Raw genomic sequence first — 111865 nt, forward strand, 5'->3', positions numbered from 1 at the left:
GCAGGGCCTGCGTGATCAGGCCTTCCTTGTTGCCGAAGTGCGCGTAGAGCGTGGCCGGCGAGACCCGGGCGCGTTCGAGGATCGCGTCGACGGGGGTGACGCCCACCCCCTGCGTCGCGGCGAGGTCCTCCGCCGCGTCGAGCAGCCGGTCGCGTGCCGTCGGTTGTGGTGTCATGGGACAAGGGTATAACGTCCGTTTCAATGAAACGTTCGTTACAGTCACCGGTCCGGCCCCATCCCCTGCTGTTCGCCACGTCCGGCGTGGCACTCATCGCCGTCACCTACGGTCTGGCCCGCCTCGGCTACGGTCTGTTCCTGCCCGCGTTCTCCGCGGCGTTCCCCCTGACGCCGGCGGTGAGCGGACTGCTGGCGTCGGGCGCCTCGATCCTCTACTGCGTGTCCGCCGGCATCGGTTTCCGCCACGCCTCCCTCCGGCCCCGCGGGGTGGCCGGGCTGGCCGGGCTCTCGGCGGCCCTGGGCAGCCTGGGCGTCGCCGCCGCCCCCAGCACCCCGGTGTTCGTGGGAGGAGTCCTGCTCGCCGGGATGGGAGCGGGGTTCGCGTCTCCCGCCATGGTGGAGCTGGTCCGCCGCAACGCCGACTCCTCGGCCCAGGGGCGGCTCCAGTCGGTGGTCAATTCGGGGACGGGGTTCGGCGTGGTCCTCGCGGGAGCCCTGTCCCTCGTGCTCGGCGAGGCGTGGCGCCTGGCCTGGGTGCTGGTGGCGGTCCTCGCCGCGGCATCGATGCTCGCCGTCCTGCGGCTGGATCGGAGCAGCGACCGGCCCTCCGCCCGTCCTGCCGGGCGATGGGCCGCACCCTCGCTCGTCACGCGGTCGAGTGTCCACGGACTGGCCCGGCCGCTCTGCGGGGCCCTCGTCTTCGGGAGCGGGTCCGCGGCCGTGTGGGTCTACGGCAGGGCGACGCTCGAGCAGGCGGGCGGCATGGGCGTCAGCCTGTCCGCCGGCGCCTGGATAGCCCTGGGGCTGGGTGGCGCCGGCGCCGCCGCAGTGTCCCGCCGGCTCGCAGAGCATTCGATCCGCGTGACGTGGCCGCTGTCGACCCTCGTGACGGCAGCGGCGACCGCGCTCGTCGGGACGGCGCCCGGCTCCCTCCTCCTGGCCTACGCGGCAGCCTTCTCCTTCGGCCTCGCCTACACGGCAGCGACGTCCGTGCTCATCCTGTGGGCCTCCGCCGTGGCGGCCGACAGCGCGGCCGGGACCTCGGTCCTGTTCATCGCCCTCGTGCTCGGGCAGGCGGCCGGGGCATCGCTCACGGGACTCCTGCTCCAGGAAGGCACCGCCGCCGCCTTCCTGGTGGCGGCTCTCGCGTGCGCAACCAGTGCCGTCGTCGCCGTCCCCACGACGGCCGGCGTCGCGCGGGTGCGGTAGGTCGGCGCAAACTCGGGGCTGCCGGCCTCAGAACGCGGACGAGGCCAGATCCCGCTCACCGTCGCGGATCGCGGTGACGATGCGCCCGGCGACGGCCACCGGGTCCTTACCCCGGGGCAGCTTCGGGGCCTCGCCCGCGATCGGCCGGGTGGCCAGGCCGGTCTCGGTGTGCGGCGGACGGACATCCAGGACGCGGACGCCCTGGCGGCGCAGCTCCAGCGTCAGCGCCTTCCCGTACGCGCTGAGGCCGGCCTTCGTGGCCGAGTATGCGGCCATGCCCGCCGTCGGGCTCTCCGCGACGACGGCGCTGATCTGCACCACGAAGGAGTCCTTGCCGAGCCTCGGCCCCACCTCCCGCATGAGCCGCATGTAGCCGAGCAGGTTCACGAGCACGAGTTCGTCGAGGGTGTCGTCGTCGACCTCCATGGCCGGGCCGAAGGCGACGACGCCGGCGGCGAACACCACTCCGTCGAGTTCCCGGCCGTAGACCGCCGCGGCGATGTCGGCGGGCCCCGAGGGCCTGCTGAGATCCGCGGCGACGGTCCCGACGACGGCGTCCCCGAGCTCCTCGGCGAGACCCGCGAGCTTCGTCCCGGAGCGGCCGGACAGCATCAGCCCGGCACCCTGCGCCGCGAGCTGCCGGGACAGTTCCGCCCCGAGGACTCCGGTGGCACCGACGACGAGGACGTGGGAACCGCTCAGCTCAGTCATGGCCAGAGTCTAGCGGCCCGTCACTCCCCCGCCGGGCCGGGGTGCCGCGGGCCGGCCACGGTGGAGTCGACGGCGGGCCGCGGGGTCAGTGCGGCGCGGGCGGGTAGCGCCGCGCGTCCCTCCGCTTGAGGTCCTCGAGTTCCTGCTGCGTCGCGGCCTCGGCCTCGAGCTCCTCGAAGGCCTGCTGGAGGCGCGGGGAGGACGGGTCGGTCCAGGAGAGCTCCTCGCGCGCCTGCGCCTGGGCCTCGAAGCGCCGCACCTCGAGTTCGGCGTTGCGGCGTGCCGCGTCGATCGCAGCCCCCTCACGCGAGGAGGAGGCGAGGGCGTCGTGCACGCCGATGGCGGCCTGCGCGGCAGCACGCCGGGCCAGCATGGCGTCGTACTCCATGGCGTTCTGCTGCACGCGCTGTTCGAGCCGCCGGACGTCCTGCTGCAACCGGCGGGACTGCTCCTCCGCCTCGCGGAGCTGCCGGGTGAGCGTGTCGAGGCGTCGGCGTGCCGTCATCGACTCCCGGATCGCGGCGCGGGCGGCGTCGTCGTCCCCGCGCCGGACGGCGGCCGCCGCGGCCGCTTCGACCCGGTTGAGGTAGGCGGCGGCGTCATTGGCGGCGAGGCCCACGCGGTGGTGGTGCGCCGCGACGTCGGCGGCCCCGCGGCGCGCCTGGTCCAGCAGCGAGTGCTGCGACACCTGGGCGTTCTGCGCCTGGACCCGGGGGTCCTGCTTCGCGTCGGCCGCCGCGTTCCGGTTGGCCTGCACGATGCGCGTGATGCGGCGTTTGATCGACATTGCTCGGACCCCCGGCTGGTTGTGGTGTGGCTACCTGATCAAACCTCTCACCACGTCTGCCGGTTCCCGTAGGTGTCCCGCCATGCCCCCATGGCCGAGATCTCGGTGCGCAGGCGCGTGGTGGCACGCTCCAGCTGGAGGGTGTCGATGGACCGCGACGTCTGCAGGAGGCTCCGGCGCAGATCGGCGGAGAGTTCGTCGAGGGCCTGCGCCTGGGCGGAGAGGTCCGTGGTCCACTCCTGCTTGAGCGCACGGTTCGGTTCCCGGTCCGCGGCCCGCAGCAGGTTCTCCAGGGAAGCGGCCGCCTGGTCGATCTCCGCGGCGGCCCGCGGCAGGTCGCCGACCGGACGGCCCTGGGCCTTCGCCTCCGACAGGGCGAGGTGCGTGGCGCGCGAGGACCGCGCGAGGTTGGCGATCAGCCGTGCGGGTTCCCGGGTCAGCGCGTCCGGCGAGTAGGCGCGGGCGGCCAGCATGCTGCGCTCCCTGGTCCGCTCGATGATGCGCGAGTTCCTGACCTTCCGCACCACCACCCAGCCGGCCACGCCGGTACCGGCGCCGAGGGCGAGGAGCACCCCGAGACCGATCGCGAAGGCTTCGATGAGCTCCTCAAGCATGGTGGTGTCCCGAGATGTGGTTCATCCATCCAGTCTGCCCGCCTCCCCTGACAAATTCCACCCGTCGAAGGGCCTGTCATCCCCGGCGCGTGGGTGCGGGGACGCCGGGAAGACGCCACACCCCGAGTCCCGGGCCGCGGCCGGAGACCACGAGCGCATGCGCCGTCTCCTCCGCCGGGGCCCCCCGCGGGCCCACGTCGATCGGCCGGGCCGCGGCCCACGGGCCGGGCAGCAGGTCGAGCGGCACCCGGACGTCGTCGTGATCCGCCCGGGCCGCCGCGACCACGAGGCATTCCTCCTCGTGCTCCCGCACGAACACGACGACGTCGGGCGTCGCGGCCAGCCAGCGCACCGCGCCGTCCCGCAGGGCCGGCGAATCGCGTCGGAGCGCCGCCAGGTCCGCGATCAGGGCGCGCACGTCGGCGGGCCGGCGGTCCGGGGCGTCCCACGGCATGGGCGTCCGGGCGTCCTCGCCGTTGGTGCCCCGCAGCCCGAACTCGTCGCCGGCGAAGAGCGTGGGCAGGCCGGGCAGCAGGAAGGCGAGCGCGAGCCCGACGGCGGCGCCGCCGTCGACCATCACCGTGGCGGCGCGCGCGGTGTCGTGGGTGTTCAGTGCCGTCATGTTCTGCGAGCGGACCCGCCAGGAGAATCCGGAGGACAGCGCCGTGTGCGTGGCGACGAGGTCGCCGCCGTCGATCCTGGGCACGCCGGGCGCGGGCGTGCCGAAGAAGTTGATGCCCGCCGTCGCCCGGTCCTCGCGGGCCAGCCACTGCCAGAGCGGGCGGGTGAAGTTCGAGTAGGTCATGCCGCCGTCCCAGGTCCCCCCGGAGAGGTCCTCGGTGGCGTCGCCCGTGGATTCGGCGAGCAGCATCAGCCCGGGCCGGACGGCGTCCATGGTGCCGCGGACGAGTGCTGCCACCTCCCGGTTGAGGTCCACGTGCCCGTGCCGACCGGTCATGTTGGCGACGTCGATGCGCCAGCCGTCGAGGTTGAAGGGCGGGAGCAGCCACCGGGCCACCACCGACTCCGGGCCCTCGACGAAGCGCCGCCGCAGTTCCGCCGAGGACCAGTCCAGTTTCGGCAGGCTGGGGACGCCGAACCAGCTGGCGTACTCCGTGCCGTCCTCGCTGAAGTAGTAGAAGCCCGCCTCCTCGCTGGTCGGGTCGGCGGAGGCCTTCCGGAACCAGTCGTGGGCGTCGCCGGTGTGGTTGACGGTGAGGTCCCCGAGGACAGCGATCCCGCGGGCGTGGGCGGCCTCGACGAGCCGGACGAGGGCGGCGTCGCCCCCGAGGAGCGGGTCCACCTCGTCGAAGGTCGAGGCGTCGTACCGGTGGTTGGACCGCGCGGGGAAGAAGGGCGTCAGGTACAGGACCGTCGCGCCCAGCGCCTGGATGTGGTCGAGGCGTCCGGCGATGCCGTCGAGGTCTCCCCCGTACACCTGCCGCGGAGTGAGCTGGCCGCGCGGCTGCACCGGCTCGTCCCAGGAGCAGCCGACGGCCCAGCCCGGGAGGGCGTCGAGGGGCGCCGCGGCGGACGATCTCGCGTACCGGTCGGGGAACACCTGGTAGATGACGGCGTCGCGGGCCCACGGCGCGGGCGCCGGCCGGCAGTCGATCCGGAAGTCGTCGCGGTCGGGGGTGTCCCGGCGGGACGTGCCGACGGCGTTGAGCCACGCGAGCGAGGGCCCGCCGGTGCCCGGCAGCTCGAACAGGAACCGGTAGCGGAGCGTTGGGTTGACGGCGGTGACGCGCGCCTCCCAGCACGCCCAGCCGCCGTCGTCGCCCTCCCCGGCGAGGAGCCGCGCCTCGTCGTAGTGCCCCTCGCCGTCCCGGATCGACCGGACGAACACCCGCCCGGGCGCCCCCCACCGGGCGGGGATCCGCACGCGCACCGCCAGCGTGCCGCCCACGCCCGGCGACTGCTCGGGCACGTACAGGGGCGAGCCGTCGTGGTGCGGTGCGAGGAACGGATCCTGCACGGGTCAGCCCTTGACGGAGCCGGAGACGAGGCCGGTGGTGATGTACTTCTGCAGGAAGAGGAACAGGGCCATGACCGGCACGGCCGCGAGCACCGCGCCCGCCGCGAAGACGCCCCAGTTCTCCGAGCGCTGCTGCGCCACGTAGGAGTACAGGCCCACGGCGAGGGTCTGCGAGTCGGGATCCGTGAGCACCACGCTGGCGATCACGAACTCGCTGCTCAGGCCGATGAACGCGAGGAGCCCCACGACGGCGAGGATGGGCGTGACGAGCGGCAGGATGATGGTGAAGAACACCTGTACGTGGCTGGCGCCGTCGATGCGCGCGGCCTCGTCGAGGGACTTCGGGACGGTGTTGAAGAACCCGTACATGAGGTACGTGTTCACGCCCAGCGCTCCGCCCAGGTAGACCATGATCAGGCCGAGCTGGCTGCCGAGGCCCAGCCACGGGACGACGTCGGTGATGGCGTTCAGGAGGAGGAAGATGGCGACGACGGCGAGCAGCTGGGGGAACATCTGCAGGATCAGCAGCGAGAGCAGGCTCACGCGGCGGCCCTTGAAGCGCATGCGGCTGAACGCGTAGGCGGCGAGGGCGCCGAGGAACACGGTGGCCGCGGAGGTCACCACGCCGATGATCATGGTGTTCATGAACCACCGCCCGAAGGGCCTGCTCGGGTTGGAGAACAGGGCCTCGAAGTTGCCGGTGTCGAACCGGCTGAACAGGACGTTGGAGCCGGCCATCGTGCCGTTGGAGTTCAGGGCCGCGGAGAGCACATAGAGCAGCGGGAACACGGCGAAGAGCGTGGTCACGACGCCGACGACGTGGCGCCAGCCCTTGTGCCTGAACCACTGGCCGAACGTGCGCTTGCGCTGCTCAGGGACACGACCGGACCCGCCTGCGCGCGTCTCGGCGGGGGCGACTGCCTGGGGATCGGTGAACGTGGTCATCAGTTGATGTCCTCCAGTGCCTTGGTCTGCCGGAAGCTGATGGCGGAGATCACGGCGACGATGATGAAGATGATGATGGACAGGGCACTGGCGAGGCCGTAGTCGCGGCCCACACCGGTGCCGAACGCGATCTCGTAGACCATGGTGATGAGGATGTCGGTGTGGCCGATGTTCGCCGTCGTGCCGTCGAAGCGGGGGCCGCCGTCGGTCAGCATGTAGATGACGTTGAAGTTGTTGAAGTTGAACGCGAAGCTCGCGATGAGCAGCGGCGCGACCGAGACCAGCAGCAGGGGCAGCTTGATGGCGGTGAACGTGCGCCACGCGGTCGCGCCGTCCATACGGGCGGCCTCGGTGACCTCCTCGGGCAGGGACTGCAGGGCCCCGGTGCACACCAGGAACATGTACGGGAAGCCGAGCCAGAGGTTCACCACGAGGACGCTGACCTTCGCGAGCAGCGGGTCCGTCAGCCACGGGATGTCCGCGCCGCCGAAGAAGGTGTTGTTGACGAAGCCGAACTCGGGGTTCAGCAGGCCGGACCACACGAGGCCGGCGAGGAAGGCCGGGAAGGCGTAGGGCAGGATCATCAGGATGCGGTAGATCCGCTTGCCGCGGAGGTCCGGGAGGTTGAAGGCGTTCGCGAGGAACAGGCCGAGCGCGAACGTGGACAGCACGGAGACGATCGCGAAGGTGAAGGTCCACAGGACCACCTGCACCAGCGGGCCGCGGATGTTCGGGTCCGTGAACGCCTTCACGAAGTTGTCGAAGCCGACATTGATCTTCCAGCCGGTGCTCAGCTGCTCGCCCTCGGCGGACCGGAAGGAGCCCTCGCCCGTGTCGGCGTAGGTGGTCCCGGTCTCGAGGTCGGTGAAGGTGCTCGTGGTCTCGTCGTAGCTCAGCGACGGGCGGTACACGTAGGCGTTCGATCCGTCGCTGGTCTTGAGGCTGCCGTCCTCCGGGTCGTCGGAGAACGGGACGGTGATCGCGAGGATGTCCGCCTGGTTCGCGAGGACCTCACCGAACTGCAGCGTGCGGTAGCCCTCGAGCTCCACGCCCTTGCCGGTGCCGTCGGTGACGGCGTCGTCGGCCTCCTCGAGCGGTACGCCGGTGGTGCCCACGGACACCCCGCCGTCGGGGTCGGTGGCGAGGAGGTGGAAGTCGCCGTCGGCCTCGAGGACGGAGACGCGGTAGGCGGGCGAGTCCGGGACCCGCTGCTGCGCGGAGAGCTGGATGGCGTTCACGGCGTCGGCCTTGGTGCTGTTGTGGCCGTCGCCGTAGTTGGTGAAGGCCACATAGCCGCTGTAGATCATGACGAACACCTGGAAGACCACCAGGAAGAAGATCCCGGGGGCCAGGTACTTCGCCGGCAGGCCGCCCCTGCGCAGGTAGATCCAGTTGATGAGGACCGTCACGGCCGCGCCGACGAGGAGGATCACCCACTTCTCCTGCAGGAAGAGCGTGATGAGGACGTAGACCGCGAAGGCGTCCACGAGGCCGAGCAGCACGATCTTCGCGAGCAGGCCGAGGGTGGAATCGGAGCGGGCTGCGGTCTTCTGGGGAGGACGCGTTGCGGCCGGGCCGGGAGGGGCCGAAGTGAGCATGGCGGAGGCTTTCGGTGATCGGCGGGGACGGCCGCTGCTGTGGTGCCGCCACCTCGAAGGGGTGGCGATGAGAAGGGTGGCGCCCGTCGCCGGGGCGACGGGCGCCAGTGGTACTGCGGTGCTGCGCTACTGCGGGTACTGCGGGTACTGCGGGTACTGCGGGTACTGCGCTACTACGGGGACTACTGTTCGGCGATCTTCGCCTCGATGTTGCTCACCATGGTGGTCCAGGCTGCGGCGGGATCGCCGCTGCCCTTGATCAGCGCGAGCTCGGTTCCTCCCCAGTCGGCCCAGACGGCCTGCATCTCGGGCAGGGCGGGCATCGGGACGCCGTTGGCGCCGATCTCACCGAATGCCGCGACGATGGGGTCGGACGCCGCCTTGTCGAAGCTGGCCTTGAGGGCCGGCGGGCGGCCTCCGACGTCGTACATCGCATCCTGGGCGGCTTCGGTGCTCAGGTAGTTCACGGCGAACTCGTTCGCGGCGAGGGCGTTGGCGCTCTTCGAGGAGATGAAGAAGCCGTTGACGCCGATGAAGGGCTGGGCGTCCTGGTCGCCGACCGTGGGGAGCTTGTCGACGGCGAGGTTCAGGCCTGCGGCCTGGGCATCGGGGACGTTCCAGGGACCGGTCAGGAAGTAGGGCGACTCGCCGGCGTTGAACTTCTCCTTGGCGATGTCACCCGTGATGTTCGAGTTGATGACCTTCGATCCGGTGTCGCCCCACTCCACGAGCTTCTTGGCGAATTCCACGCCGTTCGGCTCGCCGAGCAGCAGCTCGTCGGCGTTGTAGCTGCCGTCCTCGTTCTGCCCGAACACCGGCACGCCCATCGAGGTCTGCAGCGGGTACAGGTGGTAGGGGTCGCCCTGCTTGGGGTCCATGCCCACCAGGAACGGGTAGGTCGCGTCTCCGGCGGCGACGGCGGCCTCGCCGTTGGCGATGACCTCGTCGAACGTGGCGGCGGCCTCGGGGACGAGGTCCGTGTTGCGCAGGAGGGCGATGTTCTCCAGGGCGTAGGGCACGCCGTAGACGTTGCCGTCGTAGGTCATGGCCTGGACGGCGGACTCCTGGAACTCGGAGGCCTTGTCGCCGAGCTCCACGGGGGCGACGACGCCGTTCTGCACGAACGTGCCCAGCCAGTCGTGGGGGCCCACGATCAGGTCGGGTCCCTTGCCGGTGGGCACCTGGGTGATGAAGTCGTCGCGCACGGCGGCGAAGTCCTTGACCGCGAGCTTGACCTCGATGCCGGTGTCCTCCTTGAAGGACCTGGTGATCTCCTCGAGGGCGGGGGCGCGCTCGGCGTCGACCCACATGGTGAGGGTGGTGGCGCCGCCCTCCGCGAGATTCGGGGCGGCGGAGCTGGAGCCGGCCGAGGGGGACTCGGCGGCTCCTCCGCCGCAGGCCGTGAGGGCCAGGACGGCCACCGACATGACGCCGGTGATCAGAGCGTGCCGACGGGTCGGCTGGTTGGATCGCACCTTCATTGGTGAACCTTTCATGAGCGGCTTCTGTCGATCGCCCGGACGAAGCACGGAGCTTCGCAGGCCGGGAGATGTGCGTGTCGCAGCCGCTCCCTACTCGGAGGCGACGGTGACCCGAGTCACAACTGTAAACGCTTGCATCACGTTTACCCAACGCGTCATATCCGACGCGCCGGTACCCGAGGAAAGACGCAAGATCAAGGCACTTCCTCTTGAAAGCGCTTCCATAATCCGGCCGTCGGCGGTCTAGGATGATTCGCATGTCTGAGATCGCCCCCCTCCTGCACGGCGAGGACCTGTCCTCCCCCGATGCCTTCCATGCACCGCTCCACACCCCGTCCGAGGGCGACCAGTGGTGGCGCTCGTCCGTCATCTACCAGGTGTACCCGCGGTCGTTCCGCGACTCGAACGGTGACGGGATGGGCGACCTCCCGGGCATCACGGCCGAGCTGGGGCACCTCGCCGAGCTCAGCATCGACGCGCTCTGGCTCTCGCCGTTCTTCACCTCGCCCCAGCGCGACGGCGGCTACGACGTCGCGGACTACTGCGACGTCGACCCCCTGTTCGGCACGCTCGCCGACTTCGACGCGCTCGTGGCCCGTGCGGACAGCCTGGACATCCGCGTGATCGTCGACCTCGTACCCAATCACTGCTCCAGTGAGCACGTGCTCTTCCGGGCCGCGCTCGCGGCTCCCGCGGGCTCCGCGGAACGCGCGATGTTCATCTTCCGGGACGGCCGCGGCGCCGACGGCAGCGAGCCGCCCAACAACTGGCAGTCGCACTTCGGCGGGCCGGCCTGGACCCGCGTCGTCGACGCCGACGGCACGCCCGGCCAGTGGTACCTCCACCTGTTCGACTCCTCGCAGCCCGACTTCAACTGGGACAACCCCGCGGTGCGGGCCGAGTTCGAGAGGGTCCTGCGCTTCTGGCTCGACCGCGGCGTCGGCGGCTTCCGCGTGGACGTGGCCCATGCCCTCATCAAGGCCGAGGGGCTGCCGGACTGGGGCGGACGCGCCGACGGCGGATCCTCCGAGGGCTTCCCCGGCTGGGAGGCGCCCATGTTCGGCCAGGAGGAGATCCACGACATCTACCGGCAGTGGCGCGCCATCCTCGCCGAGTACGACGGCGAGCGCATCCTGTGCGCGGAGGCCTCGATCGATCCCCTGCCGCGGCTCACGAACTGGGTCCGTTCCGACCAGATGCACCAGGCCTTCAACTTCGCCTACCTCCACCACCCGTGGAACGCGCACGGCCTCCGGCACGTCATCTCCTCCTCCCTCACCGCGTTCGACGCCGTGGACGCCCCCACCACCTGGGTGCTGAGCAACCACGACGTCGTCCGGCACGCCAGCCGCTTCGGCCTGACGGACGGCCCGCCGCGGGGCGGTGACGGCATCGGCCGTTCGGACGCGCAGCCCGACACCGCGACCGGCCTCGCCCGCGCCCGTGCCGCGTCGCTCGCCATGTTCGCGCTGCCCGGCGGGATCTACCTCTACCAGGGCGAGGAGCTCGGCCTGCCCGACCACACCGCCATGCCCGACGACGCGCGGCAGGACCCGACCTTCGTCCGCACGGCCGGCGAGAGGATCGGCCGCGACGGATGCCGCGTCCCCCTTCCCTGGCAGGCCGAGGCGCCCGCGTTCGGGTTCGGGGACGCCGAGGCGCCCGCGGCACCGTGGCTGCCGCAGCCGGAGGGCTGGGCGGACTACGCCCGCGACGTGCAGTCCGTCGACCCCGAGTCCACCCTCTCGCTGTACCGGACGGCCCTGCAGCTCCGCCGGGACCTGCGCCTCGGCGCCGGATCCCTCAGCTGGTCCCGGAACTTCGAGTGTTCCGACGTCGTGGCGTTCCGCAACGGCGAGGTGCTGGTGGTGCTCAACATGGGCGAGTTCGCCGCTCCCCTGCCGGAGGGCACCGTCATCGCCGCCAGCACGCCGGGCTCGGTCACGGAGGGCATGCTCGCCCCGAACGCCTGCGTCTGGCTGATGGCCGCCGGGTAGGAGATCGGCGGAGGATCGGCAATGATCGGACGGGGACACCCGGGTAGGGTGTCCCCGTCACTGCTGCCACGTGGAAAGGGGACCATGGCCGGCATCAAGGACGTCGCCCAGCTGGCCGGCGTGTCCACCGCGACCGTGTCCCGGGCCCTCAGCGGCAACGGCCGGGTCTCCGAACGGTCGCGCGCCCGCGTCCTGCAGGCGGCGAGGGAGCTGGATTTCGTCGTCAGCTCCACGGCGTCCTCCCTGGCGTCCGGGCGGCACCGCAACATCGGCGTCGTCGTGCCGTCCGTGGCCCGCTGGTACTACTCCCAGATCGTGGACAGCCTCGCGGCGTCGCTCCTCACCGCCGGCTACGACCTCACGCTCTACAACCTGAACGAGGACGCCGGCCTCCGCGACCGCGTCCTGTCCGAGTTCCTGCTGCGCCAGCGCTGCGACGGCGTCATCCCGGTCTCCCTCGAACTGAGCAGGGAGGAACTGGGACAGCTCCTCGCCGTCGGCAAGCCCGTCGTGGGGATCGGCGGTCCGCTGCCCGGCGCCGAGACCTACAGCGTCAACGACCGCGAGATCGCGGAGCTCGCCACCGAGCACCTCATCACCCTGGGGCACCGGCGCATCGCCCACATCGGCGGGTCGGACGCCTTCGAGAACGATTTCCGGATCGCCGGCACGCGCCGCCACGGCTACGAGTCGGCGATGGCCGCGGCGGGGCTGGAGATCCTCGACTCCTGGCGGGTGGACGCCGACTTCACCATCCAGGGCGCGCACAGCCAGGCGAAGCAGCTCCTCGGCTACCCGCGGGACACCCCGACGGCCGTCTTCTGCGCCTCGGACGAGATGGCCATCGGCGCCATCCTGGCCGCCCGCGAGCTGGGTCTGCGCGTCCCCGAGGACGTCTCCGTGATCGGCATCGACGGGCACGAGCTCGGTGAGGCGCTCGGCCTGACCACCGTGGCCCAGTTCCCGCAGCAGCAGGGCCAGCGCGCCGTCGAGCGCCTGCTGCAGATCCTGCAGGACCCCGGCGCCTACCGTCCCGCGCACCACTCCGCCCGGACCGCGCTGATCATCCGGTCGAGCACCGCCGCGCCGTCCACCTGACCCGGTACCGTCCCCGGGGACTTCCGGCCTCGGAGGTGCGTGTCGGGCTGCGACACGCCGTGCACCCTGACGGGGCCGGCGCCGAAGTCCCCGGCTCCGGCCCGGACGCACGAGGGCCCGGCACCCCGAGAGGGATGCCGGGCCCCGGGGACGGACTACCGCGCCTCGAACACCGCCACCGTGCGGGCCGGAACCGTGAAGGTCCCGTCCTGCGTGGCCGCGGACTGGCGGACGACGTCGTCGCTCCCCTCCGCCTGGACGGCGTGCAGCGCGAAGCCCCTGCCGGCGGCGGCCGGGACGCGCTGGGAGGTGGGCTCGTCGGAGGCGTTGAAGACCACCACGATGCCCTTCCGGCCGGGATCGACGTCGGGGCCGACGGTGTCGTCCAGGTGCATCACGATCACGCCGGGCGTCTGGTCGGGGCCGCTGCCCGGGAAGGACAGCTTCTGCTGGACGAGCCCGGCCGTGCCGAGGCTGAACAGCGGGCTGCCCTGCCGGATCCGCAGCAGCTCCTGCGCCTGCCCGCTCGCGGCCTCGATGTCCGCGGGCGAGGGCTTGAGTGCCGGGTCGGCCAGCAGCGGCTGCATGAACCCGTACTTCGCCTCGTTGTCCGCCCGCGGCGGCAGGCCCCGGCCGAAGCCGTTGTCCGTGCCCGTGTGGTCGAGGATGTTGAACCAGTCGCCGGAATCGTAGCTGTTGCGGTCCAGGGACTTGCTGCGCAGCGCCTCGCCACCCGCGTGCCAGAAGGAGACGCCCTGTCCCAGTGCGGTGGTGGAGAGCGCCAGGGTCTGCATCCTGACGCGGTCGGCCATCGGCGTGTCGGCCGGCAGCTTGAACGCGAGCGCGTCGAAGAGCGTCTCGTTGTCGTGCGCCTCGACGTAGGTGATGCTCTCCTGGGGGTCCGCCGCGTACCCGGTCGGCGACCCGTTGTAGTCCACGTCGGCGCCCGTGACCTGCTCACCGTTGCGGTCGGTGAACGTGTAGTCCTTCAGGTTGCCGGTCAGTCCCACCCGGATCTGGTCCTGCGACAGGAGCAGCTCGGCGCGCTGTTCGGCCTCCGTGCCGTTGCCGGCGACGCCGTTCGGGTCGGTCAGCAGCCCGGAGGCGAAGCCCTGGATCCGCGGATCCTCGTCGAAGGGCCCACCGCCGCGCACGGCGTCGCGGAGGCGGTCGTTGAACGTGCCGATGCCGGTGCCGGCCATCGTGGCCTGCGTGGCCTGGACGAACCGGGCGTTGTCCGCGACCTCCCCGAAGTTCCAGCCCTCGCCGTACAGGTAGATGGACCTGCCGTCCACGCCGTCGCGCTTGAGCGTCAGCTTGTCGAGGGCCGCGCGGACGTCGAGGATGTTCTGCTTCGAGTGGTGCCCCATGAGGTCGAACCGGAACCCGTCGAGCTTGTAGGTGCGTGCGAGCGTCACGATCGAGTCGACCATCAGCTTGCCCATCATGGTGTGCTCGGTCGCCGTGTTCGGGCAGCACGTCGAGGTCTCGACGGCGCCCGACTCGGGGTTCAGGCGGTGGTAGTAGCCGGGTACGATCCGGTCGAGGTTGTTGTCCGAGGCCTGACCGGCGCCCGCGGTGTGGTTGTAGACGATGTCCTGGATGACGCGCAGTCCCGACTCGTTGAGCGAGGCGACCATGCCGCGGAACTCGCGGATGCGCGTGGCGTCCTCGGGGTTCGTGGAGTAGGAACCCTCCGGCGTCGTGTAGTGCAGGGGGTCGTACCCCCAGTTGAAGCCGTCCCGGGAGGCGACGTCGGTGACGCACTGCTGCTGTTCGGTGCTGTCGGGCGCGAACGCCTCGAGGTCGCAGGCGGGTTCGGCCTGCTGTGCGCGGTCCTCCTCGATGGTGCCGATGTCGTTCACGGGCAGGAGGTGGATGGCGTTGAGCCCGTTGTCCGCCAGCTCCGAGAGCCGCTGCATGCCGGCGCTGTCCGGCCTGCTGAACGCGGCGTAGGTGCCGCGTTCGGCCTCGGGCACGGTGGTGTCGGTGATCGAGAAGTCGCGCACGTGGAGTTCGTAGACGGACAGCTCCTCGGGGCGATCGAGGGCCGGTTTCGGCAGGCGCGCCCACGACGACGGCATGAGCGACGGGTCCGTGAGGTCCACGAACAGGGACCGCTCCGAGTTCGTGGACAGCCCGACGCTGTAGGGGTCGGTCACGAGGTTGTGTTCCACGGCGCCGGTCTCGGGGACGAAGACCTCGACGTCGTAGAGGTAGTACGCGCCGTCCCAGTCCTTCTCGCCGTCGACGCTCCAGACGCCGTCCTTGCCCGCGCGGAGCGGACGGGTGGCGATCGGGTCCCCACCCGAGCCGTCGCGGAAGACCTGCACGGAGACACTGCGGGCCGTCGGGGCCCAGAGATCCAGGTGGGGCTTCCTGCCCTTCCAGCTGAGGCCGAGCTGCTCGCGGGCGGCCCCTGCGTAGAGGTCGTCGAGCACGCCGGGCACCTGGACGCCCGTGGTGGCCAGGACCGTCCCGTCCGGCCCGACGGCGGCGAGGAGCAGCTGACCCTTGAGCAGGTCCCCGGCCTTCCGGGCGTCCTTCCTGCCGAGCGTCACCGTCGCGAGGTCGGCCAGATGGGGGTACCGCGCGGCGAGACGCGCGGGCAGGGCGTCCCTGCCGCGCTCGAGGTCGATGTAGCTGCCGCCCGTGACGTTCCCGTCGCCGGCGACGAGTCCGCCCTCCGGGGCGGAGTAGAGGCGGAAACGGGCATCGGCCGGCACCTCGGCACCCCAGGCGAGGGTGTCCGCGGTGAGCCAGTGCGCCGCCGTCGACCCGGTGGGTGCCTGGGGCGCGTCGCTCGAGACGACGTGGGTTCGGTGGTTGTAGGTGAAGGTCACGGGGCCGCCCGGAGCCTGCAGCGCCAGGTTCGCGCCACCGGCGGCGCCGTCGACGCCGTAGTTCTCACCCCAGGACCCATTCAGCGCCACCTTGTACTCGTAGGATCCGGCGGGGACGTCGAAGGTCGCCGACCAGGTGTCCGGCGCCCCGTCCACGGGGACGAGCCCCGTGGCTGCGCACTCCGGCTGCCAGTCGTCGGGGCAGCCGAGTTCTGCCTGGAGGGAACCCACGAGGGCCACCGTGCCCGGCGGGGTGGTGTGGTCGGCGAGCGCCGGCGCCGGCATGAGGGTCGCCAGGAGCGGCGCGGTCAGGACGACGGCGGCCAGCCGGGACCGGCGCCGAAGGGCCGGCCTCCCGCTGGTCCGGGGTGTGTCCGTGGTGTTCGGGGTCATGGTGGTCCTTCCCCGACCCTGCGTCACTGCAGGCCGGACTGAGGAGGGGTGAATACCCTGATCCTAGGGACGCGGCGCGGCGAGCAGAAGAGCTTTGCAAAAGTTTCACGCAATCTTTCGGGTCGAACGAAGGCCTGCGCTAGATTGGGGCCATGACTCCCGGCAAGCGTACCGAGCGGCCGCGCCTGGACGACGTCGCCCGCACCGCCGGCGTCAGCGTGCCCACCGTGTCGCGCGTCCTGAACGGCAAGGGTGGGGCGTCCCAGGAGACCCGGCAGGCCGTCCTCGCGGCGATGGACAGCCTGGGCTACGAGCGGCCCTCCCGCACGGCAGGGCGCTCCAAGGGACAGATCGGCGTCGTCGTGCCGGACCTCGTGAATCCGATCTTCCCGGCGTTCGCCGGCGCCATCGCGGCCCTGCTGGCACCCAACGACTACATCCCCGCCCTGTGCACCCTGCCCGGCGGGGGCATCACCGAGGACGAGTACGTCGCCCTCCTGCTGGACCAGGGCGTCAGCGGGATCATCTTCGTCTGCGCCGCGCACTCCGACGGCCGGGCGAACCTGGAACGCTACCGGCGCCTGCGCGGGCGGGTGCCGTTCGTCCTCGTCAACGGCGCCAGGCCCGAGATCGACGCACCGTCCGTCTCCAACGACGACGCCACGGCCATCCGCACGGCTGTCCGGCACGTCGTGGCGCAGGGCCATCAGCGTGTCGGCTTCGCGACCGGTCCCGACCGCTTCATCCCGAGCCGCCGCAAGCTGGAGGGCTTCCGCTCCGGGCTGGTCCAGTTCCTCGGCGAGGACGACGCCGGGCCGCACATCGCGACGAGCATGTTCACCATCGAGGGCGGGCAGAGCGCGGCGAACGAGCTCATCGACTCGGGACACACGGCGATCATCTGCGCTTCGGACGTCATGGCCCTCGGTGCCGTCCGCGCCGCGCAGACCCGGGGCCTCAGGGTGCCGGAGGACATCTCTGTGGTCGGCTTCGACGACTCCCCACTCATGGCCTTCACCGATCCGCCACTGACGACCCTGCGGCAGAACGTGGCGGCGATGGCGGAGGCTGCCGTCCACGCCCTGGTCACGGAGCTGGACGGGGATCGGGTCACGCGGAACGAGATCCTGTTCCAGTCGGACCTGGTGGTCCGCGGTTCCACCGGGGCGGGACCCGCGGTGCGGACAGGCCCCGGGGTGTCCGGAGGCTAGCTGCGCCTGGTCGGGCGCCTAGCTGCGCGACTGGTTGGCGGTCCGCGCCGACTCCGGGCGCCACACCATGAGCGCCTGGGTGCGGGCGCGGGGACGCTGCCCGCGGACGAGGGTGACGACGTCCCCCGCGAGACCCGCGGCGAACACCCGGCTCGACTCGGCCTGGACGCGACGGGCCGCCAGTTCGGAGGACAGCTCCGCGACGCGCGCCTGCAGGGCCGCGACCTGGTTCTCGAGGTCGAGGATCCGCCGGATGCCTTCCAGCGACACGCCTTCCTGCGACAGCCGCTGGACCTCGCGCAGGGTGCTGACGTCCTTCTGTGAGTAGCGCCGCGCCCGGCCCGGCGCACGGCTCGGCGTCACGAGCCCCAGCCGGTCGTACTGGCGGAGCGTCTGCGGGTGCATGTCGGCGAGCTCGGCGGCCACCGAGATGACATAGATGGGCAGGGTGTGGTCCATGACGGACCTCCTTCCGATGCCGATGTTCCCGGGTGCTGCTCGGATGTGCCGTTCGGACGTGCTGTTACAGGCGCGCCTTCGCGGCCAGGCCTGCCCGCGGATCCGCGTCCTTCGTGGCGGCGCGGAACGTCTCCACGGCGGCTTCCGCCTCCTTCGAGAGGTTCTGCGGAACGACGACGTCGACGATGACCAGCAGGTCGCCGGTCGTCTTCGACGTCTTCACCCCCCGGCCCTTGAGCCGGAGCGTCCTGCCCGACGGCGTGCCGGCTGGTACCCGCATGGTGACCATCTCGCCGGTGAGCGTCGGCACCTTGATCTCGGCACCGAGCGCCGCCTCGGGGAATGTGACGGGCACGTGGACGCGGATGTTGTCGCCGTCGCGCTTGAAGAGCGGATGCTCCTTCACGTTCACGCTGACCATGAGGTCGCCGGGGCCGGCCTGGCCCGGCTGCCCCTTGCCCTTGACCCGGACCTTCTGGCCGTCGCGGATGCCGGCCGGGATGCGGACGTCGATCTGCTCCCCGGAGGGTTCGCGCAGCCCGATCGTCGTGCCGTTGATGGCACCGCCGAAGGAGATGGACGTGCTCGCCGTACGGTCCGCGCCCTTCTGCGGGCGGGTGGACTGGAACCCGCCGGGAAATCCGCCGCCGCCGCCCATGCCCCCGCCACCGAACAGGTCGGCGAATTCGGGGGGCAGGTTGCCGTTCGAGAACCCGGTGCGCTGGCGGGTGCCCGCGCCCTGGCCGAAGAGGTTGCCGAAGACGTCCTCGAAGCCGGCGTTGCCGCCGGCGCCGCCGCCCGCTCCGCCTGCGGAGAAGCGCGCGCCGCCCCCCATCGCGCGGATGGCGTCGTACTGCTGGCGCTCCTCGGCGTCGGACAGGACGGAGTAGGCCTCCGAGACGTCCTTGAAGGTGCGCTCCGACGCCGCGGCCCCCTGGTTCTGGTCGGGGTGGTGCTTGCGCGCGAGCTTCCGGTACGCCTTCTTGATCTCGTCACCGGACGCATCTTTGGAGACACCCAGGATCTTGTAGAAATCCTTGTCGACCCAATCCTGACTAGCCAATTGGCGTCTCCTTCCGTTGTTCTTCCGAATAAAAAGGTGAGTAAGCGGCGCAAGCCGGGGCAGCCCTCGAGGAAGGCGGCTTCAATATCTCCCGGCGAGCTCTGCGAGCAGGGAGATTTCGTTGCCGCCGTTCGAGGGCTGCTCCGGCGTTCACGGTGCTGATTACTCGGGCACTGCCACGATCACCTGGGCGGCGCGCAGGACGCGCTCCCCCTTGCGGTAGCCCGCGCGGAGGATCTGGCTGACGCTGTCCGCCTGGACATCCGCGCTCGGCTGCTGCATGAGCGCCTCGTGGATGTTCGGGTCGAACGCGACACCCACCTCGTCGATCCGGGTCAGCTCGTACGTCTTCAGGACGTTCTCGAGCTTTCCCGCGATCGCCGCGAACGGGCCCTCCGCGAGATCGCCGTGCTGGCGTGCGGCGTCGATGTCGTCGAGGACGGGCATCAGCGAGTTGAGGACGCCGATGACCGCCTGGTCGCGGGCGACGTCCCGGTCGCGCTCGACGCGGCGCCGGTAGTTGACGTACTCCGCCTGCAGGCGGAGCAGATCGTTGCGGAGCTCCGCGACGACGTCCACTGCCGGGTTGCTCTCGCCCTCGGCACCTGCCTCGTTCAGGATCGCCTCGGCCTGGGCCAGGGCATCCCCTTCGGAAGGGTCGGCCGCGGGCGTGGCCTGTGCTCCGGCCGCGGATTCCTCCGCGGCCGGCTCGCCGGCGTCCTGCTGCTGCCCACGGACTTCGCCCGTGTCCGGGTCGATCTCCCGGTTGTCGGATGAGTTCACCGGCTCTGACTGGTGCTCTTCTTCATTTCCGTGGTGCGGCATGACTACTTCTTCTCGTTGGTGTCTTCGTCAACCACTTCGGCGTCGACGATGTCCTCGTCGGTGCCTGCGGAGGCTGGCTGGTCGTCGGCGGGCGCTGCGCCGGCCTGGCCGGCGTCCTGCTGGGCCGAGGCGTAGATCGCTTCGCCGAGCTTGGACTGCGAGGCCTGCAGCTTCTCGAACGCCGCCTTGACCTCGTCGTCGTTGTCCTGCGTCTCGAGGGCCTTCTTGAGGGCGTCCACGTCGGCCTGGACCTCGGTCCTGACCTCCTCCGGCAGCTTGTCCGCGTTGTCGGCGATGAGCTTGTCCACGGAGTAGGCGAGCTGCTCGGCGCCGTTGCGGACATCGGCGGCCTCGCGGCGCTTCTTGTCCTCGGCGGCGTGCTCCTCGGCCTCGCGCACCATGCGGTCGATGTCCTCCTTGGAGAGCGAGGAACCACCGGTGATGGTCATCGACTGCTCGGTCCCGGTGCCCTTGTCCTTGGCGGACACGTGCACGATGCCGTTGGCGTCGATGTCGAAGGTGACCTCGACCTGCGGGACGCCGCGCGGGGCCGGCGCGATGCCGGTCAGCTCGAACGTACCCAGCGGCTTGTTGTCGCGGGTGAACTCACGCTCGCCCTGGAACACCTGGATGGCCACCGACGGCTGGTTGTCGTCCGCCGTGGTGAAGGTTTCGCTGCGCTTGGTGGGGATGGCCGTGTTGCGCTCGATGAGCTTGGTCATCATGCCGCCCTTGGTCTCGATGCCCAGGGACAGCGGAGTGACGTCGATGAGGAGGACGTCCTTGCGCTCACCCTTCAGGACACCGGCCTGCAGTGCGGCACCGACGGCCACGACCTCGTCCGGGTTGACGCCCTTGTTGGGCTCCTTGCCACCGGCGAGCTCCTTGACGAGCTCTCCGACGGCGGGCATGCGGGTGGAGCCGCCGACGAGGACGATGTGGTCGATGTCGGCCACCTTGATGCCGGCTTCGGTGATGACGTCGTGGAACGGCTTCTTCGTGCGGTCCAGGAGGTCCTTGGTGAGGTCCTGGAACTTGGCGCGGGAGAGGTGCTCGTCGAGGTGGACGGGCCCGTCGGGCGTCACCGAGAGGTACTGCAGGGAGATGTTGGTGGACGTCGCCGAGGACAGCTCCTTCTTGGCCTGCTCGGCGGCTTCCTTCAGCCTCTGCAGGGCGATCTTGTCCTTGGAGAGGTCGGCGCCCTTGGCCTTGGCCTGCGAGAGCAGGTAGTCCACGACGCGCTGGTCCCAGTCGTCGCCGCCGAGGCGGTTGTCGCCGGCGGTCGAGCGGACCTGGATGGTGGAGAAGGCGTCCTCGTCCTTGCCGACCTCGAGCAGGGAGACGTCGAACGTTCCGCCGCCGAGGTCGAACACGAGGATCAGCTCGTCTTCCTTGCCCTTGTCGAGGCCGTAGGCGAGGGCCGCGGCGGTGGGCTCGTTGACGATGCGCAGCACCTTCAGGCCTGCGACCTCGCCGGCCTCCTTGGTGGCCTGGCGCTCGGCGTCGTTGAAGTACGCCGGCACGGTGATCACGGCGTCGGTGACCTTCTCGCCGAGGTAGCTCTCGGCGTCGGTCTTGAGCTTCTGGAGGATACGCGCCGAGATCTCCTGCGGCGTGTACTTCTTGTCGTCGACGGCGATGTTCCAGTCGGTGCCCATGTGGCGCTTGACCGACGCGATGGTGCGGTCGATGTTGTTGACGGCCTGGCGCTTGGCGATCTCGCCGACCAGGACCTCGCCGGACTTGGAGAATGCGACGATCGACGGCGTGGTGCGGGCGCCCTCGGCGTTCGCGATGACGGTGGGCTCGCCGCCTTCGAGAACCGAGACGACCGAGTTGGTGGTTCCGAGGTCAATACCTACTGCACGTGACATGCAAATTCCTTTCGACTGCCCGGGGTTTGCGAGGCGCTCATCCGCCGGGCGCGTAGATTGAGCGTTCTGCACTCAACTATACGGGCGCACCGGGTCAGGTCAAAACGAAGTTGAGTCCCACCGACTCAACTCCGGCTTCCTAGGCCGCCGGCACGGCGGTGATGAGCCCTTCCCGGAAGGCGTCGACGAAGAGCGCGTGGTCCTCGCGCACCGTCGCGGCGTAGGCCTCCCCGAACCCGACGATGTCCTCGACGAAGTCCTCGCGCGAGCGGTCCACGGCGGCCAGGATGGCGGTCTCCGTGCGGAACGGCACGAGGTCGTGGTCGCTGTCCTCGTCGGTCGAGCAGTGGATCTTCGCCGTCGCCTGTCCGAGCGCCTCGAGCACCGGCACCATCTGCTCGGGTTCCGTGAGGTCCTCCCACGAGAGGTCCCGCTTGTAGGGCGAGAGCTCCGACACCACGAAGGAGACCCCGCGGATGGTCGTGTAGCCGAGGAACGGGTCGGTGTGGGTCTGCAGGGACCGCTGGCTGATGACGGCGCGGTGCCCGTCGTCCACGAAGTAGCCGCGGACCCGCTCGTCGTCGACGATCCGGCTGGGCGCGGCGATGTTCGACTGCTTCATCGTGAGGATGATGTCGTTCTCCTGGGCCTCGTCGAAGCCCTCGATCAGCACGTTGTAGGTGGGGAGGCCGGCGCTGCCGATCCCGAACCCCTTCTTGCCCACGATGCCCTTCACCCGGTAGAACACCCGCCGCCGGGAGCGGTCGCTGTCCGGGATGGTGGAGAGGTAGCGGTCGAAGGCGTCCGCGACCTCCCGGCGCTCGTCGTCGTCGAGCACCCGGATCGAGCCGTCGTCGCGGAACTGGCGTTCGTAGTCCTCGATGAGCGTGAGCGCGTCGAGCAGCCGCGTCCTGCGGGCCGCCCGGGCCTGCTGCAGCACCCGGTAGACGGGGCCGTCCGTGTTGTCGAGCCCGAAGGCGAAGGCGGACTGCTCGTCGTCCACGTAGTCCCCGACCCGGCCGAGGTAGGCCTCCAGATAGATGCGCGAGAGGTCGCGCACCGACTGCGACGGCAGCGCCTTCTGCCAGCACAGCAGCGTCAGCGACGCGACGAAGCGTCGGAGGTCCCACGAGAAGTGGCCCACGTACGCCTCGTCGAAGTCGTTGACGTCGAAGGTGAGCCGGCCCTCGTTGCTCATGTAGGTGCCGAAGTTCTCCGCGTGCAGGTCGCCGTGGATCCACACGCGGCTGGTGCGCTCGTCCGCCCAGGCGTCGTCGAGCCGTGCCATGTCGGTGTAGAACAGGGCCGCGCTGCCCCGGTAGAAGGCATACGGGTCCGCGGCCATCTTCCGGAACCTCGCCCGGAAGGCGAGGGGGTCCACGCCCATGAGGTCCTGGTGGGCCTCCACGAGGGTGCTGACGATGTGCTGCTGACGGGACTCGGTGGCTGCCATCACGCCACCGTACGCGCGTTCCCTGTGGACCGCCGGGGATCAGGGGTGCGTGGGAACCGGTTGCAGGGCGGGCGCACCCGCCCGCCGCGCCTTCAGGAACCCGTCCACCACATCCCAGGCGACGAACAGGACCAGCACTCCCGTGACGATGGAGGCGATGGTCCAGCCGCCGCCGGTCGGGGCGGCCGGATCCCAGCCGACGGCGTCGGTGAACTCCGGGTTGAGCAGCCGCCCCTCGGACCACAGGAGGATCACGGGCACCGCGAAGGCGAGATCGAGCGCGAGATTCACGACGGCGGCCGCCCAGGACCAGTCCCGCAGGTACAGCCAGAGGGCGAACGCGGCCTCCGCGATGATCAGCCCGAGGAACCACGGGAGCCAGAAGGACCACAGGGCGGGATCGAGGAACGGGATGGCACGTCCGTCCGGGTCCCGGACGACGGAGGACACCTGCTGCCAGAGGACAGCCACCGCCAGGGCGGCGAGGAAGACGAGGGAGGCGATGAAGTCCGGCAGCCGGCTGCGGCGGGAGTGGTCGGGCACTGCAGGGAGGCGGTCGGGCGACCACTCCGTCCCGGTGTCGGTGGTGCCCGAACGCTCGAGGACGGCGAACACCAGCGTGGTCCAGAAGCCCACGTGCACCGTGACGCCCAGCGCGGTCGCCGCCGCACTGCCGATGGCCGCACCGAGGTCACCCTGGCTCAGGAACTGCACCAGGAAGACCACCGTGGTGCTGATCGGCACCACGATGGACAGGAGGGTCTTCAGGAGCCGCAGCCAGTCGAGGTAGTACCGGGGCCCGATCAGCAGCAGCGGGCGCTGCACGTAGTCGGCCGCGAGGCGTTCCGGGTCCCCCAGTTCCGCGAGGGCCGAGCGTTCGGCCGCACCGGGCTCCTCCCCTGCGGTGCGGTGCGCGTCGACGGCGTCGCCGATCATCACCCGGATCTCGGGTTCGATCTCGGCGCGCTGGGCGTCGGGTACGGTGCGGACGGCCGCCCAGACGTACCGGTCGGTCAGCGTGGTCATGGCAGTTCCCCTTCGGCGAGGCGGTGCAGCGATGCGGTCAGCCGATCCCAGTCGGCCGTGAGGGTGGCGGCGAGGTCGTCGCCGGCCGGGCTCGTCCGGTAGAACTTCCGCGGACGGGATTCGGCGGTGTTCCACTCGCTGGTCAGCAGGCCCTGCTTCTCGAGGCGCCGAAGGAGTGGGTAGAGCGTGTTCGCGTCGACCTGGAGGTCCAGGGCGTCGAGCGAGCCGAGGAGTGCGTACCCGTAGTCGGGGGTGCGCAGCCGGGTGAGGCATGCCAGGACCACCGTCCCGCGCCGCAGTTCCTGCAGGTGCCCGGCAACCAGGCCCTCATTGATGTCCATGCCGACACCATAGTGTGCGACACACAGTGCAGGAAGAGGCGACGGTCCGGTGGTCCGACGATCACCCGGCGTGGGTGAGACCCGCGGGTGCCATACTGTCGGCCATGGATCTCGACCAATGGTGGAACAGCGTCACGCCGCACACCCGGGAGTGGCTGATCGCCCACAACGGGGAGGCACTCACTCCCGAGGTGGTCGCCGACATCGGTAGCGCCGGCGGCCTGGTGGCCTCGGAGTCGTGGTGGATGGGCGGGCGTGGCCCCGACGGCATCTTCCTCTCGGACGCGGCGACGGACTGGATCGAGGAGCGCGCCAACCAGGAGTAGCCCCGGGGTGCGCCACACCGCGCGGACGGCGTTCACCACGCGTCCCGCCCGTCGTCGCACTGCCCTGTCGCGGTGGGGCGGACCTGCGAGCCGCCGCCCTCGGACTCCAGGAATCAGGGGACGCGCCTGATCGTCTCCCATGACCAGTTCGAGACGAGTTCGGTCACCCCGAGTTCCCGCAGTCGTCGGTTCCCGAGCTGGGTGTCATCGAATCGGGCACCGCCGCACCACGCACCCACTCGGGGCGCGCGGCCGGCGATGCGGGTGAGCCGGTGCACCACGTCGGTCACCTCGGAGGTCACCGTCGCGGGCGTGATCTCGTCCGCCAGTCGATGGGTGAGCGTGTGGAAGCCCAGTGCGTGCTTGCGAGCCAGCTCGATCAGTTCGTCGTCGGTCAGGGTGCCGGCACGGTCGTCCGCGACCTCGAGGGCGATGGGCAGGATCAGGACGCGGAGTCCGAGCCTCTCGCAGATCGGGACGACCATCTCCGCCGCATCCCTGTACCCGTCGAACAGGAGGACGCCCACCTGCGGGTGGGTCTCCTCGTTCGTACGGCCTTCCAGGAGATCCCGGACCCGTGCCAGCCCGGTCAACCGTCTGTCGGCGATCTCGAGGTGTTCCGGTGAGACATCGTGGAAGTTCAGCGTCAGTCGCGGGATCGCCGAGAGCTCTTCACGGGACCACCCTGCACCTCCACTCTCGAGCAGGAGCTCGCCGAGGACGCTCTGCAGGACGTAGGCCTCGTACGTGAACGGGGCGGGTCGTCGCAGTGCTGCCGGGAGTGGGCCGAGGGTGTCCGGGATCAAGGTGGACGGGTCGGCTCCCGCCGCTACGGCGGCATCGTCGAGCAGGACCACGGGGACTCCCCCGGGTCGCTCACCCTGATCGAGGATGTACGTCTCGAGCTCATCGGCACCCTGTTCGCCCGTCATCGCGAGCGTCGCGTCCGTCGTGGATGCGGGGGCACTAACGCTCACCGAGGACGAGTCGGGCGGTATGCCGGCCGGGTTCCCGGTACAGCGGCAGCAGCCCGGTCGCGACGGCGTCGACAGCGTCGCGCTCCAGCCAGGCGGGCCCGCCGAGCCGCTCCTGGGCCTCGGCCGTCAGGATCACCTCTCGCCATCCGTCGCCCTCGGGCCGGCCGCCCACGCGCGCCAGATCGTCCCGACCGGCGTCGACCAGTCTCTGCACCCCCGCCTCGCCGATCCGACCATAGGCGACCGTCTCCACCTCGGTCCCGGGCACGACGACCTTGACCGCCCGCGCCCCGCCGTCGTCGGTCGATCCGGGTGGCGTCAGGTCGGCGACGAGGATCCCGAGACCGTGTTCGGCCATGACCGCCAGCGGATCGGCGGTCGCGCTGGTCGGCAGATCGCCGAACCGGACGGCGGACCGGCGGGAGAACACCGTCGCGGCCAGGCGCGTTCGCACGGCGGTGTCCTGCTCCCCGTCCGCGGTCAGCCAGGCCACGGTCGCGTCGAGGACGCGCGGTTCCTCGGCGCCGGGATCGACGATCGTCAGCGCGTCGTCCAGATAGTCCTGCGGTGCGATACGTCGGACCGCTGCCAGGGGTCCGTGCATGAACGCCTTGCGGGCCCGGGCCGAAGCGAACTCGAGCACGGCCTTGCGCAGTGCCACGTCCCGGTCGGGATGCGCCGCCTCCCCGCAGGCCGTGGCGACGACGAGATCGTCGCCCGGGGCGTGGCCGACGACGTAGAGGTTCGGCACCCCGCGCTCGATCGAGCCGACCTTCACCATCACGTCCACTCCGGCTCCGCGGAGGGCGTCGAGCGCCCGGCGGGTCTCGGCGTCCCCGTCGTCGGGGCCCAGCTCGACGACGGCGCCCCGGTCGAGCGCCCGGAAGTTGAGACCGTTGCCGTCCCGCTGGAGGATCTCGAGGACGCCGTGGATGACGGCGTGCCGCAGGTTCGTCCCCGCGCCCATCCCGTTCGCCACAGGCATCAGGAGCCGCCCGACCATGTCACGATCCTTCAGCTCCGACGGGCTGCTCGCGACGAGATCGACCGGAACGAGCACGGACTCCCCGTCGAGGTCGAGGCCCGGTACGCCTTTCCGGCCGGCGCTGTCCGCGCCCTGGGTTGCGAGGGCACGACGCATGGGCAGCCAGGTGAGAACCATGTCGTCGTGATAGGGAGAGCCCGCCGGCAGACCCAGGGTGCGCGGGTCGGCGACTCCCGCTGCGCCGCGTCGACGTCGGAGTTCGTTGTACGACGCCGTCGTCCGCTCGAGGCGCGCGAACGCCAGGAGCGAGAATGCGTTCTCGACCGTCTCGCCGAGGGCGCCGACGCGTGCCTGCGCTGCTGACGGGCCGTACCCGACGCCGCCCAGAGCCGCACCCGAGTCCCGCCACCACGTCGCCCACGTCGGGACGCCGGTCCGGTCGAGGCCGTCGATGGCGAACTGCGCGCGTAACCCCGGTAGCGCGGCTTCGTAGGCTTCCGCGGCAGCCGCAAGCACCCCGTCCGCCGGCAGCGACGTCCCGCGTCCATGCATCATGCCCCCAGTAGAGCACACGACCTCCCGATCCCATCCGGGCCGATTCCGGCCCCGGTCGCTGCTCTCCTCGGCGGACGGTCGCTGCGCCGAACAGTCTGCCCGGGCCCCGCCCGAGTGTCGGTGCAGCGTTGTATGTTGTGATCACCCTCACTCGGAAGGCATGACGATGACCATTTCCAGACGGCAGATCCTTGGCGGAGCAGGTTTCCTCGCGGCGGCGGCAGCGCTGAACGGATGCGCGGGGTTCTCGGGCGGCACGAACACCGGTGGCGGTGACAGCGGGGAGAACACCCTGACGTTCACGACCTGGGGCAGCCCTGCCGAGGAGGAGGGTTTCCGCCGCGGGATCGAGGCCTTCAAAGCAGCCAACTCCGGTGTGGATGTGCAACTCGATCTCGTGCCGTACGAACAGATCTTCCAGAACATCGACGCCCAGTTGCAGGCGGGGACGGCGCCGGATCTCTTCCGCGTCGACTACGGCACCATCGGCGCCTACAGCAGTCAGGACCAGCTCCTGGACCTCAGCAGCTATTTCGATACGGCTGCCGGCGAGGAATTCCTGCCCGCCATGTGGCAGGCCGTCCAGTTCGACGGCAGACCGTACGGCGTTCCGCACCAGACCGACACCTCGGCCCTCGTGTACCGCACCGATCTCTTCGAGCAGGCCGGGATCACCGGTGTCCCCGACAGCCTCGACTCCGCGTGGACGTGGGAGGAGTTCCGGCAGGTCGCGGAGCAGCTCCGCGGCTCGCTCCCCGACGATCTCTACCCCTTCGTCTACAACTGGCAGCTCGGGGGTTCCACCCGCTGGCTGAGCTGGCTCTTCCAGGCCGGGGGCCGGCTCTTCAACGACGATCTCACCGGCTCGGCCATCCAGTCCGACGCCGGGACGAAGGCCCTGGCCTTCACCCAGGGCTTCTTCACCGACAACCTCGTACCTCCCAGCAGCTCCGTGAAATCCTCCACCTACGCGGACACCGCCTTCTCCGCCGGGACCACCGCCATGGCCTTCGTGGGCAACTTCGTGCTCCCGAGCCTGGATGAGGCCATCACCGACTTCGAGTGGAGCGCCACCTACCTGCCCCGTGACGAGCGTGGCGCCTGCGACCTGGGCGGCAACGCCCTCGTGGCCACGAAGAACGCCCGGAACCCCGAGCTGGCAGCGGAGTTCCTGAGATTCATGACCCAGCCGGACCAGATGTCGGACTTCTGTGCTCGCGCCATGGAACTGCCGACCCTGAACAGCCTTGTCGGTACAGAACTCGATTACCAGACGCGGCCGGACATCGCGGGCATCTTCGTGGAACAGGCGACCACCCTGGAGCCCTCCGACGTGGAGCAGCTCACCTCCCCCGCCATGGCGGCCATCAATCCCACACTGCGCGACCAGCTCGAGGCTGCCTTCACCCAGGGCCAGCCGGTCGAGGAGACCCTGGCGAACATCGCAGCAGCCGTGGATGAGGCAGCAGGCTGATGTCGGCCGGAACCTCGGCCCGCGAGGGGTCCACCGGCGACACCCAGGGGCTGTCCCCTCCGGTGGCCACCTCCGCGGCGAGGCCGGGCCATGGTACGGTTCGGCGGCGCACCCTCGCCTCCTACGGCTTCCTCGGGCCCAATCTCGTGCTGCTCGGGGTCTTCCTCTTCCTGCCCCTGGGCTGGGCCTTCCTGATCAGCTTCCAGGAGTCCAGTGGCTTCGGAGCGAGCGGGTGGGTGGGGCTGCAGAACTACCAGCGGCTCGTCACCGATCCCACCTTCTGGCAGTCGGCGCTCAACACCGCAGTCTTCACTGTGATCACGGTGCCCTTGAGCCTCGCCCTCGGACTCGCCCTGGCCGTCCTCATGAACTCCGTCCTTCCGGGACGCAGGCTCTTCCGCACCCTCATCTACCTGCCCATGGTCATCTCGGGGGTCGCCACCGCGCTCATGGGGGTACTGCTCTTCGACGAGGCGACGGGCATCATCAACAAGCTGCTACGCGAGGGCGGGCTGGCGACCATCCCCTGGCAGTCGCAAGGTTCTGCGGCGTTCGCCTCGATCGTCCTGGTGACACTGTGGATCCGAGTCGGGTTCAACATGGTCATCTACCTCGCCGGGTTGCAGAGCATCTCCCCGGAGCTCTACGAAGCGGCGAAACTGGAGGGCGCCAGTTCCTGGCAGCAGTTCCGCTACCTCACGGTGCCGCTCGTCGGCCCGTCCACCTTCTTCCTGCTGATCATGGACGTCATCTACTCCTTCCAGGTCTTCGACACCATCTTCGTCATGACCGGGGGAGGTCCCGGCCGGTCGACGTCGGTGCTCGTCACCTACGCCTACGAGAACGGCTTCGTCACCCGCGATCAGAGCTACGCGGCGGCCATCGGCATCGTCATCTTCCTGCTCACCCTCGCTTTCACGGCCCTCCAGTGGCGAGGCAACCGCACCCGCGACACCACCGGATAGCTCGGCTCGACCCGGCCGGCACCGGTCGGCAGGTTCGATCGACCACGACAGCCCACGACAGCCCACGAGGACAGGATTCCCATGGCGCACCCACTCTCCCCCAGGGGCGGCAACCAGGCGACGCGCCCCGTCGGTCCCACCAGCGGGCCCGACGGCTTCGTCCCGCGCGTCAAGCGGGTCTCGCCCGCGCAGCGTGCCTCCGCCGCGGCCCGCCTGGTGACCGCCGTCATCGTCGGCCTGATCATGATGTTCCCGCTGTACTGGATGGTCACCCTCGCCTTCTCCCCGAACACCGATGTCTTCAGCCGCGAGCTGCGCATCTGGCCCTCCGAGTGGTCGCTCGAGAATTTCCGCACCATTTTCAGCCGCTTCCCGACGGCCACCTGGTTCGGCAACTCCGTGGTCATCACCGTGATCGTCACGGCCCTCACCGTGACCGTGAACCTGCTGGCCGGCTACGCCTTCGCGAAGCTCGACTTCCGAGGCAAGGGTGCGATCTTCCTGCTGGTGCTGAGCACGATGATGGTTCCCGTCCAGGTCCTGATGGTGGCGCAGTTCCGTCTCGTCACGGAACTCGGGATCTACGGCACGTTCTGGGCGGTCATCCTCCCGTCGTCCGCCTCCGCGTTCGGAATCTTCCTCGCCCGCCAGTTCATCATCGCCATTCCCGACGAACTCATCGAGGCAGCCAAGGTCGACGGCGCGGGCACCATCCGGATCTTCCTGCAGATCGTCCTGCCGCTGTGCAAACCACTGATCGCCGTACTCGTGCTCCTCACCGTGATGTACCAGTGGAACGACTTCGCCTGGCCGCTCATCGCACTCAAGGACAGCCAACTCTTCACCCTTCCGATCGGCCTGCTGTATCTGAGAGGGCAATACGGAGCCGACTACGGCGCCATCATGGCCCTGGCCCTTGTGTCCATCACGCCGATCGTCCTCATGTTCCTCGCCTTCCAGAAATACTTCGTGCAGGGCCTGGCGCGCAGCGGCATCCGGTAGCGGGCGCAGGAGTAGCCCCGCGCCGCGCCGGCCCACCGTAGCGCGCGCTACCGCAGGATCAGGAGCACGGCCAGCAGGAGCATGACGGCGGCGATCAGCGCATCGAGGACGCGCCAGGCCCACGGGCGGGCGAAGACGGGGGCGAGGAAGCGCGCACCCACGCCGAGCGCCGAGAACCACAGGATGCTGCCGAGGGCGGCGCCGGCGCCGAACCACCACCGGCCCGGCGTGCCGTGCGTGTTCGCGAGTGATCCCAGCAGCAGCACGGTGTCCAGGTACACGTGGGGATTGAGCCAGGTCAGGGCGAGGCAGGTCCCGAGCGCGGCACGCCAGGACAGCGTGGCGGGTCCGCCGTCGACGTCGAGACGCTCCCCCCGGAGCGCCCGCCGCGCCGCGAGGACCGCGTACCCCGCGAGGAAGGCCGCCCCGGCCCACCGCACCACCTCCAGGAGCACGGGGGCCCGCTCGATCGCAGCTCCCAACCCGCCGACGCCGAGCGCGATCAGGAGGAGGTCCGAGACGGCGCACACCGTCACGACCAGCGCCACGTGGGACCGTCGCAGGCCCTGGCGCAGCACGAAGGCGTTCTGCGAGCCGATGGCGACGATCAGGGTCAGGCCGGCGGCGAGGCCGGTGGCGGCGGTGGAGATCACGCACCCCAAGCTAGGCGTGGCATCGATGGTTAGACAAACTAATTCTACTTCAGCGTGATAAGAGTTGCTTATGAAGTCCGTCGATCCGGGACAGGCCGAGGCTCTTGCGGCGATCATCGACCAGGGGAGTTTCGAGGCAGCGGCCTCCGCGCTGTCCGTCTCGCCCTCGGCGATCAGCCAGCGGATCCGGGCGCTCGAGGTGGCCGTGGGGCGCCCCGTCGTCACCCGTACACGCCCCCTCCGCCCCACCGACGCGGGAGAGGCGGTCATCCGCTTCGCCCGCCGGCTCGAACTGCTGTCGGCGGACCTCGCCACCGAGCTCGACTCCGCCCGGGACGGCCCCCGTCGACGGATCACGATCGTGGTCAACGGCGACTCGCTGCACACGTGGGTCCTGCCGGCCCTCGCCCAGGTCGCCGGCACCCTGCAACTGGAGATCCTGCGCGAGGACGAGGACTACTCCCTCGAGCTGCTGCGCGACGGCACCGCCTCGGCGGCCATCACCTCCGTGGCCTCTCCCGTACAGGGGTGCTCCTCGCGGCCGCTCGGCATCATGCGCTACGTGCCGGTCTGTTCCCGGGACTTCCGGGACACCTGGTTCGCCGACGGGGCGACGCCCGAACGGCTCTCCCTCGCACCCGTGGTCCTCTTCGATCGGAAGGACGACCTCCAGGACCAGTACCTGCGTTCACGCACCCGCCGTGCCGTCGACCCGCCGCGCCACTACCTGCCCGCGGCGCAGGAGTTCGCCGACGCGGTCCGCCTCGGCATGGGCTGGGGCCTCGTATCCGAAGCGGAGTTGCGGTCCGACCCGCGGGACCTGGTCCGCCTCGACCCGGGAGGCCACGTGGACGTGCCGCTGTACTGGCAGCAGTGGCGCCACGGTTCCACGGCCCTGGCCGCCGTCAGCGATGCGGTACTGCGGTCCGCGGCGCTCCTTCTCCGCCCACCCGTGCGGAGGAGCCGACCACGGGGGTGACGCCCTGCACCGGGCGCCGTGACGCCACGGCTCGACGGTGCTCCCGCTCGTTCACGAAGGCGTCGGTGGGGGTTGCTACTATCGTCGAGCGAGCAGCCGCTCGTCGACAAAGGCAAACCCGGTGCGAGCCGGGGACGCAAAGCCACGGGACCCTCGAGGTCAGCCGGGCCGCCGAAGAGAACAGGTCCATGGACTATGCCCCGGACACGCGAAGTCCCAACCGTTCCCATACCTGCCTGCCGGTACGTGCCGGCCGCCCCGCAGGGTCGTCCCCGGACAACGCGCGATGACTAGCTCCGCGCCCGGCGATCGCCGGGGCGCCGTGGTCATCGAGGACGATCTCGACATCCGGAACCTGGTGTGTGCCGTCCTCGAGCAGGGCGGCTTCGTGGTCAGCAGTGCGACCACCGGGCGCGAGGGCGTCGACGTGATCCGGCAGCAGCATCCCATGGTGGTGACCCTGGACATCGGGCTCCCCGATATCGACGGGTACGAGGTCCTGCGGCGGATCCGCAACACCACCGACTGCTACGTGATCGTGCTCAGCGGCCACAGCGACGAGATGGACATCCTCACCGCGCTCCAGGCAGGGGCCGACGACTACGTCCTGAAGCCGTTCAGGCCCCGCGAGCTGCGGGCCCGCATCGACGCGATGCTCCGCAGGCCCCGCATCGGCCAGAACGCCCAGCACCCGCCGAGCCGGCCTGCGGCGCCCGCTGCACCCGCCCCGACCGACGACGTGCCGGTGAAGTCCGCCAACGTCCTGCGGAACGGCGGCATCACGGTGGACGGCGACGCACGCATCGCCAGCTGCGCCGGCGTGGAACTGCCGCTCACGAAGACCGAATTCAACCTGCTGTACGAGCTGATGCAGGGCAACGGGGCCGTCCGGACCAAGGAGGAGCTGGTCCGCGTGTCCCGGGGCGGGGACTACCGGGGGTACAACTTCGTCAGCCGCACGGACGAGCGGGCCATCGAGGTGCACATCGCGAATCTCCGCCAGAAGCTGGCACGCGTGGACGGCGGCCCGGAACTCATCACGACGGTGCGGGGCGTGGGGTTCCGCGTCGTGCCCCGGGCCACGGACTAGACCGGGACCGTCGACGGCTCAGGGTTCTCCGGGTAGCCCGCCCGCAGTTCCCCGAGCGTGTCCGCGGCGCACGCGCGCAGCGGGGCGACCGCGCGCCGGGCGCCGTCGAGGTCGTCGGCGGTGATCATGCCGTGGACTGCACGTGCCGCCTGGTTGAGGCGCACCGCGCCCACCATCATGGCCGACGTCGTCACGCTGAGGACGGCGTCCTCGGCGCCCGTGGCATCGCCGGCCTCGATCCCCCGCTCCAACCGCTCGAGCTTTCCCTCGAGCGTCGCGGAGAAGTCCCGTGCGAACCGGTGGACGACGGCGGGGTCGGAGAAGTCCCGCACCATGTCCGCGAGGACCGTGGGATCGACGAGGGGCGCCGCTGTCCGCGGGGCATCGGCGGACGGGGCGGCATCGTGGGAGAGAGGTGCCGCGCCGTCCACCGGGGACGGGCCCTGATACTGGTCAGGGCCTGACGGAGTCGAAGGTAGGGGCACCGTCCAAGCCTAGCGACGGCGGGTGGGCGGCGCGCGCCTGCACGGAGTTCTTGCGCAAAGCTTGCGCTCGAGCATGCCGTTTGCCGACATGACTGCTGCGCTTCACCATCCCGCCACCCGGCGCCGGTCGGTGTCGCGGGCCCCGGGCCTCCTGGTCCGCCCTCCGCTCAGGCCTTCCACTCCGGCCGGTAGCCGCCGTGGCCGGCCCACGGCCCGGCGAGCAGCTTCAGCACGCTCGAGCCGTGGGGCTCACCGAGATCGGACAGCGCGAACTGCAGGAGCCGTCGCTTGGCCTCGCATTCGGACAGGACCCGCGCGGGCTCGTACCAGCCGCGCGCACCCCACACTTCTTCGGGGAGGGTGCCCGTGCGGGCTGCTTTCTCGTCCTCGGTGATGCGGGCGTCGAGGAAGGCGGCGATCTCATTCATACCTGGAACCCTATCGAGCAGGAGCAGCGGCACCGTCCACCCCACGCGCAGGGCGGCCCGCCGTCGAATGCCGCCTCCCGGGGAGGCAGGTGCTGCCGGTTGCGTCCGCTGGCATCAGGCGCTGCGCCCCTCCCACGACGATCTCCTCGAGCTCATCGAGGACGGCGAGCAGCGACCCGTCGGCATCCACGCGCCGGAAGCCGCCGAATTCGGGGAGCCCGAGGTAGCCGTCGCGGTAGGCCCGGAGGTCGTCGACACGTTCGGTGTCCGTCCCCCGCTCGACGATCCGGCGGACGGCCTCCTCCGGGCTGACGTCGAGGAACACGACGATGTCCGCCGCCGGCAGCACCCGCGTCAGCGCGGTGAGGAACGTGCCGCGCGGCAGTCCCCGGGTGGAACGCAGCGCCTGCTGGCAGTGCAGATGCCGGTCCATGATGACGACCCCGTCGAACCGGCGGGCCCGCAGGTGGTTGGCCACCACGTTGACCACCCGCACCGCCGACTCCAGGAGGTCGAGGATCCGGGGCGGAACGGCGAGTCCGAACCGCGCGGTCCACGCCGTCATGGTGCGCCGCCCCGAAGGGTTGGCGAGGACCATCGTGGGCGTCGTCGTTCCGAGGAGCCCGCCGAGCGCGGAGGCCGCCGTCGTCTTGCCCGCGCCGTCGATGCCCACCAGGGCGACGACGAAGCGACGCTCCTGAGGGCGGGAGCGCCTGTCGTCGGGTTCCATGCGGGAAGTCATCCCTCCGTTATACGGGCACATGCTAGGAGTGCTCCCTGCCCGCGATGTGCAGGGGCTGTGAAACGGGCAGGTCCACGCGGCACCGACCGCGGCCGGAGGGTCACGGGCGGACGATGCGGTCGGCATCCGCACCCCTCGTCGTGCACGTGGGGCGGGTTCCGCCGTCGGACACCGACCGGAGCTGCGCGCCCGGCCCGCGCACGCCCGGGCCCGCGGGACCCGGGCGCGCCCTGCGGCTACCGCGGCGACGGCACCGTGCCGAGCTTGGACGGCCACCAGATCTTCGGGCCGATGTCGTACGCCAGGGCCGGGATCAGCAGCGAGCGCACCAGGATGGTGTCCAGCAGCACGCCGAAGGCCACGATGAACGCGATCTGCGCCAGGAACAGGATCGGGATCACGCCCAGCGCGGCGAACGTCGCCGCCAGGACCACGCCCGCCGAGGTGATGACGCCGCCCGTCACGCCGAGGCCGCGCAGGATGCCGGGTCGGGTGCCGATCCGGAGGGACTCCTCCCGGACCCGGGTCATGAGGAAGATGTTGTAGTCCACGCCCAGCGCCACGAGGAACACGAAGCCGAACAGCGGCACCGATGCGTCCGCCCCCTCGAACCCGAGGACGGTGTTGAACACCACCGCCGAGACACCGAGGGCCGTGGCATAGGAGAGCGCCACGCTGGCGACGAGGAGCACCGGCGCGAGCACGGAGCGGAGCAGGATGATCAGCACCACGAGGATGACCGCCAGGACGATCGGGATGATCTTGACGAGGTCGGCGAGCGCGGTGTCGTTCGTGTCGATCGCCACCGCCGTGACACCGCCGACCAGCGCGTCTCCTTCGCCGACGTCGTCGAGCGCGGTCCGCAGCTCGCGCACCACGTCCTCGGCCTGCTCGGAGTCGGCCTGGTACTCGAGCGTGCCGCTGATGAGGACCTGCCCGTCCTCGACGACGGCGGCGCCGCTCGGGTCCTCGGTCAGGGCGGCGTCGGAGATGCCCTCCTGCGCCGAGACGACCTCCAGCGCGGCCTCCTGGTCCGCCTCGGGGGCGACGACGTAGACGGGGCTCCCGGAGCCGGCGTCGAAGTGGCGGCCGAGGGCCTCCTGGCCGTCGACCGCGTTGGACGGCGTCAGGATCAGGGCGGACTGCGGGACGCCGTTGGCCTGCAGCTGGGTCAGCCCGAGGGCGCCCGCGACCAGGATCAGCAGCGACGCGATCCACAGCACGCGCGGGCGCCGGCCCACGAGCAGGGCCACGCGCCTCCAGAGGCCCTTCAGCCGTTCGAGGCCGGTCTCCGGCCCGGCACCGGTCGGCGCGGCGTGCCTGCCGTGGTGCGGGGCGACGACGGCGGCCGCCGCGGGGTTGTAGCGCGGGAGCAGGGGCCAGAAGGCGGCCCTGCCGAACAGGAGGAGGAACGCGGGGAGGAGCGTGAGCGCCGCGGCGAGCGAGAAGGCGATGCCGATGGCGGCGATCGGCCCGAGGCTGCGGTTCGAGTTGAGGTCCGAGAAGAGCAGGCACAGCAGGCCGAGGATCACGGTGGCACCGGAGGCGAGGATCGGCTCGAAGGACCCCCGGTAGGCCACGCGCATGGCCTCCCACTTCGTCTCCTGCTCCCCGAGCGCCTCCCTGAAGCGGGCGACGAGCAGCAGCGCGTAGTCCGTGGCCGCGCCGATCACGAGGATCGAGAGGATGCCCTGGCTCTGGCCGCTGAGCTGGATCACGTCGAGCTTCGCGAGGCCGAAGATCAGCAGGATCGACGTCGCCAGCGCGAACACCGAGGTCAGCAGGACCAGGAACGGCAGCACGATGGACCGGTAGACCACGAGGAGGATCACGAACACCGCGCCGAGCGCGACGGCGAGCAGGATGCCGTCGATCCCGCCGAAGGCGTCGACGAGGTCGTTGGTGAACCCGGCCGGACCGGTGACGTAACCGGTGACGCCGTCGGGCAGGTCGTCGTCCAGAATGGTGCGCAGCTCGCCGACCACCTCGGCGAGTTCCGCGTCGGAGGAGACGAAGGCGATGTACTGGACGGCGAAACCGTCCTCCGACGGGATGGGACCGGCGACCGCCGGCGCCCCCTCTGCCGGGGGTTCGAGCCCCTCGACCCCGCCGAGCGTCTCGCCGAGCTCGGCGTAGGCGCCGAGGTCCTGCGGTTCGATCACGGTGTCCGACTCGGCGACGATCACCGCGGGGATGGCATCCGAATCACTGAACCTCTGCTGCAGTTCCCCGGCTTCCGTCGACTCCGCGCTCGCGGGCAGGAAGGACGCCTGGTCGTTGCTCGAGACCTCCTCGAGCCGCCCGAAGGTGGGTCCGCCCACCGCCGCGCCGACCAGCCAGATCAGCACCACCACGACGGGCAGCAGCACCCTCAGCCATCTGTTCTTCATCGCACTCCACGCCTTCCTCGAAATTCTCTCTGCAACAGAGTATATCTATGGTGGAGATAGTGGAAGCGGCCTAAGCTGGATGGGACAGGAGGCGAGGATCCATGGCCACGAAGGACGAACTCATGGCGCTCATGCGGCAGTTCACCATCGAGACCGAGCGCTATGTGGAAGCCGCCAGTGAGCGCGACAGCCTGTACCGCACCGATCTCCACGCCCTGAGCATCATGATGGGCGCTGCCCAGGCCGGCCTCACCGTCACCCCCGGCCTGCTGCGCGAGGAGCTCAATCTGAGCTCGCCGGCCACCACGGCCCTGGTGGACCGCCTCGATTCCGCCGGCCATGTCACACGGCGGCGCAGCGAGGTGGACCGGCGGCAGGTGCACCTCCAGCTGACCGAGAAGGCCCGGAGCACCGGTGCGATGCTGTTCGCCCCGCTCGCCCGCCACCTCAACGGCGTCCTCGACCAGTACACGGAGGAGCAGCTGATGCTGCTGCGCGACATGATGCAGCGGATCACCGACGCCACGGTCGCCGCGAAGGACGACGCGCGGGACGGCGCCGGCTCGGCTCGGGGCCGGTCGGCCGGTTAGCCTTCCAGTCATGAATGACGAGATCTACTCCCACGGACACCACCCGAGCGTGACGGCCGCGCACGCGATGCGCACGGTGGCGTCGTCGGCCGCCTACCTGGAGCCGTTCCTCGAGAGCGGCATGGACCTGCTGGACATCGGGTGCGGGCCGGGCAGCATCACCGCCGGCTTCGCGGATCTCGTGGCCCCCGGCTCCGTGACCGGCATCGACCGGTCTGCCGACGTCGTCGTGCAGGCATCCGCCACCCACGCGGACGTGGCCAACGTGGAGTTCCGCGAGGGCAACGTGTACGACCTCGACGTCCCCGACGAGTCGTTCGACGTCGTGCATGCGCACCAGGTGCTGCAACACCTCGCCGATCCGGTGGCCGCGCTCCGGGAGATGCGGCGCGTCGTGCGGCCGGGCGGCATCGTGGCTGCCCGCGAAGCCGACTTCGGTGCGATGACCTGGTACCCGGCGGTCGGCGAGCTCGACGAGTGGCGGGAGCTCTACGGGGAGCTGGCGCGCGGCAACGGCGGCGAGCCGGACGCCGGACGGCGCCTGCCGGGGTGGGCGGCCTCGGCCGGCTTCGCGGACGTCGAGGTGTCGTCGTCGAACTGGGTGTACGCCGCCATCGGGGACAGGCGTGCCCACGCGGAGTCGTGGGCCGAGCGCGTGCTGCATTCGGCCTTCGCGGAGCAGACCATCGAGCGGGGCCTCGCCGACGGGTGGACCCTGCAGCGCCTGGCCGAGGGGTGGCGCAGGTGGGGGCGCGCGGAGGACGGCGTGTTCCTCATGCCGAGCGTCGAAATTCTCGCCCGCGCCTGAGCCGACCGCCGATAGGCTGGCGGGATGTACCGCATCGTCACCGTCTGCACGGGCAACATCTGCCGCTCACCCATGGCGGAGCTCATGCTCGCGCACGCCTTCACACAGGCGGGACTGCAGCAGTACGTCGCCGTCGATTCCGCGGGGACCACCGACTGGGAGGCCGGCAAGCCCATCGACGAGCGGGCGGCGGCGAAGCTGGCGGAACTCGGCATCGAGAGCCACCTGCACCGTGCCCGACGCTTCGAGGCTGTCTGGTACCGCGAGCGGGACCTCATCCTCGCCCTGGACCTGGACCACTACCGCGAGCTGCGCCGCGACGCACCGGACGGCGACGCCCGGGACCGGATCCACCTCCTGCGCGAGTTCGATCCGTCGACGACGGACGCCGACCTCGAGGATCTCGGGATCTACGACCCCTGGTACGGCGACGCCAGCGACTTCGAAGCCACCTGGCGGATGGTCCACGGCGCGGTGGAGGGCGTCGTCCGGTTCGTGCGCCACGAACTCGACGCCTGACGGTCCCGCGGCCCGACCGTCGATGCGTACCATGAACGGGTGAATCCCTCCCTCTGGCTGGCGCTGCTCGGCGCCGGGACCCTGATCAGCTTCGTGCCCGGGGCGGGCGCGGTGAACACCATGAGCAACGCGCTGACGGTCGGTTTCCGCCGTTCCATCTGGGGGATCCTCGGCCAGCAGGCAGCCCTCCTCGTGCACATCGGCGTCGCCGCGGCGGGCGTGGGGCTGCTCGTGACCAACTCGCCGCTGGCATTCAACCTCATCCGGTACACCGGCGCCGCGTACCTGGTCTACCTGGGCGTGCGGAAGTTCCTGCAGAAGCCCGAGCACGGCGAGGTCCGCGCCCGGCAGGTCACCGAGGGCGCGCTCTCGATGGTCCGCCGCGGCCTCTGGGTGAACCTGCTCAACCCGAAGGCCATCGTGTTCTTCCTCGCCCTGATCCCCCAGTTCATCCGCCCGGACCGCCCGCTGCTCGGCCAGTACGCCGTCCTGGCCGCGACCGTCGTCGTGATCGACGTGCTCGTCATGTGGTTCTTCTACGCCGGCGCCGCCCGCTCGTTCCGGCGCTTCACGCAGGACGACCGCGGGCAGGTCGTCCTCAACCGCACCTTCGGCTCGCTCTTCGTGGGCGTCGGCGCCCTCCTCGCCGTGGCCTGACCCGTGCCCTCCGACGCACCCCTGCTCATCGCCGTCGACGGACGGTCCGGGGCGGGCAAGACCACCCTCGCCGTCGAGCTCGCCGCCCTCCTCCGGGAGCACCACAGCGTCAGCCTCTTCCACCTCGAGGACGTCTATCCGGGCTGGGACGGGCTCGACGACGGCATCGGCCGCTACGTCGAGGGCGTCCTGCTCCCCCTGCGGGCCGGGCGTCCGGCGCACTGGAACGCCTGGGACTGGGACCGCGGACAGGACGGCGCAGCACGGACCACGGCGGCGGCCGAGATCGTGCTCCTCGAGGGCGTGGGGGCGGCGGCGGCCGCGGCGCGGCCCCACCTCGACGCGGTGATCTGGATCGAGGCCGACGCCGGGATCCGGCACCGGACCGCGATCGAGCGCGACGGCGAGGCGTACGCGCCCTTCTGGCAGCGCTGGGCGGACCAGGAGGACGCCTGGCTGGCGGGTGACGACCCCGGCGCCGCCGCCGACGTCGTCGTGCAGGGCCACCGCGGGCCCCCGTCACCGCAGGCCGTCCGCCTGGCACTCACGGGGCTGCCGGCGTGCGCGGTCCTGCTCGCGCCGGAGCGTGCGGGCCGGCGCGGGCTCCGGCTGGACTGCGAGCGCATCGCCGCGACGCCGGACACCGCGGCGCTGTTCTCCACCCTGTACGGGGCGTCCCCCGCCGCGGTCTGGCTGGACAGTTCCGACGCCGGGACCACGGCGCCCCGGCCGGAGGGGCGCAACCGCTTCAGCATCCTGGCGGACGCGTCCGGCGCCTTCGGGCAGCAGGCCCTGCACCGGGACGGCACTACGGAGATCACGGCGGGCGCGGTCACCACGCGCGTCCGCGAGCCCTTCTTCCGCTGGCTCGACGACGTCTGGGGCCGCCGGGCCATCCGCACCCCGGAGGGTTTCGCCTGCGGGTTCGGCCTGGGGTGGCTGGGCTACCTCGGTTATGAGCTCAAGCGGGAGACGGGCGGCGCGTCCGTGCCGACGCCGGCCGAAGCCCTCCCTGACGCCGCCCTGATCTTCGCCGGCCGCGCCGTCGTCGTGGACCACGCCGAGGAGTCCGTCTTCCTGCTCACGCTCACCGACGGGCGGCGCGATCCGGACCGCGAGGCCTGGCTGGCGGGGGCCCGCCGCGCCGTCGCGGCCCCGGGCCCCGTCCCGCCGTCCACCCCGCCCCCGGCGCCCCGGTTCGCGGCCCGGGATTCCCGCGAGGAGTACCTCGCGAAGACCCGGCGCGCGCAGGCCGAGATCGCCGACGGCACCACGTACGAGGTCTGCCTGACGACGTCGCTCTCGGCCCGCGTGGAGCGCCTCGATCCGCTGGCGACGTATCTCGGCCTGCGCGCCGCGAGTCCGGCACCCTTCGCGCACTACCTCCGCTTCCCCGGCTTCGCCGTGGCCAGCACCTCCCCCGAACGGTTCCTGAAGCTCACGCAGGACGGCGTCATGCGGGCGGAGCCGATCAAGGGCACGCGCGGGCGGTCGGCGGACCCGGCGGAGGACGCCGCCCTGCTCGAGGACCTCCGGAGCTCCGGGAAGGACCGCGCGGAGAACATCATGATCGTGGACCTGCTCCGCAACGACCTCTCGCACCACGCGGTGCCGGGCTCGGTCACCGTCAGCCGGTTGTGCGACATCGAGTCCTACGCCACCGTGCACCAGATGGTGAGCAGCATCGACGCCCGCCTGCGGCCGGGCAGCGCGCGCGCAGGGGTGATCGGGTCCGCCTTCCCGGCCGGTTCGATGACGGGCGCGCCGAAGATCAGCACCATGGCCATCCTCGACCGCCTGGAGCGGAGTCCGCGGGGTCCCTACTCGGGCGCCGCCGGGTACTTCAGCCTGACCGGCGCCGCGGATCTCGCCGTCGTCATCCGCACCCTCGTGCTGGCGGACGACGGCGACGCCACGCACCTCACGCTGGGCGTCGGCGGGGCGATCACCGCCGACTCGGACCCGGCCGAGGAGTGGGCCGAGGTGCGGACGAAGACGCGCGGGGTGCTGTCCGCCCTGGGGTCCTGCTTCCCTGGCGACCGCCCTGCCGACGTCGCGCCGGCTTCCCTGCCGACGGCGAATGACCCGGTAGCCTAGCCGGGCGTCCGCCCTCGGACGCGATCATCGGAGGGGGATCCAGTGCCGGGTCGGACAGTCGTCGTCATCGTCCTGGGTCTCGCGGCGTGTGTCGCGTACGCCGTCGTCGGAACCCTGCAGATCCTCGTCTGGAATCCGCTGGCCGCCGTCCCGGGACTCGACCTCCCCGAGATCTACCGGCAGATGCGGGAAGCACGGGAGCCCATGGCCGTGAACCTCGTGGTGATCTGGGGCGTCATCGGCGTCGCGCTGGGCCTGGCGGTGGGTCTTCTCGCCACCCTGCGGCGGTGGAGTGTGCTCCGGATCGCGGCCCTGTACCTCTGCGTCATCACTCTCGGGGCGCCGTCGCACGTCCTCGCCTCGTTCAACCCGGGCATGAGCCTCGCCGACGCCTTCGCGATCGGCGGCGGTGACTACACGATCTGGGGGGCGGTGCTCTACGGCGTCAGTGCGGTCGCCCTCCTCGCCCTGATCGTCCTCCTGCGCGGCGCACGGCCGGCGTCCGCTGCGCCGAGAGGGGACACCTGACCGGCGGGAGGTCTGTCCGGCGGCCGTTCGCGCCCTCCCGACACGGCCCGACCCTGGCGCCCGGTACGGCGGGTAGCGCTAGGGTCGGAGCATGACGGCCCTCCACCCCACGACCCTGCGCGGGCGGCACGTCATCCTCGAACCCCTCGCCCCCGACCACCACGACGGGCTCGTCGCCGCCGCCCGCGACGGCGACCTGTGGACCCTCTGGTACACCTCGGTGCCCGCGCCGGAGGGGATGCGCCGGGAGATCGACCGCCGGCTGGCCCTCCAGGAGAGCGGGTCGATGCTCCCGTTCACCGCGCGGCTCGTCGATCCCGGGACCGGGGGGCCCGGGCCGGTCATCGGGATGACCACCTACATGAACATCGACCAGGCCACCCCGCGGGTGGAGATCGGGTCCACGTGGAACGCCGCCTCCGCGCAGCGCACCGGCACCAACACGGAGTCCAAGTACCTGCTGCTGCGGCATGCCTTCGAAGAGTTCGGCTGCCCGGCGGTCGAGTTCCGGACGCACTGGATCAACCACCAGTCGCGGGCCGCGATCGAGCGACTCGGGGCGAAGCAGGACGGCGTGCTCCGCAGCCACAGCCGCACGCGGGACGGCGAACTGCGCGACACCGTGGCCTACTCCGTCCTGGCGCACGAATGGCCGATGGTGCGCGACAACCTCCTGTACCGGATGGCACGGCACGCCTGAGTACCGGCGCGGCGCGGTCCCGCCGGGCGAGAGTGCCGAACCCTCCTCCCGGGCGGATGTCAACCGGATCCTGCGGGTACCGCGACTCCTCCGGGAGGTGGACGATGAACAGGTCAGACCGCGGCAGCCCACGGCAGGCCGCGGACCGGTTCGACTGAAAGAGGACTCTATGGCGGACACTGGTGGAATGGCTGACAAGGCCAAAGACTATGCACAGGACAATCCCGAGAAGGTCGACCAGGCCAAGGACAAGGCCAAGGACACCCTCGACGGTAAGGACGACGGTCAGAAGTAACTGACCCCTACCGGAGGCCGGGCCGCGACCGTACGGCCCGGCCTTCTCCCTGCCGAAGCCTCCCCCGCCCGGCCGGTGCACCGGATCGCGACGCAATAGTGTCCAGGATCCCTTGACCCGCCATTTGTTACCGTTCACAATTGCCGCAGGGCTCCCCGCCCCTGCAGCAACGACGGTGCAGATACGCCTTGCTGTGGTTCCGATTCCCAGGAGGCAGCAGTGTTGAGAAAATCCTTCGTGGCGGTCATCGCCGCCACAACCCTCGCCCTCACGTCCTGCGGCGGTCAGTCCGATGCCGGCGGAGAGGGTGGTTCCGATGACGCGATCACCATGGGCTTCGCCCAGGTCGGCGCCGAGAGCGGCTGGCGTACCGCCAACACCACGTCGATCCAGGAAGCCGCGGAAGCGGCGGGTGTCGACCTGAAGTTCTCGGACGCACAGCAGAAGCAGGAGAACCAGATCAAGGCGATCCGGTCCTACATCCAGCAGCAGGTGGACGTCATCGCCTTCTCCCCGGTGGTGGAATCGGGGTGGGACACCGTGCTGAAGGAAGCCAAGGACGCGGGCATCCCCGTCATCCTCACCGACCGGGCCGTCGATTCCACCGACACCACGCTCTACAGGACCTTCCTCGGCTCGGATTTCGTGGAGGAGGGCAAGAAGGCCGGGGAATGGCTCGTCGAGGACTCGGCCTCGACCGAGGGCCCGGTGAACATCGTGGAACTGCAGGGCACCACGGGTGCGGCTCCGGCCATCGACCGGAAGGAAGGGTTCGAGGCGGCCATCGCCGCCGATCCCGACCTCGAGATCGTCCAGTCGCAGACCGGCGACTTCACCCGGAGCGGCGGCAAGCAGGTGATGGAGGCGTTCCTGAAGAACACCCCCGACATCGATGTGGTCTACGCCCACAACGACGACATGGGGCTCGGCGCCATCGAGGCCATCGAGGCCGCCGGGAAGGTGCCCGGCAAGGACATCAAGATCATCACCGTGGACGCCGTGAAGGACGGCATGACCGCTCTGGCCGACGGGAAGATCAACTTCATCGTCGAGTGCAACCCGCTCCTCGGCGATCAGCTCATGGACCTGGCGGCCAAGGTGGTCGCCGGCGAGGAGGTTCCGGCCCGGGTGGTGACCGAGGAGACCACCTTCACGCCCGAGCAGGCCAAGGAAGTCCTCGCGAGCCGCGAGTACTAGGAACCGGACCCGGCCGCCTCGCGAGGCGGCCGGGTCACCAGGAGTGAGGGATGCGGCGGGCCGGGCCCGCCGCATCCGGACCATAGGAGGCAGGACATGGACGGGACCGTTCCCGTGGTGGACATGCAGGGTATCTCCATCGCCTTCCCGGGCGTGAAAGCGCTCGACGGCGTCGATTTCCGGCTGTTCCCGGGGGAGGTCCACGCCCTCCTGGGCGAGAACGGAGCCGGGAAATCCACCCTCATCAAGGCCCTGACGGGGGTCTACGCGGTGGACGACGGCACGATCACCGTCCTGGGGGCCCGGAAGAGCTTCGGCACGCCGGCCGAGGCGCAGGCCGCCGGGATCAGCACGGTGTACCAGGAGGTGAACCTCTGCCCCAACCTCTCCGTCGAGGAGAACATCCTGCTCGGCCGTGAACCGCGCAGGCGTGGCGCCATCCACTGGCGGGACGTCCGCCGGAAGGCGAAGGAGGTCCTCGACCAGCTGCAGCTGGGACACATCGATCCGCGGTCCGTCCTGTCCTCGCACTCCATCGCCATCCAGCAGCTCGTGGCCATCGCCCGCGCCATGCAGATCGAGGCCAGGGTGCTCATCCTCGACGAGCCGACCTCCAGCCTCGACGCCGACGAAGTGCAGCAGCTGTTCTCCGTCATCCGGACGCTGCGGGACCGGGGCGTCGCGATCCTGTTCGTGTCCCACTTCCTCGAGCAGGTGTACGAGATCTCGGACCGCATGACGGTCCTCCGCAACGGCCGGCTGGTGGGCGAATACCTGACGCCCGAGCTGCCCCGCATGGCCCTCATCTCCACGATGATCGGCAAGGAACTGGACGCCCTGGCCGAGCTCGGGGAAGCCGAGAGCCGACGCCGGCCGGACCGCACGGAGGAGACGCTGTTCCTGCAGGCGGAGGGGCTGGGCAGGAAGGGCTCGGTCCGGAAGGTGACCTTCACCGTCCATACCGGCGAGATCCTCGGCCTCGCCGGCCTGCTCGGGTCGGGCCGCACCGAGACGGCCAGGCTGCTGTTCGGTGCCGACAGGGCCGACCAGGGACAGCTGACCATCCGCGGCACGGGCCGCGCCCTCCGCAGCCCGCGGTCCGCCATCGACCGGGGCATCGCGTTCTCCTCCGAGAACCGCAAGGAGGAGGGACTGATCGGCGATCTCTCCGTCCGCGACAATCTGATCCTGGCGCTGCAGGCGGGCAAGGGCTGGTGGCGGCGCGTCCCCCGCGCCACCCAGGACGAGCTGGCGGATCGGTACATCAAGGCCCTCGACATCCGCCCGTCCAGCAAGGACACGCTCATCCGGGACCTCAGCGGCGGCAACCAGCAGAAAGTGCTGCTCGCGCGCTGGCTCATCACCCATCCGCGACTGCTCATCCTGGACGAACCGACCCGGGGCATCGACATCGGCGCCAAGACCCAGATCCAGAAACTCATCAGCAGCCTCGCGGCAGACGGAATGTCCGTCATCTTCATCTCGGCCGAGCTCGAGGAAGTGCTGCGCATCAGCGACCGGATCGCCGTCCTCAAGGACCGGCGGATGGTCGCCGACCTACCCAACGAGAGCATCACCATGGAAGACGTCATGACGGTCATCGCGGGAACGAACGCATGAGTGCGCTGCTGCGGCACCGCCTCACCTGGCCCGTGCTCGCCCTCGTCCTGCTGCTCCTGCTGAATCAGCTCTTCCGTGCGGACTTCCTCTCGGTCCGCGTCCAGGACGGCCACCTCTACGGCAGCCTGATCGACATCCTCCGCAACGGGGCACCCACCATCCTGATCGCCCTCGGCATGACGCTCGTCATCGCCTCACGGGGCATCGACCTGTCGGTGGGGGCGGTCGCGGCGATCGCCGGCGCCGTCTCCTGCATGTACATCTACAGCTCCCCCGACCCGGCGTCCCTGCAGACCGCCGCGACGGCAGTGGCGATCGCCGTCGTCGCGGGCCTCGCCCTCGGGGCGTGGAACGGTTTCCTGGTCTCGGCCATCGGGATCCAGCCGATCATCGCCACGCTCGTGCTCATGACCGCGGGCCGCGGACTGGCCCAGCTGGTCACCGACGGCCAGATCATCTCCGTGTCCAACGACTCCTACCAGGCGATCGGGGCCGGGTACTTCCTGGGCCTGCCCATCTCGATCCTCATCGCGGCGGCCGCCTTCGGCATCACCGGCCTGCTGACGCGCCGGACGGCCCTCGGCACGCTCATCGAGTCGGTGGGCATCAATCCGGTGGCGAGCAGGCTCGCCGGGCTCGACGCGCGCACCATCACCTGGACCGTCTACGTCTTCAGCGGGCTGTGCGCGGCGGTCGCCGGCCTCATGATCAGCTCGAACGTCACGGCGGCGGACGCCAACAACGCCGGCCTGTACATCGAGATGGACGCCATCCTCGCCGTCGTCATCGGCGGCACCTCGCTGGCCGGTGGCCGGTACAGCCTGGTCGGCACCCTCGTCGGAGCGCTGATCATCCAGACCCTCACCACCACCGTCTACACGCTGGGCGTCCCGCCCGAAGCCACCCTGGTCTTCAAGGCGCTCGTCGTGATCATCGTGTGCCTCCTGCAGTCCAGCAGGGCACGCACCCTCCTCAGCCGGCGACGGCGGCCCGTGACCGAACCGTCCCGACCGAAGGTGGCCGCCTGATGTCCGTCCTCACCCGCACCCCGGCACCACTCGACCGCCCCCGCATGAGCCCGCTGCGGGGCAAGGCGCGGTACGCTCCCACCCTCGCGACGCTGGGCCTGTTCCTCGCCATGTTCGCCGCCGGCGCGGTCATGTACCCGGGGTTCCTGTCCGGGCAGGTCTTCCTCAACCTCCTGATCGACAACACGTTCCTGATCGTCCTCGCCGTCGGCATGACGTTCGTGATCCTCACCGGGGGCATCGACCTCTCCGTCGGGTCCGTCGTCGCGCTGTCCATGATGATCGCCGCCGCCCTCCTGCAGGCCGGGTGGAACCCCGCCGCGGTGATCGTCCTCGTCCTCCTGACCGGTGCCACCTTCGGCCTGCTCATGGGGCTCGTGATCCAGGTCTTCGAGATCCAGCCCTTCATCGTCACCCTTGCGGGCCTGTTCCTGGCGCGCGGTCTCTGCTATGTCATCAGTGTCGATTCCATCACCGTGACGGACCCCTTCTTCACGTCCATGGCGCAGGCGAGGATCCCGCTGGTGGGCAGGCTGTTCGTCTCCCCCGGTGTCGTGATCGCCCTCCTCGTGGTCGCCGTCGCGTTCTACGTGCTGCACCAGACGCGGTTCGGACGGACCGTGTACGCGATCGGCGGTGGCGAGTCCTCGGCGCTGCTCATGGGTCTCGCCGTCCCGCGCACCAAGGTCCTGGTGTACGGGATCAGCGGACTGTGCTCCTCGATCGCCGGGATCCTCTTCTCGTTCTACAGCCTCTCCGGGTACAGCCTGGCGGCCACCGGGCTGGAACTCGACGCCATCGCGGCGGTCGTGGTGGGCGGGACCCTGCTGACCGGAGGGTACGGCTATGTGCTCGGCTCCCTGACGGGGGTGCTCGTGCTCGGGATCGTCCAGACCTTCATCTCCTACGAGGGCACGCTGAGCTCCTGGTGGACGCGCATCGTGATCGGCGCCCTGCTCCTCGTCTTCATCCTGCTGCAGAAACTCTTCACCCGGAAGGTCAGACTCACCTGAGGCCGCGGGGTCCCGGCGGCTACGCTGTGGCCCATGACTGTTCTCGTGTTCCTGGACCCGGCCCATGACGACGGCAGGGTGGTCGACGCGTCCCGGCCGCAGCTGATGGCCACCGACCTCGGCGCCACCCGCGGGGACGGCCTCTTCGAATCCCTGCTCGCCGTCGACGGAGCCCCCCGCAAGGAGCAGGCGCACCTGGCCCGCCTCGCGTCGTCGGCCGCCGCCCTGGACCTCACCGTGCCGGACGCCGAGGCCTGGAGCCGCGCGATCCGCACGGGCCTGCGCGAGTTCGCGGCGGCGGAACCGGACCAGGGTCACGCCGTCGTGAAGCTGATCGCCACCCGCGGGGTGGAGGGCGCCGGGCAGGCCACGGCCTGGGTGCAGGTGGCCCGCGTGCCGGAGGCCACCCTCCGGCAGCGCGAGACGGGCCTGAGGGTCCTCTTCCTCGAGCGCGGGTACGACAGCACCGTCGCCCAGCGCGCGCCCTGGCTGCTCATGGGCGCGAAGACCCTCTCCTACGCCGTGAACATGGCCGCCGTCCGGTACGCGAAGGCGCACGGGGCCGACGACGTCATCTTCACCTCCTCCGACGGCAAGGTCCTGGAAGGCCCGACGTCGACGGTGCTCCTCGCCCACGAGCGCGACGGCCGGAAGACCCTCCTCACGCCGCAACTCGAGAGCGGGATCCTCCCGGGAACCTCGCAGAGCGCGCTGTTCGCCGCGGCGAAGGAGCAGGGGTGGGAGCTCGGCTACGGGCCGCTGGAACCGCGCGACCTCCTCGAGGCCGACGCCGTGTGGCTGATCTCGAGCATCCGGCTCCTCGCGCCGGTGCTCTCGCTGGACGGCCAGGAGCTGCGCACCTCGACCGCCCTGACGGCCGAACTCACCGATCTCGTGGACCGCTTCGTGTAATCTCCGCCACAAAAGGGCGCCCTGAGGCCCTTCTGCTACGTCAAGTGTCGGTTTCCGGCACGTCCCGTTTTGACCCGATGCTCCGTGCTGCCCTAGCGTTTTGCCTGCAATCAAGAGTTCCAGCCCTCGGCCCTGGCCGGCTGGACAGCAACCCTCTCCCGTAGTGGGGTGCTCCAGGTGAAGATTCGGCCGCCGGGACAAGTCCCCCGGTTGGCAAGTACGGCGTCGTGCGGCCTGTCCCGGACCATTCCCCGGTGACGGCACCCGCACCCTCGCACAGCCCAGAACAGTGAGCGTGTCACCCAGCAGCCTGTCCCCCGTCGCCGTGATCCGGCGTCCCCCGCACCATCCCCCGTTCCCCGCGCCCCCATCCGGGCCGGCACTTCGAAGGACACCATGAACATCTCCCGCAAGGTCCTGGCGGCATTCGCCGTCCCCTTCCTCGCCCTGACCGTCTCCTGCGGCAGCGGCAGCAGCGAGCCCACCGAGACCACCGACGCCCTGGCCGGCAGCGACCAGCAGTCGCTCGACCAGTACACGACCGACACCACGACGCCGATCGACGAGATCGACGTCTCGGAGCTCGGCCTCGTCACCGACGGCACGCTGCGCGTCGGCACGCTCTCCGACGCCCCGCCGAACATCTTCCTCGAGGACGGCGTCTTCACCGGCTACGACAACGAGCTGCTGCGGGCCATCGGCGACAAGCTGGGCCTCGAGGTCGAGTTCGCGTCCACCGACTTCTCCGCGCTCCTCGCCCAGGTGCAGAACAAGCAGTTCGACGTCGGATCCTCCTCGATCTCCACCACCGCGGAGCGCCGCGAGAACGTGGGCTTCACCAACGGCTACGACTTCGGCTACATGGCCGTGGTCACGAAGAACGGCTCCTCCGTCACGGGCTTCGACTCCCTCTCGGAGAGCACCCGCATCGGCGTGGTCCAGGGCACCGTCCAGGACGACTACGTCTCCAACACCCTCGGCCTCGAGCCGGTGCGCTTCCCCGACTACAACACCGTGTACGCGAACGTGAAGAACGGGCAGGTGGACGCCTGGGTGGCCCCGTCGCAGCAGGCCACCGGCCAGGTGAAGGACGGCGACGACACCACGATCGCCGAGACCATCATCAACACCGAGAACTTCACCGCGTACGCCGTGAACAGCGACAACCAGCCGCTCATCGACGCCCTCAACGCGGGCCTGGACGCCGTCGTCGCCGACGGCACGTGGACCGAGCTCACCGAGGAGTGGTACCCGGACCGCGAGATGCCCTCCGACTGGAAGCCCGGCAGCAAAGCCGTGGAAGTAAAGTAGCGGTCCCTGCATGGATGCCCTCGAACAGCTCGGGAAGACCTTCTTCGACTGGGAGGCGATGGCGGCGGTCCTGCCGGACCTGCTGACCGTCGGACTGCCGAACACGCTCATGCTCGCCCTGGCGTCGGGGATCATCGGGACGATCGTCGGCATGATCCTCGCCGTCATGGGGATCTCACGCAACCGCGTGCTGCGGTGGATCGCCCGCATCTACACGGACATCTTCCGCGGGCTGCCCGCCGTCGTGATCATCCTGCTCATCGGACTCGGGCTCGGACCGATCCTCCGGGAGATCACGGGCAGCACGAGCCCGTACCCGCTGGGCATCCTCGCCCTCTCGCTGATCGCCTCGGCGTACATCGGTGAGATCTTCCGCTCCGGGATCCAGAGCGTGGAGAAGGGACAGCTGGAGGCGTCGCGGGCCCTCGGCTTCAGCTACGGCTCGTCGATGCAGCTCGTCGTGATCCCCCAGGGCGTGCGGCGCGTGCTGCCGGCCCTGGTGAACCAGTTCATCTCGCTCATCAAGGAGTCCTCGCTCATCTACTTCATCGGCCTCGTCGCCAGTGAGCGCGAGCTCTTCCGGGTGGGCAACGACGCCGCGAGCAACACCGGCAACCTGTCACCGCTCATCGCGGCCGGCGTGCTCTACCTGTGCCTGACCATCCCGCTCACGCACCTGGTCAACTTCATCGACAACCGGCTCCGCGTGGGCAAGAAGCAGAAGCCCGAACCGGACGAACTGGCCGCGAAGATCGGTGAAGGAGCGAAGGCATGAAGACGATCGAATCAGGGACCCTGACGGGGAGGAACCTGCACCTGTCCTTCGGCTCCAACCATGTGCTGCGCGGGATCGACCTGCACGTGGAGCGGGGCACGACGGCGTCCGTCATCGGCCCCTCCGGGTCCGGCAAGTCCACCCTCCTGCGCGTCCTGAACCGGCTCATCGAACCGGACCGGGGGGACATCCTGCTGGACGGCCGGTCCGTCCTGAAGGACAACCCGGACGAGCTGCGACGGCGCATCGGCATGGTGTTCCAGCAGTTCAACCTGTTCCCGCACAAGACCGTGCTGGACAACGTCTCCCTCGCGCTGCGCAAGCTCCGGAAGATGTCGGCGGACGAGGCCCGGAGCAAGGCCCTCGCGCAGCTGGACCTCGTGGGCCTGAAGCACAAGGCCGACGTCCGCCCCGGCAACCTCTCCGGCGGCCAGCAGCAGCGCGTCGCGATCGCCCGCGCGCTGGCCATGGACCCGGAGGTCATGTTCTTCGACGAGGCCACCTCCGCACTGGACCCCGAGCTGGTCAAGGGCGTCCTGGCACTCATGGCGGATCTCGCGACGGCGGGCATGACCATGGTCGTGGTCACCCACGAGATGGGCTTCTCCCGCAACGTCTCCGACACCGTGACGTTCATGGACGGCGGCGTCGTGGTGGAGTCCGGCCCCCCGGCCGCGATCTTCGACGACGCGCAGACGCCCCGCCTGAGGTCGTTCCTCTCGGACGTGCTCTAGGCGCCTCGTTCCACCTGATCGACCCGGCACCGGGGGTCCGCTCGAGCGGGCCCCCGGTGCCGTCTCCGGGGACTTCCGGCCCGGACGGCACCGTGCGACGGCGTGTCCTCGCCCGACACGCGCCGGCAGCCGCCGAAGCCCCCGCATCCGGTACGCGACCGGGACCGGATGGTCAGGACAGGATGAAGTTCCAGGTCCCGGCCAGGACGGCCGCCGTCGTCGCCCCCACCGCGATGACGAGCCCGACGCCGGCCACCCCGACGTCGAGCGCCGTGTACGTGCTCGTCCTGGCCCAGGTGCGCGCCCCGCCGCCGAAACCGCGCGCCTCCATGGCCGTGGCGAGCCGGGTGGCGCGCCGGATGGCCTGCACGATCAGGCCGAACGACTGCCCCAGCAGATTCCGGGCCCGGGCGACGAGCGAGCCGTCCGACCCGATCCCGCGGGCGTGCCGGGCGAGCCCGAGCATCTCCCACTGCTCCACCAGCAGGCCCACGAGCCGCAGCGACGCCAGCGCCCCGAGGACGAAGCGGTGCGGGAGGTGGAGCTTCTGTGCCAGGGCGTCCGCCAGGTCGGTGGGGTCCGTGGTGAGCAGGATGAAGATCCCCGGCAGGGCGAGCGCCAGTCCGCGCAGCCCGACGGCGATCCCGGCGGCCACGGAGCCCTCGGTGAACAGGAACGGCCCGACGTCGAGCAGCACGCCGCCCGTCTTCTCGGCGAGCAGCGCCGTCCCGTAGGCCCCGAGCAGGGCGGCCACCAGCAGGGGCCAGATCCGCCGCGCGAGCCCCACCACGCTGATGCCCAGCAGCGGCATGAGGGCGAGCTCGCAGCCGAGCACCACCGCGGCGCTGACCCAGTCGATGCTGGCCATGAGCGCGAGGGTGATGACCACGGCGGCGAACAGTTTGGACACCGGGTTGGCCCGCAGGAGGGTCCGTCCGGTGAGGACCGGCGTCAGGTGCTCGCCGCTCACCGTGCCACCAGCTGCCCTGCCCCGCCGGAGACGTGCAGGGTCGCGCCTCCCAGGGCCGCGATGAAATCGGCGTCGTGCGTGACGGAGACGACGGCGACACCGTCGTCGATCAGTTCCCGCAGGAGGGTCACGAGTTCGGCCCAGGTGAGGGCGTCCTGGCCGAACGTGGGTTCGTCGAGGATCAGGATGCGCGGCGCGGTGGCGAGCATCGTCGCCACGGACAGGCGCCGCTTCTCCCCGCCGGACAGCGTGAACGGGTTGGCTCCCAGCAGGTGGGTGAGCCGCAGGCGTTCCGCGATCTCCCCGGTGCGCCGCGGATCCGGGGATCCGCCGACCCTCCGCGGCCCGAACGCGAGCTCCTCCCCCACGCTCGGGGTGAGGAACTGGTGCTCGGGCTCCTGGAAGACGGTGCCGATGCGCTGCACGAGCTGCGCCGAGCGCCAGCGGAACGGGTCGGCCCCCGCAGCGCCGGCGAGCTCCGGTGACGCCTCGAGCCGTCCCGCGCGCGGGCGCAGCAAACCGCCGAGCGTGAGGGCGGCCGTGGACTTCCCGGCGCCGTTGGGCCCGGTGATGCTCAGCGCCTGCCCGGCGCGGACGTCCAGCCCGAGGTGCCCGACGGCGGCCGGGCCCCGCTTCGTCCGGGCGACCGTCAGCGCCTGCGCGGACAGCAGCACCTCACCGCCACCGGCGGGCACGGGTCCGTCGACGGGCGGCTGCCGGCCCGGGACCCACACGCCCGCCTCCGCGAGCCGGGCGCGCGTGCCCTCCTGGACCAGGACCGTCCCCGGGGCGCCGTCGGCGAGGACGCCCCCGGCAGCGTCGAGCACGATCACGCGGTCCACGACGTCCGCCCAGACGGCGACGCGGTGCTCGACGACGACGAGGGTCGCGCCCGTGCGCTCGAGGACGCGGACGACGGCGTCGCGGACCTCCAGCACGCCGTCGGGGTCGAGGTTCGCGGTCGGCTCGTCGAGCAGGAGCAGCCCGGGCTCCATGGCGAGCACCGCGGCGAGGGCGAGGCGCTGCTTCTGGCCGCCCGAGAGCGCGCCGGTCGGGTGGTCGAGCGGGAGGTCGAGCCCGACGTCGTCGAGCGCACGGTGCACCCGCTGCCAGATCTCGTCCCGGGGTACGGCGAGGTTCTCGGCGGCGAAGGCCACCTCGTCGCCGACGCGCGCGAGGACCACCTGCGTCTCGGGGTCCTGCAGCACCAGGCCCGCGCGGCCGCGGGCGTCGGCGGGACGGACGCCGTCGAGCAGCAGCTCACCCTCCTGCTCACCCTCGTCCTGGCTGCCGAGCAGTCCCGCCAGGCCGTGCAGCACGGTGGACTTGCCCGCGCCGGACGCGCCGAGGAGCAGCACGCGCTCGCCGGACCGGATGTCGAGGTCGAGGTGGCGGGCGGCGAAGGCCTTCCGGCCGGCGTGACGCCAGCCCCATCCCCGGGCGCTGACGGAGGCAGCTCCCGGGGGCGGCGCCTGCGCTGGTGTCACACGTCCGCCGTGCGGCCGGCGGCGAAGGAGGACAGCACGCCCGTCCTCGCGAGTCCGCGCATGGCCAGCCAGGACAGCAGGCCCGCGATGACGACGCCGGAGACGGCGGCGAACACGGTGTACAGGAGCTTGAACTCGAAGCTCCAGAGCGCGTTGTAGAGGATGTTCTCGCTGATCGCGAGCGCGAGGCCTGCGCCGAGGCCGGCGAGGAGGGCGACCGGCAGGTTCCACTTCCGGTAGAGGAAGAGCAGGAACACGAGTTCCGCCCCCGCCCCCTGGATGGCCCCGGAGATGAGGACGCCGACGCCCCACTGGGTGCCGATCAGGGCCGAGACCGCTGCCGCGAGCACCTCGCAGTAGATCGCGGCGCCCGGTTTCCGGATGATCAGCCCGCCGAGCACGCCGGCGACGAGCCACCCGCCGGAGTACAGGCCGGCGAGCGGCGGGAAGCCGGCGGTGAGCAGGCTGATTCCCGAGTAGCCCGCGGACCAGACGAAGAACAGCACGCCGACGGCGACGCCGATGACCGAGGCCACCACGATGTCGACGACGCGCCACTGGCTGGTCCGGGGAGAGAGGCCCCTCAGGGCCGTTGATGATGCCATGCTGATTCCTCCTGGGTTGCAGGAGGGGAGGGCGCGCGGTCGTCGCGCACCCCGAGAACTCGACTCCCTTCGCCGGTACTAACCGGATCAGGTTCGAGGGTCTGCGGCATTCCGCACTCTCAGCGCCCGTCCCGGCAGCATGCTGCGGATCGGCGCTCCCCTGTCGTGTGTTGCTTGAGCGCTCCCGATCCTACACCTGCGGATCGGGATGCCGCCTGCCGGTCTTCGCGACTCCGCGAGCCGCACTCGCACCCCCAGAGCCCGACTAGGCTGGATGCAGGACTATTCGGATGAGAAGGAGAAACCATGACTGTGGTGTTCAAGCTGCTCGGTGTGGGAATGAGCGTCGGCGCGGGCTTCATCGGGACGAAGCTCGTCGACTTCCTGTGGGAGAAGATCACGGGCGACGCTCCGCCCAAGAGCACGGACGGACTGGAGAACTCGCTGCGCTCGGCCCTACTGTTCGCCATCATCTCGGGCGCGGTGAGCACCACTATCCAGGTGCTCACCAACCGCTCGACGCAGAAGGCGATCGCCCGGGCCGCGAAGACCGCCGACGTCACCTGAGCCGCACGGACCAGGGAAGGGGCGCTCTTCGGGGCGCCCCTTCCGCGTGCCGGTCAGGACTCCCCCTCGACGCCCAGCTCGGGCCTGACGGCCTGCAGGATGCGGTGGAGGTTCATGCCGATCGCGGCCGCCGAGCCGAAGGGGACCGTCTCGGTGGACGACTCGTAGGCTGCGGTCTCGAGCACCTTCAGGGTCCGCTCCGCGTCGTGGAGGTTCTCGTCGCTGCACTCCTCGACCGTCCACAGGTCCAGGACGTTGCCGACGGCGGTGAAGGCCTCCTGCAGGGGCGGGCGGACCGCCTCGGGGAGGGACTGCTCGGTCGCCGTCCCGTGGAGCCCGTCCTGCAGCATGTTGGTGATGTTCAGGGTGTGCGAGGCGACGATCTCCAGGACTTCGACGTGCCGGTAGTCGCGGCGCATGTCCCGCGGATGGAGGCGCCGCCGGACGTTGCCCTTCCTGCTCTCGTTCGCGTACTGGAGGGCGCTCCGGGCGTTCCGGACCGACGCCGTGAGGTCGTCGCGGCGTTCCCCCCACCGCGGGTCGTCCCCGGCCCAGTCCTCCTCGAGTGCCTCGCCCATCTCCTGGAGCTGGCGTGCCGCCGTCCGCCGGAGGCCGCTCATCTGGCCCACCGCGTCATTGAGGTGGAGCGGCGGCAGGATGAGCGCACTGACCGCGAGGCCCACGCCCACCCCCACGAGGGTCTGGACGAGGTAGCCCAGCGAATACCCCAGGTTCTCGTTGCCGATGACGAGCACGAACAGTCCGGCCGAGGCGATCCCCGACCCGCCGCCGGCCGTCCTCTTGAGCACCCCGCTGAGGAGGACGCCCACCCCGACGACGAACGCGATGGTGACCCAGTTCGGGTCCCCCGCCCACACCGCGACGAACGCGAGGAGGATCCCGATCGTGAGCCCGACGACGGTCTGCAGGCCGAGCTTGACGGTGCCAGCCACCGTCGGGTAGATCGCCAGCAGCGCACCCAGCGGCGCGTAGTACGGGTACTCGGCCGGCGTCCCGGGAATGGCCTGGGCGATGGTCCAGGCGAGCGCCGCGGCGAAGGCGGCCTTGACCGCCAGGAGGAGCTGCGGGGTGAGGACCGCGGCCCGCAGCCGCTCCCTGAGGTCGCCGTCGAAGCGGGCGGCGAGCACGCCGAGGCCCGGGTGGATCCTGATTGTGGGCATCCCGCAGTATGGCAGCCGAACCTTGGCGTCCGATCCGCGGCGGCGGGGGTGGCCCGCCCCTTCTCCCGGATGCGGGCACGTTGCATACTGGCGGCATGACCAACCTCACCACGCAGCAGATCCTCGACGCCGGCCTGGCCGACTGGCGCAAGCTCGCCCGGGCCCTGCACGCCCGCTTCGTGACCGGCGACTTCGCCACGGGCCTCGCCCTCGTCACGGCGATCGGTGACCTCGCGGAGCAGGCCGGCCACCACCCCGACGTCGTGCTGACCTACCCGCACGTCGACGTCACGCTCCTCAGCCACGACGCCTCCGGGGTGACGGAGCGTGACGTCGACCTCGCGCGCCGGATCAGCGCGATCGCGGCTGAACGCGGCATCCCGGCGGACCCGGCGGCGCCCGCCGTCGTCGAGCTCGCCCTCGACACCGCCGACGTCGCGGCCCTCGGCCCGTTCTGGGCCGCCCTGCTGACCGGGGACGCGACCGCGGTGGACGGCGACGACGTCGCGGACCCGGGCGGGCGCGTCCCGACCCTGTGGTTCCAGCACACCGACGCGCACGAGACGCCGCGTCAGCGCTTCCACCTCGACCTCTGGGTGCCGCACGATGCCGCGGAGGCCCGGATCGCCGCCGCCGTGGCCGCGGGCGGACGCGTGGTCGACGACACGCGGGCGCCGTCGTTCACGGTCCTGGCGGATGCCGAGGGCAATCGCGCCTGCGTCTGCACCAGCCTCGACCGCTGAACGGACCGCGGAGACGACCATGACCCACGAGGGCGCAGCACAGGAGGACATCGAGGTCCTCGTGGTGGGTGCGGGCCCCACGGGCCTGATGCTCGCGAACTGGCTCGTGAAGCTGGGAAGGCGCATCGCGCTGATCGATGGCAAGGACGGACCGACGGTCGAGTCCCGGGCCCTCGGCGTGCACTCGCGGTCCCTGGAGATCTACGACCAGCTCGGGGTCATCGACCGCGTGCTGGCCGAGGCGGTGCGCGTGGAGTCCGTCCGGCAGGGCTTCGGACATGCCTCCTTCGCGCCGGTCCCGCTCGCCGGACTGGGCCGGGGGATCACGCCGTACCCGGGCATCCACGTCCTGGAGCAGAGCGCCAACGAGCGGATCCTCGGCGACAACCTGCGCACCCTCGGCGGGACCGTGCGGTGGCGGCACCGGCTGGTGTCGCTGGAACAGGTCGGCGACGGCGTCCTCGCCGTCGTCGAGGGCCCGGACGGGCCGTCGACGATCCGCGCGCGGTTCGCGGTCGGCTGCGACGGAGCGGGCTCCACCGTCCGGTCCCTGTGCGGCACGGACTTCGAGGGCACCACCAGCCGGCAGAGCTTCTACCTCGTCGACGCGGTGGGCGTCGACGGGCTGAACCCTGCGTCCGTCAACGTCCGCCTCGGTGCCACGGCTTTCCTGCTCGCGTTCCCCATGCGGTCCGCCGAGGACGGCAGAACCGGGCAGCGCCTCATCGGTACGGCCGGCGACGACGACGCCCCGGACATCACCGAGGAGGGTGCACGCCGCCGCATGGCCGAGGGCTTCGGCGTCACCTATGAGGACTCCCGGTGGTTCTCCACCTACCGCGTGCATCACCGGATCGCCGCGCGCTTCCGGACCGGCTCCGTGTTCCTCGCGGGCGACGCGGCCCACGTCCATTCGCCGGTCGGTGCGCAGGGCATGAACACCGGACTCCAGGACGCCCACAACCTCGCGTTCAAGCTCCACGACGTCATCTCGGGGCGCGCCCCCGATGCGCTCCTCGACCGCTACGGGGCGGAGCGCCGCCCCGTGGCCGTGCGCCTCCTGCAGACGACGGACACCGCGTTCCGCGGGCTCATCTCCACGTCGAGGACGGCGGTCCTGGTGCGCCGCTTCGTGCCGCGGGTGGTGGTGCCCGTCATCGTCACAGTGCTCCCCCGCCTGCCGATCGGCCGCCGTCTGGCCGGGTACCTCGGCCAGGTGCGCATCCACTACCGCATGGAGGGTGCGCAGGAGGGACGACGCAGGGACGCCGTCGTCGGCCGCCGGCTGCAGTGGACCGGGGACAATTTCGACGCGCTGCGGTCGGCGTCCTGGCAGCTGCACCTGTACGCCCCCGACCCGGCGGCGGCACGGCGCGCGGAAGCCGCCGCCGTCGAACTCGGGCTCCCGCTGCACAGCTTCGGCTCCACCGGCTCCACCCCCCTGCGGCCCGGCACCCTGTACCTCGTGCGGCCGGACGGCTTCGTGGCCGCCGCGTCCGCACCCGCCGAGGCCGTCGCCGTGTTCCGCGCGGCGCGCGCCCCCTCGCCCGCCGCGCCTCCCGCGGGGAAGGACGAACGGCCCTGACGGACACCCGGCCGGTGCTGCGCGGCTGCTATCGTGGTGCAGCCCGGTGACCACCAGCAGGAAGCCCCCCATGACCCCGCCACGCCCGGACCTGACCGCACTGCCGGCCCGGCGGTCCTCGGTCCTCGCGGTCTTCGCGGCCGTCCACGTCCTCGCCTTCGTCCTGCTGCTTCCCCGCATCATCGCCGGCGAGACCTACGGCGATGTGATCCTGTACCGCCACTGGGCGTTCCACGGCTTCAGCACGGGCACCTGGCTGGGGATCGACGATGCCTGGGTGTACCCGGCGGGAGCGATGCTCCCGATGATCGCCGCCGGCCTCCTGGGTCAGGAGCCCTACCTGCTGGGGTGGTACCTGCTGTGCCTGGTCCTGAACCTGACCGCCGTGCTGGCCCTGCTGAACAGCGGCGCCACGCGCTACGGGTGGCAGGCCGCCTATCTCTGGACGCTGCTCACGGCGATCCTCGGGCCGGTCGCTTTCGCCCGTGTGGACGGTGTCACGGGACCCCTCGTCGTCGTCGGGCTGATCTGCGCAGCCGCCCACCCGGTCTTCGCGTCCTCCGTCCTGTCGCTGGCCACCTGGATCAAGGTCTGGCCGGCAGCGGCCGTGCTCGCGCTCCTCATCACGGCCCGGGCGAGGGCGCGGGTCGTCCTCGCCGGCCTCCTGGTGTCCGGGGTGATCGTCGGAGTAGCCGCGTCCAGGGGCGGGCTCGGGAACGTCGCCGGCTTCCTGTCGACGCAGGGCGAGCGCGGGATGCAGCTCGAGGCACCCCTCGCGACACCCGGTCTGTGGCAGGCGATCCTCGGCGACGCGACCACCGTGGAGTTCAACGCGGAGATCCACACCATGGAGATCCGCGGCTCGCTCGCGGAGCCCCTGGCCGCCCTGATGGACACGTTCCTGTGCCTCGCCGTGGCGTCCATCGCCCTGCTCATGGTGGCTGCGCTGAGGAAGGGGGCCGACCGCGCCCAGCTCGTCGTCACCGGGACCCTTGCCCTCGTCGGGGCCCTGATCGTCTTCAACAAGGTGGGCTCTCCCCAGTTCATGCTCTGGCTGGTCGCCGTGATCTCGGTGGGTGTGGCCCTGAACGGCCGTCGGTGGATCGTCCCGAGCGCCCTGATGGTCCTGATCGCCGTCCTGACCACGCTCGTCTACCCGATCTTCTACATCCAGCTGCATGAGGCACTGCACCCCGGCGTCGCACTCCTGCTCTCGGCACGCAACCTGCTCGTCGTCGTCGTCCTCGGGTGGGCTGTGCGGCAGCTTCGACTGCTGCCGAGCAGCGTGCCCGGAACGGCACCCCTGACGCCGCTGAGCCGGCGGTAGGACGGCCGACCGCCGCCTCCCGGCATCCGCCCGTTCCCTGGTGCCCCGCTCCGGTGTCGGTAGCAGCGTCTAGGCTTCGGAGTCCGGCACGGTGACGGCCGACGCGTCGGTGAGCGGTCGGTGAGGAACAAGGGTGGGGAGGAGGAGGCGATGGATGCTTCCGGTGCGCCCGGGGCGGCGCTGGGCCGGCCGGTCGGCGCGGCCGAGGGCGGCTCGCTCATGCCGTCGGGATACGCCTCACCCGCCCAGGACTGGTTCGAGGACCGGATCGACCTCAACCGCCACCTCATCAGGGACATCACGAGCACGTACATCGTGCGGGTCTCCGGGGACGCCATGGACGGTGCCGGCATCTCCGACGGGGACGAGCTGATCGTCGACCGCGCCCTGCGCCCGCGGGACGGCGCGGTGGTCATCGCCGTGCTCGACGGCGAGCTCGTCATCCGGCGGATCCGCATCACCTCCTCCGGGGTGGCCCTCGTCGCTGCCGGCCCGGAGTACCCGCCCATCCCCGTCCCCGATCCCGACTCCCTCGTGATCTGGGGCGTCGCCACCCGGTGCCTGCACCGTGTCTGAGCACGGCAGCAGCATCGCGCTCGTCGACGTCAACAACTTCTACGTCTCCGCCGAGCGGGCCTTCGACCCGTCGCTCGAAGGCCGGCCCCTCGTGGTGCTCTCGAACAACGACGGCTGCGTCATCACCCGCAGCCCGGAGGCGAAGGCCCTCGGCATCACGATGGGCACGCCGTGGTTCAGGATCGCGGACCAGGCGCGCGGCTGGGGGCTGCAGGTGCGCTCCAGCAACTACGAGCTCTACGGCGACCTGAGCGCCCGCGTCATGGAACTGCTCGGCCGCTACACCGGGAACCTCGAGATCTACAGCATCGACGAGGCCTTCCTGACCCTCTCCGGACCACAGGAGGCCCAGCGGCGCGCCGGCACGGAAATCCGGACCACCGTGCGCCGCAACGTCGGGCTGCCCGTGTGCGTGGGCATCGCGCCGACCAAGACCCTCGCCAAGCTCGCCAACCGCTGGGCCAAGGGCAATCCGGAATTCGGCGGCGTCTGCCACTGGAGCCTCGTCCCCGAGGAGAACCGGCGGTCCCTCCTCCGGCGGCTCGCGGTCTCGGACGTCTGGGGGGTCGGGGCGAAGAACGCGCGGAGACTGAATGCGATCGGCATCGACTCGGCCTGGGATCTCGCTACCGCGGACCCGGTGGCCGTCCGCAAGCGCTTCTCGGTGGTCCTGATGCGGACCGTCCTGGAACTGCAGGGCACACCGTGCATCACGGGACGCGAGTCCACCGGCAACGAGCAGGTCCTCTACTCCCGCTCCTTCGGGACCCCGGTGAGCACCAGGGAGGCGATGCACCAGGCCCTCAGCGTCTACGCGCAGGGCGCCGCCTCCCGCCTGACGAGGAAGCACCTGCAGGGGCGGGTCATCACGGCCTTCGCCGCCACGTCCCCCTTCAGCGCGGGCCGGAAGAGTTCGCCTACCGTCTGCGTCCCCCTCCCGGCGCACACGGCGGATCCCCTCGAACTGTCGCGTGCCGCGGACACGCTCCTCCCCCTGATCGAGGAGGGCCTACCGTACATCCGCGCCGGCGTCGTCGTCACCGACCTCAGGCCCACGGGCGCCCAGGACACCCTGCTGCCCGCCGAGGGTCCGGTGCTCAAGGACACGGGACCCCTCCTGCAGGACGTCGGCCGGCGCTTCGGGCGGTCGGCCATCGGGCTGGGGCACGCGGGCCTGAAGGCCGGGTCCGACTGGACCATGAAGCGGGACATGCTCTCACCGCACTACACGACGAAGTGGTCGGAGCTGCCGGTGGTCAAGGCCCGCTAAGCGTGGCGCGCGGCGGCCCGGATCCGGCGCTACGCGGCGTCGACGCTGAGGAACACCCCGTCGAGGTAGGCGCGGAGCGCCCGCGGGCTGAAGGGCTTCGCCATGAACTGGTCGGCCCCCGCCGCCAGGCACTGCTCCTCGGTGAGGTGCGGGGGCCGCGCGGAGATGGTGAGGATATGCGCGTCCGAATGGGCCCGGAGCCGAGGGCACAGGTCGAGGCCGTCCACATCCGGCAGGTTCAGGTCCAGCGTGATGAGGTCCGGCTGGACCGCGTCGACGAGGCGCTGGCCCTCCGCCCCGGTGCCGGCCTCGTACACGGTGAACCGGCGTCCGGACAGCACGATGACGAGCAGCCGGCGGATATCGGCGTCGTCCTCGATGACGACTGCGCTGCGCTGCAGCATCTCCACTCCCGGACCTCCTCCCGTGTCGTCGCCGTGATCATCAGCTACCTTACCGTTTTCGGCGGCGACCCGGTGGGAGGGCGGCGTCCTGCCACCGCTCGACGCGCCGGTCAGGCCGGGTGCCGGGCCCGGCCGCTCGCCGTCCCGGGGGCCGGGGCCGCAGGGACGGTCAGGCCGGGGTGTCGCCCGCTTCCGGGCGTGTCTCTCCGGCCCGGCCGGGGCCGGCGGGCTCACCCTCGGCGGCCCGCGCCACGACGTCGTCGAGCTCGTCGAGGGTGAGCAGGTCACGCCGCAGGTGCCGCGTGCGGTAGCCGGCGCGGCCCACCATGTGCGCCGACACGGGGCTGGTGAGCAGCTGGAAGATCCAGCACAGCACCAGTACCGGGACGAGCACCCAGCTCTCGAACTCCACGGCGAGCGCGAGGAGGAACAGCAGCAGCCCGAGGACCTGCGGCTTGGTCGCGGCGTGCATGCGGGAGAGCAGGTCCGGAAAGCGCGCGAGGCCGATCCCCGCTGCCAGGGACATGAGCGCACCGCCGATCAGGAGGATCGAGACGATCACATCGTTCACCACGCCGCTACTTCCTGTCCGTGACGAAGCGGGCGACGGTGACGGAGCCGATGAACCCGATGAGCGAGATGGTGACGAGCAGCACGAGGTTGTCCAGGTGGCGGCCCATCACCATGTTCAGGACCAGTCCCGCGCCGACGACCGCCAGGACGACGTCGAGCGCCAGGACGCGGTCGAGGATCGAGGGTCCGCGGACGGCCCGGTACAGGGCCAGCAGGACGGCGATCGTCAATATTCCCCCGGCGACATACACGGCGACCGTCATGGGCGTGCCTCCTCGGCGGTGAGTGCGTCGAGGTCCTTGCGGCTCCCCATGATCCGGATGAGCCAGACCTCCGTGGCGCGGACGTCCCGCCGGATGGCCTCGGCGTCCTCCTCGGTCCGGATGTGCAGGCAGTGGAGGTAGAGGGTCGACGTGGAGCGGTCGACCTCGAGGACGAGGGAGCCCGGGATCAGCGAGATGGCGTGCCCCGTGGCCGTGACGAGGAAGTCCGAACGGCTGCGCAGCTGGACGGCCACCACGGCGCTCCGGAGGGAGGGACCCCGCGTCACGGCCAGCCAGAACACCTCGGCGCTGGCGACCACCAGCCGGTACAGGAACCGGCCGAGGAACGGGACGACCCACAGCACGTTGAACCGCCCCGTCAGCTCGACGGGCGGCAGGTAGAAGAAATTCACGACGGCGTACGCGATGAGCGCCCCGAACACCAGGTTGCCGGGGCCGAAATCCTGCCACAGGGCCCCCCAGACGAGGACGAGCCAGATGACGAGCGGCAGCTCCGTGATGAGGGGGATGCGCTGGCGGCTCATCCGTCCGCCCCCGGCCCGAGCACTGCCTCGATGTAGGGGGTCCGGTCGAGCATCTCCTGGGCCGCGTCGTCGCTCAGCTCGAACAGCGGCCCGGCGAGGACCATCAGGGCGAGGCCGAGGGCGACGAGGCCGATCGTCGGTCCCGTCATGGTCCGCGGCAGGAGCGTCACCGGATCCTTGCCGGCGAAGCGCCCGGTGTCCTCGCCCGTCACATGGCGGGAGGTGCCCACGCTGGAGCCGTCGGCCTTGCTCGCGAGCAGGATGGGGTCCGGGTCCTCGGCGTCCGCGGGGCTGCGCCAGAACGCCCGGTTCCAGACCCGGGCCATGACCAGGAGGGTCAGCAGGCTCGTCAGCACTCCCCCGGCGACCAGCGCGTACGCGAGCGGCGTGCCGAGCTCCACGCCGGCCTGGATCAGCCCGAGCTTGCCGAGGAAGCCCGAGAACGGCGGGATCCCGGCGAGGTTCATGGCGGGCAGGAAGAAGAGGATGCCGAGGAGCGGCGAGAGCTTCGCGAGTCCGCCGAGGCGGTCGACGTTCGCCGTCCCGCCCCGACGCTCGATCAGTCCCGTGACGAGGAAGAGGCTCGTCTGCACGGTGATGTGGTGGGCCACGTAGTAGACCGCGGCCCCGAGGCCGATCCGCGAGGAGATGGCCAGCCCGAAGACCATGTACCCGATATGGCTGACGAGGGTGAAGGACAGGAGCCGCTTGATGTCCGACTGCGCGAGCGCCCCGAGGATGCCCACCACCATCGTGAGCAGCGCGACGATCATCAGGAGCGAATTGATGCGGTCGCCGGGGAAGAGGAGTGTCTCGACGCGGACCATCGCGTAGACGCCCACCTTGGTCAGCAGGCCGGCGAACACGGCGGTCACCGGGGCGGGCGCCGTGGGGTACGAGTCCGGCAGCCAGAAGGACAGCGGGAAGACCGCGGCCTTGATCCCGAAGGCCACGAGCAGCATGAGATGGAGCACCATCTGCGTCGCCGGGTCCACCGTCTCCAGCTTCACCGCGAGGTCCGCCATGTTGACCGTTCCGGTTGCCCCGTAGATCATCGCGATCGCGATCAGGAACAGCATGGAGGACACCACGCTGACGACGACGTAGGTCACCCCGGCGCGGATGCGCGGCGCGGTGCCGCCCAGGGTCATGAGGACGTAGCTCGCGGTCAGCAGGATCTCGAAGCCGACGTACAGGTTGAAGAGATCGCCCGTCAGGAAGGCGTTGGACACCCCCGCCACGAGGATCAGGTAGGTGGGGTGGAAGATCGAGACCGGTCCGTCCTCGTCGCCGTCGGCCATGCCCTGGCCGGCGGCGTAGATCAGCACCGCGAGGCTGATGGCGGAGGACACGACGAGCATCAGGGCGGAGAACTGGTCCACCACGAGCACGATGCCGAACGGGGGCTCCCACCCGCCGAGCCTCACCGCGTGGGTCCCCGTGGCAGGGGCTGCGAGCAGCATCACCACCTCGACGATCAGGGTCACGCTGAGCGTGGAGATGCTGACGGCCCGCTGCGCCCGCGAGTGCCGGATGAGCAGGAACGTGACGGCCGCCCCGAGGAACGGCAGGACGATCGCCAGGGGGGCCAGATCGGCGGCGATCACCGGCGATCCTCCCGCCGGCGCGTCCGGGCAGCAGGATCATCGTCGCTACGGGCGGTGCCCACCTCGAGCGTGGCGGCGCCGTCGTAGGCGGTCGCGCCGCTGCGCCCGGCCGGGGCGTCGTCGTCGTCGTCGAAGAACTCCGAGGTCTCGGCGACGACGTCGGCGTCGTCCTCCCAGTCGTAGCTGTCCTGGTCCGCGACGCGCCGGTCCTCGGGATCGTCCTGGACGTCGTCCTCGCGGCCGAGGACCCACGAACGGTAGATGATGCCGAGCATGAACGCCGTGACCGCGAACGTGATGACGATCGCCGTCAGGATCAGGGCCTGCGGCAGGCTGTCCGTGTACTCCTCCGCGGGGGTCCCCGGGACGTAGAGCGGCGACTTCCCGCCGCCTCCGCTCATGGCGAGCATCAGGATGTTCGCGCCGTTGCCGAGCAGGATCAGGCCGAGCAGCACGCGGGTCAGGCTCCGTTCGAGCAGCAGATAGATCCCGGCGGCGAAGAACGCCGCCATGAGCACGATCAGCGTGAGGTTGACGGTCACGGCTGGACTCCTTCGACGGCGGGCGGGACGAGCGCATCGGACCCGGAGGCCTCCTCGATGGGGCCTTCAGCCTCGCTGCGCTCGTCGATCTCCGAGCCCAGGCTGCGCAGGACGTCCAGGACGAGACCGACGACGATGATGTAGACCCCGATGTCGAAGATGGTGGACGTCACGAACTTCACGTCGCCGAAGACCGGCAGCCAGAATTCGAGGATGTAGCTCTCCAGTACCGCGCCGCCGACCAGCAGGGGCGCGGCCGCGGTGAGGGAGACGATCGCGAGCCCGATACCCAGCAGCGCGCCGGCGCTGACCGGGCTGGCCTCGGCCAGCTCGAACCGTCCGCCCGCCAGGTAGCGGATGGCGAGGGCGAGCCCTGCGGTGAGTCCTCCGGCGAAGCCCCCGCCCGGCAGGTTGTGACCGGCGAAGAGCAGGTAGATGGACAGCACGATGATGGTGTGGAAGAGCAGCCGGGTGATGACCTCGAAGATGATCGACCGGCGCTCGGGCGCGAGGGTCCTGCCCGCCACGAGCCAGGGGTCGCGGGGGACATCGGTGAACCGCGCCGCGAGCTCCCGGGCGGCGCCGGCCCGACCGGCCGCGTCCAGCGGCTCCTGGCCCCGGTCCACCGAACCGTCCTCGACGCCGTGGGCCCGGCGCCGCGTGTCGCCGCGGCCCCGGACGAAGATGAGGCTCGCGATCCCCGTCGCGGCGATCGCCAGCACGGTGATCTCCCCGAAGGTGTCCCAGGCCCGGATGTCGACGAGCAGGACGTTGACGGCGTTGGCGCCGCCGCCGTCGTCGTAGGCCATCGCCGGGTACGCGAGGGAGATGGGCGCGGCGTTGCGCGAGGCCATGGCGGACATGGCGATGACGGCCATGATCCCGCCGAAGGCCACACCGAGCCCGGCCCGCAGGACCCGGTGCCGGCTCCCCGCGCGGTTCCAGAGCCGGGCCGGCAGGGAGCGCAGCGCGAGCACGAAGGCGACCAGCACGATCGTCTCGACGAGCATCTGGGTGAGGGCGAGGTCGGGGGCGCCGTGCAGCGCGAAGATCGCCGCCATGCCGTACCCGGTGATCCCGACCATCAGGACGGCCATGAACCGCTTGGTGGACCGGAGCGCGGCGATGATGCCCACGATGATGACCAGCGCCGCGACGACCTGCGCGGGCGACTCCGCGATCCTGATGGCGGACGGCATGGGGGCGTCGAACAGGACGAGGGCCGCGAGCGGGGTGACGACGGCGGTCGTCAGGATGACGAAGAGGTAGAAGGACAGCGAGCCGCGCTGCGTGCGCCCCGTGATCCACACGGCGACGTCGTCGAGGACGCCGATCAGCGAGCGGTACACCACCTCCGCCTCCCGGACCGCGGGAAGGCGCCCCTGCAGCCGTTCGAACGGCGAGCGCAGCAGGTACAGCGCCGTGCCGGCCACGATCGTGACGACCGAGAGGAGCAGCGGCAGGTTGACGCCGTGCCAGAGGGCCAGGTACGGCGCCTCGCCCTCGGCCGGGAACAGGGCCACGTAGGGCTGGATCACCGCGTCCAGCGGTGCGGGCCAGAGCCCGAACAGCACGGATGCGACGGCGAGCACGGCGGGCGCCAGCAGGAAGGACGTCCGGACCCGCTGGAACGGGGTCTGCGGCTGGCCGTGCTTCAGCGCGAAGGCGCCCCACACGAAGCGCGCACTGTAGGCGAAGGTGAGGATGGACCCGAGGACGATCCCGCCGAGCAGGAGCGTGCCGGCGATCCCGCCCTCCGCGCGGTGGACGAACGCCTCGAGGACCGATTCCTTGGCCACGAAGCCCAGCAGCGGCGGCACCCCGGCCATCGATCCGGCGGCGACGAGGGCGACGGCGAACAGGGCGGGCGAGGTGGCGCCCACCCCGGACAGGACCCGCAGGTCGCGGGTGCCGGACTGGTGGTCGATGATGCCGACCACCAGGAAGAGCGTGGCCTTGAAGAACCCGTGCGCCAGCAGCAGCGCGAGGCCGGCGAGGGCGCCGTCGCGCCCCCCGAGACCCACCACCATGGTCAGGAAGCCGAGCTGGCTCACCGTCCCGTACGCCAGCACGAGCTTGAGGTCGAACTGGCGCAGCGCGCGCCAGCCGCCGAGCAGCATGGTGGCCATGCCGAGCCCGAAGATCACCGGGTACCAGAAGGCGGTCTCCGAGAACCCGGGGGCGAAGCGCGCCACCAGGAAGACACCGGCCTTCACCATCGCCGCCGCATGCAGGTACGCGCTGACGGGCGTGGGCGCGGCCATGGCCCCCGGCAGCCAGAAGTGGAAGGGGACGAGCGCCGACTTCGTGATGGCACCGACCAGCACGAGACCGATCGCCACGTCGATCAGCAGGCCGCCGGCCGCGAGGGTCCCGGCGTCGGCCAGGATCTCGGAGATGCGGTAGGTCCCGGCCTCCTGCCCCAGGATGACCAGGCCCACCAGCATCGCCAGGCCGCCGAACGTCGTCACGATCAGCGCCTGCAGGGCGGAGCGTCGGGCGGAGAGCCGCTGCCGCGAGTACCCGATGAGCAGGTAGGACAGGATCGTGGTCAGTTCCCAGAAGATGAACATGAGGATCAGGTCGTCGGCGGTGACCAGACCGAACATCGCCGCGGCGAACGCGAGGAGCTGGGCGCCGAACGCGCCGACGTCGGGATCATCGTTCTTGAAGTAGCGGGCGCAGTAGAACAGGACGAGGGCGCCGACGCCGAGGATCAGGATGCACAGGACCGCCGCGAGGGCATCGAGCCGGAAGGTCAGCTCGATCTGCAGGCTGGGGATCCAGGGGATGGTGAGCGACGGCGGGGCACCGGGACTGCCGTTCGGCGCTGCCTGGTCGGAGGCCAGGACCTGCGGGAGTCGGGTGAGGAGCCAGACGAAGCCGGCGGCGGGAGCGGCGGCGAGGACGAAGAAGGCCGACCGTCCGAATCGGGCGAAGAGCACGGGCGCCCCGAGTGCCAGCACGAACATCGCGAGCAGCACGGTGAGCATGGGGTCTCGATCTTCCGCTGGGGGCCGGTCGGGCTCCGTCAGTCTATCGGCGGAATTGCTTCAACATTTCAGTGTTACTCCCCTTGCGCCCGCTCGGACGGGGCCGGGGCGCCTCGGCGTGGGAGGGATCATGCGGCGCTAGCATTCACCGTATGAGCACCCATGAGCCGCTTCCGCTGCCGGCGGAGGCACCCGCCTCCACCCCTCCCCGCGGCTCCGGCCGCATCTTCAGCCGGCCCGTCCTGGCCTGGGCATCGTGGGACTGGGGGTCGGCGGCCTTCAACGCGGTGATGACCACCTTCGTGTTCACGGTGTACCTCACCTCGGACGCGTTCGGCGGCGAGGCACGCGCGTCGCAGGTCCTCGGATGGGGCCTCGCGGCGGCCGGCCTGCTCATCGCGCTGCTCGCCCCCGTGATCGGGCAGCGGTCCGACAGCGGGGGGCACCGGAAGCTCTGGCTCGGGGTGAACAGCGCGATCGTCGCCGTCCTGACGGCCCTGTGCTTCTTCGTCTTCCCCAGCCCGGAGATGCTGATCCTCGGCGTCGCCCTGATCGCCGCGGCGAACATCTTCTTCGAGTTCGCGGGCGTCAACTACAACGCGATGCTGACGCAGGTCTCGACGCCGGCGACGATCGGGCGCGTCAGCGGATTCGGCTGGGCCATGGGCTACGTGGGCGGCATCGTCGCCCTCGTGGTGGTCCTCGTGGTCTTCATCGAGCCCGTCGTCGACTGGGCGGGGGCCTCCAGCGAGGACGGACTGAACATCCGCCTCGTGGCCGTCTTCTCCGCCCTGTGGTTCGCGGCGTTCGCCCTGCCCGTGATGTTCACCGTCCCGGAGGTCCCCCGGAAGGCCGCCGCGGCCCAGGTGGCGTTCCTCGCCTCCTACGGCCTGCTCCTGCGCCGCGTGAAGGCGATCTACCGCCAGAGCCCGCACACCATCTTCTTCCTGCTGGCGAGCGCCGTCTTCCGGGACGGACTCGCGGCGGTGTTCACCTTCGGCGGCATCCTGGCAGCGGGCACCTTCGGATTCTCGACGAGCATGGTGATCGTCTTCGCCATCGCGGCGAACGTGATCGCGGCGATCGGGGCGGTCGTCGGCGGGTTCCTCGACGACCGCATCGGGCCCAAGCGGGTCATCATCGGCGCCCTGATCGGCCTGCTGGTCGCGGGGACGGCGATCCTCGTCCTCGGCACCGGATCGTATTCCTTCTTCGGCATGGACTGGACCGCGGATACGACGTTCTGGGTCTTCGGACTGCTGCTGACACTCTTCGTCGGCCCGGCGCAGTCGTCCTCCCGCGGCTATCTCGCGCGCCTCGCCCCGGTCGGCGACGAGGGGGAGCTGTTCGGCCTCTATGCGACGACCGGCCGGGCCGTCAGCTTCCTGGCCCCGGCGCTGTTCGCGCTGTGCATCGGCATCTTCGGCTCGCAGCTCTACGGGGTGGTCGGGATCCTCGTGGTCCTCCTCGCGGGGCTCCTCCTCCTGCTGCCGGTCAGGCCGCCGGCGCAGGTGACGCGCGCCGTCGTGCCGGAGGCCTGACCCCGCGGATCAGATGCCGGTGCGGTGGAAGTTCAGGTGGCTGCGCGACGCCGTCGGGCCCCGCTGGCCCTGGTACCGGTTCCCGTACTCGCCCGAACCGTAGGGGTGCTCGGCGGGGGATGTGAGCCTGAAGAAGCACAGCTGGCCGATCTTGGATCCCGGCCACAGCTTGATCGGCAGGGTGGCCATGTTGGACAGCTCGAGGGTCACGTGGCCGGAGAAGCCGGGGTCGATGAACCCGGCGGTGGAGTGGGTGAGCAGCCCCAGGCGGCCGAGGGAGGACTTCCCCTCGAGGCGTGCGGCGATGTCGTCGGGCAGCGTGACCGTCTCGTAGGTGGAGCCGAGGACGAACTCACCGGGGTGCAGGATGAACGGCTCGTCGGGCGCCACCTCCACCAGGCGCGTGAGCTCCGGCTGGTCCTCGGCGGGGTCGATGTGTGCGTACTTGTGGTTGTCGAAGAGCCGGAAATAGCGGTCGATGCGGACGTCCACGCTGGAGGGCTGCACCATCGCGGGATCGAGCGGTTCGAGGACGATCCGCTGGGCTGCCAGTTCTGCTCGGATGTCGCGGTCGGAGATCAGCACCGTCCAAAGTTACCAGTCCGGCAGGCGTGGTCCCCCGCCGCGGATCAGCGTCCGATCTCCGTGCGGACCGCGAAGAGTTCGGGGAAGAACGTGAGCTCGAGGGCCCGCTGCAGGAAGCCGACGCCGGAGGAGCCGCCCGTCCCCGCCTTGAACCCGATCGTCCGCGCGACCGTCTTGAGGTGCCGGAAGCGCCACAGCTGGAAGTTGTCCTCGAGGTCCACGAGTTCCTCGCACGCCTCGTAGACGTCCCAGTGGCCCGAGGCGTCCTCGTAGACCTGCTTGTAGACCGCGACGAGCGCGGGGCTGAACTCGTGGGCGAGGCTGACGTCGCGGGAGAGCAGATCCCCCGGGACGGCATAGCCCCGCCGGGCCAGGAGGGCGATGAACTCGTCGTACACGCTGCTCGTCACCAGGAGTTCCGAGAGCAGGGCACGCGCCGCAGGGTCGGCGTCGAACACCTCGATCATCGCGGCGTTCTTGTTGCCGAGCAGGAACTCGACGGCGCGGTACTGGTAGGACTGGAAGCCGCTCGAGGACCCGAGGTCACCGCGGAACTCCGCGTACTCGGACGGCGTGAGGGTCGCCAGGACGGACCACTGCTCGGTCAGCGAACGCTGGATGTGCTTGATGCGGGCGATGCCCTTCATCGCGGCCCGCAGGTCGTCGGCCCGCAGGTGCACGCGGACGGCGCGGAGTTCGTGCAGCACGAGCTTCAGCCACAGCTCGGAGGTCTGGTGCTGGATGATGAACAGCATCTCGTCGTGGTGCTCCGGCGAGCTCACGGGGTGCTGCGCGTCGAGCAGCCGGTCCAGCTCCAGATACGAGCCGTAGCTCATCTTGTCCGAGAAGTCCCGCTCGATGCCCTGCTCCAGGTCGCGGGTGTTCCGCTCCACGCTCATGCGGCCAAGCCTACGTGCCGCGGGGTGCCGCGGGGATGTCGGTCCGCAGGTCTACCTTGGGGACCAGTCGAAGGAGACCCCCATGCCGCGAACCACGCCACGCACCCCCTGCAGCATCGTCCCACCGCACCTCCTCATGCGCCTCGCTGCCCTGCAGGACGCCCGCTACGCCGTCGCGGCCGACGCGGCACGCCACGCCCTGCGGGAACTGGACCCCCTGAGGCACGCCCGCGCGGAGGCCCTGCGTGCTCCGGTGCGGCGCCGGCCCGCCGTCGTCGGGACGCTGACACGCCGCATCCACGACGCCGGCGGCCGGGAGGAGCTCCCCGGGGACCTCGTCCGGGGCGAGGGAGCCGCGGCGACGGGCGATCCCGCCGCCGACGAGGCCTACGACGGACTGGGGTTCACCTACCGGCTGTTCAGCGAGGAGTACGGGCGCTCCTCGATCGACGGCGCCGGCATGGCCCTGGACGCCACGGTGCATTACGGGACCGGCTACGACAACGCCTTCTGGGACGGCGAGCGCATGGTCTTCGGCGACGGCGACGGCGAGATCTTCGGCCGCTTCACGGCGTCCCTCACGGTCATCAGCCACGAACTCGCCCACGGGTTCACCCAGTACTCCACGAACCTGGAGTACCAGGGCCGGTCCGGCGCGCTGAACGAATCGCTCTCGGACGTCTTCGGGGTGCTCGTGGAACAGCGGCACCTCGGGCAGGACGCCGCCTCGGCGTCCTGGCTCGTAGGCGCAGGCCTCTTCACGGCGGACGTGCAGGGCGTCGCCCTGCGGTCGCTCCGGGCGCCGGGAACGGCGTACGACGACGACGTGCTGGGCAGGGATCCCCAGCCCGCGACCATGGCGGACTACGTCGAGACGGCGTCGGACAACGGCGGGGTGCACATCAACTCCGGGATCCCCAACCATGCCTTCTACCTCGCTGCCACCGCGATGGGCGGCCGGGCCTGGGAGGGCGCCGGGCGGGTCTGGTACGACGCCGTCCTCAGCGGGAGCATCCCGCCGGACTGCGATTTCCCCACCTTCGCGGCCGCCACGACGGACGCCGCGCGCGCACGTTTCGGGGCCGCCGGCCGCGCGGCGGTCGCGGACGCGTGGTCCGCGGTGGGCGTCCTGCCGTGAGGATCGTCATCACCCGGTCCGGGGGCGTGGGCGGGCTGACGCGGACATGGAGTCTGGAGGTCGGCCGGGCGGAGGCCGAGCAGCGCTGGCTGCCGCTCGCCGAAGCGGAAGCCGAAGCCAAAGCTGGAGCTGAAGGGGAAGCGGAAGCTGAAGGGGAAGCAGCTCCCGGGGCGGGCGTGCGGCAGCGGGACGCCGGCCCGCCGCCGCCGGACGCGGCGCGGGACCGGTTCACCTACCGCATCACCGTCGGCTACACCGAGGTGTCCGTGCCCGAGAGCCGGCTCGCGGAGCCGTGGCGGGAGCTGATCGAGCGGGCCCGCGAGGCCACCCGGAGCACCCCCGGACCGGGCGAGGGCGGGGTGCCCGCACGGGGCACCGACCGCTCCTCCGGCGTCGAGGACGGCACGCCGGAAGAACTGTTGTAAGGTGATGGAGCAGTTTCAACTGCAGTGCGGGCGTAGCTCAATGGTAGAGCGCTAGCTTCCCAAGCTCGATACGCGGGTTCGATTCCCGTCGCCCGCTCTCTTCTCCCACCTCCCCCGGCGGGGCCCTCCACGTGCGCCGCGTGTGGCCCAGGACACCCCCCTGACTTGCCCCCGTCCCGCTGGATCGGCAGTATCCTTGAGGCGATGAATCGCACAATGTTCGCGTCGAAGATCCACCGCGCCACGGTCACGCATGCCGATCTGCACTACGTCGGCTCGGTGACCGTGGACCTCGACCTGCTCGACGCCGCCGGCATCCTGCCCGGCGAACTCGTGTCGATCGTCGACATCACCAACGGCGCCCGGCTCGAGACGTACACCATCGCGGGCGTCCGGGGGTCGGGCGTGATCGGCATCAACGGCGCCGCGGCGCACCTCGTGCACCGGGGTGATCTGGTCATCCTGATCACCTACGCGCAGATGACCACCGAGGAAGCGCGAGCGTTCACGCCCACGGTCGTCCACGTGGACGCGGACAACCGGATCGTCGAGCTGGGGTCCGACCCGGCCGAGGCCGTCACCGAGGGTCTCGAGCGGCCCCCGTTCGCCCTGGACAACACGACCGTCTCCACCTGAGCCGCGTGTCCGAGGCGCCGCCTCGGACACGGACCTGTAACACCAAGCAGGCTGCCTAGCGCATCCCGCCCGCAGGGCATAGGGTCGAAAAGCAAGCTTGCTTAGGCTGTCGATTCGATAGAACCGTCAGCCGGGCTGTCTACGAGGATGTGGAGGCTCGGTACGAATGCCGACTAGTCGAAGAACGCGCAATGCAGTGAAGAACCGCCCGAGGGCCGTCGTCCTGGCGGGCCTGGTGATCGGCACGATGGCCATGAGCGGGTGCGGCCCCGCGGAGGCCGACAACAGCCTGACCTGGTACATCAACCCCGATGCCGGCGGTCAGGCCGCCATCGCCCAGAGATGCAGCGACGAGTCCGAGGGCCGCTACCGCATCGAGACCTCGCTCCTCCCGAACGATGCCGCGTCGCAGCGCGAACAGCTCGCCCGCCGACTCGCTGCGGGAGACACGTCGCTGGACATCATGAGCCTCGATCCACCGTTCGTCCCCGAACTGGCCGAGCCTGGATTCCTCGCGCCGGTGCCCGACGACGTCGCCGAGGCCACCACCGAGAACGTCGTGGAGGGTGCCATCGCCGGGGCGACCTGGAAGGACGAGCTCGTCACGGTGCCCTTCTGGGCCAACACGCAGATCCTGTGGTACCGGAAGTCGGTCGCCGAGGCCGCGGGCCTCGACATGAGCGGACCCGTCACCTGGGAGCAGGTCATGGAGGCCGCCCGGAGCCAGGACAAGACCCTCGGAGTACAGGGCCAGCAGGGGGAATCCATGACGGTGTGGGTCAACGCGCTCATCGAATCGGCCGGCGGATCGATCCTCGTCGACCCGGAGGCCACGGCGCAGACCATCGAACTGGGGCTGGACACCGACGCAGGCGTCGCCGCGGCCGAGGTGATCTCCACCATCGGCGAGGACGGCCTGGGCGGTCCCGGCCTTCCCACGGCGGACGAGAACGCCTCCCTCATCGGTTTCCAGGGTGATTCGGGCTCCTTCATGGTCAATTGGCCCTTCGTCTGGCCCGCCACGGTCGCCGCGGTCGAGGCCGGCACGCTGGACCAGGCGGTCCTCGACGACATCGCTTGGGGTATCTACCCGCGCATGGCGGAGGACGAGGAGGCCGCACCCCCGCTGGGCGGCATCAACCTCGGCGTCGGAGCGAAGAGCGACAACCCGGAGCTGGCCTTCGAGGCCATCGAATGCATCGTCTCGGTCGAGAACCAGGCCGAGTACTTCGTGACCAACGGCAACCCGCCGGCGAACACTGAGGCCTACGAGGATCCGCGCATCGAGGAGTCCTTCCCGATGTCGGAGACCATCAGGGACTCCCTGCGAGCAGCGGCGCCCCGTCCGCAGACCCCGTTCTACAACGAGGTCTCCACCGGCATCCAGCAGACCTGGGCGCCGCCCGCAGGCGTCGATCCCGAGACCACTCCGGAGACGTCGAGCGACTTCATCATCTCGGTCCTCAGAGGGGAGCAACTCCTGTGACCTCCGCCATTCCAGCGAAGACCACGACGGCGTCGTCCACCGAGCCCGGCCCGCGGCTGGACGTGGGCAAAGGCAACGGCAACGGCAAGAAGCCCCGGAAGCAGTACAGCGACCGGGCACGCGCGGAACGGCGACTCGGCTGGATGCTTGCCGGGCCGGCGTTCCTCGTCATGCTGGCCGTCACGCTGTACCCGATCCTCCAAGCGGTCTACGACTCCCTCTTCCAGTTCCGTCTCACAGCTCCGGAGGAGCGGGCCTTCATCGGCGTCGAGAACTACGCGGTGATCCTCACGGACCCGGTCTGGTGGATCGCACTCCGGACCACCGTGTTCATCACCGTGGTCACCGTGGTCGTCGAACTCGTGCTCGGCTTCGCCCTCGCCCTGGTGATGCACAAGGCCCTGAAGTCCGTCCGCGGACCGCTCCGCACGGCGATCCTCGTGCCGTACGGCATCATCACCGTCGTGTCGGCGTTCGCCTGGTTCTACGCGTTCGACATCAACTCCGGCTACGTGAACAACTGGTTCAGCTGGGTGCCCGGTATCGACGAGAACCTCAACTGGTTCGCCCAGGGCGGCACGGCCCTGTTCGTCATCATGGCGTCCGAGATCTGGAAGACCACGCCGTTCATCTCGCTGCTGCTCCTCGCCGGCCTCGCCCAGGTCCCGGACGAGCTCACCGAGGCGGCGAAGGTCGACGGCGCCACCTGGTGGGAGCAGATGCGCAAGGTCGTCATCCCCAACATGAAGGCCGCGATCATGGTCGCGGTGCTCTTCCGGGCACTGGATGCCTTCCGCATCTTCGACAACGTGTTCATCATGACCAACGGCGCCTACGGAACGGAAGTGCTGTCACTGCTCGCCTACCGGCAATCGATCAGCAGGCTCGAGATCGGGCTGGGCTCCGCCGTGTCCGTGCTCCTGTTCGTGTGCGTCCTGCTGATCTGCTTCGTGGCGATCAAGCTGTTCAAGGTCGATCTCGCGGGATCGCAGGGAGGAAAGTAATGACGAACACCAGCACCAAGGGAAAAGTCCTGTGGGCGATCGTCTCGGTCCTCGTCCTCGTGTACGCGCTGTTCCCCGTCTTCTCGATCCTCGCCACGTCCTTCAAGACGCCCAGTGATCTGACGAGCGGTAAGTTCCTCCCGTCGTCGGGCACGGCGACGACGAGCAACTACGAGCAGATCCTCGTCGGTGACGCCCAGGGCCTGTTCCTCTCGGCGCTGCGCAACTCGGTCGGCATCGCCCTGATCGCGACGTTCATCGCCGTCGTCCTGGCGACGCTGTGCGCCTACGCGATCGCCCGCCTGGACTTCCCCGGGAAAAAGGTCATCCTGACGACGGCGCTGGCCGTCTCGATCTTCCCGGTGATCTCGATCGTGACGCCGCTGTTCAACCTGTGGCGCACCATCGGTCTCTACGACACCTGGCTCGGCCTGATCATCCCGTATCTTTCGCTCACCCTCCCCATCTCCATCTGGACCCTTGCCGCGTTCTTCCGGCAGATCCCGTGGGAGCTGGAGCAGGCGGCCCAGGTGGACGGGGCGACGACGTGGCAGGCGTTCCGCAAGGCGATCGTGCCGCTGGCCGCCCCGGGTGTCTTCACGACGGCGATCATCGCGTTCTTCATCGCGTGGAACGACTTCGTGTACGGCATCTCGCTCACCTCCACCGAAGCGGCTCGCACGGTTCCGGCGGCGCTCGCCTTCTTCACGGGAGCCTCGCAGTTCGAGTCACCCACGGGTGCCATCTCGGCGGCCGCGATCATCGTCACGATCCCGGTCGTCCTGCTGGTCCTGCTGTTCCAACGCCAGATCGTCTCAGGCCTGACCTCGGGCGCCGTCAAGGGCTAACGCCCCTTCACGGCGCGCTCAAGAAAAGGATTCGCACCATGGCTTCAATCACCCTCAACCACCTGGTCAAGAAATACGGCGACGGGTTCCCCGCCGTCAACGACATCAGCATCGACATCGCGGACGGCGAGTTCATCATCCTCGTGGGTCCGTCCGGCTGTGGGAAGTCCACGCTGCTGCGCATGATCGTGGGCCTGGAGGACATCACGGAGGGCGACCTCCTGATCGACGGGCAGCGCGTGAACGACAAGGCGCCCCGCGACCGCAACCTGGCGATGGTGTTCCAGAACTACGCCCTGTACCCGCACCTCACCGTGTACGAGAACATCGCGTTCCCCCTGCGCCTGGCCAAGGGCAAGCACTCGGAGGAGCAGGTGAACAAGCTCGTCACGGAGGCCGCGGCGACCCTGGAACTCACCGACCACCTGCAGCGCAAACCGGCGAACCTCTCCGGCGGCCAGCGGCAGCGCGTCGCGATGGGCCGTGCGATCGTGCGGCAGGCGGACGCCTTCCTCTTCGACGAGCCGCTGTCCAACCTCGATGCCAAGCTCCGTGGCCAGATGCGCTCGGAGATCTCGCAGATGCAGCGGCGCCTCGGCGTCACGTCGGTCTACGTCACCCACGACCAGACCGAGGCGATGACCCTGGGCGACCGCGTGGCCGTCCTGAAGAAGGGCGAGCTGCAGCAGATCGCCTCGCCGCGCGAGCTGTACGAGCAGCCGAGGAACCTGTTCGTCGCCGGCTTCATCGGCTCGCCGTCGATGAATTTTTTGCCGGCCACCCTGGAGGGCACAACCCTCAAGACCGCGATCGGCGACCTCGAGATCCCCCAGGACAAGGCCCAGAAGGCGGCCGGCAAGAGGGTGGTCCTCGTGGGCGTCAGGCCCGAGTTCTTCGAGGACGCGAAGCTGGTGGAGGACAGCAAGAGGCCCCACGGCTCCACCTTCGCGGCGACCCTGACGCACACCGAGTGGCTCGGCAACGAGCAGTACGGGTACATCAACTTCGATCCGGCACCCGAGATGCGGGAGCTGCTCGACGGTCTCGCGCGCGACATGGACGCCGACGAACTGCGCCCGCAGGTCGTCGTCACCCTCGACGCCTCGAGCCGCATCCGGGGCGGGCGTGAGTCGGAGCTCTGGGTGGACACCCGGAAGCTCCATCTCTTCGATGCCGAGTCCGGGGAGAACCTGACCCGTGATGCCGAAGCGGGCGCCGCGCTGACCCGTGAGGCCGCCGAGGAGCGTGCCGAGGAGATCGCGACCGCCCAGCAGGCCGACGGCCGGGCGGACTCCGGTGGTTTCGGGAGCGGCAACGGCGCGACCGGCGGGAACACCACCGTCGACGCCGGACGGACCGGTGGTGCGACGGCGGCCGGCGGCAAGCACGCCGCAGGCTGACGGGCCTCCTCCCGCACGGCGCACTCTCGCATGACGCAGCAGGACCGGCACTCGGAAGGGTGCCGGTCCTGCTGTGTAGTCTGGCCCTATGGTCGAACACGACGGCGCCGCCCAGGTCACCGCCATCAGCACCGGGTACGTCTTCGAGGGGCCCACGCTGCACCTCGGGGCCGCCCTCGTGGACGGCACCCTCCACACCGACGCGCAGGTCCGCCTCCCCCTCGCCATGATGAACCGGCACGGACTGATCGCCGGCGCCACGGGGACCGGCAAGACGGTGACCCTGCAGGTACTCGCCGAGCAGCTCTCCGCGCAGGGCGTCCCCGTCTTCCTGTCGGACATCAAGGGCGACCTCACCGGTCTCACCGCGCCCGGGACGGCGTCGGACCGGCTGGCGAAGCGCACGGCGAGCGTGGGCCAGGACTGGACGCCGAGGGCCTTCCCCGTCGAGTTCCTGTCCCTCGGCGGGGACGGCGCCGGCGTCCCCGTCCGGGCCTCCATCTCCTCCTTCGGGCCCCTGCTCCTCAGCCGCGTCCTGGACCTGAACGAGACGCAGGAATCGAGCCTCCAGCTGGTGTTCCACTACGCGGACAGGAACAGCCTGGAGCTGCACGACCTGGCGGATCTCCGCGCCGTCATCGGCTTCCTCACCTCGGAGGACGGCAGGGAGGCGCTGGAGGCGCTCGGCGGGCTGTCGAAGGCGACGGCCGGCGTGATCCTCCGCGAGCTGGTCACGCTCGAGGCCCAGGGCCTGGGGGGCTTCTTCGGAGAGCCCGAGTTCGACACCGCCGATCTCCTCAGGACCGCGCCGGACGGCCGGGGCGTCATCACGGCACTGGAGCTCGTCACCGTCCAACAGAAACCGCGCCTCTTCTCCACCTTCCTCATGTGGCTGCTCGCGGACCTGTTCGCCGAGCTCCCCGAGGTGGGCGACGTCGACAAGCCCCGCCTCGTGTTCTTCCTCGACGAGGCGCACCTGCTCTTCAACGGATCGTCGAAGGCCTTCCGGGAAGCCATCCAGTCCACGGTGCGGCTCATCCGGTCCAAGGGCGTCGGCATCTTCTTCGTCACCCAGACGCCGAAGGACATCCCCGGGGACGTCCTCGGACAGCTGGCCAACCGGATCCAGCACGCCCAGCGCGCCTTCACGCCCGACGACGCGAAAGCCCTTCGCGCCACCGTCTCGACCTTCCCCGTGAGCCCCTACGACCTCGAGGAGGTGCTGACGTCGGCCGGCATCGGCGAGGCCGTCGTCACGGTCATGAACGAGCGGGGCGCGCCCACCCCGGTCGCCTGGACGCGCCTGCGCTCCCCCGAATCGGTGATGGGCCGGGCCCCGGAGGGCACCGTGCCCGCCGTCGTCGCGGGCTCCCTGCTCCTGTCCCGCTACCGCGAGGCGATCGACAGCCACTCCGCGTTCGAGAAGCTGGCCGGGCGCCCCTCCCCCCGGGCCGCCGCAGCACCGCTGCCCGGCTCCGCGCCGCCGGCCCCGCTCCCGGCGCCGGGCGCCTCGCGGGAGGAACGGGACGCGGAGGCGCGCCGCATCGAGGAGGACATCCTCGGCATCCCGTCCCGCCCCCGCGCGGGACGGGTGCCTGCACAGGACCACGAGCAGGGCACCGGCGGACCGGCCGGCCGCCGCGGGCCCGACCGGAGCGAGATGACCGACCTGGCGCTGAAGGCGGCCGGTGTGATCGGCAAGGAACTGGCGCGCGGGCTCTTCGGGACCAGGCGCCGCGCACGGCGGTGGTACTGACGCCATGCGCCGCGGTCCTGTCCCACCCAGATCATGCTGATCGAGATCGTCAGTTCCACCCTGACCGTGCTGGGGCTGGTGCTGCTCATCGCCGCGCTCGTCGTCCGCATCGCGTACGGCTCGTGGACCAGGACGCAGGCCATCACGTTCGAGCACGAGGGGCACCCCTACCTGCGCTGGCACGACCACCGGTTCCGCATCGTCGAAGCCCTGTGGTCCAGTGGCTCACGCCCACGGCGCAGCCGGACGCCGCACCCGCCGCCGCTGCCGCCGGGTGAGGACGTCGCCATCTTCTACCAGGCCCGGCACCCCACGCACTGGTCGTTCGAGGAGCCCTATCGCGGGGTGCGCCGGATCGCGGCCGTCGGGCTCGCGGGCGCCGTGATCGGGACCGTCCTGGGCTTCCTGCCCGGCTGATCGGGCCCACCCGGTAACGTGGGACCGTGCACACCACCCCGGTCAAGAAGGTCCTCGCAGCGTGGCTGCTCGGTCTCGTGCTCGTGGGCGCGGCCTTCGTGGCCACCGTCTCCTTCATGAACGGACGGCTCTACAGCCCCGAACACCAGGTGGACCTGTACCTCGAAGCGCTGCGTGACGGCGACGGCGGGGAGGCCCTGGGCCTGCTCAACGCGTCGGTCCCGGAGGGGGCCAATCCCGCCCTGCTGGACGGCGACGCCCTCCGCCGCGCGAGTGCGCCCGTGGAGGACGTCGACGTCGGCGAGGCGCGGGAATCGGGCGCCGACCGCGTCGAGGTCCCCGTGACCTACACCCTCGACGGCGAGGAGACCACCACGGTCTTCCCGCTCCGTCGCATCGACACCGAGTGGGGTTTCTTCAACGTCTGGCGCTTCGAGGAGTCCGTGCTGCCCACCGTGCAGGTGACGGTCGGGAACAGCGTGGAGGCCGCGGTGAACGGTGTGGACGTGGGGCTCCCCGACGGCGCCGCCGGGCTGGCCTCCTTCTACCCGGCAGCCATCACCGCGCAGTACGACGGGCAGTTCTTCGCCGCCCCCGAACAGCACGCCGTCGTCACGGGCCGGGAGCCGCCGCCTCCCCTGGCCCTCACCACGGAGGCGACGCCGGAACTCACCCGGGCGGTCGACGAGGAACTGCGGGCCTTCCTCGACGGGTGCGCCAGGCAGACCGTCTTCCAGCCGACCAACTGCCCCTTCAACTACGTGACGAACGAGCGCCTGGCCGGGGACATCGCCTGGTCCATCGGGGAGTACCCCGCCGTCAGCATCACCGCGGAGGGCGGCGAGTGGCTCCTGGCACCGCTGCGGGGCTCCGCACGGATCGACACGCAGCTGCGGGACTTCTTCTCCGGGGCGGTCCGGGGCGTCTCCGAGACGGTCCCGTTCGAGTTCGAGGCCGATCTCACGGTAACCGGGGACGAGGTCACCGTGACGCCCGTCGTCCGCTACTAGCCCGTCCCGGCCGGCGTCAGGGAATGAGCTTCTCGGCGCGGTAGCGCTCGAACAGGTCCGTGAAGGCGTCGAGGGTCCGCCGGTATCCGGTGAAGCCGGCCACCCGGCTCTTGCCCATGTCGGTGACCACCTCGATCCCGCGCCCGAGGTCGCTGTCCGTATGCCACCAGGAGGCCATGCGATCCAGCCGGGGTTCCGCCAGGCCGTGGCGCGCGGCGAGGTCCGCCCACTGGTCCTGCCGCCCGGCCATCGCCTGCTCCAGCGGTCGCGGCGCGCCGTCGTAGCCCTCCCAGTCCACCCCGAAGTGGGCGGCGAGCTGCGGCCACATCCAGCGCCACCGGAACACGTCGCCGTTCACGATGTTGAACGCCTCGTCGGCGCCCGCGGGGGTCGTCGACGCCCACAGCATGTGCTCCGCGAGCAGGCCGGCGTCCGTCATGTCGGTCAGCCCGTTCCACTGCGTCTCCGAGCCGGGGAACACGAAGGGCTCGCCCGCGTCCCTGCACAGTGCCGCCTGCGTGGCGAGCGTGAGGCCCATGTTCATCGCGTTGCCGACGGCGTGGCCGATCACGGTGTGCGCGCGGTGCACCGACCAGGTGAAGCCCTGATCCGCCGCCGCGGCGAACAGTTCGTCCTCCTGCGCGTAGTAGAAGTTGCGGACCGGCAGGCGCGGCTCCTCCTCGTGGAACGGCGTGTCCGCCATCTCGCCCGCCGCGTAGGCCTCGAACGGGCCGAGGTAGTGCTTGAGCCCGGTCATGAGGGCCACATGGGCCACGTCCATGCCGCGCAGCGCGGCGAGCAGGTCACGCAGCATGCCGGCGTTGACCTCGATGTTCTCCTCCTCGGTGTCCCTGCGGGACCAGGCGGTGAAGAAGACGTGCGTGGGATGCTCCGGTGCGAGGACCGCGGCGAGCGCCTCGGCAGAGGTCAGGTCCGCGGACAGCCAGCGCACGCCCTCCCGCGCGGCGCCGGGCCGGCGGGACAGCGCCAGCACGGGCCACCCGTCGGCGAGGAGCTTCTCGACGAGCGCCGATCCGGCGATGCCGGTCGCCCCCACCACGAGGGCTGTCCCTGGGGTGGTGCCTGCTGGTCGGTCGTCGATCGTCATGGTGCGCTCCTCGTCGTGATGCTGCCGGCGAAGTGCCGGCACGGTGTGGGGTGGGGGGCGGCGTCGGGCACGACCCGCTCTGCGGCACACCCGTGCCGGGCCTGACTGCCCCGAATCGGACGGAGTGCCGGTCGTCCGCGCCGGGACCGGGTGCGTCCCGGGGGACGCCGCACCGGGTCCGGACGCCCGGCGCGGCGGCATGCCCTACGGGAGGATCAGTCGAGGCCCCGCAGGTCCAGGGTCAGGCTCGTCCCGCCGTCGGCCGAGAGCGTGACGGGGATCCCCCAGTCCTGCTGGTACAGGTGGCATGCGGCGTGGTCGGGGATCTCGCCGCCCGGCTCGCCGTCGCAGGACGCGGCGCGGGCGGTGATGTGCAGGACGCCGCCGTCGGCGTCCGGGGAGAGCACGAGCTCGCGGGTCAGGCCCGTCGATGTGCCGCCGCCCGAGACGAGGAGCGATTCCGGCGACGCACTGATCTTCAGCTGCGTGGGATCACCCCAGCGGTCGTCCAGCTTCTGGCCCTTCGGCGCGGTGAAGCGCACGGTGAGGCCCACCGGGCCCGCGGACATCGGCGTGGTGGGCCGCTGGGTCCGGGAGGCTCCCTCGTCCACGGCGAGGGTCTCCTTGGGCAGCGGGACCCGGACCAGCTGGTGCCGGTTGGCCTCGACGACGATCAGCAGCGGGTCCCCGCCGTCGGCCACGGGCGTCAGGTCCACGAGGACGTCGGACGGCTCGGACAGGCCGCGGAGCAGCGTCGAGACCTGGCGGGTCGCGGGGTCGTACCGGCGGACGGCGCCGTTGTAGGTGTCGGCGATGGCGATGGAGCCATCGGGGAGCGCGGTGACGCCGAGGGGGTGCTGCAGCCGCGCCTGCCCGGCGTCGCCGTCACGGAAGCCGAAGTCGAACAGGCCGGTCCCGACGGCGGTCTGCACCTGCACGCGCCGGCTGCCGTCGACCTCGAGGAAGGACAGGATCCGCACGGAGGAGGTCTCCGAATCGGCGATCCAGATGCTGCCGTTCGCGTCCTCCGCGAGGCCCGAGGACTGCGCGAACCACGCGGCCGACGCATCGCCGTCGAGCAGTCCCTCCAGGCCCGTCCCGGCGAGGATGTCGACGGCGTGGGTGCGGGGGTCGTAGGTGAAGATCTGGTGCGTGCCGGCCATCGCGACGACCACGCGGTCCAGGACCGTCGAGTGGAGCACGTCCCAGGGCGAGGACAGCGATACGTTCAGCGCGTCGGTGCCGAGCTCCGTCTCCGTGAGGCGCGGCGCCTCGCTCTCCGCGTCCACCTCGAAGGCGTTCTCCTGCAGCCCGGTCTTCGTGTGGTTGCCGGCGTCGAGCAGGCGCTGGGTGCCGTTGCCCGCGAGCGTGCGCACCTCGCCCGTGGCGAGGTCCACGCCGCGCAGGCGGTGGTTCACGGAATCGGCGACGACGACGTCGTACCCGACCTCGGCGGCGAGCTCGGCGGGCAGCAGGGCGAGCCCCTGCGGCTCGTTGAACTCCGCATCGTCGGCACCGCCGTCGCGGAAGCCCTTCGTGCCGGAGCCGATGGTGCGGCGCACCGTGACGAGGTCCGCCTCGAGCTCCACGAGCCGGTGGTGGCCGGTGTCGCCGGCGAGGAAGGTGCCGGTGGCGGGCAGCGCGAGGAGCTTGCCGGGGAACTTCAGGTCACCCGCCGTGCTCTCCGCCGGGACGTAGGGGCCGTCGCCGCGGTGCAGCGTGCCCTTGGCCTCGTGCTCGGCGACGAGCTCCTCGACGAGGGACGTGAGGCCTGCGGCGTGGCCCTCGCCGGAGAGGTGGGCCACGATGTAGCCCTCCGGGTCGATGACGACGAGCGTGGGCCACGCGCGGGCCGTGTAGGCCTGCCACGTGGTCAGCTCCGGATCGTCGAGGACGGGGTGGTGGATGTCGTAGCGTTCGACGGCGGCGGCCAGTGCATCGGGGTCCGCCTCGTGCTCGAACTTCGGTGAGTGCACGCCGACCGTCACCAGGACGTCCGAGTGCTGCTCCTCGAGCGGGCGGAGCTCGTCGAGGACGTGCAGGCAGTTGATGCAGCAGAAGGTCCAGAAATCGAGGATCACGATTTTTCCGCGGAGGTCCTCGAGCTGCAGCTGCCTGCCGCCGGTGTTGAGCCAATTGCGGCCGGTCAGGGCTGAGCCGCGCACGCGGTAGTTGGCGCGGGTGCGCACGGTGGTCTCGGTCATTCATCGTCTCCTGCGGTGGTGGTCACCCGCGCCGTGGGCTGCTGGCCTGCACGGGCGGGTCCGGCGTCGCGCGCGGCGAGGTCGGCGAACATGCTGTTGTAAGCCGCGAGGTCGGCGTCGTTATTCCTGTCCGCGGCGCGGTCCTTGCGCTTCGTCTCCCGCGCGTCCGAACGTGACCACACGATCGCGACGCCGATCGCGAGCAGCAGCGTGGGGATCTCGCCCACGCCCCACGTCACGGCGCCGCCCACCTGCTGGTCGGCGAGGGCGGAGGGCCCCCACTCGCGGCCCATGTTGCCGAACCAGGAGGCCTCGAGCAGTGACGTCGAGCCCATGAGGGTCACGCCGAAGAAGGCGTGGAAGGCCATGGTCGCGAACAGGAGCAGCAGCCGCATGGGGTAGGGGGCGCGGAACGGGACGGGGTCGGAGCCGATCATGGACAGCACGAAGATGTAGCCGGTGATCAGGAAGTGGGTGATCATCAGTTCGTGGCCCACGTGCTCGCGCAGCGCGAAGCCGAACAGCGGCGAGTAGTAGAACACGATGATGGACGCCACGAAGTTGCCGGCCGCGACGAGCGGGTGCGTGATGATCCGCGACGGCCAGGAGTGCACGATCACGAGGATCCACTCCCGGATGCCGCGCGTGCCGTCCCGCCGGGCGCTGAGCGCCTTGAGCGCGAGGGTGACGGGCGCACCGAGGACGAGGAACAGCGGCACCACCATTGTCAGGGCCATGTGGTCCACCATGTGCGCGCTGAAGAGCACCATGCCGTAGACGGCGGGGGCACCGGAGGTGAAGTAGGTGAGGAGCGCAAGGCCCGTCAGCCAGCTCATGAGCTTCAGCGGTGACCAGGAGTCGCCGCGGCGGTGCAGCTTCACGACGCCCAGGACGTAGGCGACGGCGAAGGTCGCCGCGACCGCGATCCACAGCCAGTCGGGGCGCCACTCGGTGAGCCAGCGGGCCGCGGTGGGCTCGGGCGGGAGGTCGTATCCGGTCAGGATCCGCGCCGGGCCGGCCTCGGTGGGCAGTTCCTCGGAGCGGGGCGGTGCCGTGCGCCCGAGGGCCCCGGCCACACCCAGCACGGCACTCATGATGAGGAGTTCGACGATGATGAGCTGCCACAGGACGCGGCGCGCGGACATCCTCGACGCGGTGGACCCGGCGGGGGCCTCGAGCTGCGGGATGATCCACTGCCGGTGCATCCAGCCGATACCGCCGAGCAGGATCGTGGCGATGGTCTTGAACGTGACGAGCAGCCCCCACGGGGAGCTGAGCTGCCCGAGATCGGAGATCCGGAGGCCGGCGTTCACCACGCCGGAGGCGACCACGAGGATGAACGCGAAGCCGGCCAGCGCGGAGAAGCGCTTGAGGACCGGGAGGGTCTGCTCGCCGAGCGTGCCGCCCACCACGGCGAGGGCGATGATCCCGCCGACCCACAGGCAGACACCCACCAGGTGCAGGGCGATCGAGTTCACGGCGGCGTTGTGGTCGTTCCCGCTGGCGGAGTGGCCGATCAGGGCCATGGGCAGCAGGTTCAGGAGGGCGAGCACCAGGGTCAGGGCCAGCCCGGTCTGCGACCGCACGCCGAACAGGAGCGTTGCCAGGACGGCCGAGACGATGGATGTCACGAGCCAGGCGCGTCCGGTGGAGAAGTCGGTGAGGAAAGCGGCGAGCCCCTGCGTATAGGTGGGGTCGGTGCTGAGCGGCAGTCCCGCCGCGTCCGAGTAGGTGAAGATCATGACGCCGAGCGCACCGAGCGTCCAGGCCACGGCGGAGACGGCGGCGAGCAGCATCACACGGGAGAAGGCGGGGTGCTCGGCGGCTGTCTCCGCGGGCTTCCGGCCCCGCGGGCCGACGCGGCGCGGGAGCATGACGACGGCAAAGACGAGGGCGCCGATGGTCGCGGCGGCGGCCGTGTTGTTGAGCACCTTGGCGACCGGCAGGCCCCATCGGGTCAGGGCGCCGGGGTCTCCGAGCTGCCGCGCGGCGGCCGCCCCCGTGTAGAGCAGGGCGACGGTGAGGGCGCCGAGGACGACGACGCCGGCCAGGACGAGCCAGCCTGTCCCGACGGCACGCTCGGGGGAAGAAGCGGCGGCAGTCTCCCGGGGTTGCTTCGCAATGGTCGGCACGTACACCATTCTCTACCCCGAGTAGAAATAGGGCCAATCTCCGGCGGGTCCGTGCCGGGTCCGGAACGGGCCCGGCAACGCCAGGGGACCGCCGCCTGATGGCAACGGTCCCCTGGGGTCGGTCAGTCCTGGGACTACTTGGCGGAAGCCTTCAGCTTCGAGCCGGCGGTCAGCTTGACGCTGTGGCCGGCGGCGATCTGGATGGTCTCGCCGGTCTGCGGGTTGCGGCCCGTGCGGGCTGCGCGGCTGGTGCGCTCGACGGCGAGCCATCCGGGGATGGTGATCTTCTCGTCCTTGGCGATGGACTCGGAGAAGACGTCGAACAGCGCATCGAGGACGCTGTTGACGGCAGCCTGGCTGGTGTCAGCCTTCGCGGCTACCTCTGCAACAAGTTCACTACGGTTCTTAGCCAATTTTTGTCCTCCTGGACGTCACTCTTCTGAAAGAGCTTTTCGCGGTATTCGAAAAGCCTCTGTCCGAAAACTTACCAGCTTGGACGCCCCGACCCGCGTGTTCACGCGGCTTTGCGGCGGAAACACGGCTGTGTCGAGGCTGTTTTCCGGGCGTCCGGCCCCGATCGGGGCACCATCGCGAAGAAGCCGCCACCCGAGGGGTGACGGCTTCTTCGGTTACCGCGTGAGGCGGCGGGTGATGCGGTGGGGCGTGGTGCCCCGGGGGCTGACTACCAGCTCGACTTGGTCACGCCGGGCAGCTCGCCCCGGTGCGCCATGTCGCGGAAGCGGACACGCGAGATGCCGAACTTCTGGAGCGTGCCGCGGGGGCGGCCGTCGATCTGGTCGCGGTTGCGCAGGCGCACCGGCGAGGCGTTGCGGGGAAGCTTCTGCAGGCCGAGGCGTGCGGCTTCGCGTGCTTCGTCGGTGGCGTTCTCGTCGACGAGGGTCTTCTTGAGCTCGAGGCGCTTGGCCGCGTAGCGCTCCACGATGACCTTGCGCTGCTCGTTGCGAGCAATCTTTGACTTCTTGGCCATGGTTTAGCGCTCCTCTCGGAATTCGACGTGCTTGCGGATCTTGGGGTCGTACTTCATCAGGACCATGCGGTCCGGATCGTTACGACGGTTCTTGCGCGTCACGTAGGTGTAGCCCGTCCCGGCGGTGGACTTCAGCTTGATGATCGGACGTACGTCCTTGTCCTTGGCCATTAGAGCTTCACTCCCCTCGCGAGGATGGACGCGACGACCGCGTCGATGCCGCGCACGTCGATGGTCTTGATACCGCGGGCCGAGACCTGCAGGGTCACGTTGCGGCGCAGGGAAGGCACGTAGTAGCGCTTCTTCTGAATGTTGGGATCGAACCGGCGCTTGTTACGGCGGTGCGAGTGCGAAATGCTGTGTCCAAAGCCGGGCTCGGCTCCGGTCACTTGGCAGTGGGCTGCCATAACTCTCCTCCAGATTAGATGAACGTGACGGAATCACTTGTTGGGCGTCCCGCCACCAGTAATGACACCGTTATTACTGCAGCTTTCCGGAGGTTGACCTGGCAGGGTGAGAACCTGCCGAAGCGCCTCGCCGCGGGGAAGACGGTGAAGTTCAGGCGGGGCGCGGCCTTGCGGCCGGCACAGCCTTGAATTCTAGGTAGTCGCGGGTCGCTGGGCAAATTCCTCCCGTCCGTGGAAGGGCGTCATCAGCCACAGCCAAACGCCCTACCATCCTACCGGCAGGATCAGGCGTGGCCAAAACGGGTCAGTCGTCGATCAGCCCGTCCCGGCCGACGACGGCGGGCTCGTCCGGACCGGCACCGAGGCGGTCCCCGTCGACGACGGCGTCCGAATCCACGATGGCATTCCGCACGACCGCCCCGGCCTTCACCCGCACCCGGTTCAGGAGGACGGAATCCTCCACGACCGCCCCGGCCTCGACCGTCGTCCCGGAACCGACGACGCTCCGGCGGACCGTGCCGAACACCCGTGCCCCGGGGGCGATCAGCGAGCTCCCGACGACGGCGCCGTCGCCGACGAACGCCGGTACCAGTTCCGAGGGCTCGGTGAGGATGGGCCAGTCCGGGTCGGCGAGATCGAGGCCCTCGCCGTCCACGAGGTCCAGGTGGGCGCGGAGGTAGTTGGTCGGCGTCCCGAGGTCCCGCCAGTACCCCCCGAGCCGGTGCTCGACGACGGAACCCTGCTGCACCAGGTGGGGCACGAGGTGGTGTCCGTAGTCACCCAGGTCGTCATGGGCGTCCTCCAGGTGCTCGAGGGCGTCGAGGAGGGTCGAAGCCGTGTACAGGAAGATCTCCGTCGTGACGATGCGCGTCCGGGGCTCCTCCGGCTTGTACGCGAAGTCGGTCACCCGGCCGTCGTCGTCCACGACCACGACGCCGTGGGCGGAGGCGTCGCCGTCGAAGTCCACGGTGACCACCGTGAGCGCGGCCCCGCGGTCGAGGTGCGTGGCGACGACGTCGCGGTAGTCGAGCCGGTAGAGGTGGTCCGAGCTGAGGACGAGCACCAGGTCCGGCGCGAAGTCACGGATGGACGCTGCCTGACGGAGCAGGCCGTCGGCGTTGCCCTCGGCGAACCCCTCCCCCGCTCCCCCACTGAACGGGGGCAGCACCAGCAGCCCGCCGCGCGTGCGGTCGAGGTCCCAGGGCCGGCCGTTGCGGAGGTGGTCGTTGATCGTCTTCGGCTGGTACTGCTCCATGACCCACACGTCGGAGATGCCGCTGTGGTGCAGGTTGGATAGCGGGATGTCGATCAGCCGGAAGCTGCCGCCGACGGGCATGACGGGCTTGGCCCGGTGGTCGGTGAGCGCGCCGAGGCGCCCTCCCGCTCCGCCGGCGAGCACGATCGCGAGGGTGCGCGGCTGCTGCCGGGCCTTCGTCTGCTGGTCCATGGGCCGTCCTGTCGTGGTCGTGGTCGTGTCGTGGTCGGGTCGAGTAGAACCGTGTCGAGTAGAACCGTGTCGAGTAGAACCGTGTCGAGTAGAACCGTGTCGAGTAGGGCCGTGTCGAGTAGGGCCGGCCGGGCCCTGCACCGGCCGGGTGGCCTAGAGCTTCTCGCGCGGGCTTCCCGGGGCCGAGGCCCCGCCCGCCAGGGCCGTCTCCGGCGCCGCTCCGCCGTCGGCGAGGGTCCAGTGCGCGCTGTCCATCCCGCGGAGGATCTTGCGGCCCACCCGCTCGAGGTCGGCGACGTCCCTGTCGTCGAGGGCGTCGAAGACGGTGGAGCGGACCTGCGCCACGTGGGCCACCGCGAGGTCGGTCAGCATCTCGAACCCGGCGGCGGTGAGGGAGGCCGTGGTCACCCGCCCGTCGGACGAGGACGGCAGCCGTGTGACCCACCCGCGGCCCTCGAGCTTCTTGACCACGTGGCTGAGCCGGGAGAGGGATGCCGTGGACCGGGCGGCGAGCTCGCTCATGGGCAGGCTCGTGCCCTCGGCCTCCGAGAGCATCGCCAGGACGTGGTAGTCGAACAGGGTGATCCGCGCCTCGCGGAAGAGGTGGGCGTCGAGGTTCGCGGGGAGCAGCGAGGTCAGCGCGTAGAGGGCCAGCCATGCCCGCCGCTCGTCGGGTGTGAGCCAGTGCGCCGCCATGCGCTCATTCTGGCACACGGGGTCCCGCGGTCGGAGGCCCGCACCGGCGGATCCGGCATGGTTGCGGGCAGGGCGGGATCCGTGCTCGCCGCGGGCCTCAGGCGCTGATCGACGCCCAGTGCGGGCGGCCCAGCACCGGGTACTTCGGCGCCAGGTCGTCGCCGGACGAGACGCCCCGCAGTCGCCGGCCCACCCATGGCGTCAGGTACTCCCGCGCCCACTGCGCATCGGCCCGCAACTGGTCCGCCCGCTTCAGGGCGGGGCGGGCCTCGAGCTCGGGCAGGTCGATCCGGTGGGAGGCCTTCATGGCCTCGAGCACGCGCGCGGCCATGAGCGTGTGCCCCGCGACGGACATGTGCATGCGGTCCACGTCCCAGTAGCTCCAGTCCTGGAACTCGCGCAGGCGCCAGTAGTCGACGATTCCGGCGGCATGCCGGTCGGCGATCTCGCGCACCCACTCGTTGTAGACGGCGGTCCGGCCGCGGGTCCTCCCGAAGACGGCGGAACCCGCCGTGTCGAAGCCGGTGAAGAGCACGACGGCGGCTCCCGCCGCGCGGAGCCGGCCCACGCCGTCGTCGTACCGGGACATCAGGAGGTCTATGTCGACGCGCGGCCTCAGGATGTCGTTGGCCCCTGCGTACACGGTCACGAGCGTCGGCTCGAGTGCCAGGGCGGCGTCGATCTGCTGGTCGAGGATCTGCCGCATCTTCTTGCCGCGGATGGCGAGGTTCGCGTAGCCCCAGGACCCGTCGGCGAGGACCAGCTGCTCCGCGACGCGGTCCGCCCATCCCCGGACGCCGTTGGGCGACGCCGGATCCCAGTCACCCACCCCTTCGGTGAAGGAATCGCCAAGGGCCACATATCGCTGGGTGTAGGTCACGACCAAAGATTACCCCCGGCAGCCGCGCCCACCGGGATAAGCTCGACGGAGCCATCCCTCCACCTTGCCCGAAGGACACCATGCCCACCGAAGCAACACTCGAAACGAGCACCGAGACGCTCGCGGACACCGGATCGGACCGGCGCCGCGCCGCGCTCATCGTCAACCCGATCAAGATCACCACGGTGGACGTCGAGGCAGCCGTGAAGCGCATCTCCGCCGAGGACGGGTGGGAGGAACCGCTGGTCATCGAGACGACGGCGGACGATCCGGGCCACGGCCAGGCCCGGCAGGCACTCGAGGCCGGCGTGGACCTGGTCATCGCCGCAGGCGGTGACGGCACCGTGCGGTGCGTCGCCGAGGAGCTCGCCGGCACCGACGCCATGATGGCCCTCGTGCCGCTGGGCACGGGCAACCTCCTGGCCCGCAACCTCGACATCGCGGTCGACGACCCGGACGCCGCCGTCGAGGCCGCGTTCCGCGGGACGGAACGCACCATCGACGTCGTGCATGTGACCGTGGACCGGGCGCAGGACGCCCATGTCTTCCTCGTCATGGCCGGCATCGGCTACGACGCCGCCATCATGTCCGATACCCGCGACGACCTGAAGGACAAGGTGGGCTGGCTCGCCTACGTGGACGCCGGGATCAGGAACCTTCCCGGCAAGCCCACCCGGACCACCATCTCGGTGGACGGCGGCAAGCCCTTCGACCGCCGCCTGCGCAGCGTCATGGGCGGCAACTGCGGCAAGATCATGGGCGGCCTGGAGATCTTCCCCGGTGCGAAGATCGACGACGGCCTCATGGACCTCATGACGGTCGCCCCGAAGGGGAAGCTCGGCTGGCTCGCCGTCGTCGGCAAGCTCTTCGCCCGCGGCAAGGGCAGGGACTCCTCGCTGGAGTACTTCCAGTGCCGCACCGCGGAGGTCACCCTGCACGAGCCGCTGGAGGTGCAGCTCGACGGCGATCCCCTCGGCAAGGCGACCCATATGGCGTTCGAGGTCAAGCCGAACTCCCTGCGCCTCCGGATGCCGCTGGGCTACAAGGACCCCGCCGTGGTGAGCGAGCCCCTGCCCTGACGGGTCGGCTGCGGCAGTCGGGGGCGCTTCGACGGGAGCGGCCCCGGCCCGTCACTTCGAGGACACGACCTGACAGGGTTGACGCATGGGGAGAACGAAGAGCAACGGGATCCAGCACGGTGACGGACGCCTGATCGCGGGATGTCTCGGTGCCGTGCTGCTGACGATCCCGATCATCATCCGGCTCGCCTACGGCGACGGGAACGCCTGGGACTGGATGTTCCTCGTGATCGGTGTCGGGCTGGCGGCGTACTGGGTCGTCCTGGCCCTCCGCGGCCGGCGTGCACGACGGCACGAACGGGTCGACCTCCGGGATCAGGCCAGTTCCGAGCGCCCCGTGCGCCAGTAGCCCATGAACGCCACCTGCTTCCGGTCCACGCCGACGTCGCGCACGAGGTAGCGGCGCAGGCTGCGTACCATGGCCGCCTCGCCCGCGATCCACGCGTAGAACGGCTGCGTGCCCGGAGGCCGCTCCGGGTTGACCGAGGACTGCACGATGGCCGTCTCCAGCAGCTGCGGCGTCTCCCACAGGATGGCCCGGTCGATGTCGACGTCCTCCGGCTCGCTCCCGCCGCGCGCCGCGGGCCTTCCGGACAGGGAGACCCAGCCGGGAACACGCACCGCGTCCCGGACCGCCGCCTCCAGCTGCTCACCGTGCGTGCGGCCGTCGCGGGCCAGCCAGGTGACCTGCACGGAGGACCGCGACCGGATGGGCCGGATGTCCTGCCCGTCCGGCACCTCGAGGAACGCGTGGCCGCCGACGTCCGCGGGGAGCGCCTCGAGGATGGCGCTGATGGCGGGCACGGCGGTCTCGTCCCCGGCGAGGAGGACGTGCTGGGCGAGGCCGGGGCTCCACTCGATCCCTCCGTAGGAGCCCGCCGTCCGGCACTGGGCGGCGGCGGAGTTGGGACCGATGATGCACACCCTGTCTCCGGGCTGCGCCGCCGCGGCCCACTCCGCGGCGGGCCCGCCCCGGCCGTGGGCGTCGAGATGCAGCACGAAGTCGACGTCGATCTCGGGGCGGGGGCCGCCGCAGCGCGATTCCCGCACCGTGTAGGTCCGCATGGAGCCGCGACTCGCGGCGTCGAGGCCGAGCCACCGCTGGTACCAGCCCGAGGCCTCGCCGTCCATCATCGCCGCGATGTCCGGGCAGGCGTGGCCCTCGGAGGGGATGACGATCTTGATCCGCAGGTCGAGGGTGTCCCCCGCCACGCCGAACCCCGTCAGGCACGCTCCGCCGAAGGTGATGCGGCGGAAGGTCGGCGTGAGGTCCTGCACGGCCGTGACGACGACGTCGAACGCCAGGACCATCGGCTCGGTGTCCGCGGCGGTCCGTCGTGCGCTGCGCTGGGTCACATCGGTCATGAGGTTGCCTCCATGGGGGTCGGAACGGTGTCCTGCGCGCCGGTTCCCCCGGCGGTGGCGCTGCGGCCGTGACGCGGGCCGTGGTGCCGGCCGATGGGGACCACCATCGGTGTCCCCGCGACGGGGTCGGCGATGACGCGGCACTCGAGGTCGAACACCCCGGAGACGGTCTCCTGGGTCACGACGTCCGACGGCGCGCCTTCGGCCACGATCCTGCCGTCCCGCATGGCGATCAGGTGGTCCGCGTAGCGTGCGGCGAGGTTGAGGTCGTGCAGCACCATGACCACCGTGGTCCCGGACCGCCGGTTGAGGTCCGTGATGAGGTCGAGGACCTCGATCTGGTGGGTGACGTCGAGGAACGTGGTGGGCTCGTCGAGCAGCAGGATGTCCGTCTGCTGGGCGAGGGCCATCGCGATCCAGACGCGCTGGCGTTGCCCGCCGCTGAGCTCGTCCACGGAGCGGTCGGCGAGCGCCAGGGTGTCGGTGGCCTCGAGCGCCTGCGCGACGGCGGCGTCGTCCTCCGGTGTCCACTGGCGGAACCACCCCTGGTGCGGGTACCTGCCACGGCCCACGAGGTCCGCGACGCTGATGCCCTCGGGCGCGAGCGGGGTCTGCGGGAGCAGGCCGAGGACGCGGGCGACGGCCTTGGTGGGCTGCGTGGAGATGTCCGAGCCGTTGAGCAGCACGGTGCCGCCGGCGGGCTTGAGGAGGCGCGCCAGCCCGCGCAGCAGCGTCGACTTGCCGCACGCGTTGGCGCCGACGATCACCGTCACCCTGCCGGCGGGCAGTGCCACGTCGAGGCCCCCGATCACGGTGCGGTCGTCGTAGGCGAGCGTGAGCGCCTCGGCGGACAGCGTGGCCGCCGCCGTCGTGGTTCCGGATCCTGCCATCATCAGCCTCCCTGGCCTGAGCGGTTCGCCGTGGCGAGCAGCCACAGCAGGAACGGTGCACCGAGCACGCCGGTCACGACGCCGACGGGCAGCGAGGTGCCGGGGACGAGGTTGGCGGCCACGAAGTCGGCGCCGAGCACGATCACCGCGCCCACGAGGGCCGCCATGGCCAGCGACGGTCGGTTGCCGAGCAGGCGGCGGGCGATCGGCCCCGACAGGAAGGCGACGGCGGCCACGGGTCCGGCGGCGGCGGTTGCGACGGCGGCGAGGGCGACGCCGGTGCTCATGAGCCCGAGGCGCGAGGCCTCGACGCGGAGGCCGAGGCCCGCGGCGGCGTCGTCGCCCAGTTCGAGGCCCTGCAGGCTGCGGGCGAGCACCGCGGCGGCGGGCAGCAGGACGGCGAGGCACGCGGCCAGGACCGTCGCGCGGTCCCAGGTGCTGGAGTTCAGGGAGCCGTTGAGCCAGAGCACCGCGGCCGACGCCGTGCGGAGGTCGGTGCGGGTGATGAGGAAGCTCACGAGCGCGTGCATGACCGCCGCGAAACCGATGCCGACGAGGATCAGGCGGTAGCCGGCCACGCCGCCGCGGCGGGAGATCAGGTAGATGGCCGCCGCGACCACCATCGCGCCCACGAGGGCCGCGAAGGACACCGCGGCACCGGCCGCCCCGAAGAGGACGATGGCGGTGACGGCCGACGCACTGGCGCCGTAGCTGATGCCGATGATGTCGGGGCTCGCGAGCGGGTTCCGCAGCATGGTCTGGAACACGGCGCCTGCGATCCCGAAGGCGGTGCCGACGAGGAGCCCGACGACCGCCCGGGGCAGCTTGTTCTCGAGCACGATGAAGCCGGCACCGGGGATGTCGGCACCCCCGAGGATGCGGAAGAAGTCGGGGATGGTGACCGTGTAGGAGCCGAGCAGGACGTTCACGGCGAACAGCACCACCACGACGCCGGCCACCGCGGCCAGCCGCGCACCCGTGCTCCGCCGGCGGCGGGCCCGGACGGCGGCGAGACCCCCGGCGGGGCGATCCGTGCGCGGCTCCCGGGCCGGCGCGTGGTCCACGGACGCGCTCACAGTTGCGCCATCCTGCGGCGGCGGACGAGCCAGATGAAGACGGGGGCGCCGAGGACTGCGGTCATGATGCCCACCTGCACCTCGCCCGGCGGCAGGACGATCCGGCCCACCACGTCCGCGCCGAGGAGCAGTACGGGCCCCAGCAGGGCGGAGAAGGGCAGGATCCAGCGGTAGTCGGAGCCCACGACGAGGCGCACCAGGTGCGGGATGACGAGTCCCACGAAGGCGATCGGCCCCGCGGCGGCCACGGCCGCACCGCACAGCAGCACCACGCCGACGGCGGTGACCCCGCGGGCGAGGGGGACGTTCTGGCCGAGGCCGCGCGCCACGTCGTCGCCCAGTGCCAGCGAGTTGAGGACCCTCCCCGTGGCCAGGGTGAGCACGAGGCCCGCCGCGAGGAACGGTGCCACCGCGCCGATGACCTCCCAGTCCCGCCCGGCGACTGTGCCGACCTGCCAGAACCGGAACGCGTCGAGGGTGTCCTGGCTGGAGACGAGGACGGCGTTCGTGAGGCTCGCGAGTCCGGCCGCCAGGGCCGCACCGGCGAGGGCCAGTTTGACGGGGGTCGCGCCGTCCCGCCCGAGGCTCGCCACGGCATAGACGGCGACGGCCGCGGCGCCCGCGCCGGCGAAGGCGAACCAGAGATAGCTGGAGGCGCTGCTGAGGCCGAACAGGTAGATCCCGACGACGACGGCGAGGGACGCCCCGGCGTTGATGCCGAGGATGCCGGGATCCGCGAGCGGATTGCGGGCGATCCCCTGCAGCGCGGCACCCGCGGTGGCGAGCGCAGCCCCGACGAGCAGTCCGACGACGGTGCGGGGCACGCGGGAGAGGACGACGGCGTGGTCGCCGTTCGTCGGGTCGAAGGACGTCACGGCGTCGATCATGGTCGGGACGCCGACCGAGCGGGCACCGATGGTGAGCGAGGCGAGGCAGGCCGATCCGAGGATCAGGACCGCGAGCAGCATGGCCGCGAGGTTCCGCGCACGGGTGGAGCGGTGGCGGGAGGCCGGGACGGCAGGAGCCCGGCGCAGCGTGGAGGCCTGGACTGCCATGTGCCTCCCTCAGCCGGACGATCGATCTGAGGTAAGGCTAGCCTAGGCTTCTCCGCATTAGGAAACGAAGTTGTTTCCTAATGCGGAGCGGGGCTGCCACGGACGTACCGCGGCGGCCCCGCGCGGGTCAGGCCGCGGCGGGCGGGGTGCCGTTGCCGAAGGGCCGCCCGCCGAGGGCCTCACGCCCGTGGGCGGTGGCCCATCCGGCGAGGTCCGGCCCCTTGGGCACGATTCCCGTGGGATTGATGTCCTCGTGGACGATGTAGTAGTGCTTCTTGATCTGGTCGAAGTCGATGGTGTCCCCGAAGCCGGGCGTCTGGAAGAGGTCGCGCGCGTAGGCCCACAGCGCGGGCATCTCGGTCAGCTTGTTCCGGTTGCACTTGAAGTGGCCGTGGTACACCGGGTCGAAGCGGACCAGCGTGGTGAACAGGCGCACATCCGCTTCGGTGATGGTGTCGCCCACGAGGAAGCGCTGCCCGGCCAGCCGCTCCTCGAGCCAGTCCAGGGCGCTGAAGAGGCGGTCGTAGGCGGCGTCGTAGGCATCCTGCGACCCGGCGAAGCCGCAGCGGTAGACCCCGTTGTTGACCTCCGTGAAGACCCGCCGGTTCACGGTGTCGATCTCCTCGCGGAGGTGCTCCGGGTAGAGATCGGGCGCTCCCTCGCGGTGGAACTCCTTCCACTCACCGGAGAAGTCCAGGGTGATCTGCGGGAAGTTGTTCGTCACGACCGCGCCGGTGGTGGTGTCCACGATGGCCGGGACGGTGATGCCGCGCGAGTAGTGCGGGTCCCGTGCGAAGAAGGCCTCCTGCAGCCGCTCGATGCCGAGCACGGGGTCCCGGCCGTCGGGGTCGAGGTCGAAGGTCCAGGACCGGCTGTCGTGCGTGGGGCCGGGGGTGCCCAGCGAGATGGCATCCTCCAGCCCGAGGAGCCTCCGGACGATGATGGCGCGGTTGGCCCAGGGGCAGGCGCGGGCCGCGACGAGCCGGTACCGGCCGGCCTCGACGGGGTAACCGTCGGTGGCGTCGCGCGTGATCCGCGTCTCGATGTACTGGGTGTCGCGCGTGAACTCCTCGCCGGAGGTCACGTAGGCCCCCTTGGTGCTGTGCTCGGACGGCTCGGCCTGCTGTGTGTCGGTCATGCTGCCAGTCTAGGACGGCGGACATGCGGGAGGCCCGGCCGTGGGAACGACCGGGCCTCCCGCGGGCGCAGCAGTCGGACTACCGCCGGGCGGACTCCCGCGAGTACTTCTCGCGGAGTTCGCGGCCCTCGTTGACGAGCTTGAGGTGCTTCTCGCTCTTCTTCTCGGCGGCCTTGGTGTCGCGCGGGGGGAGCTGGATGGTCTCCTCCGCCTCGATCCCGCCCTGCAGCTGGCGGGCGCGTTCCATCTCGGCGTCGAACTCGACGCCGAACAGCAGCGAGATGTTGGCGAGCCAGATCCACAGCAGCAGGACGATCACGCCGGCGATGGCCCCGTAGGTCGCCTCGTAGCTGCCGAAGCGCGAGACGTACAGGGAGAACCCGGCGGTGGTGATCGCGAGGACGAGCAGGGCGATGAACCCGCCGAGGCTCATCCAGCGGAACTTGGGCTGCTTGATGTTCGGCGAGCCGTAGTACAGGACGGCGATCATCAGGACGGCGAAGAGGACCATGACGGGCCACTTGGCGATGTTCCAGATGGTCACGGCGGTACTGCCCAGACCGATGGTGTTGCCGACGGCCTCGGCCACGGGGCCCGAGAGCACGAGCATGAGGCCCATGAGCACGATGAGGACGAGGACGACGATGGTGATGAGCAGCATCTGGGGGCGGAGCTTGAGGAAACCCCTGCCCTCCTCGACCTCGTAGACGCGGTTCATGGCACGGGAGAACGCGTTGACGTAGCCGGACGCCGACCAGATGGCGCCGAGGAGACCGATGACGAACGTCAGGCCGGCGGCCTGGTTGGAGGCCAGGTTCTCGATGATCGGCTGGATGGTGTCGAGCGTCTGCTGGGGGGCGAATTCGCCGAGGATCCCCATGACCTGGTCGGTGGTGGCCTGCGCCTGCCCGAAGAGTCCGAGGAGGGACAGGAGGGCGATGATGCCGGGGAAGATCGCGAGGACGGCGTAGTACGTCAGCGCCGCGGCGAGGTCGGTGCACTGGTCCTTGCCGAACTCGCTGACGGAGCGCTTGAAGACGTACTTCCAGGCCGGCTTCTTGACGTCCTTGGGATCGTCCGGCTTGCGGGGATCGTTCGGGTCGGGCGCGTTCTGGGCCTTCTGCCCTGCCTCGCTCTTCGGGTCACCGGTGACCCTGCTGCTACTGCTCATGAAAACCTCCCGGGCTGGCCCCTGCGTGGGGGCGGTGCATGCTTGGTGCTATGCGGCTACTCCAACTGCACCATAAGCTTACTTAGTAGTCCAGTTCCGACCGGCACACGCCGGCGCCCCGCGACCCCCAGCCCAGGAGCAGCAATGCGCATCGCAGTCATCGGCGCCACCGGAAATGTCGGCACCGCGGTTCTGTCCCGACTCCACCGCGCCGCCGAGGAACGGGAGGCGACCCCGCGGCAGGGCGCCGCCACGGCCGATCCCCCGGAGGCCCTCTCGATCATCGCGGTGGCACGGACCATCCCCGCCACGGACCGCCTCCCCTACGCGGGCGTCGACTGGCACGCCCTCGACATCGGGACCGACGAGGGCCGGGATGCCCTGACGGCGGCGCTCTCCGGCGTGGACGCCGTCGTACACCTCGCCTGGGCCATCCAGCCCAACCGGGACGAGGAGGCCATGCACCGGACCAACGTCACCGGTACCGCTCATGTGCTGCAGGCGGCCGCCGCGGCGGGCGTACGCCAGGTGGTCTGTGCGTCCTCCGTCGGCGCCTATTCCCCCTCGGACAAGACCCCCCGCAGGGACGAGTCCTGGCCGACCGGCGGCATCCGCTCCTCCCACTACAGCCGGCACAAGGCCGAGCAGGAGAGGCTGCTGGACGTGTTCGAGCGGGACAACCCCGACATCGCGGTGGCGCGGCTGCGGCCCGCGCTGATCTTCCAGGGCCAGGCGGGGAGCGAGATCGGCCGGTACTTCCTGGGGCCGCTCGTGCCGAAGATCGTGCTCGGCGGCCTGCCGCTGCCGCTGCTGCCCGTCCCCGGCTCCTTCATCTTCCAGGCCGTGCATGCGGAGGACGTGGCCGATGCCTACTGGCGCGTGGTGGTGCAGCGTGCCTCCGGCGCCTTCAACATCGCCGCCGAGCCGGAACTCACCCCCGAACGCGTCGCCGACCTGCTGGGCGCACGGCGTGTCATCGGCCTGCCCGTCCGGGTGCTCCGCGCGCTCGTCGGCGCGAGCTGGGCGCTCGGCGTCCAGCGCACGGATCCGGGCTGGATCGACATGGCCGCCGGGAGTCCCGTCATGGACACCACGCGTGCACGCACCGAACTGGGCTGGGAGCCGCGCCACTCCTCGAGGGACGCCCTGGCGGAGGTCCTGGCCGGGCTCCGCCGCGGCGCCGGCCGCAGCGGCTCCCCGAAGCTGCACCCCCGCTCGGGCGCCTGAGCGGGAGGGCTCAGGGCGTGCGGACCCGCGGCGCCTCGGTGCCGGCGACCAGCGGGACGCCCTCGGGCAGCTGGTCCGGCACTCCGGGAAGACTGACCGTGAATTCGGCGCCGCCCCCCTCGACGTTGCGGACCCTGATCGACCCGCCGTGGCCTTCGGCGATCCGCCGGCAGATGGCCAGTCCCAGGCCGGTGCCTGTGGCCTGATTCAGCCCGTTCTCGGACCGGTGGAATTCCTCGAACACGCGCTCCAGGTCCGCGCCCGGGATGCCGATGCCGTTGTCGCGCACCCGGATCTCGGTCCTGCCGCTCGAGACGTCCATCGAGGTGCGGACCGCCACCTCGGCCGAGCCGTCGGTCCGCCCGTACTTCATGGCATTGCCCACGAGGTTCTCCATGAGCTGCAGGAAGAGCCGCTCGTCGGCATACACCGGGTGCGGCGCGTGGACGTCGAAGCGCACGTCGGGCAGGTGCGTCCCGGGCAGCGCGGTCCGCAGATCGATGATGCCCTCGACGACACGGCCGACGTCGATCCTCGAGGCGGTCATCCGCTCCTCCTTCGCCAGGCTGTAGGCGAGGAGGTTGCGGATGAGGTTCCGCATGCGGAGGCTCGCCTGCTGCAGGCGTTCGATGCTCGCCTGCCGCTCGGAGGGCGGCAGGTCGGGGTCCTCGAGCATCTCGAGCCAGCCGTCGAAGACCGTCAGGGGTGTCAGGAGGTCGTGGGCGACGACGGACGCGAAGCGGCCGAGGTCCCGCTGGTGCGCCCGCTCGTCGGTGACGTTCCGCATCACCACGAGCGCCCCGCGCCGGCCGGGCAGCGGCATCGCGTCGACGGAGAGGTGCACGAGCTCGCCGGACCCATGGACGAGGTCCAGGTCCATCCGCTCCGTCACCGATCCCTGGAGGGCCAGGGTCAGCGGGTTGTCTTCCTCCTCCAGCTGCACCCCATCGGGCCGGGTGACCTGGTAGTCGCGCCGCCACACCTCACCGGGTCGCGCCGTCCCCGACCCGAGCCACCGCTCGCTCACGGCGTTCTGGAAGATCAGGCGGCGGTCCGGTCCCGCGACGAGCACGCCGTCGTTCATGCGACCGATCACGAGGTCGCGCAGGTCCGCCGCGGCCTTCGCCTCGTCGGTGGCGCGGTACAGGCGGTCGATCAGGCGGCGGCGCTCGTCCATGCTGAGCGCCAGGACGGCGGAGAGCGAGAAGGCGATGAACATGAAGGACTGTGCCACGTAGGCACCCACGACCGGCGCGAGGTCCTGGAACGGACCGAGTCCGGCCAGGGTGAAGAAGACGAGGAACCCCCCGCTCACCAGTGCATGCAGCATGGCCCACCCGGGGCGCAGCCGGAGACCGGCCCACATGTGCGCGGGGATGGTGGTGTAGGCGATGGGCAGGGCGGAACCCGCACCGAAGGTGATGACGTAGACCAGCACGGACACCACGACGAGGAGTGCGTATTCGGCGCGCCGGGCGACGGCGAGCGGTGGCGGGACCTCACCGCGGGCGAGGGCCGCGATGCTCGCTGCGGCGACGATACCGAGGGATCCGATCGCCGTCAGCGACACCGCATGGCGGACCAGCCACGGGATGAAGGACGCGAACGGATCGGAGCCACCCTCGAGCGCGACGCCGAGGACGATGAAGAGGGCGCCGATGGAACATGCCCCGAGCGCCACCAGTCCGAGGCGAAGATAGTCCCCCACGGTCCGCACGCAGACGGACGGCACCAGGCGCCGGAAGAAGTAGACGGCCACCGCGGTCTGTGCGACGCTCCCGAACGCGACCGCGAAGGCCAAAGGGGCGCTGAGGCCGGTGATCAGGTTCACGCCGGCCAGGAGCGGCACGGTGACGACGAGGGCGACGGCGAGATCGCGCCGGGTACGTGAGGCCCACAGCCCCCAGAGGAAGTTGATCCCCGCCGCGGGCCAGACCAGCGCGAGGCTGGAGGATTCGAAGGTCGTGAAGCGTCCGAAGAGGGCGGCGACCACGAGCATCGCGGCGAAGACCGCATGCACCGCGACGGGAGACATCCGTGTCAGCCCCCCAGCGACCGTCCGCATCCGCCCCTCGTCCATCCCATCCCGTGCCGGAATCCTGCGTCCCGCGGTCGAGACCGGACCTCGCAGGGGCGGCCGGAAAGGCGCCGCCGTTGCACAGTGTACTTGCTACTTTTCCATCCTGCCCGCTCCCACGCCCACGGACGAGCCCGAGGGCGGGAGCACGGCGATCGGCTCCGGCCGAGGGCCGGGACCGACCGCCGAAGGTGCCGACTACCCGAGGGTGGCCGTGTCGATCACGAAGCGGTAGCGGACGTCGGAGGACAGGACGCGCTCGTAGGCCTCGTTGATGGCGTCGGCGGAGATCAGTTCGATCTCGGGTGCGATGCCGTGCTCGGCGCAGAAGTCGAGCATCTCCTGCGTCTCGCGGATGCCACCGATGCCCGATCCCGCGAAGGAGCGCCGCTGGTTGAACAGCGTGAACACATGCAGCGGAAGGGCGTCGGCGGGGGCGCCGACGTTGACCATGGTCCCGTTCAGGCCGAGCAGCCCGAGGTGCGCGTCCAGGTCGATCTTGGCGCTCACGGTGTTGATGATGAGGTCGAAGGTGTTCGCGAGCTGCTTGAACGTGTCCGGGTCGCTCGTGGCGTAGTAGTGCTCGGCGCCGAAGCGCTTGCCGTCCTCCTGCTTGCTGAGGCTCTGCGAGAGCACGGTGACCTCGGCGCCCATCGCCGAGGCGATCTTGACGGCCATGTGCCCGAGCCCACCCATGCCGACGACCGCGACCTTCTTGCCCGGGCCCGCGTTCCAGTGGGACAGCGGCGAGTAGGTGGTGATACCCGCGCAGAGCAGGGGGGCGGCCGCCTCGTAGGGGATGCTCTCGGGCACGGTGAGGACGAAGTCCTCGTCGACCACGATGTGCGTCGAGTAGCCGCCCTGCGTGATCGAACCGTCGCGGTCCACGGCCCCGTAGGTCCCGATGTTGCCGTTGAGGCAGTACTGCTCCTCACCCTCCAGGCAGTTCGCGCACTCGCGGCAGGAATTCACCATGCAGCCGACCCCCACGCGGTCGCCGACCTTGTGACGGGTCGCCCCACTGCCGGCTTCCTCGACGACGCCCACGATCTCGTGGCCGACGGTCAGCGGGTACTGCTGGGGCCCCCACTCGCCGCGTACCGTGTGGATGTCCGAATGGCAGATCCCGGCGTAGGCGATCTTGATGAGGACGTCCTTCGCGCCGACGTCGCGGCGCTCGATGGTCGTCGGGATGAGCGGGTCCGTGGCGGACGGTGCAGCATAGGACTTGACGGTCTTCATGAGGTTCCTTCTGAGGAATGGGGGACACGGCTCGCAGAGTTGCGGGCGGTGAGTCCGGTGGGTGTCGTCCGGCGCGGATCGGCGAGGCGGGATCGGCTGGAGGTGAGCGCGTCATGGGCGTGCCGATGGTTTCTCACTGTTCCAACGGTACGGCCGATCGCGGGCGCGCGGGTGCCACCCGGTATCTGCCCCGTCGGACCCGGACGTACCCTATGCTGTCCGCTCGCCGATCAGCCAGGCGACGGCCGCCGACTCCTGGGTGAAGTACCGGCTCGGCGTGGCCGACCGGTAGTTGAAGGCCGTGAGGACCCTGCCCACCTCGTCGACCCCCACCACACCCGTCCGCAGGGAGCAGGTGTCCTCGATGAGCAGGCGCCGGGCCTCCGGGGTGAGCCCGTCGACCAGCCCGATGTTCACCAGGAGCGGGCGCCTGCCCTGCGGCGACGCCGCAGTCACGGCGGCCGTCGTCGAGCGCACGTCATCGGCGCCGATCGTGATCCCCGCCGCCCATTCGATGCGCAGGAAGTCGCCGTCGTCCGTGAGCGTGTAGCGGGCCTGCTCCCCAGCGTCCCCGATCATCTGCATCCGTTCCTGTCGGTCCCGCATCCGATCCTAGGCGCCACGGGCCGGCTCGGCCCCCACCGCGGAGGCTGCGGTGATCCATTGTCGCCCGGACGGCATCCGGTGGAGGATGGGACGAGCCACCCCGGACGATCTCAAGGAGCACTCCATGGACCACACGTTCGATGTCCTCGTCATCGGCGGTGGGCCCGCCGGCATGGCGGCCGCCACGCGCGCGGCCGAACTCGGGGCGCGCACCGCCGTCGTCGAACGCTCCGCGCTCGGCGGGACGTGCGTGAACTCGGGGTGCGTCCCCACCCGGGTGCTCGCCAAGACCGCACGGCTGTTCCGCGAGGTCCGCACGGCCTACGACTACGGGATCGTCGTCGCCGAACCCTCCGTGGACTGGGACAGGACGGTGCAGCGGGTGCGCGCCACGGTGGCGCGGGTGCTCGATGCCAAGGGTTACGGAGCCACGATGGAACGCCTCGCCATCGACCTCATCGAGGGCGACGCCGAACTCACGGGCGAGCACACCGTCGTCGTGGACGGCCGGGAGATCACGGCCGGTGCGATCATCCTGTGCATCGGCGGCAGCGGCCGCCGCCTGCCCATCGAGGGCGCGGAGCTCGCCGTCCTGCCGCACGAGGTCCTGGACCTCCCGAGCCTGCCCGGCACCGTCGCCATCATCGGCGGCGGACACACAGGAGCCCAGATGACCACCATCTTCGACGCCATGGGCTCGGAGGTCCTCCTCCTCGACGTCGCACCGCGCATCCTGATGACGGAGGACGAGGACGTCGCGGAGGTCGTCACCGCCAGCTTCCGCGGCAGGGGTATCCGGGTGGAGGCAGGCATCAGCGGTGTCGACGGCATCCGCCGGGGCGACGGCGGCCTCACGCTCACCTGGCAGCGCGACGAGGAACCGGAGTCCGTCACCGTGGATGCCGTCGTCATGGCGGCCGGGTGGCCCGCGAACCTCGCCGGGCTGGGCCTCGACGCGGCGGGCGTCCGGACCACGCGCTCCTTCATCCCGGTGGACAACTATCTGCGGTCCAACGTGCCGCACATCTTCGTGGCGGGCGACGCGAACGGCACCAGCATGCTGGTGCAGGCGGCCGTCTTCGAGGGTGAGACCGCGGCCGAGAACGCCGTGATGGGCGCCATGCGGACCACACCGCACCACCTCCTGCCCGAGGGCGGCTTCACCGACCCCGATTACGCGGGCGTGGGGCTGACGGAGGCCCAGGCGAGGGAACGCGACGCGGAATGCCACGCCGTCACCGTGCCCTACGCCGCCGTCGAACGGCCCATCATCGACGACCGCGAGCAGGGCTTCCTCAAACTCGTGATCGACCGGCGCCGCGAATTGATCCTCGGCGCACACGCGGTGGGCGAGAACGCCGTCGAGGTCATCACCGCCGTGGCCGCCGCCATGGCAGCGGGCACCGACCTCGCGACGCTGGCCCGGGTGAAGTTCGCCTACCCCACGTACAGCGCGATCATCGGACAGGCGGCCAGGGCCGGCCTCCACAGCTGATATCGCGGCCTACCCGCCGCCGGACAGTCCACACGGCCCGTTCCCGCCGCCGTACCCACGGGGCCGGGAACGCCGGGTCAGGAGGTGCGGGCCAGCGTCCGGTACTGCGGATTCTCCTGCAGGAAGAGCCGGACCGCCTCGCATCCGGGGACGAGGTCCAGCCGGCGCTTGTGTGCGCTGAGGACCGCACGCCGCATCAGCACGCGGCCCAGGCCGCGCTGCTCGTAACCCGGCATCCCGACCAGCGCCCGCAGGGTCAGTTGCCCTCCGTGCATCGAGTACTCGAGATAGGCGGCGAGGCCGCCGTCCACGAACAGTTCGAACCGCGACCCGAACGCCGAGTCCTTGACAACCCCCCGGGAGATCGTGGCGTCCGGGTGGGCGGCGACCCGGCGGGCCCGGCGCTCGATCTCGCCGACCGCCGCCGCGTACCGTTCGCCGGCCTGGTCGGGCGGGAAGGCGGCGTCGAGCAGGCGGAACATCCTGTTCGCGAGGCCGCGGAGATCGGCCACGGACGCGGTGCCGACGTCGAACGCCGCGGCGTCCTCCATCCAGTGCGCTTCGCGCTCCCGCTTCGTGGGAGGCACGACGACGGCCGCGTCCGGGCCGTCGGCGACGGTCGGCAGGGTCGGCAGGGTCGGCAGGGTCGGCAGGGTCGGCAGGGTCGGCAGGGTCGGCAGGGTCGGCAGGGTCGGCAGGGCGTGGAGTGCCGGGCCATCGGCTGCACCGGTGATATCGGGAACGGTGGATGGTTCTGTCATGGAGGTCCGATGATGGTCAGGAGACCGAGGCCTGCTGCTAGACCGTGGCAGGAGGAACGCTAGCCGGTACCACCCCCGGAATTTCCTGGACGGCCCACCGACGCCCGGTCGGCCACCCGCCCGGACGTCTCGTGCGGCCCTGCTACTGTTGCAGCCATCCATATTGCAAGGGCGCTTGGTTCTTCACGAGCGGCAGGACGGCGGGGCGATGACCGACAAGAAATTCACTGTGACCGAGGAATCCACGAGCAAGCACCCCCATGACTGGGGGCGCGCCATGGCGGTGGCCATCAGCCGCCTGACGGACCTGGCGCGTGAGGCCGGAGACACCGTGCACGACGAGGCCCTGATCGGCGAGGAGCTCCAGCTCTTCGTGGAGGACACCGAGGACGGCGTGAACATCAGCATGTCCTGGACTCCCGGGGAGCAGGCCTCGCCCCCCGCGGAGACACCCGCCCGTCCGGCGGAGGGCATCACAGGAGAGGACGGCGGAGCCGGCCACGGCACGGCCGGCTAGCGCATCGAACCCGTAGGCGGCAGCACCGACCGAGACGGCCGGTGAGCGCAAGCGTGGGCTGCCGGACGCATCAGTAAGCAGACTGATGAACCTGTGCGTAGGGTGGGAGGGAAGCACCCGGCCGACTACGCGGAGGACAGCATGAGCGAACGAAAGAACCCCGATCCCTCGAATGCGGGAAACCCCGACCCGGAGGAGATGAACCTGACGGGACTCGAGCCCGGTGGCGGCGTCCCCCCGGGCGAGACACCTCCCGGAGAAGCCAGCACCACCTGGCAGCAGCCGACCATCGAGAACAAGACCCAGTCCAAGGGCGTCACCGGGCTCTGGATCGGCGTCATCGCCGTCGTCGTGCTCCTGGTCCTGCTGTTCATCGTCGGCAACATCATCGGGCTGTTCAATCTGACCTGAGCGGCCCTGCACCACGAAGCCCCCGTCCGGTGGACGGGGGCTTCGTGGTGCAGGAGCGGTGGTCAGGCCTCGGCGCCGTCGCGCAGCCCGTAGTGGTCGATCAGGGCCGTCTCCTCCTCCGGGGAGAGCTCGGTGCTGCTGTTGGCGCTGGGCGCGTCGGAGATCTCCTTCTTCGTCCAGGCGAGGTGGAGGTCGTCGCCCTCGAAGCGCGAGTTCGCCAGGGGCACGTAGTGCTTGCGCGAGTTGAGCAGGCCGAGTGACACCGTGACCCAGGCGGGGATACCCGATTCCTTCTCGAGGTGCACGTCGTTGACATCGCCGAGCTTCTTGCCCTTGCTGTCCCAGGCCGTCGCGGCCTGGAGTTTCGTGATTTCGGCCTGAGCCATCGGGGGTTCCCTTCAGTGGACGAGATGGGGTTCGCTTCCCATTCCAGCCCAGATACAGCCCGAGGGCAATCGACGCGTCGGGTGCGGCGCCGCTCAGGCCTTGTCGGCAGCCTCTCCGAGCATGGGCAGGAAGCGGTCGAGCGCCCAGGGCAGGCTCAGCGGGTTGGCCGCCGAGACGGACAGCGTCAGCGTGTTGTCGCTGTCCGCCACCAGCGCCCCGCTCTCGACCGCGGGGATCTGCTGCAGCAGCGGATCGGCGGAGATGGCCTCCCTGGTCGCCTCGTCCGCGACCCAGGTCACGAAGACGTCCGAGTCCAGCTCGTTGGCGCGCTCGGCCGACCACGGGATGAAGAATTCCGTGGAGTCCTTCGTGTTCTCGGTGACGACGTCGGCCTGGACCATGCCGAGCTCGGTCAGGAAGCGCGGGCGGTTGTCGTTGGCCGTGTAGATGCTGACGCCGTCGGCACTGGCCGGCTCGAGGTTGCCGTAGATGAAGGTCCGGCCCTCCAGCTGCGGGTACTCGGCGGCGGCGTCCGCGATGGTCCGCTCCGTGTCGGCCACGAGCTGCTCGGCGTCGTCGGACAGGCCCAGCGCCTCGCCGATGATGCGCGTGGAGTCCTGCCACGCGGTGCCGTAGGGAACGTCAGGGTAGGCGACGACCGGGGCGATCTTGCTCAGGGTGTCGTAATCCTCCCGGGAGAGCCCGGAGTACGCGGCGAGGATGACGTCGGGGGTCGTGGCGGCGATGTCGTCGAAGGCGATGCCGTCGGTCTCGGAGTACTGCACGGGGGCGTCCCCGGTGCCGATGGCGGCGTCGAGTTCCTCGAGCCGGGCATCCTTCCACGGGGTGGACTGGTTCTCGTTGCCGCCGTAGGTGTCGGCGGGCATCCCCACGGGGACGACGCCGAGCGCCAGGGACACGTCCGCGTTCACCCAGGACACCGTCGCCACGCGCTCGGGCTTCTCGGTCAGCGTGGTCTCGCCGAAGGCGTGCTCGAGGGTCACCGGGAATCCCCCGCCATCGGCGGATGCGGTGGCGCTGTCCGCCGCGCCGGATCCGCCGTCGGCCGGACCGGTGGAGCAGGCGGAGAGGGACAGGACGGCGATCGCGGCAGCAGCGACGAGGCCGTGCAGGCGTGTGGGGGCCATGGGGTTCCTTGACTTCTGTGGCCTGGAGTGGCCGGGGGCGGGACAGAAGTAAGGCTAACCTAAGCCCCTCGCAATTAGGAAATACTTTCGTTGCGTAATGGTCAGCCCTCGCGGGCCTTGCGTGTCTCGCGATCGTTCGCCTTCTGGAGGGCGTCCACGAGTTCGGCCTTCGACATGGTGGATCGGCCCGGCACGTCGAGCTTCCTGGCCAGGGCGTAGAGGTGCTCCTTGGACGAGTTCGCGTCCACCCCGCCGGCGGTCTGCCCTCCGTCCGCACGGCTGCCGGCGGCCTGCTCGTCCGAGGGGCCCTTCTCCTCCTTCGGCTCCCAGTGGTCGCCCACCTTCTCGAAGCCGTGCTTCAGGGAGGCGAAGGCCGTGCGGTGGGCCCGCTCGCCGTCGCCGTACTGCTCCTCCGCGGCGTCGAGGGTTGCGGCGAACGTGTCCTGCGCCTTCTCGTCGGAGCGCTGGAGCGTGCTCGGGAGCGTCTCGGGTTTGACCTTGCCGTCATTCGTGAATCGGGACATCCCTGCATCCTTCCGGGTGGGGCCGCGGCCCCCGCGGATCGTCGGGGGCCTGCCAGCACGCTATCGCAGCGGGCCGCCCCGGTCCTCCCAGAGGGCCGAAACGACCGTCCGACGGCGTCGTGGGCGGTCTTTTCCGCCTCCTCGGCGGCGGCCGACGGCGTCAGCCGAGCGTGGCGAGGTACCGGACCAGTTCGCGGGGCGCGGACTTCGGGGCCACCGCCTCCACGGCGGCGTTGTAGTTCGTGTTGGTGTTGACGTCGTAGGTGAGGACGCGCCCGTCCTCGGTCTCGATGAACTCGATGCCGCAGACCTCCAGGCCGGTGCGCCGCGCGAAGTCCTCGAACTGGGCGATCACGGGGTGGTCGAACCCTTCACGGAGGCTGAAGAGCTGCTGGCCGGGCTCGGGGGCGATAGTGGCTCCCGGGGGCATGATGGGCCTGCCGGTCACCGGGTCGATCGCACAGGCGTCCGCGGGGCACAACTGGAAACCGCCGCGCGCTGTGTCCGCCTGGATCGCGTAGACGAATTTCCCGCCCACGATCTCCGCCCGGGTGATGAAGGGTTCGGCGGCCTGGATGTACTCCTGCACGAGCGTGATGCCGTCCTGCGGTTCCTCGAACGCGCTCGACCCGACGTACTCGGCGAGCCCCTCGTGGGAGTCGAATTTCCGCACCCCGAGGCCCTTGCCGCCCTGGTTGTGCTTGACGATGAACGGTGCCGTGAAGCCCTGTGCGGCCTCGAGGATGCGGTCGCGGCCGACGGCGGCGACCGTGCGCGGGGTGTCGATGCCGGCGGCCTTCAGGGCGGTCAGCTGGTCCACCTTGCTCATCTCGAGTTCCAGGACGCGGCGGCCGTTGACCGTGCGGCGCCCGTGCGCCTCGAGCCAGGCGAGGACGGACCGCGCGTAGTCCTTCGAGAGGCCGTGATCGCGTGTGTGGGCGGAGGCGCTGATGCGCGACCAGAAGATGCCCTCCGGCGGCACGGCATCGAGGTCCAGCACGCCGTCCGTGAGCAGCCATTCCACCACCTCGACACCCTCGGCCTCGAACGCGCGGGCGAAGGGAGGGAACCACTCGGGGTTCTCGTGCAGGGCGTACACCGTGGTCATGGGGGTCCTTCCGTCGAGGCGGGTGGGTCTGGTGGGGTAACCCGTATGCCCGGGCAACTATTCCGGGGCATCGGTCGCCGGGACGCCGCGGCGGCTACTGCCCGATGAAGATGCCGTTGCCGGGCCCCATCGGCAGGTCGAGGGCGTAGAACACCGTGAGGATGGCCACCCAGGCGAGCCAGAAGGGCACCACGAAGGGGAGCATCCGCGCCATCAGGGTGCCGAGTCCGGCGTCCGGCTCGTACCTCCGCAGCATGGTCAGCAGCACGATCATGTAGGGGTTCAAGGGGGTGATGACCTGGGTGGCCGAGTCGCCCACGCGGAACGCTCCCTGGATGAACGCCGGTTCGTAGCCGAGCAGTGCGAAGAGCGGGACGAAGACGGAGGCCATGAGCGTCCACATCGAGGACCCGGAGATGATGAAC

Annotated in this window: 109 protein-coding genes, 1 tRNA gene and 3 riboswitches (2 of these 113 only partly in view); of the genes, 49 read left to right on the forward strand and 61 right to left on the reverse strand. The window is 70.6% G+C overall.

Translation table 11 applies throughout. The annotated features are described in order from the left end of the window. Window positions 1–175: the 5' end (the start) of a TetR/AcrR family transcriptional regulator gene (locus MWM45_RS15220; protein ID WP_247827161.1), read on the reverse strand. Its footprint begins 419 nt before the window's first position; 175 of the gene's 594 nt are visible here — the first part of the coding sequence; it begins with the start codon at window positions 173–175; its stop codon lies beyond the left edge, outside the window. 26 nt (window positions 176–201) lie between these two features. Between MWM45_RS15220 and MWM45_RS15225 the strand changes: the two genes are divergently transcribed. Next, a complete protein-coding gene (locus tag MWM45_RS15225) occupies window positions 202–1386 on the forward strand; it encodes an MFS transporter (protein WP_247827162.1) in 1185 nt (394 codons plus the stop codon). A gap of 27 nt (window positions 1387–1413) precedes the next feature. Here MWM45_RS15225 and MWM45_RS15230 read toward each other — a convergent pair whose 3' ends face one another. The 7 genes from MWM45_RS15230 to MWM45_RS15260 all read right to left on the reverse strand — a co-directional run bounded on the left by MWM45_RS15230 (window position 1414) and on the right by MWM45_RS15260 (window position 9500). Next, window positions 1414–2097, reverse strand: a complete 684-nt coding sequence (locus MWM45_RS15230) for an SDR family NAD(P)-dependent oxidoreductase (RefSeq protein WP_247827163.1) — start codon at window positions 2095–2097, stop codon at window positions 1414–1416. An 85-nt stretch (window positions 2098–2182) separates the two neighbouring features. Continuing rightward, window positions 2183–2884: a PspA/IM30 family protein gene (locus MWM45_RS15235; RefSeq protein ID WP_247827164.1), complete on the reverse strand. Its 702-nt coding sequence runs from the start codon at window positions 2882–2884 to the stop codon at window positions 2183–2185. A 47-nt stretch (window positions 2885–2931) separates the two neighbouring features. Continuing rightward, on the reverse strand, window positions 2932–3498 hold the full coding sequence (locus tag MWM45_RS15240; RefSeq protein ID WP_247827165.1) for a hypothetical protein: 567 nt from the start codon (window positions 3496–3498) through the stop codon (window positions 2932–2934). A gap of 76 nt (window positions 3499–3574) precedes the next feature. After that, the gene (locus tag MWM45_RS15245) at window positions 3575–5476 is read right to left on the reverse strand and encodes a glycoside hydrolase family 13 protein (protein WP_247827166.1); all 1902 of its coding nucleotides are present in this window, start codon (window positions 5474–5476) and stop codon (window positions 3575–3577) included. Window positions 5477–5479: 3 nt separating this feature from the next. Beyond that, window positions 5480–6421, reverse strand: coding sequence for a sugar ABC transporter permease (locus MWM45_RS15250; RefSeq protein ID WP_247827167.1), 942 nt, complete (start codon window positions 6419–6421; stop codon window positions 5480–5482). Next, window positions 6421–8019, reverse strand: a complete 1599-nt coding sequence (locus MWM45_RS15255) for an ABC transporter permease subunit (protein ID WP_247827168.1) — start codon at window positions 8017–8019, stop codon at window positions 6421–6423. The genes MWM45_RS15250 and MWM45_RS15255 overlap by 1 nt, the downstream gene beginning before the upstream one ends. Before the next feature lie 182 nt (window positions 8020–8201). Then, on the reverse strand, window positions 8202–9500 hold the full coding sequence (locus MWM45_RS15260) for a sugar ABC transporter substrate-binding protein (protein WP_043441699.1): 1299 nt from the start codon (window positions 9498–9500) through the stop codon (window positions 8202–8204). Window positions 9501–9757: 257 nt separating this feature from the next. Between MWM45_RS15260 and MWM45_RS15265 the strand changes: the two genes are divergently transcribed. Both MWM45_RS15265 and MWM45_RS15270 read left to right on the forward strand, forming a co-directional pair. After that, on the forward strand, window positions 9758–11497 hold the full coding sequence (locus MWM45_RS15265) for a glycoside hydrolase family 13 protein (protein WP_247827169.1): 1740 nt from the start codon (window positions 9758–9760) through the stop codon (window positions 11495–11497). 84 nt (window positions 11498–11581) lie between these two features. Further along, window positions 11582–12595, forward strand: a complete 1014-nt coding sequence (locus MWM45_RS15270) for a LacI family DNA-binding transcriptional regulator (RefSeq protein WP_247827170.1) — start codon at window positions 11582–11584, stop codon at window positions 12593–12595. Between the two features lie 155 nt (window positions 12596–12750). Here MWM45_RS15270 and pulA read toward each other — a convergent pair whose 3' ends face one another. Next, a complete protein-coding gene (pulA, locus tag MWM45_RS15275; RefSeq protein WP_247827171.1) occupies window positions 12751–15831 on the reverse strand; it encodes a pullulanase-type alpha-1,6-glucosidase in 3081 nt (1026 codons plus the stop codon). Window positions 15832–15983: 152 nt separating this feature from the next. Between pulA and MWM45_RS15280 the strand changes: the two genes are divergently transcribed. Beyond that, window positions 15984–17042, forward strand: coding sequence for a LacI family DNA-binding transcriptional regulator (locus MWM45_RS15280; protein ID WP_247827172.1), 1059 nt, complete (start codon window positions 15984–15986; stop codon window positions 17040–17042). 18 nt (window positions 17043–17060) lie between these two features. Here MWM45_RS15280 and MWM45_RS15285 read toward each other — a convergent pair whose 3' ends face one another. From MWM45_RS15285 to MWM45_RS15315, 7 genes are all read right to left on the reverse strand, one after another. Continuing rightward, the gene (locus MWM45_RS15285; protein WP_247827173.1) at window positions 17061–17501 is read right to left on the reverse strand and encodes a heat shock protein transcriptional repressor HspR; all 441 of its coding nucleotides are present in this window, start codon (window positions 17499–17501) and stop codon (window positions 17061–17063) included. Between the two features lie 64 nt (window positions 17502–17565). Next, a complete protein-coding gene (locus MWM45_RS15290) occupies window positions 17566–18564 on the reverse strand; it encodes a DnaJ C-terminal domain-containing protein (protein ID WP_247827174.1) in 999 nt (332 codons plus the stop codon). 162 nt (window positions 18565–18726) lie between these two features. Then, entirely contained in the window at window positions 18727–19389 is a 663-nt protein-coding gene (locus MWM45_RS15295; RefSeq protein WP_247827175.1) for a nucleotide exchange factor GrpE, read from the reverse strand. 2 nt (window positions 19390–19391) lie between these two features. Further along, on the reverse strand, window positions 19392–21263 hold the full coding sequence (gene dnaK / locus MWM45_RS15300) for a molecular chaperone DnaK (protein WP_043441677.1): 1872 nt from the start codon (window positions 21261–21263) through the stop codon (window positions 19392–19394). 139 nt (window positions 21264–21402) lie between these two features. Next, a complete protein-coding gene (locus MWM45_RS15305) occupies window positions 21403–22716 on the reverse strand; it encodes a DUF2252 domain-containing protein (RefSeq protein ID WP_247827176.1) in 1314 nt (437 codons plus the stop codon). 39 nt (window positions 22717–22755) lie between these two features. Beyond that, the gene (locus tag MWM45_RS15310) at window positions 22756–23742 is read right to left on the reverse strand and encodes a hypothetical protein (protein ID WP_247827177.1); all 987 of its coding nucleotides are present in this window, start codon (window positions 23740–23742) and stop codon (window positions 22756–22758) included. Continuing rightward, a complete protein-coding gene (locus MWM45_RS15315) occupies window positions 23739–24083 on the reverse strand; it encodes a PadR family transcriptional regulator (protein ID WP_247827178.1) in 345 nt (114 codons plus the stop codon). Before MWM45_RS15315 ends, MWM45_RS15310 begins: the two co-directional genes overlap by 4 nt. Before the next feature lie 104 nt (window positions 24084–24187). Here MWM45_RS15315 and MWM45_RS15320 point away from each other — a divergent pair, with 104 nt between their 5' ends. Continuing rightward, window positions 24188–24409: a hypothetical protein gene (locus tag MWM45_RS15320; RefSeq protein WP_247827179.1), complete on the forward strand. Its 222-nt coding sequence runs from the start codon at window positions 24188–24190 to the stop codon at window positions 24407–24409. A gap of 113 nt (window positions 24410–24522) precedes the next feature. Here the strand turns inward: MWM45_RS15320 and MWM45_RS15325 are convergent, their stop codons facing one another. Beyond that, entirely contained in the window at window positions 24523–25386 is an 864-nt protein-coding gene (locus MWM45_RS15325; RefSeq protein WP_247827180.1) for a polysaccharide deacetylase family protein, read from the reverse strand. Beyond that, window positions 25376–26926: a YcaO-like family protein gene (locus MWM45_RS15330; RefSeq protein WP_247827181.1), complete on the reverse strand. Its 1551-nt coding sequence runs from the start codon at window positions 26924–26926 to the stop codon at window positions 25376–25378. The genes MWM45_RS15325 and MWM45_RS15330 overlap by 11 nt, the downstream gene beginning before the upstream one ends. A 166-nt stretch (window positions 26927–27092) precedes the next feature. Here MWM45_RS15330 and MWM45_RS15335 point away from each other — a divergent pair, with 166 nt between their 5' ends. The 3 genes from MWM45_RS15335 (at window position 27093) to MWM45_RS15345 (ending at window position 30367) form a co-directional block, all read left to right on the forward strand. Further along, window positions 27093–28400 (forward strand): ABC transporter substrate-binding protein, encoded by a 1308-nt coding sequence (locus MWM45_RS15335; RefSeq protein WP_247827182.1) that lies wholly within the window; start codon window positions 27093–27095, stop codon window positions 28398–28400. Next, window positions 28400–29365, forward strand: a complete 966-nt coding sequence (locus MWM45_RS15340; protein ID WP_247827183.1) for a carbohydrate ABC transporter permease — start codon at window positions 28400–28402, stop codon at window positions 29363–29365. Before MWM45_RS15335 ends, MWM45_RS15340 begins: the two co-directional genes overlap by 1 nt. Window positions 29366–29446: 81 nt before the next feature. Then, entirely contained in the window at window positions 29447–30367 is a 921-nt protein-coding gene (locus MWM45_RS15345) for a carbohydrate ABC transporter permease (RefSeq protein ID WP_247827184.1), read from the forward strand. 47 nt (window positions 30368–30414) lie between these two features. Here the strand turns inward: MWM45_RS15345 and MWM45_RS15350 are convergent, their stop codons facing one another. Further along, window positions 30415–31020 (reverse strand): LysE/ArgO family amino acid transporter, encoded by a 606-nt coding sequence (locus MWM45_RS15350; protein ID WP_247827185.1) that lies wholly within the window; start codon window positions 31018–31020, stop codon window positions 30415–30417. Window positions 31021–31090: 70 nt separating this feature from the next. Here MWM45_RS15350 and MWM45_RS15355 point away from each other — a divergent pair, with 70 nt between their 5' ends. Then, the gene (locus MWM45_RS15355; protein ID WP_247827186.1) at window positions 31091–31999 is read left to right on the forward strand and encodes a LysR family transcriptional regulator ArgP; all 909 of its coding nucleotides are present in this window, start codon (window positions 31091–31093) and stop codon (window positions 31997–31999) included. 101 nt (window positions 32000–32100) lie between these two features. Beyond that, window positions 32101–32175: riboswitch (cyclic di-GMP riboswitch) on the forward strand. Between the two features lie 110 nt (window positions 32176–32285). After that, entirely contained in the window at window positions 32286–33089 is an 804-nt protein-coding gene (locus MWM45_RS15360) for a response regulator transcription factor (RefSeq protein WP_247827187.1), read from the forward strand. On the opposite strand, the gene MWM45_RS15365 is transcribed toward MWM45_RS15360, so the two are convergent. The 4 genes from MWM45_RS15365 to MWM45_RS15380 form a co-directional block, all read right to left on the reverse strand. Next, complete coding sequence (locus tag MWM45_RS15365; protein ID WP_247827188.1) at window positions 33086–33574, reverse strand: hypothetical protein; 489 nt, start codon at window positions 33572–33574, stop codon at window positions 33086–33088. The genes MWM45_RS15360 and MWM45_RS15365 overlap by 4 nt on opposite strands. Window positions 33575–33741: 167 nt before the next feature. Continuing rightward, window positions 33742–34002: a DUF6221 family protein gene (locus MWM45_RS15370; protein WP_043441658.1), complete on the reverse strand. Its 261-nt coding sequence runs from the start codon at window positions 34000–34002 to the stop codon at window positions 33742–33744. Between the two features lie 10 nt (window positions 34003–34012). Then, window positions 34013–34744, reverse strand: a complete 732-nt coding sequence (locus MWM45_RS15375; RefSeq protein ID WP_247827189.1) for a nucleoside/nucleotide kinase family protein — start codon at window positions 34742–34744, stop codon at window positions 34013–34015. Window positions 34745–34980: 236 nt separating this feature from the next. Then, window positions 34981–37134, reverse strand: a complete 2154-nt coding sequence (locus MWM45_RS15380; protein WP_247827190.1) for an MMPL family transporter — start codon at window positions 37132–37134, stop codon at window positions 34981–34983. Window positions 37135–37235: 101 nt separating this feature from the next. Here MWM45_RS15380 and MWM45_RS15385 point away from each other — a divergent pair, with 101 nt between their 5' ends. The 15 genes from MWM45_RS15385 (at window position 37236) to MWM45_RS15455 (ending at window position 51918) form a co-directional block, all read left to right on the forward strand. Beyond that, window positions 37236–37724, forward strand: a complete 489-nt coding sequence (locus MWM45_RS15385) for a MarR family winged helix-turn-helix transcriptional regulator (RefSeq protein WP_247827191.1) — start codon at window positions 37236–37238, stop codon at window positions 37722–37724. Window positions 37725–37734: 10 nt separating this feature from the next. Continuing rightward, entirely contained in the window at window positions 37735–38532 is a 798-nt protein-coding gene (locus MWM45_RS15390; protein ID WP_247827192.1) for a methyltransferase domain-containing protein, read from the forward strand. Window positions 38533–38556: 24 nt separating this feature from the next. Further along, window positions 38557–39051, forward strand: a complete 495-nt coding sequence (locus MWM45_RS15395) for a low molecular weight protein-tyrosine-phosphatase (protein WP_043441648.1) — start codon at window positions 38557–38559, stop codon at window positions 39049–39051. A gap of 39 nt (window positions 39052–39090) precedes the next feature. Beyond that, on the forward strand, window positions 39091–39708 hold the full coding sequence (locus MWM45_RS15400; protein ID WP_247827193.1) for a LysE family transporter: 618 nt from the start codon (window positions 39091–39093) through the stop codon (window positions 39706–39708). A 3-nt stretch (window positions 39709–39711) separates the two neighbouring features. Further along, a complete protein-coding gene (pabB, locus tag MWM45_RS15405; RefSeq protein ID WP_247827194.1) occupies window positions 39712–41805 on the forward strand; it encodes an aminodeoxychorismate synthase component I in 2094 nt (697 codons plus the stop codon). A 42-nt stretch (window positions 41806–41847) separates the two neighbouring features. Next, window positions 41848–42333 carry a hypothetical protein gene (locus MWM45_RS15410; protein WP_247827195.1) on the forward strand — a complete coding sequence of 162 codons (486 nt, stop codon included), beginning with the start codon at window positions 41848–41850 and terminating at the stop codon, window positions 42331–42333. A gap of 91 nt (window positions 42334–42424) precedes the next feature. After that, window positions 42425–43033 (forward strand): GNAT family N-acetyltransferase, encoded by a 609-nt coding sequence (locus MWM45_RS15415; RefSeq protein WP_247827196.1) that lies wholly within the window; start codon window positions 42425–42427, stop codon window positions 43031–43033. 514 nt (window positions 43034–43547) lie between these two features. Beyond that, window positions 43548–44525: an ABC transporter substrate-binding protein gene (locus MWM45_RS15420; RefSeq protein WP_247827197.1), complete on the forward strand. Its 978-nt coding sequence runs from the start codon at window positions 43548–43550 to the stop codon at window positions 44523–44525. 96 nt (window positions 44526–44621) lie between these two features. Then, on the forward strand, window positions 44622–46145 hold the full coding sequence (locus MWM45_RS15425; protein ID WP_247827198.1) for a sugar ABC transporter ATP-binding protein: 1524 nt from the start codon (window positions 44622–44624) through the stop codon (window positions 46143–46145). Continuing rightward, window positions 46142–47173 (forward strand): ABC transporter permease, encoded by a 1032-nt coding sequence (locus MWM45_RS15430; RefSeq protein WP_043441638.1) that lies wholly within the window; start codon window positions 46142–46144, stop codon window positions 47171–47173. The genes MWM45_RS15425 and MWM45_RS15430 overlap by 4 nt, the downstream gene beginning before the upstream one ends. Then, window positions 47173–48186, forward strand: coding sequence for a galactofuranose ABC transporter, permease protein YjfF (gene yjfF / locus MWM45_RS15435; RefSeq protein ID WP_247827199.1), 1014 nt, complete (start codon window positions 47173–47175; stop codon window positions 48184–48186). Before MWM45_RS15430 ends, yjfF begins: the two co-directional genes overlap by 1 nt. 33 nt (window positions 48187–48219) lie before the next feature. Beyond that, entirely contained in the window at window positions 48220–49098 is an 879-nt protein-coding gene (locus MWM45_RS15440; protein ID WP_247827200.1) for an aminodeoxychorismate lyase, read from the forward strand. A gap of 108 nt (window positions 49099–49206) precedes the next feature. Continuing rightward, window positions 49207–49324: riboswitch (SAM riboswitch) on the forward strand. A gap of 170 nt (window positions 49325–49494) precedes the next feature. After that, window positions 49495–50409 carry an ABC transporter substrate-binding protein gene (locus MWM45_RS15445; protein ID WP_247827201.1) on the forward strand — a complete coding sequence of 305 codons (915 nt, stop codon included), beginning with the start codon at window positions 49495–49497 and terminating at the stop codon, window positions 50407–50409. A 10-nt stretch (window positions 50410–50419) separates the two neighbouring features. Next, window positions 50420–51184, forward strand: coding sequence for an amino acid ABC transporter permease (locus tag MWM45_RS15450; RefSeq protein WP_043441633.1), 765 nt, complete (start codon window positions 50420–50422; stop codon window positions 51182–51184). Continuing rightward, window positions 51181–51918: an amino acid ABC transporter ATP-binding protein gene (locus tag MWM45_RS15455; protein ID WP_247827202.1), complete on the forward strand. Its 738-nt coding sequence runs from the start codon at window positions 51181–51183 to the stop codon at window positions 51916–51918. Before MWM45_RS15450 ends, MWM45_RS15455 begins: the two co-directional genes overlap by 4 nt. Before the next feature lie 172 nt (window positions 51919–52090). Here the strand turns inward: MWM45_RS15455 and MWM45_RS15460 are convergent, their stop codons facing one another. From MWM45_RS15460 to MWM45_RS15470, 3 genes are read right to left on the reverse strand one after another with little or no spacing between them, the layout of a single operon-like run. Next, window positions 52091–52888: an energy-coupling factor transporter transmembrane component T family protein gene (locus tag MWM45_RS15460; protein ID WP_247827203.1), complete on the reverse strand. Its 798-nt coding sequence runs from the start codon at window positions 52886–52888 to the stop codon at window positions 52091–52093. Next, window positions 52885–54375, reverse strand: coding sequence for an ABC transporter ATP-binding protein (locus MWM45_RS15465; RefSeq protein ID WP_247827204.1), 1491 nt, complete (start codon window positions 54373–54375; stop codon window positions 52885–52887). The genes MWM45_RS15460 and MWM45_RS15465 overlap by 4 nt, the downstream gene beginning before the upstream one ends. Further along, window positions 54372–54980: an ECF transporter S component gene (locus MWM45_RS15470; RefSeq protein ID WP_247827205.1), complete on the reverse strand. Its 609-nt coding sequence runs from the start codon at window positions 54978–54980 to the stop codon at window positions 54372–54374. Before MWM45_RS15470 ends, MWM45_RS15465 begins: the two co-directional genes overlap by 4 nt. A 47-nt stretch (window positions 54981–55027) precedes the next feature. Further along, a riboswitch (TPP riboswitch) is annotated at window positions 55028–55152 on the reverse strand. Window positions 55153–55286: 134 nt separating this feature from the next. Between MWM45_RS15470 and MWM45_RS15475 the strand changes: the two genes are divergently transcribed. Continuing rightward, window positions 55287–55547 (forward strand): DUF4235 domain-containing protein, encoded by a 261-nt coding sequence (locus MWM45_RS15475; protein ID WP_247827206.1) that lies wholly within the window; start codon window positions 55287–55289, stop codon window positions 55545–55547. Window positions 55548–55600: 53 nt separating this feature from the next. Here the strand turns inward: MWM45_RS15475 and MWM45_RS15480 are convergent, their stop codons facing one another. Beyond that, the gene (locus MWM45_RS15480) at window positions 55601–56728 is read right to left on the reverse strand and encodes an FUSC family protein (RefSeq protein WP_247827207.1); all 1128 of its coding nucleotides are present in this window, start codon (window positions 56726–56728) and stop codon (window positions 55601–55603) included. A gap of 95 nt (window positions 56729–56823) precedes the next feature. Here MWM45_RS15480 and MWM45_RS15485 point away from each other — a divergent pair, with 95 nt between their 5' ends. From MWM45_RS15485 to MWM45_RS15505, 5 genes are all read left to right on the forward strand, one after another. Further along, a complete protein-coding gene (locus MWM45_RS15485; RefSeq protein WP_247827208.1) occupies window positions 56824–57471 on the forward strand; it encodes a 4a-hydroxytetrahydrobiopterin dehydratase in 648 nt (215 codons plus the stop codon). Window positions 57472–57490: 19 nt separating this feature from the next. Then, window positions 57491–59056 carry an FAD-dependent monooxygenase gene (locus MWM45_RS15490; protein ID WP_247827209.1) on the forward strand — a complete coding sequence of 522 codons (1566 nt, stop codon included), beginning with the start codon at window positions 57491–57493 and terminating at the stop codon, window positions 59054–59056. Window positions 59057–59126: 70 nt separating this feature from the next. After that, complete coding sequence (locus MWM45_RS15495) at window positions 59127–60383, forward strand: glycosyltransferase 87 family protein (RefSeq protein ID WP_247827210.1); 1257 nt, start codon at window positions 59127–59129, stop codon at window positions 60381–60383. 219 nt (window positions 60384–60602) lie between these two features. Next, window positions 60603–60959: a LexA family protein gene (locus MWM45_RS15500; RefSeq protein ID WP_043443376.1), complete on the forward strand. Its 357-nt coding sequence runs from the start codon at window positions 60603–60605 to the stop codon at window positions 60957–60959. Next, window positions 60952–62229 (forward strand): Y-family DNA polymerase, encoded by a 1278-nt coding sequence (locus MWM45_RS15505; RefSeq protein ID WP_247827211.1) that lies wholly within the window; start codon window positions 60952–60954, stop codon window positions 62227–62229. Before MWM45_RS15500 ends, MWM45_RS15505 begins: the two co-directional genes overlap by 8 nt. A 29-nt stretch (window positions 62230–62258) precedes the next feature. Here the strand turns inward: MWM45_RS15505 and MWM45_RS15510 are convergent, their stop codons facing one another. The 7 genes from MWM45_RS15510 to MWM45_RS15540 form a co-directional block, all read right to left on the reverse strand. Next, a complete protein-coding gene (locus MWM45_RS15510) occupies window positions 62259–62633 on the reverse strand; it encodes a response regulator transcription factor (protein WP_247829258.1) in 375 nt (124 codons plus the stop codon). A 169-nt stretch (window positions 62634–62802) separates the two neighbouring features. Next, window positions 62803–63207 carry a monovalent cation/H(+) antiporter subunit G gene (mnhG, locus tag MWM45_RS15515; RefSeq protein ID WP_269076561.1) on the reverse strand — a complete coding sequence of 135 codons (405 nt, stop codon included), beginning with the start codon at window positions 63205–63207 and terminating at the stop codon, window positions 62803–62805. Window positions 63208–63211: 4 nt separating this feature from the next. Continuing rightward, window positions 63212–63469: an MrpF/PhaF family protein gene (locus MWM45_RS15520; protein ID WP_247827212.1), complete on the reverse strand. Its 258-nt coding sequence runs from the start codon at window positions 63467–63469 to the stop codon at window positions 63212–63214. After that, window positions 63466–64014 carry a Na+/H+ antiporter subunit E gene (locus tag MWM45_RS15525; protein ID WP_247827213.1) on the reverse strand — a complete coding sequence of 183 codons (549 nt, stop codon included), beginning with the start codon at window positions 64012–64014 and terminating at the stop codon, window positions 63466–63468. The genes MWM45_RS15520 and MWM45_RS15525 overlap by 4 nt, the downstream gene beginning before the upstream one ends. Continuing rightward, window positions 64011–65621, reverse strand: a complete 1611-nt coding sequence (locus MWM45_RS15530) for a Na+/H+ antiporter subunit D (RefSeq protein WP_247827214.1) — start codon at window positions 65619–65621, stop codon at window positions 64011–64013. Before MWM45_RS15530 ends, MWM45_RS15525 begins: the two co-directional genes overlap by 4 nt. After that, window positions 65618–66163: a Na(+)/H(+) antiporter subunit C gene (locus MWM45_RS15535; protein ID WP_247827215.1), complete on the reverse strand. Its 546-nt coding sequence runs from the start codon at window positions 66161–66163 to the stop codon at window positions 65618–65620. The genes MWM45_RS15530 and MWM45_RS15535 overlap by 4 nt, the downstream gene beginning before the upstream one ends. Continuing rightward, window positions 66160–69156 (reverse strand): Na+/H+ antiporter subunit A, encoded by a 2997-nt coding sequence (locus MWM45_RS15540; protein WP_247827216.1) that lies wholly within the window; start codon window positions 69154–69156, stop codon window positions 66160–66162. The genes MWM45_RS15535 and MWM45_RS15540 overlap by 4 nt, the downstream gene beginning before the upstream one ends. A gap of 152 nt (window positions 69157–69308) precedes the next feature. Here MWM45_RS15540 and MWM45_RS15545 point away from each other — a divergent pair, with 152 nt between their 5' ends. Continuing rightward, window positions 69309–70697 (forward strand): MFS transporter, encoded by a 1389-nt coding sequence (locus tag MWM45_RS15545; RefSeq protein ID WP_247827217.1) that lies wholly within the window; start codon window positions 69309–69311, stop codon window positions 70695–70697. A 9-nt stretch (window positions 70698–70706) separates the two neighbouring features. Here the strand turns inward: MWM45_RS15545 and dcd are convergent, their stop codons facing one another. Next, complete coding sequence (dcd, locus tag MWM45_RS15550) at window positions 70707–71282, reverse strand: dCTP deaminase (RefSeq protein ID WP_247827218.1); 576 nt, start codon at window positions 71280–71282, stop codon at window positions 70707–70709. A 44-nt stretch (window positions 71283–71326) separates the two neighbouring features. Then, window positions 71327–72181, reverse strand: coding sequence for a tryptophan 2,3-dioxygenase (locus MWM45_RS15555; protein WP_247827219.1), 855 nt, complete (start codon window positions 72179–72181; stop codon window positions 71327–71329). Window positions 72182–72263: 82 nt separating this feature from the next. Between MWM45_RS15555 and MWM45_RS15560 the strand changes: the two genes are divergently transcribed. The 11 genes from MWM45_RS15560 (at window position 72264) to MWM45_RS15610 (ending at window position 82301) form a co-directional block, all read left to right on the forward strand. Next, window positions 72264–73319, forward strand: a complete 1056-nt coding sequence (locus MWM45_RS15560) for a M4 family metallopeptidase (RefSeq protein ID WP_247827220.1) — start codon at window positions 72264–72266, stop codon at window positions 73317–73319. Next, window positions 73316–73744, forward strand: coding sequence for a protealysin inhibitor emfourin (locus MWM45_RS15565; protein ID WP_247827221.1), 429 nt, complete (start codon window positions 73316–73318; stop codon window positions 73742–73744). Before MWM45_RS15560 ends, MWM45_RS15565 begins: the two co-directional genes overlap by 4 nt. Window positions 73745–73770: 26 nt before the next feature. Next, window positions 73771–73841 (forward strand) — tRNA-Gly (locus MWM45_RS15570). Between the two features lie 107 nt (window positions 73842–73948). Further along, window positions 73949–74380: an aspartate 1-decarboxylase gene (gene panD, locus MWM45_RS15575; RefSeq protein ID WP_247827222.1), complete on the forward strand. Its 432-nt coding sequence runs from the start codon at window positions 73949–73951 to the stop codon at window positions 74378–74380. A gap of 166 nt (window positions 74381–74546) precedes the next feature. After that, a complete protein-coding gene (locus MWM45_RS15580; RefSeq protein WP_418909702.1) occupies window positions 74547–75866 on the forward strand; it encodes an extracellular solute-binding protein in 1320 nt (439 codons plus the stop codon). Window positions 75867–75922: 56 nt separating this feature from the next. Further along, window positions 75923–76870 carry a carbohydrate ABC transporter permease gene (locus MWM45_RS15585; RefSeq protein WP_272496064.1) on the forward strand — a complete coding sequence of 316 codons (948 nt, stop codon included), beginning with the start codon at window positions 75923–75925 and terminating at the stop codon, window positions 76868–76870. Continuing rightward, the gene (locus MWM45_RS15590) at window positions 76870–77718 is read left to right on the forward strand and encodes a carbohydrate ABC transporter permease (RefSeq protein ID WP_247827223.1); all 849 of its coding nucleotides are present in this window, start codon (window positions 76870–76872) and stop codon (window positions 77716–77718) included. Before MWM45_RS15585 ends, MWM45_RS15590 begins: the two co-directional genes overlap by 1 nt. Before the next feature lie 38 nt (window positions 77719–77756). Continuing rightward, entirely contained in the window at window positions 77757–79118 is a 1362-nt protein-coding gene (locus MWM45_RS15595; RefSeq protein WP_247827224.1) for an ABC transporter ATP-binding protein, read from the forward strand. Between the two features lie 88 nt (window positions 79119–79206). Then, on the forward strand, window positions 79207–80874 hold the full coding sequence (locus MWM45_RS15600; protein ID WP_247827225.1) for a helicase HerA-like domain-containing protein: 1668 nt from the start codon (window positions 79207–79209) through the stop codon (window positions 80872–80874). Between the two features lie 33 nt (window positions 80875–80907). Continuing rightward, window positions 80908–81291 (forward strand): hypothetical protein, encoded by a 384-nt coding sequence (locus tag MWM45_RS15605; RefSeq protein ID WP_247827226.1) that lies wholly within the window; start codon window positions 80908–80910, stop codon window positions 81289–81291. A 26-nt stretch (window positions 81292–81317) separates the two neighbouring features. Next, complete coding sequence (locus MWM45_RS15610) at window positions 81318–82301, forward strand: hypothetical protein (protein WP_247827227.1); 984 nt, start codon at window positions 81318–81320, stop codon at window positions 82299–82301. Between the two features lie 16 nt (window positions 82302–82317). Here the strand turns inward: MWM45_RS15610 and MWM45_RS15615 are convergent, their stop codons facing one another. The 10 genes from MWM45_RS15615 to MWM45_RS15660 form a co-directional block, all read right to left on the reverse strand. Further along, the gene (locus MWM45_RS15615) at window positions 82318–83409 is read right to left on the reverse strand and encodes an SDR family oxidoreductase (RefSeq protein WP_247827228.1); all 1092 of its coding nucleotides are present in this window, start codon (window positions 83407–83409) and stop codon (window positions 82318–82320) included. 215 nt (window positions 83410–83624) lie between these two features. Then, the gene (locus tag MWM45_RS15620; RefSeq protein WP_247827229.1) at window positions 83625–85613 is read right to left on the reverse strand and encodes an NHL domain-containing thioredoxin family protein; all 1989 of its coding nucleotides are present in this window, start codon (window positions 85611–85613) and stop codon (window positions 83625–83627) included. Continuing rightward, window positions 85610–87745 carry a bifunctional copper resistance protein CopD/cytochrome c oxidase assembly protein gene (locus MWM45_RS15625; RefSeq protein WP_418909703.1) on the reverse strand — a complete coding sequence of 712 codons (2136 nt, stop codon included), beginning with the start codon at window positions 87743–87745 and terminating at the stop codon, window positions 85610–85612. Before MWM45_RS15625 ends, MWM45_RS15620 begins: the two co-directional genes overlap by 4 nt. A 134-nt stretch (window positions 87746–87879) precedes the next feature. Next, complete coding sequence (locus MWM45_RS15630) at window positions 87880–88158, reverse strand: HU family DNA-binding protein (protein ID WP_043441577.1); 279 nt, start codon at window positions 88156–88158, stop codon at window positions 87880–87882. 269 nt (window positions 88159–88427) lie between these two features. Beyond that, the gene (gene rpsN, locus MWM45_RS15635; protein WP_026545363.1) at window positions 88428–88733 is read right to left on the reverse strand and encodes a 30S ribosomal protein S14; all 306 of its coding nucleotides are present in this window, start codon (window positions 88731–88733) and stop codon (window positions 88428–88430) included. A 3-nt stretch (window positions 88734–88736) separates the two neighbouring features. After that, a complete protein-coding gene (gene rpmG / locus MWM45_RS15640; RefSeq protein WP_019481734.1) occupies window positions 88737–88904 on the reverse strand; it encodes a 50S ribosomal protein L33 in 168 nt (55 codons plus the stop codon). Beyond that, window positions 88904–89140, reverse strand: coding sequence for a 50S ribosomal protein L28 (gene rpmB, locus MWM45_RS15645; protein ID WP_043441573.1), 237 nt, complete (start codon window positions 89138–89140; stop codon window positions 88904–88906). Before rpmB ends, rpmG begins: the two co-directional genes overlap by 1 nt. Window positions 89141–89444: 304 nt before the next feature. Further along, a complete protein-coding gene (locus MWM45_RS15650) occupies window positions 89445–90587 on the reverse strand; it encodes a glucose-1-phosphate adenylyltransferase family protein (protein WP_247827230.1) in 1143 nt (380 codons plus the stop codon). A 153-nt stretch (window positions 90588–90740) separates the two neighbouring features. Next, complete coding sequence (locus tag MWM45_RS15655) at window positions 90741–91283, reverse strand: MarR family winged helix-turn-helix transcriptional regulator (RefSeq protein ID WP_247827231.1); 543 nt, start codon at window positions 91281–91283, stop codon at window positions 90741–90743. A gap of 97 nt (window positions 91284–91380) precedes the next feature. Continuing rightward, window positions 91381–92163: an SGNH/GDSL hydrolase family protein gene (locus MWM45_RS15660; protein WP_247827232.1), complete on the reverse strand. Its 783-nt coding sequence runs from the start codon at window positions 92161–92163 to the stop codon at window positions 91381–91383. Between the two features lie 80 nt (window positions 92164–92243). Here MWM45_RS15660 and MWM45_RS15665 point away from each other — a divergent pair, with 80 nt between their 5' ends. Beyond that, entirely contained in the window at window positions 92244–93242 is a 999-nt protein-coding gene (locus tag MWM45_RS15665; RefSeq protein ID WP_247827233.1) for a diacylglycerol/lipid kinase family protein, read from the forward strand. An 85-nt stretch (window positions 93243–93327) separates the two neighbouring features. Next, a complete protein-coding gene (locus MWM45_RS15670; protein ID WP_247827234.1) occupies window positions 93328–93591 on the forward strand; it encodes a hypothetical protein in 264 nt (87 codons plus the stop codon). Here the strand turns inward: MWM45_RS15670 and MWM45_RS15675 are convergent. The 6 genes from MWM45_RS15675 to MWM45_RS15700 form a co-directional block, all read right to left on the reverse strand. After that, on the reverse strand, window positions 93558–94607 hold the full coding sequence (locus MWM45_RS15675; RefSeq protein WP_247827235.1) for a siderophore-interacting protein: 1050 nt from the start codon (window positions 94605–94607) through the stop codon (window positions 93558–93560). The two genes, MWM45_RS15670 and MWM45_RS15675, sit on opposite strands and share 34 nt — an antisense overlap. Further along, complete coding sequence (locus MWM45_RS15680; protein ID WP_272496053.1) at window positions 94604–95500, reverse strand: ABC transporter ATP-binding protein; 897 nt, start codon at window positions 95498–95500, stop codon at window positions 94604–94606. Before MWM45_RS15680 ends, MWM45_RS15675 begins: the two co-directional genes overlap by 4 nt. Continuing rightward, window positions 95500–96465, reverse strand: a complete 966-nt coding sequence (locus MWM45_RS15685; RefSeq protein ID WP_247829264.1) for a FecCD family ABC transporter permease — start codon at window positions 96463–96465, stop codon at window positions 95500–95502. The genes MWM45_RS15680 and MWM45_RS15685 overlap by 1 nt, the downstream gene beginning before the upstream one ends. A 104-nt stretch (window positions 96466–96569) precedes the next feature. Beyond that, entirely contained in the window at window positions 96570–97628 is a 1059-nt protein-coding gene (locus MWM45_RS15690) for a FecCD family ABC transporter permease (RefSeq protein WP_247827236.1), read from the reverse strand. 127 nt (window positions 97629–97755) lie between these two features. Beyond that, window positions 97756–98766 (reverse strand): glutathione S-transferase family protein, encoded by a 1011-nt coding sequence (locus tag MWM45_RS15695; protein WP_247827237.1) that lies wholly within the window; start codon window positions 98764–98766, stop codon window positions 97756–97758. 79 nt (window positions 98767–98845) lie between these two features. Further along, window positions 98846–99937: a YihY/virulence factor BrkB family protein gene (locus MWM45_RS15700; protein WP_247827238.1), complete on the reverse strand. Its 1092-nt coding sequence runs from the start codon at window positions 99935–99937 to the stop codon at window positions 98846–98848. A gap of 144 nt (window positions 99938–100081) precedes the next feature. Between MWM45_RS15700 and MWM45_RS15705 the strand changes: the two genes are divergently transcribed. Next, window positions 100082–101164, forward strand: a complete 1083-nt coding sequence (locus tag MWM45_RS15705; protein WP_247827239.1) for an NAD-dependent epimerase/dehydratase family protein — start codon at window positions 100082–100084, stop codon at window positions 101162–101164. A gap of 10 nt (window positions 101165–101174) precedes the next feature. On the opposite strand, the gene MWM45_RS15710 is transcribed toward MWM45_RS15705, so the two are convergent. From MWM45_RS15710 to MWM45_RS15720, 3 genes are all read right to left on the reverse strand, one after another. Then, the gene (locus tag MWM45_RS15710) at window positions 101175–103199 is read right to left on the reverse strand and encodes a sensor histidine kinase (protein WP_247827240.1); all 2025 of its coding nucleotides are present in this window, start codon (window positions 103197–103199) and stop codon (window positions 101175–101177) included. A gap of 240 nt (window positions 103200–103439) precedes the next feature. Further along, window positions 103440–104483 (reverse strand): NAD(P)-dependent alcohol dehydrogenase, encoded by a 1044-nt coding sequence (locus MWM45_RS15715; RefSeq protein WP_247827241.1) that lies wholly within the window; start codon window positions 104481–104483, stop codon window positions 103440–103442. Window positions 104484–104693: 210 nt separating this feature from the next. Then, the gene (locus tag MWM45_RS15720; RefSeq protein ID WP_156134995.1) at window positions 104694–105062 is read right to left on the reverse strand and encodes a hypothetical protein; all 369 of its coding nucleotides are present in this window, start codon (window positions 105060–105062) and stop codon (window positions 104694–104696) included. A 151-nt stretch (window positions 105063–105213) separates the two neighbouring features. Here MWM45_RS15720 and MWM45_RS15725 point away from each other — a divergent pair, with 151 nt between their 5' ends. Beyond that, window positions 105214–106584: a dihydrolipoyl dehydrogenase family protein gene (locus MWM45_RS15725; protein ID WP_247827242.1), complete on the forward strand. Its 1371-nt coding sequence runs from the start codon at window positions 105214–105216 to the stop codon at window positions 106582–106584. 77 nt (window positions 106585–106661) lie between these two features. Here MWM45_RS15725 and MWM45_RS15730 read toward each other — a convergent pair whose 3' ends face one another. After that, window positions 106662–107345 (reverse strand): GNAT family N-acetyltransferase, encoded by a 684-nt coding sequence (locus tag MWM45_RS15730; protein WP_247827243.1) that lies wholly within the window; start codon window positions 107343–107345, stop codon window positions 106662–106664. Window positions 107346–107553: 208 nt separating this feature from the next. Between MWM45_RS15730 and MWM45_RS15735 the strand changes: the two genes are divergently transcribed. Further along, entirely contained in the window at window positions 107554–107862 is a 309-nt protein-coding gene (locus tag MWM45_RS15735) for a hypothetical protein (protein WP_247827244.1), read from the forward strand. A 141-nt stretch (window positions 107863–108003) separates the two neighbouring features. Continuing rightward, on the forward strand, window positions 108004–108273 hold the full coding sequence (locus MWM45_RS15740; RefSeq protein ID WP_247827245.1) for a DUF6480 family protein: 270 nt from the start codon (window positions 108004–108006) through the stop codon (window positions 108271–108273). A 62-nt stretch (window positions 108274–108335) separates the two neighbouring features. On the opposite strand, the gene MWM45_RS15745 is transcribed toward MWM45_RS15740, so the two are convergent. The 5 genes from MWM45_RS15745 to MWM45_RS15765 form a co-directional block, all read right to left on the reverse strand. Beyond that, window positions 108336–108659: a PRC-barrel domain-containing protein gene (locus MWM45_RS15745; protein WP_247827246.1), complete on the reverse strand. Its 324-nt coding sequence runs from the start codon at window positions 108657–108659 to the stop codon at window positions 108336–108338. Between the two features lie 93 nt (window positions 108660–108752). Then, window positions 108753–109808, reverse strand: coding sequence for an iron-siderophore ABC transporter substrate-binding protein (locus tag MWM45_RS15750; RefSeq protein WP_247827247.1), 1056 nt, complete (start codon window positions 109806–109808; stop codon window positions 108753–108755). A gap of 101 nt (window positions 109809–109909) precedes the next feature. Further along, a complete protein-coding gene (locus tag MWM45_RS15755; protein WP_247827248.1) occupies window positions 109910–110332 on the reverse strand; it encodes a ChaB family protein in 423 nt (140 codons plus the stop codon). 160 nt (window positions 110333–110492) lie between these two features. Next, complete coding sequence (locus MWM45_RS15760; protein ID WP_247827249.1) at window positions 110493–111440, reverse strand: ATP-grasp domain-containing protein; 948 nt, start codon at window positions 111438–111440, stop codon at window positions 110493–110495. Window positions 111441–111534: 94 nt separating this feature from the next. Continuing rightward, a protein-coding gene (locus MWM45_RS15765; protein ID WP_247827250.1) for an AbgT family transporter crosses the window boundary here: on the reverse strand, window positions 111535–111865 show its 3' end. 1238 nt of this gene lie beyond the right edge of the window; the window shows 331 of its 1569 coding nt (coding positions 1239–1569); its start codon lies beyond the right edge, outside the window; the stop codon is at window positions 111535–111537.

It is taken from the genome of Arthrobacter antioxidans, from assembly GCF_023100725.1.
Taxonomy (GTDB): domain Bacteria; phylum Actinomycetota; class Actinomycetes; order Actinomycetales; family Micrococcaceae; genus Arthrobacter_D; species Arthrobacter_D antioxidans.

What these genes read in the sequence shown, in the direction of transcription:
- MWM45_RS15230 (WP_247827163.1), bottom strand. Translation starts at nt 2,097, where the DNA reads ATGACTGAGCTGAGCGGTTCCCACGTCCTCGTCGTCGGTGCCACCGGA.
- MWM45_RS15315 (WP_247827178.1), bottom strand. Translation starts at nt 24,083, where the DNA reads ATGGACATCAATGAGGGCCTGGTTGCCGGGCACCTGCAGGAACTGCGG.
- MWM45_RS15540 (WP_247827216.1), bottom strand. Translation starts at nt 69,156, where the DNA reads ATGCTCACCGTGCTGCTCGCGATGTTCGTGCTGGCACTCGGGGCGCCC.
- MWM45_RS15755 (WP_247827248.1), bottom strand. Translation starts at nt 110,332, where the DNA reads ATGTCCCGATTCACGAATGACGGCAAGGTCAAACCCGAGACGCTCCCG.
- MWM45_RS15235 (WP_247827164.1), bottom strand. Translation starts at nt 2,884, where the DNA reads ATGTCGATCAAACGCCGCATCACGCGCATCGTGCAGGCCAACCGGAAC.
- MWM45_RS15490 (WP_247827209.1), top strand. Translation starts at nt 57,491, where the DNA reads ATGACCCACGAGGGCGCAGCACAGGAGGACATCGAGGTCCTCGTGGTG.
- MWM45_RS15600 (WP_247827225.1), top strand. Translation starts at nt 79,207, where the DNA reads ATGGTCGAACACGACGGCGCCGCCCAGGTCACCGCCATCAGCACCGGG.
- MWM45_RS15655 (WP_247827231.1), bottom strand. Translation starts at nt 91,283, where the DNA reads ATGGCGGCGCACTGGCTCACACCCGACGAGCGGCGGGCATGGCTGGCC.
- MWM45_RS15345 (WP_247827184.1), top strand. Translation starts at nt 29,447, where the DNA reads ATGGCGCACCCACTCTCCCCCAGGGGCGGCAACCAGGCGACGCGCCCC.
- MWM45_RS15485 (WP_247827208.1), top strand. Translation starts at nt 56,824, where the DNA reads ATGACCAACCTCACCACGCAGCAGATCCTCGACGCCGGCCTGGCCGAC.
- MWM45_RS15380 (WP_247827190.1), bottom strand. Translation starts at nt 37,134, where the DNA reads ATGAAGAACAGATGGCTGAGGGTGCTGCTGCCCGTCGTGGTGGTGCTG.
- MWM45_RS15760 (WP_247827249.1), bottom strand. Translation starts at nt 111,440, where the DNA reads ATGACCACGGTGTACGCCCTGCACGAGAACCCCGAGTGGTTCCCTCCC.
- MWM45_RS15690 (WP_247827236.1), bottom strand. Translation starts at nt 97,628, where the DNA reads ATGGCAGTCCAGGCCTCCACGCTGCGCCGGGCTCCTGCCGTCCCGGCC.
- MWM45_RS15370 (WP_043441658.1), bottom strand. Translation starts at nt 34,002, where the DNA reads ATGAATGAGATCGCCGCCTTCCTCGACGCCCGCATCACCGAGGACGAG.
- MWM45_RS15510 (WP_247829258.1), bottom strand. Translation starts at nt 62,633, where the DNA reads ATGCTGCAGCGCAGCGCAGTCGTCATCGAGGACGACGCCGATATCCGC.
- MWM45_RS15700 (WP_247827238.1), bottom strand. Translation starts at nt 99,937, where the DNA reads ATGAGCAGTAGCAGCAGGGTCACCGGTGACCCGAAGAGCGAGGCAGGG.
- MWM45_RS15225 (WP_247827162.1), top strand. Translation starts at nt 202, where the DNA reads ATGAAACGTTCGTTACAGTCACCGGTCCGGCCCCATCCCCTGCTGTTC.
- MWM45_RS15440 (WP_247827200.1), top strand. Translation starts at nt 48,220, where the DNA reads ATGACTGTTCTCGTGTTCCTGGACCCGGCCCATGACGACGGCAGGGTG.
- rpmB (WP_043441573.1), bottom strand. Translation starts at nt 89,140, where the DNA reads ATGGCAGCCCACTGCCAAGTGACCGGAGCCGAGCCCGGCTTTGGACAC.
- MWM45_RS15495 (WP_247827210.1), top strand. Translation starts at nt 59,127, where the DNA reads ATGACCCCGCCACGCCCGGACCTGACCGCACTGCCGGCCCGGCGGTCC.
- MWM45_RS15580 (WP_418909702.1), top strand. Translation starts at nt 74,547, where the DNA reads ATGCCGACTAGTCGAAGAACGCGCAATGCAGTGAAGAACCGCCCGAGG.
- MWM45_RS15340 (WP_247827183.1), top strand. Translation starts at nt 28,400, where the DNA reads ATGTCGGCCGGAACCTCGGCCCGCGAGGGGTCCACCGGCGACACCCAG.
- MWM45_RS15725 (WP_247827242.1), top strand. Translation starts at nt 105,214, where the DNA reads ATGGACCACACGTTCGATGTCCTCGTCATCGGCGGTGGGCCCGCCGGC.
- MWM45_RS15310 (WP_247827177.1), bottom strand. Translation starts at nt 23,742, where the DNA reads ATGACCACGCTGACCGACCGGTACGTCTGGGCGGCCGTCCGCACCGTA.
- MWM45_RS15670 (WP_247827234.1), top strand. Translation starts at nt 93,328, where the DNA reads ATGGGGAGAACGAAGAGCAACGGGATCCAGCACGGTGACGGACGCCTG.
- MWM45_RS15665 (WP_247827233.1), top strand. Translation starts at nt 92,244, where the DNA reads ATGCCCACCGAAGCAACACTCGAAACGAGCACCGAGACGCTCGCGGAC.
- MWM45_RS15525 (WP_247827213.1), bottom strand. Translation starts at nt 64,014, where the DNA reads ATGAGCCGCCAGCGCATCCCCCTCATCACGGAGCTGCCGCTCGTCATC.
- dnaK (WP_043441677.1), bottom strand. Translation starts at nt 21,263, where the DNA reads ATGTCACGTGCAGTAGGTATTGACCTCGGAACCACCAACTCGGTCGTC.
- MWM45_RS15390 (WP_247827192.1), top strand. Translation starts at nt 37,735, where the DNA reads ATGAATGACGAGATCTACTCCCACGGACACCACCCGAGCGTGACGGCC.
- yjfF (WP_247827199.1), top strand. Translation starts at nt 47,173, where the DNA reads ATGTCCGTCCTCACCCGCACCCCGGCACCACTCGACCGCCCCCGCATG.
- MWM45_RS15280 (WP_247827172.1), top strand. Translation starts at nt 15,984, where the DNA reads ATGACTCCCGGCAAGCGTACCGAGCGGCCGCGCCTGGACGACGTCGCC.
- MWM45_RS15320 (WP_247827179.1), top strand. Translation starts at nt 24,188, where the DNA reads ATGGATCTCGACCAATGGTGGAACAGCGTCACGCCGCACACCCGGGAG.
- MWM45_RS15285 (WP_247827173.1), bottom strand. Translation starts at nt 17,501, where the DNA reads ATGGACCACACCCTGCCCATCTATGTCATCTCGGTGGCCGCCGAGCTC.
- MWM45_RS15520 (WP_247827212.1), bottom strand. Translation starts at nt 63,469, where the DNA reads ATGACGGTCGCCGTGTATGTCGCCGGGGGAATATTGACGATCGCCGTC.
- MWM45_RS15265 (WP_247827169.1), top strand. Translation starts at nt 9,758, where the DNA reads ATGTCTGAGATCGCCCCCCTCCTGCACGGCGAGGACCTGTCCTCCCCC.
- MWM45_RS15260 (WP_043441699.1), bottom strand. Translation starts at nt 9,500, where the DNA reads ATGAAGGTGCGATCCAACCAGCCGACCCGTCGGCACGCTCTGATCACC.
- MWM45_RS15270 (WP_247827170.1), top strand. Translation starts at nt 11,582, where the DNA reads ATGGCCGGCATCAAGGACGTCGCCCAGCTGGCCGGCGTGTCCACCGCG.
- MWM45_RS15480 (WP_247827207.1), bottom strand. Translation starts at nt 56,728, where the DNA reads ATGCCCACAATCAGGATCCACCCGGGCCTCGGCGTGCTCGCCGCCCGC.
- MWM45_RS15240 (WP_247827165.1), bottom strand. Translation starts at nt 3,498, where the DNA reads ATGCTTGAGGAGCTCATCGAAGCCTTCGCGATCGGTCTCGGGGTGCTC.
- MWM45_RS15590 (WP_247827223.1), top strand. Translation starts at nt 76,870, where the DNA reads ATGACGAACACCAGCACCAAGGGAAAAGTCCTGTGGGCGATCGTCTCG.
- MWM45_RS15455 (WP_247827202.1), top strand. Translation starts at nt 51,181, where the DNA reads ATGAAGACGATCGAATCAGGGACCCTGACGGGGAGGAACCTGCACCTG.
- MWM45_RS15740 (WP_247827245.1), top strand. Translation starts at nt 108,004, where the DNA reads ATGAGCGAACGAAAGAACCCCGATCCCTCGAATGCGGGAAACCCCGAC.
- panD (WP_247827222.1), top strand. Translation starts at nt 73,949, where the DNA reads ATGAATCGCACAATGTTCGCGTCGAAGATCCACCGCGCCACGGTCACG.
- MWM45_RS15355 (WP_247827186.1), top strand. Translation starts at nt 31,091, where the DNA reads ATGAAGTCCGTCGATCCGGGACAGGCCGAGGCTCTTGCGGCGATCATC.
- MWM45_RS15680 (WP_272496053.1), bottom strand. Translation starts at nt 95,500, where the DNA reads ATGATGGCAGGATCCGGAACCACGACGGCGGCGGCCACGCTGTCCGCC.
- MWM45_RS15375 (WP_247827189.1), bottom strand. Translation starts at nt 34,744, where the DNA reads ATGACTTCCCGCATGGAACCCGACGACAGGCGCTCCCGCCCTCAGGAG.
- MWM45_RS15500 (WP_043443376.1), top strand. Translation starts at nt 60,603, where the DNA reads ATGCCGTCGGGATACGCCTCACCCGCCCAGGACTGGTTCGAGGACCGG.
- MWM45_RS15470 (WP_247827205.1), bottom strand. Translation starts at nt 54,980, where the DNA reads ATGGCATCATCAACGGCCCTGAGGGGCCTCTCTCCCCGGACCAGCCAG.
- MWM45_RS15720 (WP_156134995.1), bottom strand. Translation starts at nt 105,062, where the DNA reads ATGATCGGGGACGCTGGGGAGCAGGCCCGCTACACGCTCACGGACGAC.
- MWM45_RS15675 (WP_247827235.1), bottom strand. Translation starts at nt 94,607, where the DNA reads ATGACCGATGTGACCCAGCGCAGCGCACGACGGACCGCCGCGGACACC.
- MWM45_RS15250 (WP_247827167.1), bottom strand. Translation starts at nt 6,421, where the DNA reads ATGACCACGTTCACCGATCCCCAGGCAGTCGCCCCCGCCGAGACGCGC.
- MWM45_RS15715 (WP_247827241.1), bottom strand. Translation starts at nt 104,483, where the DNA reads ATGAAGACCGTCAAGTCCTATGCTGCACCGTCCGCCACGGACCCGCTC.
- MWM45_RS15360 (WP_247827187.1), top strand. Translation starts at nt 32,286, where the DNA reads ATGACTAGCTCCGCGCCCGGCGATCGCCGGGGCGCCGTGGTCATCGAG.
- MWM45_RS15445 (WP_247827201.1), top strand. Translation starts at nt 49,495, where the DNA reads ATGAACATCTCCCGCAAGGTCCTGGCGGCATTCGCCGTCCCCTTCCTC.
- MWM45_RS15620 (WP_247827229.1), bottom strand. Translation starts at nt 85,613, where the DNA reads ATGACCGAGACCACCGTGCGCACCCGCGCCAACTACCGCGTGCGCGGC.
- MWM45_RS15255 (WP_247827168.1), bottom strand. Translation starts at nt 8,019, where the DNA reads ATGCTCACTTCGGCCCCTCCCGGCCCGGCCGCAACGCGTCCTCCCCAG.
- MWM45_RS15395 (WP_043441648.1), top strand. Translation starts at nt 38,557, where the DNA reads ATGTACCGCATCGTCACCGTCTGCACGGGCAACATCTGCCGCTCACCC.
- MWM45_RS15555 (WP_247827219.1), bottom strand. Translation starts at nt 72,181, where the DNA reads ATGAGCGTGGAGCGGAACACCCGCGACCTGGAGCAGGGCATCGAGCGG.
- MWM45_RS15450 (WP_043441633.1), top strand. Translation starts at nt 50,420, where the DNA reads ATGGATGCCCTCGAACAGCTCGGGAAGACCTTCTTCGACTGGGAGGCG.
- MWM45_RS15710 (WP_247827240.1), bottom strand. Translation starts at nt 103,199, where the DNA reads ATGTCTCCCGTCGCGGTGCATGCGGTCTTCGCCGCGATGCTCGTGGTC.
- MWM45_RS15425 (WP_247827198.1), top strand. Translation starts at nt 44,622, where the DNA reads ATGGACGGGACCGTTCCCGTGGTGGACATGCAGGGTATCTCCATCGCC.
- MWM45_RS15750 (WP_247827247.1), bottom strand. Translation starts at nt 109,808, where the DNA reads ATGGCCCCCACACGCCTGCACGGCCTCGTCGCTGCTGCCGCGATCGCC.
- MWM45_RS15295 (WP_247827175.1), bottom strand. Translation starts at nt 19,389, where the DNA reads ATGCCGCACCACGGAAATGAAGAAGAGCACCAGTCAGAGCCGGTGAAC.
- MWM45_RS15335 (WP_247827182.1), top strand. Translation starts at nt 27,093, where the DNA reads ATGACCATTTCCAGACGGCAGATCCTTGGCGGAGCAGGTTTCCTCGCG.
- MWM45_RS15595 (WP_247827224.1), top strand. Translation starts at nt 77,757, where the DNA reads ATGGCTTCAATCACCCTCAACCACCTGGTCAAGAAATACGGCGACGGG.
- pulA (WP_247827171.1), bottom strand. Translation starts at nt 15,831, where the DNA reads ATGACCCCGAACACCACGGACACACCCCGGACCAGCGGGAGGCCGGCC.
- rpsN (WP_026545363.1), bottom strand. Translation starts at nt 88,733, where the DNA reads ATGGCCAAGAAGTCAAAGATTGCTCGCAACGAGCAGCGCAAGGTCATC.
- MWM45_RS15705 (WP_247827239.1), top strand. Translation starts at nt 100,082, where the DNA reads ATGCGCATCGCAGTCATCGGCGCCACCGGAAATGTCGGCACCGCGGTT.
- MWM45_RS15305 (WP_247827176.1), bottom strand. Translation starts at nt 22,716, where the DNA reads ATGGCAGCCACCGAGTCCCGTCAGCAGCACATCGTCAGCACCCTCGTG.
- MWM45_RS15430 (WP_043441638.1), top strand. Translation starts at nt 46,142, where the DNA reads ATGAGTGCGCTGCTGCGGCACCGCCTCACCTGGCCCGTGCTCGCCCTC.
- MWM45_RS15385 (WP_247827191.1), top strand. Translation starts at nt 37,236, where the DNA reads ATGGCCACGAAGGACGAACTCATGGCGCTCATGCGGCAGTTCACCATC.
- MWM45_RS15735 (WP_247827244.1), top strand. Translation starts at nt 107,554, where the DNA reads ATGACCGACAAGAAATTCACTGTGACCGAGGAATCCACGAGCAAGCAC.
- MWM45_RS15745 (WP_247827246.1), bottom strand. Translation starts at nt 108,659, where the DNA reads ATGGCTCAGGCCGAAATCACGAAACTCCAGGCCGCGACGGCCTGGGAC.
- MWM45_RS15330 (WP_247827181.1), bottom strand. Translation starts at nt 26,926, where the DNA reads ATGATGCATGGACGCGGGACGTCGCTGCCGGCGGACGGGGTGCTTGCG.
- MWM45_RS15650 (WP_247827230.1), bottom strand. Translation starts at nt 90,587, where the DNA reads ATGGACCAGCAGACGAAGGCCCGGCAGCAGCCGCGCACCCTCGCGATC.
- MWM45_RS15415 (WP_247827196.1), top strand. Translation starts at nt 42,425, where the DNA reads ATGACGGCCCTCCACCCCACGACCCTGCGCGGGCGGCACGTCATCCTC.
- MWM45_RS15605 (WP_247827226.1), top strand. Translation starts at nt 80,908, where the DNA reads ATGCTGATCGAGATCGTCAGTTCCACCCTGACCGTGCTGGGGCTGGTG.
- MWM45_RS15475 (WP_247827206.1), top strand. Translation starts at nt 55,287, where the DNA reads ATGACTGTGGTGTTCAAGCTGCTCGGTGTGGGAATGAGCGTCGGCGCG.
- MWM45_RS15730 (WP_247827243.1), bottom strand. Translation starts at nt 107,345, where the DNA reads ATGACAGAACCATCCACCGTTCCCGATATCACCGGTGCAGCCGATGGC.
- MWM45_RS15545 (WP_247827217.1), top strand. Translation starts at nt 69,309, where the DNA reads ATGAGCACCCATGAGCCGCTTCCGCTGCCGGCGGAGGCACCCGCCTCC.
- MWM45_RS15615 (WP_247827228.1), bottom strand. Translation starts at nt 83,409, where the DNA reads ATGACGATCGACGACCGACCAGCAGGCACCACCCCAGGGACAGCCCTC.
- MWM45_RS15560 (WP_247827220.1), top strand. Translation starts at nt 72,264, where the DNA reads ATGCCGCGAACCACGCCACGCACCCCCTGCAGCATCGTCCCACCGCAC.
- MWM45_RS15695 (WP_247827237.1), bottom strand. Translation starts at nt 98,766, where the DNA reads ATGACCGACACACAGCAGGCCGAGCCGTCCGAGCACAGCACCAAGGGG.
- rpmG (WP_019481734.1), bottom strand. Translation starts at nt 88,904, where the DNA reads ATGGCCAAGGACAAGGACGTACGTCCGATCATCAAGCTGAAGTCCACC.